Below are 115,343 nucleotides of genomic sequence, written 5' to 3' on the forward strand. Positions count from 1 at the left end.
AAAAAATACTATCTCAAATATAGAAATCAGAAACAAAATCCATCGCTGTTTGCCGTTAATCGGTTCCACTTTATACCGATTAACAGCACTTACAAGAATTGCCTGTATCCATATAACAATCAACGTATATAGGATAGTTGCCTGTATGGTGAATTGAAGATTCAAAATATCCAGTAAATTGGCTGCGATTAAGGTAGCCACCCCAATGATCTCCAAAAACGGTGCAAGAAGTTCATACAAAATGAAAAATGTACCGGATGTGATTCCAGCCCATCCATAATTTTTATTTCCAAGCATATATTTATGAAATTTCATACTTTGCAGCAGCCCGATATGCCAACGCCGCCTTTGATGATAGTAGTCTTTATATGTAAACGGCAGCTGCGTCATGCACTTTGCTTCCGGAGCATATGCGATGTGATATTCTTTTCCCTGTGAAGCACAAAACGCATGGAGACGCATGGTCAGTTCCATGTCCTCTCCAATTGTATTTACTTGGTAGCCACCAACCCGTTTCACTAAATCAGTATCAAACATGGCAAACGCACCGGAGACAATAATATTCGCATTGATATGATCGAACATTATTCTTTGCATATAAAATGTCCGATAATATTCTAATATTTGGAAAACAACCAGTGCTTTCTTCAAAAAAGTAAGTTTTGGATAATTTTTCAAATTTTCACTGCCAACAGCACCTGCACAAACAATGGTTTTGGGATTCATCAAAAAGCAACTCATCATTATGCGGATGGAGCCTCGTTGAACTTTTGTATCAGCGTCCAGCATAACGCAGTATGGGCTATGACAAATATTTAGTCCGCAGTTAAGCGCATCTGATTTTCCACCGTTTTCCTTATGTATAAAAATAAGCGTTTTTTCATCAAATACTTTTCGATATTGACGAAGAATCGGTTTTGCCTTCAATTCAAATTCAGACAAAACAGGTTCTTTTATCAGTCCGAATCTCTTTACTACAAGAGATTCCATGTTATCATTTGAGCCATCATCTACTACAATAATTTCCAGATTCGGATAATCTTCCTCAAATAAAGCTTCGATTGTTTCTGTTATACAAGCCGCCTCGTTGTATGCGGGAATAATAACGCTAACCGGAATCCGTTTGGCAAATGCGGTGGGAAATAGTTCTCGATTAAGCGTTTTATTTTTCTTATATTTTTCAAGGCGATAAATCGAGATACAGAGACTGATTCCCATTTGGAAAAGATAGATTACTGTATATACAAAAAACAAGACAAATAAAACACGTATCATATAAATCAGCATCATCTTTTTATCCCACCTTACACACAGCCTTTACAGGAACTTCTTCGGAAACTTTATTTTCGCTTAGGCCAATTGCTTTTACCCATGCCTGTTCCAGCTTAGATTGCTGACTGCACTTATAGATGAATTGGTTAATTGTATCCGAATGAATTCCCATTTGACATAGGTATTTCAAAATCAAACATCGTGTCTGCACATCCTCTTTTACCAGAGAGTCAATTTTATATTCCATAAGAGACTGCATATATTTTGACATTTTTTGTTGTTTATGCAATGTATATTGCGAACTGAGTTTTATGTAACATTCACAGATATAAGCGAACAGGAAATCGTCCTGTGCTAACCTCATAATGAGGGATGCTTCTGCAGGTTCTTTTTTGGAACGAAAAAGGAAAAAATCACAAATTATTTTTTTCTTTTTCTCTGCCTTTTTTTCTCTGTTCCTATCCAAAAGCAATTTAACACATAAACAAAGTAAACTATATCCACATAGAGTATACAATATAACCATATAAAAATTATGAATCACCATATCAGTCACCTCCAAACGCTTTTTGAAGCAGATAGTATGATTCCTTTAACCGTTCATGAAACTGCGGGGTTTTCCAGCCTTTTAATTTATATGTACCGAAATCAGTCACGCTTTCCTGATTGTCATAGTAGACAGCCGCATAAATCTCCTCGATTTTCAAACCCTTGATATTAAAATCGTTTTTGTGATAATCATCAATTACCATACATTTAGAAGGGTCATAAAAATTCAGAAGCGCCCACGGGATTCTAACCTCTACGATATCACCGTTGATGCAGTAATCTGCGTTGGAATCATAATTCTCACTGTTCGGATTAGCGTTCCCATGCTTTAACATCCCAACCTTTTCAAGAGGCTTTTCATTCAAAAGGAAGTTATTTACACTGCCACTTGCTCTGGAAGCAACATGAAATGTATCGGTATTATTTTTCAACGGCAGCATTAATTCCTCAGCTTTTTTATAAATTTCGTCAACTGCCGCACTTTTGTTTTTGACTGCAATCGAATAAACAGCCAAATCCGAATCGTCATGAACCAATAGCTTACTGCCTTTTTCTGCATTGATTTGAATCAAAAAATCCACCGGGATGGCAAAGTCTAAGTTTTCTGTATAGGTTGTTCCTGCGTTTGGCAGAACATCCAGTGCAAGATTAATAGAATTGCCACTTTTAATATCAGATAACCCCTGCACCATAAAATAAATATATTTTTCATCCGATTTCATACTGAGTTTCGTATCATTATTTTCTAATACAACATCTTCTTTCGACCATTCTGAAATTTTTCCATCCGGATAGTTTTCAACCTTGCCATCTCCCGGCTCAAATGCAAGCAATCCGTAAAACTGCTCTATACTCTGTGCATTACTCCAGCTTGCTCTGCCATCCGGATCGGACAAATTTTTTTCATTCCATGAACGCTTAAACCATTCGTCCTGCCATGTGAATACCATCCCTCCAGCGCAACCCGCTTTCTGAATATCCTCATACATCTTCAGCAAGGCAATACCTTGTTCGGTTTCGTTATTTCCACCCTGCGATAAATTTCTCCACACATCTTTATATGCTGGGCTTCTGGAAGCAGGAACTCCGTATTCGGTGATAATAACCGGACAGGAATGATGATCAACAAGCTCCATCAGATATTTCCGATAGGGATTTCGATTACCTTCGTCATCAATATACTCCGTATATTTTCCATACTGAAGGCTGGCAGGAAAGTAGGGATAGACATTATAAGAAGCGAACATCCCACTCTCCACCTTATCGGAAAGTTGTAGATTTTCAAGGTCAATAAAGGCTTCTGTATTTTCTGTAACTGATGCAACCGATAGTTTGGGGGATACCTCATTTACCAGTGGATCTGTTTCCGGCCAGTTGGCAAAGGAGAGAAGTTTCTGGGTTCCGTAAGTTTCATCTTCATATTTTAAAAGATAATCTCCCCACTGAGAGAAGAAAATCTCGAAGGCATTTGCCTCCTGCCTACTGGATATATAGGTTCCTTGATAAGGCGCAATCCCTTCATTAAAACGACATACATAATCTACAAACATTTCGTCCCATTCCACGCCTAAAACATATCCTAATACATAGTCGGAAACATCATTACTATAGTAATACATTTTTCCTGTGTCTGTATCAAACGTTATATTTTCCCCATGTAATGCATCAACTGTCTTTTTGGTTTCTTGAAAGACTTTGTTTTTCTGCTTCGGATTCAGCAAATTTTCTTCCGAAAACATCAAATCCTCACTAAAATCTACACCTTGAACGAGATAAATTTTATTTTCATGAGTTTCATTATATTGGGCAAAGGCTTTATAAAACCATGGCGATTGTATTTTATAAACCCGGATCGTATTGGCATTCATTTCCCCGATCAGGTTGAACCATCGAGCATAGGTTTCCTCACTGATACCGAATTCATTTGGAAACACTCCCGGATAACCGGTTCCGATATTGACGCCTTTTATCTCAAAATCCGTCCAGCTTCCATCTTGCAGAATTTCTATTTTTTTCTGATTGGTTCTGAATATATTATTTTTTTCACATTTATTTCCATCAAAACAATGAAATATCAAGCATATACAAATAATACACAAAACAGCTGTCATGACGCTGATTGTAAATCCTTTTTTCATGTTCTTCATCTTCGCTTACCTTACAATCGCTATATATTCTTTAAAATGCTCATCCATCCATTTGCCTCTTTCTATAACGAATGTTTGCATCTTTTCTATATCACCATAATAGAGAGAATAATCTCCATCATACCATTTATCACAATTTCTAATCACTGCGCTGCCTAAGTACATACTGCTCTCGTCTATATATTTAAGCAGATATTCTTCCGATAAAACCGTCTTGCGAAGCTCCTTATAGCGTTCACAGCATCGTTTCACAAATTCAGGATTATGAGTAAGATAAAAATAGTAAAATGTAGCACCTGTTTCTATCAGATCAGGAGTAAAATTCATTCCCGTATAGTTATTAAACGCAGCATCGAAGTCCCACACCGGTCCTATAGAAAATTTACCGCCTAAATTTTTATAGAGATAGGTGGAGCGTGTTCCGGCATCATAATTCTGAAAAAATTCATTGATAATATAATAATCTACAAAGCTGTCCAAATCGGTGCGTTGATTCACCTTTTCCCAATTATCGGAATACTCCGCATCGTAAAGTGTTTTTTCAAATTGGAGTATCTCTTTTTGTATATATTGCAATGAGGAATCCGTAATCTTTTCCACATCAGGATATTCCAAATTGGCAGAATACACATCAACATCATCCGGTTTCAGATGATCGATCCTTGCATCATCAATCCGTCTATTCATCTGCACAACAAAAGAGGTTTCCGTATATTTCGGATTGTAGGGTGTCAAGTCCAATCGTTCTTTCGAAACCTTTGGTTTTTCTATCATGGTATACAGCCCCTGATATTCCAACTCACCGTCTGCATTTGTCAGAAACACCTCGCAAAGTCGGCATTGAGGTGCATAATCCATAATTTCAGAAGAAATATTATACATCATGTAGTTGCGAATTTGGGAATAGTCTATATAGCTTCCGTTTAGTACCCAAGTGGTTTCTGCCGGCATACCGAAAAAAGCTGTTTCCTGCGGAATGCCGGCATCATCTACCGTTCGGATTGCATATTGTTTTTTGGGAAAATAACGTGAAGAATTTCCACGAACGTTAATCGCCATTCTGCCGGTTTGGGTTGGGGCATCGTCTGAACGGTTTAAGTGATTGTTATTGTCAATCACAGCAAATTCACAGTATAATTCCTGATCGGTAGGCCTATCTGCACCCGGAATCACATTGCCGCCCGCTTTTAAAACAATCAGCGGCAGATGGGAAGTCAGAACACCGTTCTCATCAAAACCGGTGATTTCTTTATTTTCCGCTGGATAACTTTGATGCTGATGAACAACAGAGGTATCTACTTTAGGATAAAGGGGCAGGAGCGCAACTATCACACATAAAGTAAGCACCACACCAAGCATAAGCCATTTTCTTCTCATAACAGAATCGCTCCCTTATACACTTGCTTTATCTTCCTGTAAAACAAAGTTTGCACACTCAATTTTTTTGCAAGCATACAATTCTTTGAGAAAATCATCTGTTTTGGTCTTTTCAAATTGTTTCAATTCATAGATAAATTCTGCATATTCACTGGTTGTATTTTGAACTGAGATTCGGCTGTTTTTGAAATAGCGGTAGGTAACCGATTTCACATATTCCATTGCATCAACTTCACAGCGAATAATTAAAATATATCTTCTTTCCTCTTTGACAGCTTTTGCAAGAATAAAGAATAAAAAGAGAACCACCGTGCTGGCAATCGCAATCACATACTGTGCAACTCCGCAGCAGATGCCAACCATAATACTCCAAAAGATGAACATGGCATCACGTGGGTCTTTGATAGCTGTACGAAAACGAATGATTGACAACGCACCAACCATACCCAAAGATAAAGCAATATTATTCGTGATAACTGCCATAATCGCTGTAGTGATGATCGCCATAGCAACCAGTGAAAGGTTAAAGTTACTGTTATAGGAAACCTTGCTTGATGTAAAATAGTATGCAATATAGATAGTAGCCCCAATCAAAAGTGCCATAAAAAGCTTAATGGCAACATCAAAAAAAGACACAGTACTTCCCGCCAAAAGATTTTCAATAATAAATTCCTTCATTTCTACTCTCTCCCTATATCATGTATTTATAAAACATTCTTCCGTTAGAATATTTACTGAAAGATGTGGTGGATTTTTTTACTCCGGCTAACGCCTCTTTTATATATCCAAAAAGGAAGTTATTATATTTTACTTCCATAATCGTCTGATCTGACGAAAGAATTGGATAAGTCAGCAGTTTCTCTTGAAACAAATCAAAATTGCTCTCAGTGGCTCGTATATCGGTGTCAAATGTAATCCTCGTATGATTACCGGCAGCACAGTAGGACACTCTTTTGTATTGTATAATCACTTTCGGTGCCATCCCCTGAGAAAGTTTTATGTAAAAATACATGGCCAGCGGATCATTACTTTGCAAAAGGACGTTGTAATTTCCGACACATAAATTTTCCAATGTGTTTCGATCGATCAACATACTGTCTTTTGTTTGTAATTCTCCATTCTTCCTTTTGCTTTCCAACTTTATGATACGGTCATTCGTTCCGTAAATCCTTGCCCGAATTTTTTCATGCTCTTGCAAGCCTTCTTCTTTTTCAGCGCAAGCTCGATCAGAAAAGGTATCAAAATAAAGCGATCGGATCTCATAGCCGTCCGCCGAAACACAGTAGGGGTCTTTCGGCATAACTGCGCCAATGCTCTTTTGTGCAAGAACACGTTCCTGACTGTTTAATATAAATTTTTGCTCGGTTCTTTTTACCTGCATAGTATCATTCTTTCCTTATCTCGAATAGATTTCCTGCGGCTCAAACTCCAGAATTTTCACCTCAAACATCGCCGGGAACTCAGTATAAGCGTCCGGACTTCCCGGCCAATCTCCTCCTACCGCAAGATTAAAAATAAAATACATCGGTTCATCTGGAACATTCTCCCGAATCGTATAGACTACTTCATCTTCCAGATACCAGATCATTTCTTCCGGCGTCCATTCAAATGTAATACGGTATGTTTCCGGTATTTTATCAACTGGAAAGGTATGTCTAAAAAAATCTCTTGATTTTTCACTTTCCTCCATGTAATGTAGCACTCCATAAAATATGTTGGGTTCATTCCCAATCAGTTCATAAATATCTACTTCCGGATAATCGGAATTGGTATCGGATGGCAACATCCAAATTGCAGGAAACAATCCTACGCCTTTCATAGTATTGATACAAAAAGAAAATCTTCCGTAACGAAAAGCAGATACGGATTCTGCTTTTCCGGAGAGATATACCTCTCCCATTTTATCAGCAGTCATGCGAATATGCGTCTCGTCAATTTGTACCTGTGAAGAAATATACTGCTGAATCTCATTATTGGGTGATTTTAAAGCATCAACGGCAACAAACATCGCATCGTCTTCCGAGGTTTCCACAGCATCTGTAGAAACCTCAGAAAATTCTGTGTTGGACGGCTGTTCCATTTCAACTGTTTCTGCATTTTCATCCATCACAATGACATCTTCATCCTCTAAATGGGATAAACTGGTTCCAATTAAGCAACCGGCAATCACGATAAATAAAACTCCGAATATTAAAACTATTTTGTTCATCCTTATCCTCCTTTTGAAGAGCAAGAAATATTGATATGGCGGTGCATAATAGTCTGTAACAATAATCAAAAGGTGTACCTTTTGACAAACCTCTCCCCAAAATACATAGTGAAACAGAGAGGTTATAATTTGTATTGAAGATCGAACAATTTTCAATAATTTCAGCGAAATTCTTGATTTATTCATACTTTTCGAGTATAATGTATAAGGGTTTTTATACGAATTTGCGGCTATCAGAAGGTACACCTTCTGATAGCCGCAAGTCGTTAAATCACACTTTTTTCTTGGCTTGCAGTAGTCTGTATTCCCGCAATCTACGGTAAAAAGTAGCTTCGCTCATATTGCATTGCTTCAAAACCTCTGCCAGCGACAGCTTCTTTTGCTCCCATGCTTTCACGATTTTTCCAAAATCGTCGGGTACAGCCTTTTCGGGTCTGCCGAATTTGATGCCTTTTGCCTTCGCTGCAGCGATCCCTTCGGCTTGCCGCTTCTTGATATTCTCACGCTCACTTTGTGCCACAAAGGACAGAATTTGCAGTACAAGGTCTGCAATAAAAGTTCCCATCAGGTCTTTACCGTTGCGGGTGTCCAGCAGCGGCATATCCAGCACGCAAATGTCGATACCGATTTCTTTGGTCAGTACACGCCATTGCTTCTGGATTTCTTCATAGTTTCGCCCCAAGCGGTCAATGCTGAGAATATAAAGCAGATCCCCGGCTTTCAGTTTCCGTACCAGCTTTTTGTAATTTGGACGGTCAAAGTCCTTGCCAGACTGCTTATCCATAAAAATATTCTTTTCGGGTACATCTACTTCCCGCAGAGCGACCATCTGGCGATCCTCGTTCTGGTCTGTGCTGGATACCCGTACATATCCGTAAATATTCATAGTGTTTATCCCTCCATTCAATCAAAATACAAGTAAAAAGAACAGGAACGGCACATTACCGTTCCTGTTCGTGGCGTTTGGGTTTCTTATGCTGCTGTGTCTGCTGTGCTTTCTGTTTCTGCCGCAAAAACTCTCGAACAGACCGTGTCTCCGCTTCCTCATGGAGCAGATTTGCCACATCACGCTTGCTGTCGTGCATCATCATCGGATCGTATTTCTCACCGTAGGCAGATTTTACTCGATCAACGGCAGATCGTTCCTTTTCATCACGAACGGCAAGCCGTGCGTCCATCAGCTCGGCGGCATCCATACCGGCGGCTTGCTCTTTCAGCTCGGCGTACTGCTTCAAGGCTTCATCAAGCTCGGCAGAATATTTCGCCTCCTGCTCAGACAGCTTCTGTAGCGCACCCTCCAATGTGGCGATTTCTTTCTTCACCGCAGAAATGCCCGCATCGTCGGCACAGTCCAAAGAGCGAAGCACCATTTCCTTTTCGGTTTTCAGTTCCTCCAATTCCTCGGTCAGCTCGGTAATGCGGCGGGTAAGGTCATGCAGCTTGGGTATCTGATAGAACGGCGTTTCCTTTTTCTCCGCAAGCAGAGCTTTCCGTTCCTTGGATTTCTCCTTGATCTGCTGCACCAATCCCGCATAGCGTTCAAGCTCCGGCTTGACTGCCTTGACACGCTTGCCCATGTTGTGTTTGCCTACACCTATATGACGGAGCTGATAACTGAAAATCAGCATACTGCTGCGTATCTTTTCCATTGCCTCCGCTATGGCAGGAACGGTATTCTTCACCGCCTGCATCAGCTTCTTAACCGTTGCTTTCAGCTCTCGCAGCAGAGCATTGTCTGCCTTGATCTGACGGTTGATTTCACAGCGTTCAGAGATGATGCCCTTTTTCTCCAATGCACGGGCAACTACACCCTCGTGAATGGTGGGCTGCTCGGTCAAGCCCCGATCTGCATGGCTGCGGTGGTCGATGCGCTCATCGTGTCCGTATCGCTCCAAATAGCGGTTGGTCACATCTGCCCACGCCTTGCGCCATTCCATAAGCTGTTCCTCACTGTTCCAACGCTCGGCAATGGGATTCTGCCTGCCGAACTTGGTGCTTTTCGGGTGCTTGTTGGCTCGTTCGTATCCGTGCTTCTCTGCTTCAGATGGCGGCATATACACTTTCTTGCGCCCGACCTTGTAAGGATATTGTTTCTCCCATCCGTCAGCCTGTACCGCCTTGAACTCAGCGGCGGTAAAGCCCCGTTCCTCACCGTTTCTGATACAGAGATATTCTTTCTCGGTCTTGTACTGCCAGTTTCCTTGTTCATCCAACGGGCGAACCGTCAGCATAATATGAGCGTGAGGATTATGACCGGGCGGGTACGGATCGTGGATCGCCACATCAGCGCACATTCCTTCGGCAACAAAACTGTTCTGGATGAAATCGGTTAGAAGATCCTGCCATTGTGCCGGTGTCAGTTCAATGGGCAGAGCAGGAACGAACTCACGGGCAAGGCGACTGTCCTTGGTCTTTTCGTTTTCCTCCACGGCGTTCCAAAGTACACCTCGGTCTTTCCATTCGGGTGGCGCAAACTCCGGCAGAAACACATCCTGCCACACAAGCCCTTTCTTTCGTGTAAAGTCGTGCCGTACCCCGTCATAGTCGTTAAGAATATTGGTACAGCTCAGATAAGCGGAAGCGGCAACCGCAGAGCGTCCCGTACCTCTGCTGACCACTTTCGCTTCCAAGTGGTAGATCGCCATTCGTTCTCACCGTCCTTTTGCAAAGTTTCTGTTTCTCTTTTCAAAGAGAAAATGACTATCACTAATGCTGATAGTCATTACCGCTGACAAAGCTGCCAGTGGCAGGTTTGTGCGGGCAGTTGGTGGAATACCGTCGGTTGAAGCGACGGTATTAAGGGATGCAATCACTGTGCACCGACTGCGTGGACTATGACAGCAGCACCGCCGTGATGTGGCATTGTCCATAAGGCTCCCGCAGGAGCCGCATCCGCCTCGCAGAGCGCACGGTTGCCGCAGGCAATACCACCGCCCCTTCGGGGTGGTGAGTAAGTGCGCCCTTCGGGATAAAAGAGAAGCGCCCCGGTTGCCCGGAGCGCATAAAAATCATCGTATTGCCTTGAATACCTCGCACAAAAATTCCTCCAACTGTTCCAAAGTCATCTGCGTTGTCTGCGGCAAAGCCTTCTCCAAAATTGCACCCTCCTGGATCAATCGCCGTGTCCGTGCCTTGCGTTCTTTCTCACGATTTCGCATCTCGGCTTCCTCCAGTCGGTGCTTCGCCTGTAACAATTTCTTTTCGTTTTCGGTCATATAAAAATTCTTTCTGCCAATCATGGCGGGGACGCAAAAAGGCGGCCTGTGAGATTTTTTTCTCACAAGCCGCCTTTAGCGTCATTCATTATGCTGTTTTCTTTTCCGGTGCTTCGGTGGGATGGATTTCCTGCAATACCGACTCGGCCTTTGCCGCTCTTTTTGCTGTGTTGCGTTCTTTCTGCATCCTGCGGTTAGCCGCCGTTCTGCAAGCATCCGAACAATATTTCGTGTCCGATCTTGTTGTGGTAAAGGTGCTGCCGCAGTTCTCGCAAACACATTCCCGGTTTCTGCTTTCTGCCGCTTCCTGCCGATAAAACTTTGCTCGACAGTTCGGGCCGCAGAACAAAGTGTTTGAACGCTTGGATTCAAATTCTTCGCCGCAGCATTTACAGGTCAGCTTGAACGGTTTGCCAACTGCGTGTTCGCCAGACTTGATTTTCTGATAGCGTTCACGGCTCTTGATACGGTGTCTGCGAAGTTGCTCCTGCCGCTTGGCTTCCTCCGGGGTCAGCTCCGGATCGGGCAGATCAAAGCGCCCGATGAATTTCAGATAAATCTCCACTTCCTGCACCCGATCCCCGTCAATCTTTTCCGGGGAGTGAACGATGATTTTATCAATAAATTCATTTATCATCGGAGTGGTCAACTCCGAAAAGTCGGTGTACTTCTTCGCCAGAGAAAGGAACTGCGCCGCACGGTCAGTATCTTCCTCAAAGCAGGACAAACGCTGCTCCGCTTCGGTCGCAGAAGCGATAAGAGCTTTTTGATCCGTTTCATATTCTGCAAGCAGGCTGTCAAAGCGTTCATCGGAGATTCGCCCGACGGCAAATGATTCGTAGAGCTTTTTGATAATGTTATCAAGCTCGGCAATGCGCTTACGGTCTTTGTTCAACTTGCGCTTGGTTTCCTTTGCCGCCTCCGCCTGTCTGATTTGAGAAGCGGAACGCACCTTTTCCATAAATTCACCCGGATTGGCGATGGCAAAGGTGCTGGCTGTGCGGACGGTTTCTAAAATTAACTCTCTGAGTGCCTTTGTTCTGATATAGTGGCCGCTGCAAGCATGGGTGCGTTTTTGATGTGCCAGCGTATAAGAGGAACAATCGTAAAAGTCGGCGGGGTAGGGATTATTCTCCGTGCCGCCTCTGGAACGATGGTTAGTCATCTTCGCTCCGCAATCGGCGCAGAACAGAAGTCCGGTCAGCGGATTTGCTTCGCCCAGAGTATCATGCCGTCTCGGTGTTTTTCGCAGCTTCTGTGCAAGCTCCCATGTTTCCTTGTCCACGATGGCTTCATGAGTATTCTCAAAGATCAGCCATTCCTCTTTGGGGTTCATCACGGGATTTTTGTCCTTGTAGGACTGCTTGTGAGAACGGAAGTTGACCGTATGCCCCATATATTCGGGCTTGGAAAGAATCTGTCCGACGATATAACCGCTCCAGTTATACGGGTTTGGAAATTCCTCTTTGCTTTTCCAAACGCCTTTCTTCTGCTTGCCAAGGTAAACGGCGGGTGTTTCCACCTTATCGTCATAGAGGATACGGGCAATGTCATACGGGCCTTTGCCCTCGATGGTCAGACGGAATATTCTGCGGACAACCTCTGCCGCTTCCTCGTCAATATACCAACTGTATTTATCACCCGGCATTTTCTTGTATCCGTAGATGGCACAGTTGGTAGTAGGCTTGCCCGATTCGCCTTTTACTCGGATAGCGGTGCGCTGCTTGCGGCTCAGATCACGAAGATACCACTCGTTCATGATATTGAGGAACGGCGCAAACTCGTTGCTGTTCTGGTCATCGCTGTCCACGCTGTTGGCAATCGCAATAAAGTGAACGCCGTGCTCACGGAAGAACACCTCCGTGTAAAAGCCGGTCTGCAAATAATCTCTGCCGATTCGGCTCATGTCCTTTACGATCACATGGGCAACCTTACCGGCTTCAATATCTGCCTCCAACTGCTTCCATGCGGGACGATTGAAATTGCCGCCGCTCCAACCGTCATCGGTGTAGTGCTTGATATTCGTGTAACCTCTCTGCTCAGCATAGCTTTCGAGGTATTTTTTCTGATTGACAATGCTGTTGCTATCGCCAATCTGGTCATCGTCACGGGAAAGTCTCTCGTACAATGCCGTAATTTTATTGGGATCCTGTCCCACAGTCTGTTTCACGCTCATCATGATGCGCTCCTTTCAGACTGTCGGCTCATTTGTGGTACATCCATTATATCACATTTTCCGTCATTATCCAGCGCTTCATTGCGAACAATGCGCAAAATTTTATCTTCCATCGTTTCGTGTCCGGTATCATTGAATACCACTTTCACCTTGTAGGTGGTGCCGCCAATACGGCGGGTCATATAAGAAAAGTTTCGGTTTTCGTTTTTTACCATAGGCAGTTTACCTCCATGTTGAAAAATTCATAAAATTCTCGTATAATAATTTTAGTTCCGGTGCTGTGTAACCATTTTTGCGGTTAAAAGTGCGCAAGCAGTATAAACACCTTACCGACACAGAAATGCCCTCCAAAAAGCCTTGCGGCACAAGGCTTTTCGAGGGCAAAACGGTTACATCTGTTGTTTTTTCTCCCGATGCTTACGCACCCGTGCTGCGGTCTGCTGGCGGCGTGCTTCTTCGGCACAGCGTTCCGAGCAGTACACCCGTTTCCCATCAACGGGGAACGGTTTGCCGCATTGCTTGCAGTTGGTGGTTGGTGTGCGGGTGAATACAGCTTCCAGCTCCGCATCTTCCGGCAGGACAGACTTTCGGAAATAGCTGCACAGTGCGCTGTTGGTATAGCAGATACCAAACATGGGGCATTCGCAGTCCAGCGGCAGGCAGCCGTATTCCTTGTCGTGGTTGGCGCAGAGAGAAGTGATCAGCTTTTTGATCCGCTGCTTCTCCCGGCCTGTCAGTTCACGATGGTTGTTTGACATGGGCAGTTCCTCCTTTCTTTGGTGTCGGGAGTAATCTATTTGCAGATAAAATATATTACTCCCTCACTAATAGGAGAAATACGGGGTATTTAGCGGAACTGTTTTCAAGGAGAATTGCAGAAAATTTCAAAAATATTTGTGAAGGGAGGTGTCTGCGGTGTTTGAGGATGATTACAGGGATGAAGATGAAGAATATGAGGACGATTATTTTGAGCACATAGATGATGACGAAGAAGATGATGAAAACGCCCTTTGGGATGACGAGGATGCCGCTGATACTGAGATAGCTGATCCTCCCGACAAACCAAAACGGAAGCGAAAGAAGAAAGATATCGAGGACAGCAGCGACGAAAACTACCCGGAGGAAGCGGAAGCTGAATCAGCGGAACAGGCGCAGCGGCAGATCGCTCTGGAGCAGAATATCATAGACAGGCTGGAAGCCGATGCTGAAGAACATCCCTTTGAGGACGATGCCGGAGATGAGGAACCGGAACGAAAGAAGCTCAAACGGGAGCTGCGGGCAGAAGCCCTTGCCCGTCTGGAGGATGCCGCCAGAACACAACGGGATTTTGAAAAGGTGATCGCTTGGTGGGACAAGCTGGACGCCAACCGGGAGCGCAGAGAACGCTACCACGAACTCAGCCGCAGCGGTGACGATGTTCCCTTTGATTACGGCGCATCTGCCAATGAACTCTTTTTCCCAGATACGCTGAATGATGTTCTGGAAAAGCAGATACGCAAGGGAGATTTCATTGACGCAATTTTCTATTGTCCTTACGATATACACGAGCTTGTGACGGAGGAATATCTGTCTGAAATCCTGTTGGAGCTGAAAGAGGATCACAAAGAGCTGTTGTTCCTGTGGGCTGTCCGGTTGTTCAGCTCCACAAGGATTGCCGCTATACAGCAGCAGAGTGACCGCAATATCCGAAAGGTGCGCAACACAATGATGAAAAAGATACGAAAAGAGCTGCTTTCCGCCCTTACAGATAAGGCAGAAAAGCAGCAGCCGATGACTTTAATGGAGAAGGCTTTTTTATCAGACAACGGAAAAGCGGTTGATACAGAAGCACAGAAATAGTATAATGCTAATATGAAATAGAATTATTCGGGTTACAATACATAGCGGAGGGTTTTGTATATGAAACACCTTTTTGAACGCACCAGTTCCAACTGGGTGCGATATAGCGAATATGAATGGAAAGAGGCGGCAGACGGCACATTGTATCTCACGCCCACAAAGACAGCACAGCCGAGCATCTATGACCCGCTGGCGGAGTATCAACGGATCGTCCTGGATGCCATCAATATAGGGCGCATGGGCATGAGTGAGAAGCCTGATGCGGAAATCCAAAAGGCGATCCAGCAGTTTGCCGTCAAGTACGGCCTGTTCGGTTTGATGACCGCACTGCCGACCACGCCCAGTTTCATGGACTATGAGGCGGTGTACCTGCCGAAAAACCATTTCATCAAAGAGGAAACCATGTCCACGGAGGATTATCTGGATTTGTTCTTTCCCTTTGACAAACTGGATGTTATCAAGCGTGGCGTGGAATCCATGTGGAATATCCAGAATGACCGCATTATGATGGCGCTGGCCATGACCATGACAGATAAGCCAATGGCAGTCAATATGAGCTTTCAGCGTGAGTATGCCGAGCGCTACGACTGGTTAAAGCAGCAATTTATTGATTGGGCTTTTACCTATGTCAACAGTTTCCTTTATTATGAGGACTACGATAAGCTGAACGAGGATACCCGGCAGATCATGCAGGAGAGCATGGCGGCATTTGGCGGCATTGCGCCCACCTACCATATTCTTCTGCTGGACAAGCCGACAATCGTATGGGATTTCCACTCGCTGCTGCTTGGCGTACAGATGATGTTCAGCTTTATGCTGACCGACAGCGAGAATCCGATCCGCCTGTGCCGACATTGCACCAAAGCATTTGTCGCAAGCAGACCGAGCGCCGTATTTTGCAGCCCTCAGTGTAAAAACAAGCACAATGTTTACAAGAGTAGGGCAAAGAACAAGAACGAGGAGTAGGAAGGGAATGGATATGAACGAAGAATACGGACTGACTCCCTACGAAACGAGGGAAATCCTGTTTTATAAAACTGACAACGGCGATGTTCGGATTGAAATCCTTTTGTATCAGGAAAACCTGTGGCTGACACAGGCAAAAATGGCTGAACTATTTGAAGTCCAGAAAGCTGCCATTTCAAAGCATCTGAAAAACATCTTTGAATCCGGCGAATTGATGGAGGAATCAGTTGTTTCCAAAATGGAAACAACTGCGGCAGACGGCAAGCGGTATAATACCAACTACTATAATCTGGATGCCATTATCGCCGTCGGATACCGTGTAAACTCCAGAAAAGCCACCATGTTCCGCATTTGGGCAAACCGGGTATTAAAAGAGTTCATCATCAAGGGTTATGTGATGGATGACGCACGGCTGCGTGAGCCGGAAAACTTCTTCGGCAAAGACTATTTCGAGGAACAGCTGGAGCGCATCCGTGATATTCGCTCCAGTGAACGCCGCTTCTATCAGAAGATTACGGACATCTACTCTCAGTGCAGCGCAGACTATGATGTGAATAGCCCCATTACAAAAGAGTTTTTCGCAACGGTGCAGAACAAGCTCCACTACGCCGTTACCCACCATACGGCGGCTGAGATTGTCTATGGCAGAGCCGACAGCACAAAACCCAATATGGGCTTGACCACTTGGAAAAACGCTCCGCAGGGCCGCATTCGCAAGTCAGATGTTTCGATTGCCAAAAACTACTTAAACGAAGCGGAAATGACCAATCTGAATGAGATCGTGACGATGTATCTGGACTATGCCGAAAGACAGGCACGGCGGGGAAACATCATGTATATGCAGGATTGGGTGAGCCGTCTGGATGCGTTCCTCCAGTTCAACGAGGAAGATATTTTGCATGACAAAGGCAGAGTGACCGCTGCGATTGCAAAGGCGTTTGCAGAAAGCGAATTTGAAAAATTCCGTGTTTTACAGGACAGAACATATCAGAGTGACTTTGACCGACTTATGGCAAGCATCGAAGATAACGACGAATAAGTAAGTTAATGAGATAATTGTTGTGGCGGCAGCGGATTTATCCGTTGCCGCCTTGATTACCACCAAACGCCAGCAAAGGCGGAGGTCAAGGGCGGCGGCACTCCGTTCATCGGAGTGCCGCAAAGCGGCACGGAGACCCTTGACGTTCGGCCTTGTTGGTGTTACCTACATGACGTAAAAAGCCCACGCCTCCGATTTTTCTTGTCGGCAGCGTGGGCTTTGATTATGTTGTTACTGGTCATATACCAATTCGTGTAGGACGATTTCCTCCGCACGGCTGTGGATGCTGTTTTTACGGCGCACCCATTCCATTTGGTCAGCCGCTTTGAGTGCTTCGGTCACGCCCTCCTGCTTCGCCATAGCGGGAACGATGATTTCCATACGCTCGTTGCAGGCTTGGTCGATTTCGGACAGGTGCTTGAACAATGTACCCTCCACCACATAGTTGGTGTAAAGGATTTTACGGTGTTCTTTCAGATAGCTGCGGCGCAAACGTCCGTATTTGCCGATCTGATAATCGCTGTCATCCGGCAAAATAAGGTTAGGGATGAAATAATCGCCCACCTGACGATATATACCGCCCATTTCCTCAAATAGAGATTTCATAAGCAACAGCTCCTTTCTGCGTTGAATTTGTAGCGGTTATAAGGCTTTTCTGCTCCTTTCTTACAACTGCTTTTCAATTCACCACAAATGAGCCGCAGTCATATGTATTAGATGGTAGAAACCACCCTCTACATATTAGCTCTTGGTTATGGACGGAGTTGGATTCACCCTGCCGCTCGTCCTCCTGACTGAGTCTTCCGTATAAGATATTGTATTTTTGGCTTGCCATATTCTGTAACCTCCTTTTCCAGGGGCAAGCCGGTATGGGGTACGGACAGTATACCCGTGCGACACGTTCCTAACTGAAAAGGTTAGGCACTAAGTCGAAGGGCTTTATAGCCTGAAATCTTAGGAGAACTGACAATCCGATGGGTGGAATGAAGGGGTAACGCCTGGAAACGCCCACACTGATACTCCGATTGGCTTTGAAGGGTGCAACCGCTTCATGGTCAAAAGCTCGGTGAAGTCGGCAGAGAGTGGCCGTAAGCGGAGCAATCCGCACGAAACCTGCCCAGAGGTGGGCGGCGTCACCTATATGCCGGGTGTCAGATACTCATGGTGAGAATGTGCGACCGACCGCACTGACTACTTCCGAATGTACGAGTCTAAACGTTGTGAGTGTGTCGAAAGGCATACGGCCATTGATATGGCGTGTCCGTGGATTAGTAAGATTGGTTGTTATGAAACTCCACGTGCTGTTACAGGCGGCAAGGTTCTTTTGGAACTGGGCGCAGGCTTAGAGGAAGCACCTAAAAGTATCTCATGATAGGATTGTCGGAACGTGGAAAGCTGGGAACGTATGAAACAAGCCGTTGCAGGCCGTTGGACGGGAAAGCCGGATAAAACCGGTATAACCGTACTTAATCCCAGTGAGAGTAGGGGCATGGTACCGATGAAGCAGAAATAATAAGTCTGTGGAGGGACGGCCCCAGGTCGGGAATGAATTAAAAATACTGAAAACACAACAAACACAGCTTCGAGTATGACAAAGAAAATCCAAACCGAAAGGAGCGGGTGCCTGTGTTGACTTCGGAGCAGCAAACACACAAACCGAAACAAAGTAAAATCCGCTATACGGAGTATTACGACCTGCAAAGCACCTTTGACCGTCTGTATGCCGACAGTCTGAAAGGCAAGACCTTTCATAACCTTATTGGCCTAATGGCAAGTGAGGGAAACATCAAGCTGGCATATCGGACAATCAAGGGAAACAAAGGGAGCGGTACTCCCGGCGTGGACAAGAGGACGATTAAACATCTGGCTTCTATGGAGGAGGAGAAGTTCGTCCGGCTTATCCAAAAACAATTCAGTTGGTACAACCCCCGCCCGGTAAGGCGGGTAGAAATCCCAAAACCCAACGGGAAAACAAGACCGTTGGGTATTCCCACAATCGTTGACCGTATCGTACAGCAATGTATTCTGCAAGTGCTGGAGCCGATATGTGAGGCAAAGTTCCATGAGCGTTCCAACGGCTTTCGCCCAAATCGCTCCACGGAGCACGCTATCGCACAGTGTTGTCGGCTCATGCAGATACAGCATTTACACTATGCGGTTGACCTGGATATTCACGGCTTCTTTGACAACGTGAACCATGGGAAACTGATACGGCAGATGTGGGAACTGGGCATCCGGGATAAAAAGCTGTTGTGCATTATCAAGCAAATGTTGAAAGCGCCTATCGTTCTTCCTGATGGCAAGAGAGTTTACCCGACAAAGGGAACGCCGCAGGGCGGCATACTTTCACCGCTTTTGTCAAATATCGTGCTGAACGAACTGGACTGGTGGGTATCTTCCCAGTGGGAAAATATGCCTACCCATTATGAATACAAGACCCGGCAGAACGCACGCGGTACGGACATTAAAAGTCATACCTACCGGGCTCTGCGCCGGAGCAATCTCAAGGAAATGTATCTCGTAAGATATGCCGATGACTTCAAAATCTTCTGCCGCAGTTACAAGGACGCAGTAAAAACGTTCGAGGCAACAAAGAAGTGGCTGAAAGACCGTTTGGGGCTGGACATTAGCCCGGAAAAGTCAAAGGTAATCAACATGGAACAGCGGTACTCGGAATTTCTGGGATTTAAGATGAAGCTATACCGCAAAGGGAAAAAGTATGTAGTCTGCTCACACATGAGCGACAAGGCGGTTGCGCACGCAAAGGAGAAAATCTCGGCTGCGATTAAAGCGATACAGACCCCGGCTGACAGCCAAAGTCAGTATATCGCGATACAGCAGTATAACTCGGTGGTTGCCGGACTTCATAATTACTACCGTCTGGCAACCCGTGTCAGCGAAGACTTTCCTGATCTGGCGCAGGGGCTGAAAAAGCAAATGTCAAACAGACTGCGTGGCTTGACCCGAAACGGAAAACTGGAACGTGGCTTCATAAAGGAGCGATATGGGAAAAGCAAACAGCTAAGGTTTTTGAACGGATACCCGCTCATTCCGATTGGGTACGTTCAGACACGGGACGCCCAGCACAAGAAGAAAACTGTCAACCGGTACACACCGGAAGGACGGGCAGAAATCCATAAAAATCTCGGTGTAAACACCGACACGATGATATGGCTTATGCGAACTCCTGTGCTGGATAAAAGCATTGAATTTGCAGACAACAGAATTTCGTTGTTTGCGGCTCAATACGGGCGGTGTGCCATCACTGGTGCAGAACTTATGCCCTATGACATACGCTGTCACCACAAAGTGCCGCTGGAGAACGGCGGAACCGACAAATACAGCAACCTTGTCCTCGTGACCGAAGCGGTTCACCTGCTTATCCATGCCACCTTAGAAGAAACGATACAGAAGTACCTAAAACAACTCCAACTGAACAAAAAAACAACTGGAAAAACTCAATAAGCTGCGGAAACTGGCGGGAACGCCAGCTATCGTATAATCATTCTTTAATGCTGTAACGAAGTGTGTAAGTTGTGTTTAAAACCGTTGAAATTCATTTCCGATGGAGCGCCGTGTGCGGTGAAAGCCGCATGCACGGTGCGGAGCGGGGGAAAATCTGGCGATAACTTCAAAGGATTACCTATCGCTATCACCGGCTCCCCTAAGTCCACTAAAACATCAGGCACTGTGACTCTGGTCGGAAAGCTCCGCGTCGATCAGGGAGAGCAGTTTGTTCGTGGGCGTCGCTATGGCCTCAGAGGGAAACACAGAGGTCACAAGGAACACTTTCCCCCGGATGAGCATCTTCCGCTGACTCTCCAGGCGATCCTCCCGCTGCTGATAATTGGTGTCCCGGAATGTGGTCAGGACCTCGCCACCACGCTGCTCCCTCAGTACGGCCATCCCAGGGTGATAACTACCCAGAACGCCGGTGTCCCGATATGCCTCGTAATCTTTTTTCATATTCGCCTTTCTTCCCATATCAGGGAATGGTTGGCCTCAGCCCATGGTCTGCTGCCAAGTCTGTTCTTCCTCATGATCGTCCTCCTTATGACCGAGGACAATCTTCTTTTCCTGCTCTCTGTGCAAGGTCTTGCGGTCGGAGCGTTGACGCATGGTGGTGCTGTCCATCACGGGATCAGCACTTTGACCGCGCTCCAGACTGCGGCCAAGCCGGACCAGATGGTCCGCAAGACCACCATGCCCACCATAGTCCCCAGCAGAAGCAGGATCAGCCAGACCAGCACGGACAGCGCTGTATCTAAACCGGGCGGAGAGATAGAGAGTTCTTTCTTCCTCCCAGCCTGTTGTACTGCCGCCCGCAGCTGGGCCACCTCCCGCGCCTGTTCCTCCATCTGCTCCTGAGTGGGTAGCTGCCCCACCTGTCGGCTCAACGCCCGAAGCGGGGCCTCCTGTGCGCCGACGCTGGCTTCCAGGCGCTCCAGCCGTGCCAGCAGTTCGCTCCACTCCTGCTGGGTCGGATGTTCCGGTGGCATGGGTTCCGTTTGGCTTGGAGTGCCCTGCGGCGGTAGGTTCCGCTGCTTCAATTCCTCCAGAGACAATCTCTGCCCGGATTCTGAACTCATCTTCCATGACCTCCTTGGTGTACTTTATATCGTGGAGCCGGTCGTCGCGGCACTTCATGCCGCCCGGTGTGGTGTAGGTGATGTTCTTCCTGCCATCCGTCCAGCGCACCTGATACCCCTCACTCTCCATCAGGGCGAGGAACTCCTCTTTGGTGGAAGCGTACCTCATGCACTGGTCGATGGTGTTCATCAGCCGGAACTTCCAGCTTTCACCTTTGGCGGCGGAGCGGTATTCCCGGCTGCTCATCCGCTTCTGCTTGACCTGCTTTTTCGGCGGAGGTAGGATCTCCAGACCGTGGGCAGCGCAGATCTCATCGTTGACGGTCCGGTGGGCTTGCAGGTCGGCGGCGCTCTGGTGGAGTTTTTTGCCGTCCCGGAAGCTGACGCTGTTGACGATCACGTGACTGTGCAGATGGTCTGTGTCAATGTGGGTGGCTATCAGTACCTCGAAGTTGGGGAACTCCCGCTGGGCCAGCTCCAGAGCAATGGCGTGGGCCTCCTGGGGCGTCAGCTCATCCGTCTCTGTGAAGGACTGGACAAAGTGGTAGTACTGCCGCCCATCTGTTTTCCGGTACCGCTCCTTGGTGAGCTGCATCTCGGAGAGGACAGACTGGGCGGTGCAGTTCCATCCGGACACCAGCCGCTGTCCTTCCCACAGTGTTTTTTCCTTCTGGCTGACATAGCGAGTGACACCGCCGAGCACACCTCGGCCTCCGCCCCGGTTCTTGATTGCGGTGAATGTAGCTATCTCAGGTCACCTCCCGCAGGAGCTGACGGATCTGCTCGCTGATCTGCTGGTAACTCTCCGCCAGCTTGTCACCGTACACCACGGTGACCTTTCCCATGTTGGCCAGAGTGGTGAGCTGGTTCAGGTTTCGCCCCTGAGCCTTCAGCTCGGAGCGTATCGGGTCCAGTCCGTCCACCCGCACGATTTCTTTTCCCAGTCCGCTGTAGCACAGGTAATCGGTGACGGTCAGCCCCAGTTCCTGCGCCTTAGCCCGGATGCGCTCTTTGGTACGGGGCGTCACCCGCAGGGTGATGATCTCCGTTTTCTTTTCTCTCTGCATGAATACTCCTTCCTCACAGCTCCCCCTGGAAACCGGGGTTCGGGGCAGCGCCCCGGAACGGTGGCCGGCGTATAGCCGGACGCGATGCTTGCCCTCCCTAAAGGGAGGAATCCCCCCGGCGGGGGCGTGATCCTCTCGCAACTATGAATCGCAGAGAAGGAAGGGTGCAAGGGTGCAAAGTCCTTAGACGGTTACATCCTTACAGCCTTGCTCCGGGAGCCGCCAGTACCACTGGATTCCCCGCTTCTCAGAGATCACACCCAGATTCTTTTTGGCGATCATCAGTGTGCGTTCTGACACGCCCAAGTCTCTGGCCCGGTACAGCACGGCTTCTGCCGGGACAGGCTCCGTGAGCATCCGCTCCAATTCGTCTTCCATCTGTGTGGTCTTGGTCTGGAGTTTTCCGCCACCGCTGAGCACATCGTCTACCGTGAGATCACAGGCACCCTTCCATAAAAATTCCCGCTCTTCGTCCAACTGGAATACCACCGATCTCCCCTCAGGAGCCAGACTGTTTTTGTCCTGGGCTACGATCCGGACCGTTGGGTCCTCCTTTAGACGGCCCACTACCAGCACGCTCCGGGCCGCGGCCCGGAAGTCGATGGAGCCCAGTCCACGGTAGCCGGACTTCAATCCCTGAGCCTTATTCATGTGCCCAATGAGGATGACCGCGCAGCCCGTGCGCTCTGACATAGCCGCCACCCGTTTCAGGACGGGGCGCACCTCGTTGGCATGGTGCATGTCCACATCGTTTCCCAGGTATGCCTGGATCGGGTCCAGTACCACCAGCTGTGCGCCTGTCTGGTGGACTGCCTGTTCCAGACGTTCGTCACAGAGAGTCAGCTCCCGCTGGCTCTCGTCGATGACCAGCACCCGGGAGCAGTCTGCGCCGGCAGCATCCAGCCGGGGCTTGATGGTATCGGCCAGTCCATCCTCTGCCGTCTGGTAGATCACATTCAGCGGCTTCAGCTCCTGACTGCTCTCCGGCAGGGACGCCCCCGTTGTCAGGGCAGCGATGACCGCCAGCACAAAGGTGGTCTTGCCTTCGCCCGGGTCACCCTGAATGATGGTCAGTTTCCCTCTGGGCAGATAGGGATACCAGAGCCATGCCACCTCCTCCGTCTGAATCTCGTTCATAGAGATCAGCTTCAAATTTGGTTTCAACTGTTCCACACCCTTTCTGATCCGGCTGTCCTCTTGTTTTGAGGGCAGTTCCTTTTTCTTCGTCTTCATGGTAAGATAAAAAAGCAGAGAGATACATGGGAAAGGGTCTTTCAGATTTTTGCAGAAAGTTCCTGCAACGGTGAGGTTAGACTATGGACAGAAACAGAAAACCCGGCATCTATCTTCTGACAGATACCGGGAAGAAGATCGACCTGATCGGAGTGATGCCGGACGGGAAGCAGCAGAGCCTGTGCGGACTGTCGCCCATCATGGAACTGGTAGACTTCGTGAATTTTGATTTTTCTGCTTACCGTGCCCGTGTGGAACGGCTGTGGAAGGAGCACGCTGTGTTTGAAGAACGCAGAGAGGTCCCCTACGCCGACTACGAGGACTTCGCGCGGCAGGCGCTCCCTCTGGCGGAACAGCTTGCGGAGACCTCACCCGCAGCATATTGGGATGTCCTGTATCATCTGGACCCCGCCACGAAGATGCTGTATGACGGCAAACCCATCTTCCCATCTCGAAAGGCTTTTGCCGTCCTCAACGCACTGCGCCGGCCTTATTTTCTCCAGAATCGGATGCGGAATCTTTTTGAGATCGGCTTTGCAGACTTCGAGCGGGGGACGCAGCAGGATCGTTTTCGTGCGTTGAAGGACACTTGGCCGGGCCTGATCGACCGGGCGTTTCTCATTCGTTTTCTACCCCAAGCGGACGGGTCCCCCATTGGGCAGGGCAGGGAGTATGCCCTGAGCGATCTGTACGAGCTTCTTCTGGCAGAGCTGTCCCTCTACTTCCAGCAGGATGAGCAGAGGATCGCCCGGTGCGAAAACTGCTGGCGGTATTTTGTGCCCAAGACAAAAGCGGTATCGCTGTACTGCTACGGCGAAGTGGACGGTGTGCCCTGTAAAGAAGCAGGACCGAACCATATGCGGCAGTTCCGCAAGGATACCGATGCAGCATATGCAGACCATGCGCGGCTGCGCCGCAGGTTGGAGGAACGGGCCAACCGTCTGGAGCTGGCAGGGCCGGGCGTTTCCGGCGGCCTGCTCCAATTTGACAGAGGGCAGTATGATGTCTGGATGGATGAAGCGCGCAAGGCAAAAAAAGACTACCAGACAGGCAGGATCTCCGCACCGGAATTTCTGCGGCAGATCGATCCGGGCGGTGAGTTAAAGTTCCATGACGCGGCTCGGGTCAGCCTGCCGGAGCCGGGCCGGACACCCTGGCGGGAACAGATCAAGCGAAACATTGACTTTGTTCCAGGCCAGCGGTTCACGGACATGCTGCACCTGGATCTGTCGGCGGAAGATCCGAAGTGGATCATGATCACCGCTGAGGAGCAGATCCGGCGAGCCAGAGGGGGGCATACCAGCCTGCGGGATTGGTGCGATCAGGACTCCTCTGCCGACTATCAGGCCAATGCAGAGGTGATAGACAATATATTTACACCGAAAGGGATGGGGGCTGATGAGCAGGCTGTGGCTAATTTTCTCCGCGAGGCGATTCAACTGACCATGAGCGGTGAGCTGGAAGAGCTTACAAAGGAAGAGAGCCTGCACCATTCCGGAGAAGAGGAAGATCATCCCAAGGAGCAATGATCTTCCCTTGATTTTCAGCGTCCCGTAAAAAGGAGGGCGGAACGGCTGTGCCGTTCCGCCCTCCTCTCATTTGGGAGTCACTGCGAGGAGATGCCCGCTTGTTTTCTTACAGGCGTTCATAGTGAATTGGCTCATATGGCCTTTCAATCAGTTCACGAGGCCCGTCCATTTCTCCCCGCCGGAGGAGCTTCTATACTCGTGGGTATTGGTGGCCTCCATGATCTGCTCATAAGCCCAGTAGCTTGCAGGCACATCAGCGAACTTGCGCAGCTCATCGGCGTGAGCGGCAACAAAGTCTGTATCCGCCGCCCGGCCCAGCATCCGGTTCACAATGGTAGTGACCTCAGCGCGGGTGATGGTGTTGTTGGGGCGGAAGGTGCCGTCTGCATAACCGCCGATCCAGCCGTACTTGATCGCGCCCACCACCTGATCGTAGAACCAGTCGTCCGCCTTGACGTCGGTGAAGATGTTGCTCCCGCTGGTATCCAGCTTGCCAAAGCGCATGGCGATGACTGTAAACTCTGCACGGGTGATCTGGCGCTCAGGTGCGAATTGGTTGTTGCCGATGCCGTTTACGATGCCCAGAGAGGCCAGCGTATTGACAGCGGTGGCATACCAAGCATCAGCCGGGACATCGCTGAACTGCACTGTAACAGGCACATCCTTCTCCAGCAGCAGCCGGTAGAACATCTGGGCGACCTGGGCGCGGGTCATATTGTCGTCCGGTCCGAAGTTCCCGTCCGTGTAGCCGGACAGGTAGGCCATGTGGTCATGGGTGTTCAGCCAGCGGGAAACGCCGGTGTCATCCGGGGTGACCGCCGTCTTGACCCACTGGGCGTAGAGATGGGAGCTGGTGCCGCTGACCCGGTAGGTGTCTCCGGAGTCGTAGTCCCTGCCGCTGCCGTCCTTCTCGGTATTCCAGCAGAGGAATTCATAGCCGTCCCGGTCGGGGAGCAGTTTCATGTCCCCGTAGTCCCGCACCTTCATGGCGCTGGTGCTCTGGGTCTGGTAGAAGCGCTTGTCGCTTCCGAAATTGGAGTGGTAATACAGGGTGTAGTTATCGTCATCATCATGGTCGCCGCCGCTACCGCCAGTATAGCTCCACTGGGCATACAGCACCAGACTGGAATCCAGTGCAGCGATTTGCTGACCAGAGGCATATGCCGTACCTGAGCCGTCAGCAGCCGTATTCCAGCCTGTGAAGTAATGATCGGAACGGGTGAACCAACTGTTGGGCTGCACGGTGACTTGCGTCCCGGTCGTATACTGAAGTACCTGAGAAGTGCCGCTGCCTCCGTTGGCCTGATAGGTGATGGTGCTGATCCCAGCATATTTGGTATTGGTATAGTGGATGTCCGCCCACTCTGTGGAATCGGAATCATTGTTGTTATGGGCGCAGATAAGTTGACCGGTCACCTCAGAAGTAGCTATTGGAGTCTGGGGATTTGGATCTTCATGCGTTTGATGGGTAATAGCAGTGGTATACCCGTGGTTTTCTGTCTGCGTGACCGTGTATTCGATCCCGTGGTCCTGATCCAGATTTCCGGAAAACACCAGCGACTCATTGCCCTTCAAGGTGAAGGAGATCACGCCATTTTCATCAGGGGTGACCACACCGCTGATGCCGCCAGTCACAGTGCCGGTCCCGCGGTAGACGACTGGAGCGGTAAAGACCGATGCTGATCCGCCCGCGATCGGCAGACGTTCCAGCTTCAGAGTGTAGGTAAATGTATCATTGAGATTTGCGCCGGTCCCTGTTACCTCGTTCGTCACAGTGATGTCACCGGTGGAGTGTCCCGTCTCTCCCTTTTCGGCCACCAGAGCAATGTAGGCGTCGAAGGGTTCGAAATTTAGGCTGATGACCGTGACCGGGATCTTGCAAACAGGACCGATCGTGCCGGTGACTTTCTCCACCTGGACCTTCAGATTCGTTCCGCCGAGAATAGCGGCAGTAATGCAGTTTTCATAGGCAGATTGACCGCCTGTAAAATCGATGGAACTGCTGACCGCATACGACACGGCCCCGCCCAGACTCTGCCCATCGGGCAGGTCCAGCGTCAAATTTCTCAGGTTGAAAAGATAGGTCTTGGCAAGATCGTTGGTGATGGTCAGCGTTCCGGACGCGGAAGCATCCGCAGGCATCGCAGCCTTTGTAATGTTCACGGTTTTTGTGCTGGAAGCGGGGATCAGCGTATAGTGCGGGGCGCGTTCTCCGGTCAGGGTATAGGTGACCGTCGCGGTGCGCGTTCCTACATTGGCACTGTCCAGAATGGCAGAGCCGCCCAGAAAAACCTTGCCCTCATCACTGGCAACCAGCGCATCGGATGCGTAATTTTGCCCAAAGACCGTCACTGACTTTTTCCCATTGTAGGCCCATGTATAGCTGCCACCTTCTGCGGCCTTCTCATTCAGGATCAAGCCAGTTTCATCAACGGCGATGATCTTGGGGGCTACGTTCAGGACGAAAGTGCCGGTCACGCTGGGATATACAGTAGTACCGTCACCTCCTGTGTGTGACGCGATTGTTGCGGTGATAGTCGCCTGCCCCTTACCGGTAATAGTCACCTCAGCGGTTCCGTTTGTATTCGAGGTGACGGTGGCGACCGCCTCATTGCTGCTGCTCCATGTCACATCACTTTCAATGGGGACCTCTGTTATTCCGTCTTTCTCCGTCATCTCGGCGGTCAGGTAGAACGGGGCATCTCCGTAGGTTTTGCCTTCCTCTCCGCCTCCCACAATGGTCACCATTGGAGGCTCGGTATCGGAGATGTGGAGCACCATGCTGCCGCTCTGGTTATTTTCAAAGTTTTGGCTCTGATGTGTGTATGTCCAATAGACCGTAGTATCAGGCCCTGTGGGGATGTTCACATCGGTCAACGGTTCCGTGCAATCCTCGTCAACATACCATGTAACGGTTCCATAGTTTCCAATTTCACGCTGTATATATTCCGGTCCTATGCTGCTGCTCAGAGACGGCGCGAAAGGAAGCCCATCGGGAAGGCTGTCCCGCCAGACCGTCCAGCTTTGGGGCATGGTCACGGTCAGGTCAGCAGGTTTGATTTCGTAGGATAATTCCACCTCTCCGGAGAGCAGGTTTCCACTATGGGCTGCTTCCAACTGGAAAGAATACGTTCCTGCGTTTTTGATCGGATCAACAGGCTTGGCCAGCGTGTAGTCAACGTTCTCTGTAAAGTCCTGCTCATAGCCCCAGAGTTCCAACCGGACCGTCACATCGGGCGACTGCACTTTGCCGGTATAGGTTTGGGGGGATGCAGGCGTAATGGTCACCAGTTCTTCAGTCAGGGGTAACTGCACCGCCGCAGGAGCGGCCACGTCCAGCGTTCCGCTGCCGCGAGTCTGATCGACATCGCCCTTCAGGATTAGATAGGAGGTATCACTTGAACTGTTGGTACCGCTCAGTTCGATCTCGCCGTTGTTGGTCAGGGTGGAACCGGCATCCATCGTCAGGCTCACCGGCTGCTTGGTCCGGTCGTTGGCCTTGATGGACAGTGTTGTAGCGCTGGCGACCGTCAGGTCATAGTCCAGAATCGGGTCGCCCCAGACCTCAATGGTGGCATTGTTGTCATTCAAAATGACGGTGCCATCGCTTTCTACCGCGGCAGTCGTTTCATCGCTATTGTAACTGCAGAAAATGGCGTCCCAATCAGCAAAGCCCTGATTGGCGCCGATCCCGTTAGGTGCCACGATGACAGCGTTGCCGTTCACGCCGGTGGAGAAGAATCCGTGATTGGAGGGATCTCCGATCCCCCTGCCGCCGGCGCCGATGCTGACGGTGCCACTGTCGCCGCCCACGGCATAGACCACGCCGCCGTTGATGGTGATCGTGCCGTTAAAGTTGGCATTCTCGCCGGAGCCCAGTCCCGCACCGGTAGAAGCTCCGATTTCGCCACCGAACGCCTGGACAAAACCGCCGTTGATGGTGATGTTGCCGGTCTGGGTGCCGCTACCGATCATATATCCGCCGCCGATACCGGCGCCTCCGCCCACGCCGTGGACGATGACGGTACCGCCGTTGATGATGATATCACCAAACGCGTTTTCGTTATATCCGCCGCCGATGCCGGCGGCGCCGTTGCTGGCTGTCGCGTCACCATAGACCTCCAGACTTCCGGAGCCTTCAATGGTCAAGGTGGAGCCGGCTTCCACCCAGATGACAGGCTTGTTTGTATCACCCTGAAGGACATTTTCGCCCGCCAAGATCAGGGTGACGTCTGCTCCGTTGCAGATATCAATGGCGGAGACAGCCCCATCAAAGATACTCTCACCTTTCGGATCATCGATCGTCAAATTATTCAGAATCGCCGTGGTCGTCACGCCGTCAAACACGATTTTTTCGCTCCGCTCTCCGGAGTATTCAACGTCTCCTGCGGCAACTGCGCCGACCTGCAGCAACCCCGTGAGCAGACAGAGTGTCATCAAAATTGCTAAGATCCGTTTTTTCACTTCTCATTCCTCCTATTGTGTTTTTCTTTCGGGCCGAGAATTGGCTGACCGGCCCTGTTTTGCTTCCACCTCCGCCAGTACCTGCCAGTAGCGTTCCTGCCGCTCCGGGCGGACTCTGCCGGCACAGACGGGACAGCCGCATTTCTGCGGCCCCGCTCTGGAATAAACGATGGCTTTCCAGATATGCCCGCTGGGACACTCCCACCACGCCGTTCTGTGGCTCCCAGCCGTCACCTGATCCGGAGTGAGGGTCCCGTTGAGGGTGGGGTGCCACTGGGCGGCTACCTCCGGGGCCAACGTCGCTAGATCGTTGAAGCCGGGGAGGGCGGTTTTCCCGGAACAATAGGGGCACCCGCTGCCGTGCTGGGTGCGGGCAGACACCGTCGCCTGCCACACATGGCCCAGTTCATCCCGCCACCACACCCTCCGGTTGCTGTACGGGGATACGGCGGAGGGCAGCAGCGTTCCGTTCTTCTCTGGGTGCCACTGGGCGGCGATGGCAGGAAACTGGCTCTCCAAATCGTTTTCCCCGGCTACCACCAGCTTTCCCGCACAGACGGGGCAGCCCGCCCCGCCACAGGCCCGAGAGTAGACCTTGGCCTGCCATGCGTGTCCCTTGGGGCACAGCCACCAGACCTTGCGGGAGTTTCCGGCTACCACATCCTGAGGCATCAGGACACCATTTTTCGTGGGATGCCACTGCTTTGCCAGCTCCGGGTGGGTGGTGGCAAGGTCGTTGACCCCCCACATCAGGACCCGGCCGGCGCAGACGGGACAACCGCAGCCGCCCAGCGTGCGGGATTTGACGATGGCCTGCCATTCATGGCCCTGTTCGCAGACCCACCACGCCTTGAAGTGGCCCCCCACGGTGACGCGCTCCGGCGTCATGGGCAGGTTTTTAGTGGGATGCCATTGAGCCAACAGATCCGGTCGTTGGGATGCCAGATCATTTTCCCCCGGCCATGCCTGCTTCCCGGCGCAGTAGGGACACCCGCTGCCCTTGGTGCGGGTATAGACCGCCGCCTGCCATGCGTGCCCCTTGGGGCACAGCCACCAGATCTTCTGCCTGCTGCCGTAGGATACCTGCCTTGGCGTCAGCGACCCGTTTTTGACTGGGTGCCATTGGGTCAGCAGGGCCAGCGCGTTCCGCTCCGCGCAGTAGTCGTAGAGCGAGGTACGCAAAGTTCATCACCCTCCTTCATCACAGAATTCGCATTCCATTTTCTGTTTGCTTATCCACAGTAGGCAAATAGATTCCACGCGGATAAAAAACGGCTTCCCCCTCGCCCCAAGGACAGGTGGAAAGCCGCAGTAAAGCAGGCCACAAAAGCATTTCTTTTTGTGGCTTATATTTTCGTGCCAAAATATGGCCGGTTTGCTTGTGCTTTTGGAAATGCTATGGTAAAATGGACACATAATATGTAGTTTTATGGTTTGGACATCCGTATTATCATGTCAGAATGCGAATTCTGTGATCATGAAACCAGCCCCAGCCGGTCCAGCTGCCGCTGATGCTCCGCCCCGGAGGTCAGCAGGTAGATCCGGGTAGTCTCGATGCTGGAATGTCCCAGCACGTCCGCCAGCTTTACGATATCCCGGCTGGCCCGGTAAAAGGCCGTGGCGAACAGATGGCGGAAGTTGTGTGGGAAGACCTTGCTGGCCGTGACCCCTGCAGCCCTGCACAGCCCCTTCATCTCTGCCCAAATTTGGCGGCGGCTGAGCGATGTTCCGTTTCTGGTGAGAAAGATCTCGCCGGAAGCGGTCTTGTTTTTCTTGGCGTATTTTAGCAGCTTGCGGCAGAGCTTGTTGGGCAGGAGGATCACCCGGATCTTGCCCTTCAGGGCGATCTCCGCCCGGCCATCTTTTGCAGCCTCCACCGTGATATACCGCACCTCAGACACCCGGATTCCGGTGGCGCAGATGGTCTCCATCAGCAGGGCCAGCCGCGCCTTGCCCTGTGCTCTTGCCGCGGCGGTGAGGGCGTCGTAGTCGCTGCGGGTCAGGTCCCGGCTGTCGTCCCGGAACATCCGCCGCTGGAGCTTGAGAAATTTCACCCGGCAGTCCCCGAGGCCCAGAAAGTCCAGCAGCCCGTTCAGGGCGGAGAGCATGGCGTTGACGCTGGCGGGGGCGTAGCCCTGCTCTGTCAGATGGGCTTTCCACTCCGCCGCCCGCTCTTTGGTGATCTCCCGCCCATCCAGCCAGTGGGTAAAGTTTCGAAGATCCCGGAGATATTTTTCTATGGTCGCCGTGCTTTTTTCCTCCAAGCGGAGGTGGTTTGCATACGTCGAAATGTGTTCCGATATTGATTTTTGTTTGTTCATGAGATCCCTCCTCAATCGTCCTATATGGCTATTTTACAGGTACAGCAAAGCCCACAGCGGCAAATTCCGCTGTGGGCTTTCGGTTCCTTTTGCCGTATTGGTAGGATACCCACTGGCAGAGGGAAATCATGCACTTTTTTATGATTTGATTTTTACACGATTTTTGCAGCATCATTACTCCCCCCTCTGCTCGTTGTGACCGGCAAACAAACCATACCGGGAGACGGTCGGAAAGTCGAGAGGGAAATTTGATCCAATATGTAGAAAATTAGAATCTGCAATTTCAGAATATAAAAAACCGTTGGGGAGAGTTGCATCTGCAACTCTCCCCAACGGTTCCGTATCGGTTTGTATGGAATCCCCAGTCCCAAAGATGTCCTTATTATGTTTTGTCTTGACACAGCGACTGGTCTTTGATGATGATAAAGAACGCAGAGGAGTAGCGTTGGTATCAAATTAAGCAATATTTCCAAACCATGTACCGTAGTCCGTGGACAGAAAATTTGCCTTTCTGCGAGAACTGAGAGTTTCCCTACTCAAAAAACTAAGGCCTGTGGTGCTCCACAAGCCTTAATTTCCCCCATACATGGTGTTAAGCCCCATAGGTCCACATTGTGTACCTATGGGGCTTAACCCTAAGGTGTGGCTATTTTTATAAGGTATCGCAACGGCCACTTCGGGTTTCCATCTCCATGCTCAGTACCAAATTCAAGCCCGGCAAAGTGGTCTCATTCATTAAAACACCCAAGAGTAATGCGGCCAACGGCTTCTTTTTTACAGTTTTAGACCGATTTTAACTTATAGTAGAACCAAAGGCCCCGCCCAAAGGAGTGCGGGGCCTTTACTTTCAGCAAATCCCAGTACCTGGGTTTTTTCCTGAAATAGCGGGCCGATCTGGCAGGAATCTCTGCCGGGTGACCTGTTTCAGAGAATATTGCTGCTATGCCGCGGTAGGTTTTCTGTTCCGGTTGGCAACCACAAATTTCTGGAACAAAATGATGACGAACAAACCACCTATTCCGATCAGATCAGTAATTGCGCCACTATCTATGAGCATCATAGCCGCACCAAAGGAAATGACCCTCAACACCGGATTCAGCCGACCAAAGAGATAACCTTCTACCGCCGCACCGATCAGCACCACGCCGATACAGGAGGTTATGACCACACGAGTACCACTGATAAAATCTACGTCCATCAGCAGGAGCTGCTGACTATAAACGAACATATAAGGGACAATGAATCCGGCCAGGGCTAGTTTTACCGATTGCCAGCCTGTCTTCATAGGATTGCCGCCCGACAATCCAGCCGCGGCAAAGGCCGCCAGAGCAACGGGGGGAGTCAGGTTGGCGAACATGGCGAAGTAGAAACAGAACATGTGGGCCGCGATAGCGGGGATCCCCAGCTCCACCAGAGCAGGAGCCGCGATGGTGGCCGTAATCAAGTAGGAGGGGATGGAAGGCAGGCCCATACCCAGGATCATACAGGTAACCATGGTAAACAGCAGGGTCAGGAACAGGTTTTGGTGACCAATGCTAATAATGGTGTTGGCCACGTTCAGGGCAAAACCGGTCAGGCCGCAGATACCCACGATGATACCCACGCAGGCGCAGGCGATAGCCACAGAAACAGTGGATTTAGCGCCCGCTACAAAGGCCTCACAGATATCCTTGACGCTCATACGGCTGATGGGCCGAAGTTGAGCCACTACAATGGTGACCACGATAGTCCAGAAGGCGCTGAAAATCACCGTCTTGCCGCTCCAGATCAACATGTAAAGCAGGAAGGCGATGGGGATGAGCAGGTGGCCGCGCTCCTTCATTACCTGTCCCACCCGAGGCAGTTGGTCCTTGGGCAGGCCCAGTAGGTTATCCTTGGTGGCCCGCATCTGTACCTGGATGATGATACCCAGATAATAGATCAGGGCCGGGATCACAGCCGCCTTGATGATCTCTCCATACTGGACGCCCAAGGTCTCTGCCATAACAAAGGCAGCGGCTCCCATGATAGGGGGCAGAAGCTGGCCGCCCACAGAGGCGGTGGCCTCCACAGAGCCGGCAAACTCTTTGCTATAGCCGGTCTTTTTCATCAGAGGGATAGTAAAGGTGCCGGTAGTCACCACATTGGCCACAGCAGAGCCGTTGATGGAGCCCAGGAAACCAGAGGCCAACACGGCCACCTTGGCGGGGCCGCCCTTTGTGTGACCAGCCAAAGCGTTGGCGATGTCATTAAAGAACTGGCCCATGCCGCACTTGTTCATGACTTCGCCAAAGATGATGAACAGCACAATATAGGTGGCGGACACCTGGATGGAGGTGCCATAAATTCCATAGATATCGGTAGTCAGGTAAGTGACGATCCGGTGCCAGGTGTAACCGCGGTGCATGAATACGCCGGGGAAAGAGCGGCCGAAGATGGCATAGATTAGGAAAATCCCGCTCAAGATCGTCAGTGCCGGACCACTGATCCGGCGGGAACACTCCATGACCAGGAAAATCATGATGGTGCCCATCACTACGTCGATCATCTCTCCCTGGAAACCAGTGGAGATAAAAGTGGGATAGCGCAGAAACACATAGATGGGCATGGCCGCAGAGAAGATCAGGAACACCCAATCATACCAGACGATCTTTCTGCGGGTCGATTTTTTAAATGCGGGATACAGAGCAAAGCCCAGCACCAGGATAAGCCCCACATGGATGGCGTGGTGCTTAATGCTGACCATCTGGAGCGCCCGGATTCCAGAGGCATAGGCCAGGTGGTAGATAGTGAAGGCCAGGCAGATAAAATAAATCAGCTTTACCAGCCAGCCTGCGTCAAATTTGCGGGTACGAGACTCCTTCTCGTACTTCTCCATAATCTCTGCGCCCTTGGCCTCATCAATGGGCGACGCTTCGATCACAGGATTCTTTTCCATGTCAGCCAATGGAGAGGTACCCCCTTTTCATAATCATATCACCCCGGATTCGGCTGGCGTCCGGCAGTGTCCGAAAGTCAAAAATCTCCTCGCCATTGAGCTGCAGCCCCTTCATATAAGAAGCCGATGTGATCCACCTAAACTGCTCAAAACGGCTGTTGATCTCCTCCATCCAGACTAACCCATCCTCGATGTGGGTGGGCACGTCCATTTCTGCCGGAATTCCCGCGCCGTATCCCGCCACTGCGATGGCATCCAGGTTGAATGCGCCGTCGTCGGTCACGGTGTAATATTCGTACCAGGGAATGTGCTCAAAAGAATGTTCAATCTCCAGCCGGAGCTGGTCGCCGGGGCCAGCCGGGACTTCCAGTACGACCCGTTCGTTCTCCCTGTCATAGAGCTGGAAAACCATATGTGGGCTAAGAAATGCCCACCACAGAGCCGCGCACACCACCGCAGCTAAAACTGCCAGCGGCAGAAAAAAGTGAGCCTTGTGTCTCATTCGAATGCGTCCTCAAAAAAGGCCGGAGGACAGACTATGGTATTTGTCCTCCGGCACGAGGGTTTACATCAACAGTTACAGGTAGCCGTTGTCCTTCCAGAACTCCTCGGCGCCAGGGTGCAGGGGGAGCTGGATGTCGTCGACACCGAAGGTGATGTCAATGTTCTCGTTGGCGGTGTTGTGGGAATTTTTAATGGTATCAATGTTAGCAAAAATACCCTCCAGCATGTCGTACACCATCTCATTGCTCAGATCATCCCGGACCAACATGATGTTGTACACAAAGATGCCCTCGATATCCTCAGTGTTGTTATAGGTATTGGCGGGGATGACAGACTTGGCATAGTAGGGATACTCCTCCACCAACTTGTCGCGGCCCTCGCCGTCCAGAGGGACCACCACCATGTCATACTGAACACCCAGGTCCATAACCGTGGCGTTGGGCAAACCGGAGGTGACGAACACGGCGTCACACTGGCCGTTCTTCATGTTCTCGATAGCCTCGCCGTAGGCCAGGTAGTCTGGGGTAATGTCATCGTAAGTAATGCCATAGGCGTTAAGGATCATACGAGCGTTGATCTCCACGCCGGAGTTGGCGGCACCTACTCCCACGCGCTTGCCCACCAGGTCCTGGATGGAGGTGATGCCGGTGTCGGCGGTGGTAACCAGCTGAACATAGTTAGGCCACAAGCGCATCAGGGCACGCAGGTTCTCGGCTGGTTCGATGCCGTCATAGGCCTCGGTGCCGGTGTAGGCTTGCATGACAGCGTCCTGCATGGCGATGGCGATCTCTAGATCACCGTTGAGCATATTCTGGATGTTCTGTCCAGTGGCGTTGGTGGACTCGGCGCTGGTCTTATAGCCCCAGTCCGCCAAGGCGGTGGCAAAGGCACCGCCAATGGGGAAATAGATACCGGAGGTTGGGCCGGTGCCCACAGTGATAAACTCACCGGCGCGCTCATCCGCGGTCAGCCCCTTCTCACTGCCGCCCCCAGCGGAGCCATCCGGAATAGAGGCAGAGCTTCCGCCGCCGTTAGACCCTCCCCCGTTGGAGGTATTCTCCGTTCCGTTGGAGCAGGCGACTAGGGACAGTGCCATGGAAAGCGCAAGAGCCAAAGCCAGGATCTTCTTCATCTTTCAATTCTCTCCTTTTCTTCAAAGTAGTTCTTTTATTTCAGCGGCCATCCGTGGAAATAAAAGCGGAGCTCACAATACGCACAATTTTTCCGCTTTCTATGGCGCATTTTATGTGCAAAAAACATCTTCGTCAACGAATTTTCGGCCTAAGGTCATTTTACCTGTGAGAACGGTTGGAAACCGTGTGAGAACGGTTCCTCCACTTTCTTGAAAATCCAGCCCGTTCATGTTAAACTTATGATTGTTAAGAATCTGTTAATTGCCACAGCTATATCCGGTCCGGCCACGGCTCCTCGCCCATTTGACTTGCCAGGAACGAGGTGAACTGTATGAAGAACAGCTTGCTGATCTATCTCCTGCTTAACATCAGTCTGCTCTACATCGTCGCCGCCATTCTGACGGAGGTCCGCCCTCTGCGCATCATACTGAAGCGCAGGGTCCGTTCCGTCCCCAATCAGCTATGCCTGGGACTGATCTTCGGCCTGCTGTCCATCAGCGGGACCTATACAGGAATGAATTTCCAGGGGGCGGTAGTCAACACGCGGGTGGTGAGCACTGTGGCTGCTGGTCTTGTGGGCGGCCCCCTCTCCGGACTGTGCGCGGGCGCTCTCAGCGGCCTGCACCGCTATCTTTTTGATCCGAGCGGCTTCACCTCTCTGGCCTGTGGGGTGGGTACCTTTGGCTTTGGTATCATCGGCGCTCTGTGCTACCGCCGATTCAGCCGGTGTTCCAGGCGGAACCTCGCCCTTGTCGCCATTACTCTTGTATCCGAACTGGTACAATGTGTCTTGATTCTGATTTTGGCTAAACCCTTTGAGGCCGCTATCGCCCTGGAGAAGGTAATCCTTCTGCCCAAGATGGTGGTGAATTCTCTGGGGCTTGTCATCTTCATGACTTTGCTCAACCGACTCAACCGCAGTTTGACCATTGAACTGGTAGAGCAGCAGTACCTCGCCCTGTACATCGCTCAGAAATGCCTCCCCTATCTCCGAGAGGGCCTTGGGGATAGGCACGCCCTCCAACAGGCGACGGATACCGTCCGAGCCACCTTGCCTGATTTTCAGGTGATCATCACAGACCGGGAGCAGGTACTGGCCTCCAGTGGTATTGCCCTTCAGGGTCACCCCCTGCCCGAACCTGCCCGCCAGGCCCTAGAGCGGAGAGAACTGGTGGTAATGCAGGATTTTCCCGGCGAGGTAGACGTACCAGTTCACCAGGAAGACAACGCCGCCATTGCCGCCCCTCTTATGTGGGATGACGAGGCAGTGGGTGTTTTGATCCTGGTGGTCCCTATGGGACCCAATCTAATTCTGGATGCAGACATCCGCACGGCGGACGGTTTGGCCCAGCTTTTTTCTTCCCAACTGGAGCTGGGAGAATTCCACCACCAGATCGAGCTGCGGCGGCAGGCAGAGTTCCGGGCCCTTCAGTCCCAGATCAATCCTCACTTCCTATATAACGCACTAAACACTATCTCCGCCCTGTGCCTCACCGACTCCGAACGGGCACGAGAGACCATTCTGATTTTGGCCAGCTATTTGCGCCAAACTCTATCTATCAACGAGCCCTTTGTTACCTTAGTCCAGGAGATGTCCAATGTGGATAACTATCTGGCCCTTGTAGATGCCCGCTTTGAGGGAGCTATCCATGTGACCCGCGAGCTACCTGACGACCTGACCCGGCTCCACCTCCCTCCGCTGATTCTCCAGCCGATTGTTGAGAATGCAGTACGCCACGGAAGCACCTCTGTAGATGAGCGACACGTCTGTATCTGCATTCGCCAGGATCAGGAGCGGGCCTATATCCAAGTCTCTGACCGGGGCCACGGATTTCCGCCCCAGGTTCTAGAGATGCTTCAGGACCCGGAAGATCCAAGCTACTCCGGCCTGTTCAATGTACGGAAGCGGCTTCGCAGCATCTACGGAGAACAGTGCAAATTTACCATCGACAGCTCCCAAGCCGGCTCTACTGTGTTTTTCTCTATTCCCCTGACTCCGCCTTCCCAGTCCTATTCTGATGTGAAAAGGAGTGAGGTCCAGTGCGTATCGCAGTAATCGATGACGAGAAATATTCCCGCCTTGAGTTGATCCACCAGATTCGTCAACATCTGCCACAAGCCGAAATATTTGAGGCATCCAGTGGTGCCCAGGGAATCCAGTTGCTGGAGAAGGATACCTTTGATATTCTTTTTATAGACATCCATCTGGGTGACCTGGAGGGAACTACGGTGGCCTCCCTCGCTCGCCGTCTCATGCCATTGGCGAAGATCATCTTCGCCACTGCGTACTCTGAGTACGCGGTCACTGCCTTTGAACTTCGGGTAGACGACTATATTCTCAAACCCTTTGATCCCCAGCGAATCCGTCAGGCGCTGGACCAGTGTGTGGCAGAGCTTCAGTCTTCTCCCCACAAGACCCCTGGGCCGCTCCGTCTTGCCGTCAGCTGTAACCGTCATACCATTCTGCTTGATGTCAATGACGTGACCTATATTGAGACTGACGGGGCCGGCCGTGGTTGTGTCCTCCATACTCTGTCCGGCGAATCTTACAGCGACAACTCTCCTATGTCTGAGTATGAAAGCCGCCTGGATGGGCAGGGTTTTTACCGCATCCACAAGACTTGCCTAGTCCACCTGAAATATATCCAGGATATTTTTCCCTGGAATAACAGCAGCTTTGCCCTCCGGGTCCGCGGCTCCTCCGATTCCCTCCCTATCGGCCGGGATCGGGTAAAGGAACTGCGCCGGCGACTTCATATTTAAATTTTTGTACTCCAGATATCTTCTCTTACCCTGACAGCTTGATCGAGTATTCGACTGATACTAGTTGTGAATTTTTAATATTTTAGTCAGATCTGCGCCAAAGTAAGGAGCAAATCAAGTCTTTGTTTGGGACTACTTGGTTTATTGAGCCAGAAATTACAGTTCGTGGTCATTTTCAGTAGGAATATTATAGAGTCGTTTGAGGCCATAAGTATCCTTGTCCGCCTTATATTTTCTCCTTAGAGTGGGTCCTTCTGGTGGATTCACCATGAATCTACCCTCGTCTACGGTCAAGACGCAAGAGCACCTTGGCGGGGCCCTTGCTTTTTATTCATCATTGGAGTTTGTATAGGTTAGAACTGAAGCTCCCATTCTCCCGCTTGACCGTGGACTGAGAGAGCCAACTCAGCGGCTATAATCCGGATCCCCGGCCAGCACTGTCTCTCGTTGTCCCATAGCGGCGGTTACCTTCTGTAATGGACCCGCCGTGCCGCAGGCAGTCGGCTCTCATGGCTCTCAAATCCTTCAGCGGCCCATCCCCTCGCAAGCTGTCACAAACCGCTACAGGATATCTTTGAATTCCGGCATGTTGAACCGGTCGTCATTGTGAGGCCACCAGGTATATCAGAACTCCTTCCCGCCGTGGCCGTAGTCAAGTCTTATATGGCCGACTGTACTGAGGGCTTTGTCCTTTTCAGGCTCCAGCTCGGAATAGAACAGTCCCGCCTCATCCGGTAAGGCAGGGCGTAAATTCTTGATTATCTTGGGGGTATGCCAAATCATGTTCCTCGCAGAACTGTTCCCAGAACTGTTCCAAGGTTATTTTCTCTCCAAGCAGGCGGAATACGCCGTTGATTCGGCGTAAGACCGTTTTCTCCCGTTTCAGTGGGTGTAGGGAGAGTATCGTGCCGTCATGATGCATGGGGGCTGCTCCGATGTTAATTCTCATAGGATCTTCTTCTTTCTGAGCTGCGCCTCATATATTGTGCCGTTTTCACCATGCTGGTGGGCAAACCACTCAGTAACCTCACGGTTCATCGTCCATGACAATTCCCTGGCATTTTGGGCGTTGAGTGGGATCACAGTGTGTTAGGCCGTCATCACATCGTCCAGACGCCGGAACAGATCGTACTCCCCCTCATTCATCAGCCTGTGTGGGTCAATAGAACGAAACATATCCAACAGATTTCTTTTGCTGAGATTCGGGTCATTGTTTGGGGACTCCGTACCGATCCACGCATACGAGAGAAACAGGGTGATATCCTGCTCACACAGATGCATAGCCGCCAATTTCAAGTAACCGAACCGGTACGGCGGTGAACATCAGAAGAAGACCTACAGCAGTTTCTGTCGCGTTGATCTGCTGTCTCATATTTTCTGCCAGAAATGGAGTACGCTGGGATCATCCAGCAGATTTCCAGCCGACAGGCTGCCGTCCTCATCGTGGATACCTACCAAGGCATGTCCATAAAAGCATGTTTGACAACCAGCGGTGACATTTTTGTGGGTCGGATGTCAAACCAAAACAGTGTGTGGGCCAGCGACTTCAAGGCGGCAAGGCGTGCCTGAGCGCCGTGTTGGATTTGTTACGGAAGGAATATTGTTGCGTTTTCCCTGAGCCGTCGTAATAATACTCCTCTGTTTCTGAATACTTTCGAGCAGGCTCTTCAGAAATATCCGCACACAAAGCCGCTGCTTCACAACGGCCTGGGTGTCCAATACACCAGCCGCCCCTTCCAAAAAGTTATGAAACGGGCTAGCATATACCAGAGTATGTTCCGCGTTTGACGCTGTCTTGATAACACCCCGATGGAGGGGTTCTGGGGTATCCTGAAAACGGGATTGTAACGCCTCTATCATTTTGAGGACTATGATACCTTTCGGGAGGCAATCTGTGCATACATTAACTTCTATAACAACCATTGACATCAGAAAAAGCTTGGCTGTATGACGTCGGCGGAATTTATCGAAACTTCCACTAAATAAAAAACAGAGGATCCTACTGGCTATAGAATCCTCTGCTTAATTTTTTATCTTTTGCTTTGTCTGCTTGACAAGGAGCAGTTCATCGCCTTTTTGATTTGAAAAAGGGCGTTTATTTCTGCCTTTGGTTCCAAAAAGTGCAAGTCTATTCGATTTCAGAAATCCTCGTCTGGCATCTTTTTTACCTTCAGAAATTTTACAAATAAAAAGCCGCAACACCCTGGAACAGTAAGCTTACAGCCCACTATATCCAAATTGTTGCGGCTTTTTGGAGCAGGTGAAGGGAATCGAACCCTCGTGTTCAGCTTGGGAAGCTGACATTCTGCCATTGAACTACACCTGCAACTTGATAGCTTATATATGATAGCATAATCGTCTGTACTTTGCAAGGGAAAATTCTCATATTTTGAGGAACAATTCTTCCCCAAAATAATTGGATTATTTTGGAGTATTCCAATCTCTTTTCTTGACTTTCTCTTCTGGGCATACTATAATAAAATTATAAGCAAATAATGAGAGGAGTTATTATTATGAAATTTTATCGCTGTGAGCACTGCGGCAATATCATCACCTTTGTTCATTCCGCCGGCGTACCTGTCATGTGCTGTGGCCAGAAGATGACCGAGCTGGTTCCAGGCACCACTGACGGCGCCGCCGAGAAGCACGTCCCTGTTGTGGAAGTTCAGGGCAGCACTGTTCAGGTCAAGGTAGGCTCTGTGGAGCATCCCATGCTGCCCGAGCATTTTATTCAGTTCATCGCCATCGAGACCAAACACGGCAGCCAAATCAAATATCTCCAACCTGGTGAGAAGCCGCAGGCCTCCTTTGTGCTGGCTGACGGCGATCAGCTGGTGGCCGCTTATGAGTACTGCAACCTCCATGGCCTTTGGAAAGCCTGAACCCATAGTTTCCATGAATCGCAATAGGCGGCGTGACTGTTTGTCGCGCCGCCTTTTTGTCTGCTGATTTTACGACAGCGCGGCCGCCCTGTAAAAAGGGCGGCCGCGCTATTGTCTTATTCCATAAGGATCATTCCGCCAGTTCCGTACAGAAGTTCATAAAGATCTGTGCTACCTCGGCACGGGTGGCCCCGGCGGTAGGCGCCAGGATACCGTTCCCCTTGCCGGACAGCAGACCGGCGTTTACCGCCCAGTCCATGGCCTTCACGGCATAGCTGGAGATGGAGGAGGCGTCCAGATAGCCCTCTGTCCCCTTGCCGCTCTGGCTGGTCTTGTACCCCTCGTTCTGGGCATAGCGGTACAGGATGGCCGCCAGCTGCTCCCGTGTAATGGGATCGTTGGGGCCGAAGGTATCGCCGTAGCCGGACACGATGCCTTCACCGGCCGCCCAGGAAATGGCGTCGGCGTACCAGGCGCCCTCCGCCACGTCAGCGAAGTCAGCGCTGCCGGCTGCGGGCTTGCCCTCCAGGCTGTACAGCATCTGGGCCACCATGGCGCGGGTCAGGGTGCTGCCGGGGGCGAACTCCCGGCTGGACACACCGGACATCAGACCGTTGTCCAGGGCGTAATCCACCGCCTCATGGTACCAGGCGTCCTCATCCACATCCCGGAAGCCGGCGGAGGGGCAGGTATCCTGGTGGTCGATCTCTACGAAGGAGGCCTCAATGGTCACCTTGGACCGGGGCATCTTGAAGGTATACTTGCCATCGCCCTTGTCGGTAAGCTTGATCTCGTCCCCATTCTTGTCGGTGACGGTCAGCTCGTCCAGCTCATAGCCCTCGTCGGGCTTGACGGTGATGGTCACCGTCCGGCCGCTGGAGGCGCTCTTGGGGGACACGGTCACACTGCCGTTGTCAATGTTCTTGTCCACGCTGATGGAGTAGCTGCTGGAGCCGCCGCCTCCACCGCCGCCAGCGCTATTGATCGTATAGACGAACTCCGCCACATCGCTGTCAAGAGAGTCTTTATACAGGCCCTTGGTATAGGCTTTTACAGTAGTGCTGGAGCTAATCGTCAAGGCTCCGGTATATTCCTGACTCGTGTCAGATGCGGTGGGATCAGAGCCGTCCAGAGTATAATAAATCTTGGAAAATTCAGGCAGAGTTGTGGTAGACAACTCTACGGTCTGAGTACCAATATAGGTGCCCGCCGCCGGAGAAGCAACGGGAGCCGCGGCCTTTTGCAGCATCATAACCAGTTGTTTTTGTCCGTCTTCTGCATCCTGTTCTACAATCTGATATTTCGCCCGGTTATCAACAAAGTTGTTGACAGACGCTCTTCCGCTCTCATAGGGAGCGGTAAATTCTTTACTGAGTTCGGGCGAGGAGTTGATATAGATGCCGATTTTTGCATCCTGCGACAGTCCCCCTTCTCCAATGGTCAGCAGGACATTGGAGACTGTATTGAGCCAGAGGTCGGAATCGATCTCTTTCCCTCCATCGGTTCCTTTGTTGCCGAGGATGGTGGCCGTACCGGATACCTGGACACTTCCCATATCAGCGTAGACGCCACCCCGAAGGGTCCCGGAAGTATTTCCAGTAATCACGCCGCCATTCATGATAAATTTTGCGTTGCCGATCAAGTGGACACCGCCAGCGCTCTTCTTGCTACCGTTATTTCCAGTGATCGTGCCGCCCTCCATAACAAAGGTAGCGCCGCCTTGTATCGTCACACCGCCGCCGCGGGCATTGCTGCCAACACCTCCAGTGAGCTTACCGGCATTGCTGCCGCTGCTGTCTTTCAGGGTAAAGGTATTTGCCGTGACCAGCAGGATATGGCTTCCTTCGGGGGCCGTGATGGTCCGGCCGTTCAAATCCAAGGTCATGGTTTTTCCGACAGAGAGCGAATCACCGAGGGTCACACTCCGCAGTAATTTCACAGTACCTTCCTCACCAACAGCATCGATGGCGGCCTTCACAGAAGTGTACTTCTCCCCGCCCTCTACCTGGGCAACAAATTTCTCTTCCTCAGCAATGGGGACAATTTCAACTTCCTGTACCTCGCCAACCTTAGGAGGGGCAACAGTAACGGGAATCTCTGTTACAATGGTATCACTAGAGTTGTCCGCCTTTTGGGATACATGGAAGGTATAATCCCCTTCGGACAGGGAATAAATGACATATTTTTCCCCCTTCTTGACCGCTGTATCAAAATCGTTGAACGCAGTAATGGGGCTGCCGTCCGCCTTGGTCACGGTGACCTTGTCATTCTCGGTCAGGCCGTCCAGCACGATCAAGTTGCGGTTGACCACCTTTACGTCAGTATCTTCGATGGTCACAGCGCTTGCGGTATTCCAGTCACAGTGGGTCTTGTAGATGACCACATTGCCCTTATATGTATTGCCGCTGATCGTGGCCTTCAGGGCCGACTTCCCCTCGGGGTTCAGCTTGGAATTTTCGCCGTCCAGCCAGTACTGATACTGGGCATAGTCCCACAGCTGGATATAGGCGGCGTCCCAGTCGCCGGAATCAAAGGTATTGCCGGTGATCTGAATATCAGTCTCCTCTGTGGCGGGTTTGCCCCAGTAGCCGTCGAAGGGCACACGGACATTGGTGAAGGTGTTTCCTTCAAAGGTGATGGCTCCCGCCGCGCTGTTGTCGCCACAGGTGTAATAGCCCCGCTCCCAGTTGGTGAAGTCACAGTTTTGAACTGTGATGCTGGGCTGATGGATGTATAAGGCAATCGTATCCTTCAAATCGTCCTTTTTATTTTCAAAAGAACAGTTGTCCAAGGTAAGTCCATCGCAGGCTCCGCCGCTGATGACCGCGGTCCCGTCCTCGGACACAAAGTCGAGGCCCTTCAGGGTAACATCCGCCGCCGTCACAGCCACCTTGCTGTCTTTGTCGGTCTTGACTGTGGCGGTCACGCCATCGGCAGTCTGGACGGTAACGCCGCTCACCGCAATGGAGAAGGGCTCATATGTACCAGAGCGGGTGATGGTGACCGTTTTGTTGTCGCTTTCGGCGGTGACAGCCTCCAGCGCCTCTGCGAGGGACACATATTTGTTGTCGCCCACATACGCCACGCTGTTGTCAACAGTAACTTCCTTATCATTGACAGTCGCCTGGATATCAACTGTACCGGCATTATTGGTCGTAACATCATTGTAAAAATCGCCATGAGGGGTAATCGAATCTGTGACATCCCTGCCGCCTGAAAGGGCCTGATTCACAGTCGCTGTACAATCGCTAATCGTAGTCTTTCCCGCAGCGCTATTCATAGCCGTACCGACCAGCGCACCAAATTCATCGCCAACCTCGCTGTCCGGGTTTGTTATGGTCAGGTTTCCTTCGTAGGTGCAGTTCGTCATCGTGTTGCCGTAGTGGAGGATGCCCAGGAGCCCGCCCACGTCAGAGGTGGAGCCGATGACGTCGATCTTCACATCACAACCGCTGATCGTAATGTTACCCTCACCCATGAAGCCGACGAGGCCGCCTACATAGGTGCGGTATTCCTCGGATTCCGCTTTTACATAGCTGCCATCGCCGCCAATCACATCCACATTGGTGATATTCGCATAGGCATTCTTCCCGAACGCGCCGCCCACATAGGAATAGCCGTCTATCTGAATCAGGCCGGTCACGTTGATATTAGTGTATTTTGAGGTATGGGGCGTTCCGGCCACAGCGCCAACATCCAGGTAACCCTCTACCTGTGCGTTGTTCAGCGTAAAGTCTTTGATTTCGCCGCCTGTTGTAAATCCGAACAGGCCGACATCACTGCTATTTCCTGTGATTTTCAAATTGGAGATAGTGTTCCCCTGGCCGTCAAAGGTCCCCTGAAATGGCTTCCCATTCCTCCCGATGGGCGTCCATTCCTTCCCCTCCAGGTCGATATTCTCCCCCAACTTGATAGTCTTTTTTTGGAAGGAAGTCCCCCCATTGACCAGTTGGGCCAGACCCGCCAGGTCGGCGGCAGAGGAGATAGTATACTCGTCCCGATCTCCTGTATACCACTCCGTGCTGGCGCTCTCCGCCCATGTGTCCCCCTCTTCCGCAAACACAGAGAAGGGAAGCATCGACACTATCATCACTAGAGCCATAATCGAGGATAAAATTTTTCGCTTCACATCCGATTCTCCTTTACCTAAAAATACAGTCGGAGGCGGGTCCGCTCCCCCGGGGCAAGGGAAATGTTTGTCCCCTTTGGGGGGACAAACAGAAAGCGGGTCCCGCTTTCGTCCTGTTTTGAGATTATTATATAATAGAAGCAGGAAAACCGCAACTATTATCAATATCTTTTCTGCCTCGTCCAACAAATTTTTACACATAAACAGGAGGGACCGGCCCGCAGCGGGCCGGTCCCTGTGTTTACTCCGCTTCAGGTTGGCCGCCTGCCCCGGACCATATCTGGTCCAGGCGGTACAGCATCTGTACGGTTTCCTCCCGGGTGGTGAAGGACTGGTATCGCTGGTTGCCCTCTCCGTCTCCGGCCACGATGCCGGATTCCTCCGCCCATTTCCGGGCTTGGGCCGACCAGTCGCTAGGAGACCATCTGGCCCGTTTAGCCAGATAGGCGTCCATCATACGGTCAAATTGCTCCTGCGTCATAGGCTCCTCCTCATGCTCGCCGTCAGTCAGCATGGCCTCGGCCACGTCCTGGCGGAACTGGTCCATAGTTACCCCGTGTTTGGGCCACCACTGGAGCACGTCGCCGTGCTGGCTGGCAATGCCCAGGTCGTAGCCCTCGGCGTGGCAGATGACCACGCCGGGCTCCAGGGGGTCCAGAGAATACTGGCGACACAGCAGGGCAGTGAGCTGGACCGCGTTGTGATAGATGTCATCAAAATAGGCCTGATTGGCCGCTACATCATACCCCACCATCTCGCCGCCACGGTAGGTGTGTCCGGCAGGCTCACAGCACTCAAAAGAAATATGAGTGTTGTTCGCGCTCCTGCCGGAGGTGCCTGTACCCGCATGCCAGCCCCGGATGATCCAGGGCAGTGTCTGAATGGCTCTGTCCCGTGCCACGAACGCGTGGACGCACTTTTCTACGCCCGGCTTGTTCCACCGGCGGATGAACACCTCCGGGTCCGGCTGGGCTACCCCGGTGGAGTGGACCATAATTCCTTTGGGCACAATGGTCCGCCCTGCCTGATAGCAGTCATTCTCTGTCAAAAACTGTTGGGTCAGATCAAGTTCCATATGCCCTCCTTCGCTTCTGCGTCCCCAACCGGGGACGCTCCATCCTATGCTCCGGGCCGTTTCCGGGTGCCCCCGCATAGAAACATCGTTGACACAGAGCGAAATATCTTTTACAATAAGGCTTGTGTATAAAAGGAGGTCATTTTGTGGAACAGAGGGAGAAAAAGTTGAACAGCAACCCCAGCGCGTTGCTGCCCATCCTGATATTTCTGGTACTTTATCTGGGTATGGGACTGATTTTTGAATACGGCATCGGCATCAACATGGCATTCTATGATATCCCCATCGTAGTCACCTTCATGGTTGCCCTGTTGGTGGCGTGCTTACAGAACAAAAAGCTCTCTTTTGACGAGAAGCTGGTTCTGATGGGCCGGGGCGTAGGCGACAAAAATATTATCACTATGATCCTCATCTTCCTGGTCGCCGGTGTGTTTGTGGGCGTGACCGGGCGGAACAGCGCCGAGGCCGTGGCCTATTTTCTGCTGTCCATCGCCCCTGCCTGGGCCTCTGTGGCGGTTCTGTTCGTCGCCGCCTGCTTTGTGTCCACTGCTATGGGCACCTCTACCGGCACCATCACCCTGATCACCCCCATTGCCGTGGCCGTATCCCAGGTGTCCGGGTTCTCCCTGCCCCTGTGTGTAGGCACAGTCATGGGAGGCGCCATGTTCGGGGATAACCTGTCCTTCATCTCCGACACCACCATCGCCGCCTGTTCCACCCAAGGCTGTGAGATGCGTGACAAGTTCCGTGCCAATGTGAAGATTGCCCTTCCCGCCGCCATCGCCACCCTGGCGGTCATTCTGGCGGTATCCTTCAACTCCGGCGTGGGACAGATTGAGATTCCGGAAATCAATCTGCTGCTCCTAATCCCCTATGTGCTGGTTCTGGTTGGCGGCCTTCTGGGCGTCAACGTATTTGTGGTACTTATTATAGGCATCATATCCGGCCTGGCCATCACCGTAGGCACCGGTCTGGCCGCTGGCACCATCGCTACCGGCGCGGATGTGCTGGAGCTGCTGAAAGCCATGCGGGATGGCGCTTCTGGTATGTTCGAAACGATCCTGGTCACCGTTTTAGTGTCCGCTATGTGTGCCCTCATCCGGGAGAATGGCGGCTTTGAGGCCCTGCTGGCCTTTATCCGCCGGGTATTCAAGGGCCGTGTGGGCGGCCGGCTGGGCGTAGGCCTGCTGGTAGGTGCCATGGATATCTCTACCGCCAACAACACTGTAGCGATTGTTATGGCTGGCCCCATTGCCAAGGAGATCAGTGAGGAATATGGCATCAGCCCCAAGGAGTCGGCCTCTCTTTTGGACACCTTCTCCTGCATCTTCCAGGGCATCATTCCCTATGGCGCCCAGATGCTGATTGCGGTGTCCGCCTCCGGCATCTCCGCTTTTGAGATCATTCCCAACCTGTTCTACCCCTATCTGCTGGCTGTAGCTTCAATCGTCTACATCCTGGTGGGGGCCGGCAAGAATGCAAAGGGTTGATCTTCTCCCACTGCATCATACTGAAAAAAAGCTGCCGTAGCTCTGGCTGCGGCTGCTTTTTTGCCTATTGAAAAAATATTTGAAATTTTTTTGACCTTTTAGAAGGAATTTAAGGAGAAATTTCGTATTTATATATAAGGGGTTTCATGTCCCCGTACACCCATCAGCTCCATCGACCAGAAAGAGAGAGAAAAAGGAGGGCCGTGGGATGACCTTGCGTGAACAGACACAGCGCCGGGAGGACAGCCTCCTCTCCCCTTTTGCCTGCCGCTCCGCCCAGTCCCGTGGACGGGCACGGCAGGAGAAGGAGTGCGATATCCGCACCCCCTTCCAACGAGACATCGACCGGATCGTCTATTCCAAGGCATTCCGCCGTCTGAAGCATAAGACCCAGGTCTTTCTTCAGCCGGAGGGAGACCACTACCGGACCCGGATGACCCACACCCTGGAGGTATCCCGTATCGCCCGGACCATTGCCCGTGCCCTGGATCTCAACGAAGATCTGACCGAGGCCATTGCCCTAGGGCATGATCTGGGCCACACCCCCTTTGGCCATGCTGGGGAGCGAATGCTGGCCCAGCTGATGCCGGAGGGCTTTGCCCACTACCAGCAGTCCGTGCGTGTGGTGGACCGGCTGGAAAAAAATGGCCAGGGACTAAACCTGACCTGGGAGGTCCGCAACGGCATCCTCTGCCACACCAAGGGCACCCCGGCCGCTACGCTGGAGGGCCAGGTGGTCCGTCTGGCCGACCACATCGCCTATATCAATCACGACATCGAGGACGCCCTCCGCGGTGGCGTCATCTTTCCCATGGACATCCCCCTGGAGGTATCCAACGTTCTGGGCTTCACCCACGGCGACCGGATCAACACCCTAGTTCATGACGCTATCACCGCCAGCCAGGGACAGGATCATATTGTCCAGTCCCATCCGGTGGAGGAGGCCATGCTGGCTCTGAAAGATTTTATGTTCGCCAGCGTATACACCAATCCCCTGGCCAAGGGGGAGGAAGGAAAGGCCCAGAATATGCTTCAGGCCCTGTTCCAGTATTACCAGGGAAATCCAGATGAACTGCCCTCCGACTTCCAGGCCATCCGCCTGGAGGATGGGGTAGACCGGGCCGTATGCGACTATATCGCCGGAATGACCGATCCTTTCGCGGTAGAGAAGTATAAGGAGCTCTTCATTCCAAAAGGCTGGACTGTTCTCTAGGACTTGCTCTCTGTCTGGGCCTCCAGAGGGATAATTCTGATAAAAAGGGGTTAAAAATAGAGGGATTCCCCTATTTTTCGAGAGAGGAGGAGCGCATTGGCCATTCCAGAACCATTCTTGGACGAGCTTCTGGACCGCACCGATATTGTAGATCTGGTGTCCGAGTCCGTCCGGCTGACACAAAAGGGCCGGAACTACTGGGGCCTGTGCCCCTTCCACAGTGAAAAGACTCCCTCCTTCTCCGTATCCGCTGACAAGCGCATCTTCAAGTGCTTTGGATGCGGCAAGGGAGGCGGCGCCATCAATTTTGTGATGGAGCTGGACAACCTCTCCTTTCGAGAGGCGGTGGAGGTGTTGGCCAAGCGGGTCGGAATGGAGGTGCCAGACAGCGGCCCCTCCGCCGGGATGCGGGAGCGGCGGGAAAAACTGCTGGAACTCAACAAGCAGGCCGCCCGGACCTTCCACAAGTGGCTGTACGCTCCCGAGGGGGCGGAGGGACTGGCCTATCTGCAAAAGCGTGGGCTGTCCCGCTCCACCCTGACCAACTTCGGGCTGGGCTTCGCTCCCAACAGCTGGGACGCCCTGATCCAGGCCCTGGCCGATCAGGGCTATGACAAGCGGGATTTGCTGGATGCCGGTCTGGCCGTCAACAACAAGGACGGCCGCATCTATGACCGATTCCGCAATCGGGTCATGTTCCCCATCATTGACGTCCGTGGAAACGTCATTGGCTTTGGCGGCCGGGTAATGGACGATTCCACCCCTAAATACCTCAACTCCCCGGACACACCGGTATACAACAAAAGCCGGAACGTCTTTGCCCTGAATATTGCCAAGACCTCCAAGGCCGGGCGGGTCATTCTCACCGAAGGGTATATGGACACTATCTCCCTTCACCAGGCAGGCTTTGACTGTGCCGTGGCCTCTCTGGGCACCTCTCTCACCAGTGAGCACGCCCAACTGCTGGCCCGGTATTTTCAGGAGGCCATCATCTCCTATGACGGCGATGGGGCCGGAGTGGCGGCCGCCCAGCGGGCTATCCCCCTGCTGGAAAAGGCCGGCCTGAAAGTAAAGGTACTGCGGATGCAGGGCGCCAAGGACCCGGACGAGTTTATCAAGCGTTTTGGCAGGGAGGCCTTCGCCAAGCTGCTGGAGCGCAGCGAGAACCAGGTGGACTACCGCCTGGCTCAGATCCAAAAAAAATATGATTTGACCGACGATGGGCAGAAGGTGGCTTTTCTTCAGGAGGCGGCCCAGCTTATTGCCTCTTTGTCCAGCGCCGTAGAGCGGGAGATCTACGGCGGCCACGCCGCACAGACCGCCGGAATCACCCCGGAAGCCATGGCTCAGGAAATCAAGCGTGCCTTCTCAGCTCGGCTCCGCAAGGAGAAAAAGCGCCAGGAGCGTATAGACCTGTCTCCGGCCAGCCAGCTCCAGCCCCAGGCCAGATCGCTCCGATATGACAATATCCGCTCCGCCCGCGCGGAGGAGGGCCTTGTCCGCCTGCTGCTGCTGGACCCATCCCTGGCAGGACAGATGGGCGGGATCACGGGGGAGGGATTTTCCTCCCCCCTGCTGGGCAAGGTCTTTGACCTGCTCCTCCGCCGAGCTAATGAGGGGCTGTCCACCCAGCTCTCCGCCCTCTCCGGCCATCTGACTGGGGAGGAGATGGACCATTTGGCCTATGTGGTCAGTCAGCCAGAGTCCTTGGCCCACTCTCAACAGTCCATCCGGGACTACATATCCGTCATCCAGCGGGAGGCCCTCCGGCGCGGCGCCGGACAGGAGGACTCCCTGCTGCTGGCGGCACAGAGAAAGTATCAGGAAAAGAAAGCATATATGGAGGAGAAACCATGAACACCAACAAGAATGTGAGCCCCAAGACCGCTGAAGCGGTGGAGAATCAGGAAGCTGCCGTTTCCCAGCCCGACATCCAGTCCCGCATGGAGGCGGGCAAGGTCGAGGTCATGAAGGTCGTGGGCGGCATACCCGGCGCGGAAAAGCTGGGCGAGCTAATCGAGCGGGGCAAGAAAAAAGGCAATCTTTCCTCCTCCGAGCTGATGGATGTGCTGGAGGATATGGACTTGGGCGCCGAGCAGATGGACAAGATCTACGACACGCTGGAAAACCTGGGTATTGACACTGTGGGCGAGGACTACATCCCCGACCTGCCCGATGACGTCGAGCCAACCATTGAGGCCATCGAGGATCTGCCCGAGGAGGAGATCGTAGACCCCAACTCCATGGCCGACTCCCTTGGCACCGACGATCCAGTGCGGATGTATCTGAAGGAGATCGGCAAGGTGAATCTGCTCACCTCCGACGAGGAGATCGAGCTGGCCCAGATCATGGAGGCGGGAAACGCGGCCTCTGAGCAGCTGGCTGAGTTAGAGAAAGCTGGTGAGGATATCCCCGACGAGGTCCGGGTGGAGTTGACTCAGGCCATCAAGAAGGGGGAGCGGGCCAAGCAGCGGCTGGCTGAGGCCAACCTGCGTCTTGTGGTCTCTATCGCCAAGCGGTATGTGGGCCGTGGGATGCAATTCCTGGACCTGATTCAGGAGGGTAATCTGGGTCTTATCAAAGCTGTGGAGAAGTTTGACTTCACTAAGGGCTTCAAGTTCTCCACTTACGCCACCTGGTGGATCCGCCAGGCCATCACTCGTGCCATCGCCGACCAGGCCCGGACCATCCGCATCCCGGTTCATATGGTGGAAACTATCAACAAGGTCATCCGGGTGTCCCGCCAGCTCCTCCAGGAACTGGGCCACGACCCCACCCCTGAGGAGATCGCGGCTGAGATGAATATGCCTGTGGAGCGGGTGCGTGAGATCTTGAAAATCGCTCAGGAACCTGTCAGCCTGGAAACCCCCATCGGCGAGGAGGAGGACAGTCATCTGGGCGACTTCATCCCCGATGAGGACGCCTCCGAGCCCGCCGAGGCCGCCTCCTTCACCCTACTGAAGGAACAGCTGGTAGAGGTGCTGTCCACCCTCACCCCCCGGGAGGAAAAAGTGCTCAAACTGCGCTTCGGCATTGAAGATGGACGGACCCGCACGTTGGAGGAAGTCGGCAAGGAATTCAACGTCACCCGGGAGCGCATCCGCCAGATTGAGGCCAAGGCCCTCCGAAAGCTGCGCCATCCCAGCAGGAGCAAGAAGCTGAAGGACTTTTTAAACTGACCGGTTTTCAGCGGTCCTTAAAACACCATCGGCGGGGCGCGTGAGTGGAGGCGCCCCGCCATTTCCTTTTTACTTTTTGACTGATTATTTTCAACTCTGTTAATTTCGCTGTGCACTGAATGAAACAGAAAAATATGATAAAGTGAACAAAAAGTTAAACTGGAATTTGACGGGAGTTTATGATGTCAAAATTAAGTGACTTAATCAATGCAGAAGATGGGTTTCTTGTAAGGTTAAGATGTGAAAACACCTTTGATGAAGAGAAATATTTAGATATTAAAAATGAAATTTTAATTGAAACACCAAAATGGAAAACACAAGGGTTTGTTTTGAATTGTGATGTTGAAGCGTTAATTAGTCTGATTGACCAATTAGCAGGAGGGAGTCGCTTCTTTAACGAAGAAACAGAGATCAGGGTTGAGGACGCTTGTATGGAAATAGAAGAAATCATAAGCTGTTTAGAAAGCTAACTTCTAATTTATTGGGCTGTCCGCATGAAGGCGCACCTCCCTCCGCTATTTTGGCGAAGGGAGGTTGTTTTATCCTAAATCGGTCTAAAGGGTAAAACGGCGTCCCGATATCTGTGTTTGACAAAACCTCCATTTCATTGTAAGATTGGAAAAAGCGCTTTCGCCGCTCCGCTCCAAAGCTGGGATGAAGTGCACCGTCCCGCAGCCCCTCCCAGGTCCTCCTGGTGCTGGCAGCCGCGTTGAGCCAAGGCTCATTTCGATGATTGTGGTTCCATGAGGGCGCCCACAGGCGTCCTCATGGCTTTTTTTCACTAAAATCTTTCATAGAGGGGGAATGGAAATGATAGAAGAAAAAAATGAGGACCGGCAGTCCTTTGACCAGGATGCTGTCATGGTATACATAGATCCCCAGCTGATGCAGGGGCTAGCGGACGTAGCCGCCCAAAAGGCGGCCAACTTTCAGGAGCTGCTGTCCGCCGCCCAGGAGGGCGATTTGGAATCCGCCTATCAGGTGGCCCTCAGCTACGCCAATGGCCGTGGCACCTCCAAGGATTCGGAGCTTGCCTTTCAGTGGTTCCAACGTGCCGCAGACGGTGACCACATCGCCGCCCAATACCAGTTGGGGGTGTGCTTCTTGCGGGGCATCGGAACGGAAGCGGATATCCCCAGGGGACTGGAGCTGATTACTTCTACCGCAGATCAGGACTACCTCCCTTCCGTCTGTGAACTTGGTCTGTGCTACGAGATGGGTACCGGGGTGGAGGAGAGCAAGGAGCGCGCCGCCGAGCTCTACCGTCAGGCCGCCCAGCAGGGGGACGCCAGGGCACAGTGCAACCTGGGCTTCTTCTACTACCGGGGCATCGGCGTGGAGGAAAGCGACAGCGAGGCGGTCTACTGGTTCTCCCAGGCCGCTGAACAGGAGTATCCAAGGGCCCAGTTCCTGCTGGGCGAATGCTATGACCTGGGCTTTGGTGTGGAGGCGGACATGGCCCATGCTGTGGAGCTGTATACCAAAGCCCACGATGGAGGGTATCCCCCCGCCACCTGCTCTCTTGGCCTGTGCTATGAGCTGGGCAAAGGCGTAGAGGAGGACAAGGAGCGCGCCGCGCGCCTCTATCTTCAGTCCGCCGAGGAGGAGGACCCCAGGGCACAATGCAATCTGGGCTTCTTCTACTACTGGGGCATCGGGGTAGAGAAGGACTTGGCACAGGCAGTCCTCTGGTTCTCCCGCTCCGCGGAGCAACAGTATCCCCGGGCCCAGTACCTGTTGGGACACTGTTACGAATTTGGCTATAGCGTTGAGAAGTCCTTGGAAAAGGCGGCGGCCCTCTATCAGGCCGCCCACCATCGTTCTTACAGTGACGGCACCTGTGCCCTTGGCCTATGTTACGAGCTGGGCACCGGCGTGGAACAGGACAAGGCCAAGGCGGTGGAGCTGTACCGCCAGGCCGCCCAGCAGGGCAACGCCCGCGCCCAGTGCAACCTGGGCTTCTGCTACTACCAGGGCATCGGCGTAGAGACGGACGACAAAACAGCGGTGGAGTGGTTCCAAAAGGCCGCCGACCAGGAGTATCCGCGGGCAATGATGCTGCTGGGTGAGTGCTATGAGAATGGCTATGGAATAGATAGGGATGCCGCGAAAGCGGTGGCGCTGTATACCAAGGCCCATGAGGCCGGACACCCTCCCGCCACCTGTTCCCTGGGACTGTGCTACGAGATAGGGACAGGCGTAGAGGTGGACAAGACCAAGGCCGTCCAGCTCTATCGCCAGGCCGCCGAGGAGGAGGACGCCCGCGCCCAGTGCAACCTGGGCTTCTGCTACTATCGGGGCATCGGGGTAGAGGCGGACGACAAGCAGGCGGCGGAGTGGTTCCAAAAGGCCGCCGACCAGAACTACCACCGGGCCATCTACCTGCTTGGTGAGTGCTATGAGTACGGCTATGGTCTGGAGAAGGACGTGAAGCGGGCCATAGAGCTATACACCAAGGCCCACGAGGCCGGCTATCCCCCCGCCGCCTGCTCCCTGGGCCTGTGCTATGAGATAGGGACAGGCGTGGAGATAGACAAGGTCAAGGCGGTAGAGCTCTACCGTCAGGCCGCCCAGCAGGGGGACGCCAGGGCACAGTGCAACCTGGGCTTCTGCTATTACCAGGGCATCGGCGTGGAGGCGGACGATAAGCAGGCCGCTGTATGGTTCCAGAAGGCCGCCGACCAGGACTACCTCCGGGCCGTCTACCTGCTGGGAGAGTGTTATGAGTACGGCTATGGCCTGGACAGGCACGAGCAACAGGCCGTAGCGCTGTACACCAGGGCACAGCAGGCGGGCTATCCCTCCGCCGCCTGTTCCCTGGGCCTGTGCTACGAGCTGGGCACCGGCGTGGAGATGGATAAGGCCAAGGCTGTTCAGCTCTACCGCCAGGCCGCTGAACAGGGGGACGCCAGAGCACAGTGCAACCTGGGCTTCTGCTATTATCAAGGCATTGGCATAGAGATGGACGACAGCCAGGCTGTTGTATGGTTCCAGAAGGCTGCCGAGCAAAATTACCTTCGGGCGGTCATGCTGTTAGGAGAGTGCCGGGAAAACGGCTATGGTACCGAACGGGACATGGCCCAGGCTGTGGAGCTGTATACCAAGGCTCATGAGGGAGGCTATCCTCCAGCCACCTGCTCTCTGGGCCTGTGCTATGAGATGGGCCGGGGCGTGGAGCAGGACAAGGCCAAAGCCGCCCAGCTCTACCGCCAGGCCGCTGACTGCGGAGATGCCAGGGCACAGTGTAATCTGGGTTTCTTCTACTACCATGGCATCTCCGTGTCGGTCGATGACAGCCAGGCCGCCCAGTGGTTCCAAAAGGCCGCGGACCAGGACTACCCAAGAGCCCAAATGCTGCTAGGCGAGTGCTATGAAAATGGCTACGGGGTAGAGCGGGATATTACCAAGGCGGTGGAGCTGTATACCAGCGCCCATGAGCGAGGAAACGCAGCCGCCACCTGTTCTCTTGGCCTGTGTTACGAATTAGGCCGAGGCGTAGAGGAGGACAAGGGAAGGGCCGCCCAGCTCTACCGCCAGGCCGCCAACCACGGCAACGCGCGGGCCCAGTGCAACCTGGGCTTCTTCTACTACCACGGCATCTCTGTCAAGCAGGATTATGCCAAGGCCGTGGAGCTGTTTCAACAGGCCGCAGACCAGGACAACGCTAGGGCCCAGTATCTGTTGGGCCAGTGCTACGAGCATGGTCAGGGCGTGGCCAAGGACTTGTCCCGGGCCATGGAGCTGTATCACCAGGCCGCGGACGGTGGAAGTAAGGACGCCAAGGAGCGGCTGGAAAAAGGCCACTCTGCCAAGGGGACCTCTGGACAGGAGGCTCCTAAACAGGAGAAGGGCCTATTGAAAAAGGCCCTCAAGCTGTTCAAAAAATGAGCTTCCATTTTTTCATCGGAATTGGAAACAATAGAAAAACGAGGCAGCTCTCGCTGCCTCGTTTCTCATTCTTTTTTTAAGGCCTGGATGGCGGCGTGGGCCGCCATCTGCTCTGCCTCTTTCTTGCTCCGGCCGGTGCCGGCGCCCAGAGGGGCGCCGTTCAGATCCACCTCCACGAAGAACCGCTTGTCATGGTCAGGGCCCTCCTGGCCGGTCAGCCGATACTGGAGGACCTGTCCACTCTCCCGCTGGACCAGCTCCTGGAGGGCGGTCTTGTAGTCTCTGGGCTTGGTCAGCCCGGCCACCTCCCGGCTTAGGATATACTTTTGGATAATCTTACGGGCCGATCCGATGCCTCCGTCCAAATAGACGGCGGCCAGCACCGCCTCCACAGCGTCGGCCTGGATAGACGGCCGGCGGCGGCCTCCGCCGCTCTCCTCCCCCCGGCCCAGGCGGAGATACTCCCCCAGGCCCAGCTCCTGTGCTACCTCTACCAGGCTCTCCTCGCATACCAGGGCGGCCCGTGTCCGGGTCAGCTCCCCTTCCGGCAGGTCCGGGTGGTTGCGGTACAGGTGGTCAGCCACCACCATCCCCAGGATGGAATCCCCCAAAAACTCCAGCCGCTCGTTGCTCTGGAGCTTTCCCCGGCTCTCATTGGCGCAGGAGCTGTGGGTCAGGGCGTTGTCCAGCAGTCCCCGGTCCTGAAAGGTATAGCCCAGCTTTTCCTCCAAACTTTTCATTCCAAACTCCTTCAAGGGGGCCAGTCCTTCTGGCCCGTTACAAGGCAAAACTCCGCCTTCGGCGGAGTTTCGCGTTTTCTCGATCAGTCGACCTTGTTCTGCAGGAACCGAACCAGATCTCCAACCGTGGTGATGGAGGCAGCTTCCTCCTCCCCCAGCTCGTCGATGCCGAATTCTTCCTCCATGGCCATGGACAGATCCACGATATCTACCGAATCGGCGTTCAAATCGTCGGCAAAAGAGGTCTCCATCGTGATAGTGTCCGCATCCACATTGAATTGCTCCGCAATGAGCGCGCACAGTTTTTCAAAGATCATATCTCGGTACTCCTTTTGTTCGTGCCCCAGGCACTTTTTCTGTCCTTACTATATGCAGAAACTTCCTTACTGTCAATAGGGTTTTCCCATTTTGTGCGTCTTTGTGTAAAATCATTCTTCTCCGTGGACCGCCGGCGCCTCCAGACGCATCACATCCACGTTGGCGGAAATGTTGTCTACGATGCCGGAGGATACGCACTGCCGGGCCTGGCGGACGGCGTTTTTAATGGCGTAGGCGTCGGAGGAGCCGTGGGCCTTGATAACGGGCCGGGAGATGCCCAGCAGGGCGGTGCCCCCTACCTCGTCGGAGCTCATAATCTTCTTAAACTCCTTCAGCCCTCCGGAGACCAACAGGGCAGCCAGCTTGGTGGCCAGGTTCTTCTTAAACATCCGCTTCATCTCCCTGGCCAGGAACAGGCCGGTGCCCTCCATGGTCTTGAGGAAGATGTTGCCCGAATAGCCGTCGGACACGATGACATCCACCGCGCCCTCCACTGCCTCCCGAGCCTCCACATTGCCTACGAAGTTGATGCGGCCGGCCTTGGACGCCTCCTCCAGCATGGGATAGACCGTGGTTTGAAGGGAGGTGCCCTTTGAGGGCTCCGCCCCGATGTTCAGCAGACCCACTTTGGGCTCTGGACGGCCTAGCACATGCTCGGCGTAATAGGAGCCCATGTAGGCGAACTGGAGCAGGTACTCCGGGGGACACTCGGCGTTGGCCCCACAGTCGATAAGGACAGCTCCCCCGTTTCCGGTGGGTACCACGGGAGCTAGGGCCGCCCGGCGGATACCCTTGATGCGCTTGACCACCAAAGTGGCTCCAGCCAGCAGGGCGCCGGTGGAGCCGGCGGACACGAAGGCGTCTCCTTCTCCGTTTTTCAGCAGGTTCAGCCCCTGGGTCAGAGAGGAGTCCTTCTTCTCCCGGAAGGCGGTGGCCGGGTTGTCGCACATCTCCACCACCTCGCTGGCGTGGGCGATCTCCACCCCGGCGGGCAGGTCCTTGATCCCGCTTTCCTCCATCACCTTCAGAATCTCCTCCCCGCGGCCCACCAGGATAATATCCACGCCGTATTCCTGGTTGGCCTGGATGGCGCCCAGCACAGGGGCCTTGGGGGCGTTGTCGCCGCCCATGGCGTCTACGATGATCTTCATACAGTACCTTCTTTCTTTTCCGGGTCCAGTGGTCTGGCCTCGTCGGTAAGGCCCGGCAGATAGTCCGCGGACACATTGTAATGCCTGCAAATGGCGGCCAGTTTGTCAAAGGAGGTCGCCTTACGGCCATTTTCTATATCGCTGATGGAAGCCTGTGTCGCTCCGATTGCCTCTGCCAGATCCTTTTGCTGTTCTCCACGGCCTTTTCTCAGCTTCTTCACTCTTATGCAAAAAATGTCCTTATGAAGCATGGGCTCCCCACTTGGCAAAATATATCTTTTAGCATTATTATATTTCTATCAGCATTTTAATGGCGGCGTCATTATGAATCAATACTTGGAGAATCTCTATAATTGGGAAACTGACCAGGCCCATCTGAATTTTGGCCGCGATGGGGAGTATCAGTCCTCCCTCGCCCAAGCGGAAACACTTTGGCCGTCCGCCGGGTATGACGCAGCCTTCGATGGGCGGCGAGACGAGCCCCTTCGGTGCGCTGATCGCTTGCAGGACAAGCGGTCACGGCTCTAAATTCAATTTCCCCAGTGCCTCCAGAGCCCGTTTGGAAATTTCAGCGTTTTTGTTCCGTTTCCCCTTTACCCGGTAGCCCAACTGGGGGATCAGTCCGAAGTTGATATTCATTGGTTGAAAGTTTACCACACTTGGGTCGCTGATGTAAAGAGCCAGAGCGCCTATGGCCGTCTCACGGGGGAAGTTGACAGGCTCCTTGCCCTCCAGCCGGCGGGCCAGCTCGATGGCTGCCAGGGCTCCGGAGGCGGTGGATTCTACATAGCCTTCCACCCCGGTGATCTGTCCGGCAAACATCAGCCGCTCCTGACCCCGGACCCGGTAGTACCGGTCCAACAACCGGGGCGAGTCCAAAAAGGTGTTCCGATGCATCACGCCATAGCGGACATACTCGGCGTTTTTCAGGGCGGGGATCATGGAGAACACCCGCTTCTGCTCCCCCCACTTCAAATGGGTCTGGAAGCCCACGATGTTATAAATGGTCCCCTGGGCATTGTCCTTGCGCAGCTGGACCACGGCAAAGGGCTCCTTCCCCGTTTTAGGGTCTTTCAGCCCCACAGGCTTCAGCGGACCGTAGCACAGGGTATCCCTCCCCCGCCGGGCCATGACCTCCACGGGCATACAGCCCTCGAACACGCCCGCATCCTCAAACCCGTGGACCTCCGCCTCCTGGGCGTGGATCAGCTCCCGCCAGAAGACGTCGTACTCCTCTTCCGTCAGGGGGCAGTTGATATAGTCCGGGGTCCCCCGGTCATACCGGGAGGCAAACCAGGCGCTGTCCATATCCACGCTCTCGAAGGTGACCAGGGGGGCGGCGGCATCAAAGAAATTCAGGTATCTGCTGCCGGGAAACAGCCGGGAAATGGCCTCCGATAAGGCCTCTGATGTCAATGGGCCGGAGGCGAGGATGACGTTCCCCGCCTCCGGGATCTCTGTGACCTCCCCTTCCACCACTGTGATGTTGGGATGGCTCTTGATCCTCTCGGTGATGGCCTGGGCAAAGGCGTGACGGTCCACCGCCAAGGCACCCCCCGCCTCCACCCGATGCTCGTCGGCGCAGGACATGATGAGCGAGGAGCACCGGCGCAGCTCCTCCTTCAGCAGACCCACCGCGTTTTCCATCTGGTCGGAACGCAGAGAGTTGGAACACACCAGCTCCCCAAAATACTCCGTATGGTGGGCGGGGGTCATTTTTTGGGGCTTCATTTCCCGCAGCTCCACGGGGATGCCCCGCCGGGCCAGCTGCCAGGCCGCCTCGCTCCCCGCCAGCCCGGCGCCGATCACAATAACAGATTCCATGGGTACCTCCTGGGTGCTTGTCTATCCTTTCGATAGCGGTGTGCTGCCCCCCTCCGTCATGGCTATGCCGGCTGAGGGGGGCACTTCTACGCCTATCCTTCGGCTTTTTCAGCCCCAGATTTCTTGGCCGTAGACTTCTTCGCTGTCGTTGTTTTCTTCGCGGCTGTCTTTTTGGCAGTGGCCGTTTTTGTGGCGGCGGTCTTCTTAGCCGCTGTCTTTTTGGCCGCCGGCTTCTTCTCCGCCTTCTCCTCCCCGGTGTCGGCGGAGTCGGCCGGCTTGGGCTTCCAGCCTCCCCGTTTCTCCTCCGGGGTAAAGTTGGAGCACACCTCGTTGATGCAATAGGGCTTTTTGGCGCCCTTGCCTGGCTTTTTGAACATGGTCCAGCCACAGACTGGGCAGTTGTCCTTCACCGGCACATCCCAGGTCATGAAGTCACACTTGCGGGCCTCGTCCTTGCTGTTCACCCACTCACAGCAGTAGTAGGTGTACTGCTTGCCTGTCTTTTTGCTCTTTCCCGTCCGCTTGAGCAGGCGGCCGCCGCATTTGGGGCACTTGCCGGGCATCTCCACCACCAGAGGCATGGTAAAGTCACACTCCGGCCAGCCGGGACAGGCCAGGAATCGACCGAAGCGGCCGGATTTGACCACCAGGTTCCGGCCGCACTGGGGACAAATCTCCTCCGACACCTCGTCAGGCACCTTAATCCGCTCCCCGTCCAGCTCCTGCTCGGCCTTATGGAGCTCGGCGGAGAAATCGCCGTAAAAGTCATTCAGAAGGGCCTTCCAGTTCACATCGCCCTCCTCCACCTTGTCCAGCCGCTCCTCCATCTGGGCGGTGAAGGCATAGTCCACAATGTCGTTGAACTTGTCTTTCATCAGCCCGGTGACCACCTCCCCCAGAGGGGTGGGACGAAGGGCCTTGCCCTCCTTGACCACATACTCCCGATTCAGGATGGTGGTGATGGTGGGAGCGTAGGTGGAGGGCCGGCCGATGCCCTTCTCCTCCAAGGCCCGGATCAGGGACGCCTCAGAGTAGCGGGCGGGGGGCTGGGTAAAGTGCTGGTCCTCCTTCAGCCCCCGGCAGTCCAGGGGCTCCCCCTCCTTCAGGTCAGGCAGGGGGGAGGTCTTCTCCTCCTCGTCCTCGTCCTTCCCCTCCTCATAGACGGCGGTGAAGCCGGAGAACTTCAGGCTGGAGTGGCTGGCCCGGAAAATATATCCGCTGTTCTCCACGTCGATAGACAGGCTGTCATAGACGGCGTTTGCCATCTGGCAGGAGAGGAACCGGCTCCAAATCAGCTTGTACAGCTTGTACTGCTCGCTCGTCAGGTCCTTCTTGATCTCGTCCGGGACCAGGGTGACATCAGAGGGGCGGATGGCCTCGTGGGCGTCCTGGGCGTTGCCCTTGGCCTTGAATCGCCGGGTCTGGGCGGGGTAATATTCCCCGCCGTACCGATGCAGAATAAAGTCCTTGGCGGCTGCCAGAGCTTCCTCCGACAGGCGGAGGGAGTCGGTACGCATATAGGTGATGAGGCCCACGGCCCCCTGTCCGGACAGTTCCACGCCCTCATACAGCTGCTGGGCGATGGACATAGTACGGGCCGGGGACATATTCAGCTTGCGGGACGCCTCCTGCTGGAGGGTGGAGGTGGTGAAGGGCGGGGCGGGCTGGCGTGACTTCTCCTGGCGCTTTACCTTGGCCACGGAGAAACTGCCCTGCCGGACAGTGGCCAGCACCTGTTCGGCCTCCTCCCGGCTGTGGAGCTCCATTTTCTTGTCCCGGCCGTGGAATTGGGCCTTAAAGCTGCCCAAATTGGGGGCGACGCGGGCCAAATCGGCCTCGATGGACCAGTACTCCTGGGGGACGAAGGCCCGGATCTCCTCCTCCCGCTCCACCACCAGCCGGGTGGCCACGGACTGGACCCGCCCGGCGGACAGGCCCCGGCGGATCTTCTTCCACAGCAGGGGGGACAGCTCATAGCCCACGATCCGGTCCAGGATGCGGCGGGCCTGCTGGGCGTCCACCAGGTCCTGGTCAATGGCCCGTGGGGCGGCGATAGACTGGTTGACCACATTCCGGGTGATCTCGTTGAAGGTAACCCGGTAGGTCTTGTCATCCGGGATGCCCAGCAGCTCCTTCAGATGCCAGGAGATAGCCTCCCCCTCCCGGTCCGGGTCGGTGGCCAGGTAGACACGGCCGCTCTTCTTGGCGGCTTTTTTCAGGTCACTGATAACATCCTCTTTGCCCTTGATGGGCTGGTAGTCGGGAACAAAGCCCTTCTCGATATCCACGCCCAGCTTGCTCTTGGGCAGGTCCCGGACGTGGCCCATAGACGCCTTTACCTCATAGCCCGGCCCCAGGTATTTGCCGATGGTCTTGGCCTTGGACGGGGACTCGACGATCACTAGATCCGTTTTATTTGGCACGATTGGAATACCTCCAAATTAGATGATGGAAAAATCAAGGGAACATTCCGCTCCCGAAGGTCACATGGAATCAGGGTGGGGGCTACTCCTCCAGCCGCACCAGGGAGGCATACCGCCTGCCTGGCCGCTCCTCCAGCGCCCCCTGTATCTGGAGCATGGTCAGGGCGGACAGCACCCGCTTGGCCGGGATCTGGGTCAGCTCCACCAGTTGGTCCGGCGACAGGGTCCTGTCCTCCAGGGCGTTGAGGAGGGACAGCTCATCGTCGGTGAACCGCTCCCGCTGCCCGCTCCGGGGGATAAACTCCCGGCTGGGTACTTCCTCCAGGGCGGGCTCAGTGCGGCGCTTTTCCTCCCTATCCTGGGCCAGACTGTCCAGCCGGGCCTGCGCGGCCTCTGGCGTCAGCGGGGCGGAGGCCGCCAGCCTCCTGGGGAAGCGGGCCCAATACTCGGATAGAATGTCGCCGCCACAGGTGACCAGCTTGGCCCCCTGCTGGATCAGGTAGTTGGTCCCCTCGCTGAGTGGGGCATCTAGGGGGCCGGGGACAGCAAAGATGTCCCTGTCCTGCTCCATGGCGTGGTTCATCGTGAGCATGGTGCCGCTCTTTTTCCTGCACTCCACCGCCAGCACACCCAGGGAGAGGCCGCTGATAATCCGGTTGCGCTGTGAGAAGTGGCTTCCCTTGTGGGGTGTGCCAGGAGGATGCTCAGAGATCAGGGCCCCGGCAGCCGCCACATCCTCATACAGATAGCGGTGTTCCCGCGGAAAGGGCACATCCACTCCGCCGGCCAGCACGGAAACCACCGGTCCCCCGCCCTTCAGGGCACCCTTGACAGCATGGCAGTCTATGCCTTCAGCTATACCGGATACCACCAGAGCGCCGCCCGCCGCCAGCTCCATCCCGAACCGCTCGGCATACAGCGTCCCATAGGCGGTAGCCTCCCGGGCGCCCACCACACCGATGGCCGCCTCCTCATCAAAGTGGAAGGACCGCCCACGAATGTAGAGGATCACGGGCGGGTCAGCGATCTGCCGCAGGCGGCCGGGGTAGTCGGCGTCCTGCAATGTCATAATACGTACGCCCAGCCGCTCACAGTCCGCCAAAATTTCCTCCGCCCGGTCCGTGCCTTTGTCCAACAGGCTCCTTTTAGCAGCAGCGGGGAGAGGAAGAAAGTCATATTCCTCCGGGTCTGCGTAATAGGCCCGCTCTGGAGTGATGAAGTGCTCCAACACCCCCAGCACTCCCGCTGGGCCCAGATCATGGCGGGTGGTAAGCCAGATCCAGTATCTCAAGGCCGACATTCTCTCATCTCCTTCACTCCGGAACTTTCCCTTTACAAATCTCCTCTCCGGCGCTATTGTATAGGCAGGGGAGGGAGTTTTTTCATGAAACGTCCACATTACGCCTGGATGGTCTGTCTGGGCAGCGCCCTGGTCCTGTTTTCCACCATCGGACTGGGTGTCAATGTCTTCACCATCTACCAGCCCGAGATCATCCTGGCCAATGGTTTTTCCAATGCGCAGGGCTCCTGGATCACCACCACGCGCAGTCTGTTCATCCTGGCCGCTCTGCTGACAGTCAATCAGCTGTGTCAGCGGCTCGGACTGCGTCTGGTCATGACCCTGGGGGTGGTGCTGCTATCCCTGTCCTACTTCTGTTTTGGTCTGGCCACCAGCTTTTTTACTTACTGTCTGGCCGCCGCCCTGACCGGGCTTGGCTACTGCTATGGGGGCATGGTCCCCCTCTCTCTGGTCATCGGCGCCTGGTTCCGAGACCGGCGTGGGCTGGCCCTGGGGCTGGCTTCCGCGGGCAGCGGGGTATCCACCATCTTTGCCCCTGTCATCATCACCTGGATCATCCAGCATCAGGGCCTGCGGGCCGCCTTTCTGTGGGAGGGGGCCTTTATCCTTATCACCGCTCTACTGGCCTGGAAGCTGATCCGAAACACCCCGGCAGAACTGGGGTTGGAGCCCTATCATCTGGGGGGAGAGGACGATCCTCCGCCCCCGCCCAGACAGGCCCCCCGAGGGATGCGCCGGTCTTATCTGCTCCTGATCCTTTTCGCCGCCTTTTTAGTAGGCGGCCCTGGGGGCCCCGGTTTTTCCCATCTGACCGTGCTCTACACCAGCGAGGGCTACGATCAGGCCCTCATCGCCGCTCTAATGTCCTATGCCGGACTGGCCATCTGTATCGGCAAGATTCTCTGTGGCCAGGTCTATGACCGGATGGGCAGCCGGTGGGGTAACTACTATTCCTTCGGCTCACTTCTGGGAGCCTTTGTTCTTTGCTGTCTGGCCCCTCTGGGCGGCCTCGCCCTCCCCTTTCTGTCCATCACACTATTGGGAATGGGGCTACCTGTTTCCGCTGTGTCCCCCTCGGTGTGGGCCGCTGATCTGTCCTCGGACAGCACTTACGGCAAGTACGTGCGTTCCATCACCGTGTCCTATACAGCGGGGGTCCTTCTTTTTGGCCCCCTGCCCGGCATCCTTGCAGACCGGTTTGGCAGCTATGTGCCGGCCTATGCGCTCTTTGCTGTGACCCTGGCGGCCGCGGCCCTGATCATCCAAGTCATTTACCACTGTCTGGGAATCGGCGGCCGGCCGCCGCGTTGAGAAGATCACCGCCCCATCTCCCACAGGACGATAGAGGCCGCCACCGCCGCGTTGAGGGACTCGCACCGCTGGCGCATGGGTATCTTCAGTGTCTTTTCACATCGCTCCAGCAAAGGACGGGACACTCCCCGCCCCTCACTTCCAATCACCACGGCGGACCGGCTCAGGTCCGCCGTTTTGATGTCCACCGTATCCTTTCCCAAGGCGGTGGCGTACAGGGGCAGCTCCGCCTTTTTCAGCAGCCCGGCCAGCCCATCCGGGGTCACCTCAAAGACCGGCAGACGGAAGCAAGCCCCCATGGAGGCCCGAACGACTTTGGGCCCATAGGGGTCCGCGCATCCGTTGACCAGCAGCAGGCCGTCCGCTCCCAGGGCGTCCGCGGTCCTCCAGATGGTGCCTACGTTACCAGGGTCCTGAACGCCGTCCAGAACCAGATACCGCCTCCCCTTCAGCTGCTCTGGCGGGTCCGCCGGAGGCAGGGCGGCCAAAAACAGCGCGCCCTGGGGCGCCGCCATTGGAGAGATGCTCTCCATCACATCTCCAGGCACCTGCACCGCCCGGACCTCCTTGGGCAGATCAGGGGGCTCTACCCCGTCGGCGAACACTGCCGCAGTCAGGGGCGCGCTCCACCGCAGTGCCTCCTCCAGCAGTTTGATCCCGTCTCCCAGATATTCTCCCTCCGCCTGCCGTTCCCGCCGCCCGCCAGAGGCTAGGCGGCGAATCTTCATCAGCAGGGGGTTTTTCCGGCTCGTAATCCGCTCCATCATCTTCTCTCCAACCGGTCGATATCCGCATTGCTCCCCAGGATCACCATACAGTCATCCTGCGCCTGGAACACATAGTCCCGGCCCGGTGAGATGGTCATGCGCTCTCCCCGGCGCACCGCGATTACGGTAACCCTCCACTTGGCCCGGATATCCAGCTCCAGAATGGACTTTCCCACCCAGTCCTCCGGTACCAGCCGCTCCACAATGGAGAACTCGTCAGACAGCTCGATAAAGTTTAAAATATCACCGTTGGCCAGGCTCCGCGCCAGCCGGATGGCCATCTCTTGTTCCGGGAAGATCACCAGATCGGCCCCGATTTTCTCCAGCACCTTGCGGTGGACCATGCTGTTCGCCTTGCCCACCACGCGGGCGACCCCCAGCTCCTTCAGGTTCAGCACAATGAGGGCGCTGACCCCTACATCCGCGCTGGCGGCTGCCACGGCGCAGTCAAAATTCCGAGCCCCCAGGCTTCGCAGCACCTCCGGGTCCCTGGCATCCCCCACGACACAGTGGGTCACCTGGTCTGCCACCGCCTGAACTCGTTCCGGCTGAATATCCACCGCCAGCACCTCGTGGCCCTGAGCGCATAGCTCCACTGCCAGTGAGGCACCGAAGCGGCCTAATCCAATAATCAGAAAACTTTTCATGCGGCCCTCCTCCCCGCTTACCCGATCATCACGTCAGTAGCAGGGTACGAAATCTTATGTTCTGCCTGTTTCCTGGTCAGGAAGGCGATGGAGAAGGACAGGATTCCTACCCGGCCCAGGAACATCAGGGCGACCATCAGCAGGGCGCTTCCCACCGTCAGCGACGGGGTGATTCCCATAGTCACCCCCACCGTCCCCATGCCGGAGGCCACTTCAAAGGCCGCCTGGACAAAGGGCACCCGGTCCATCAGAGAAAGCGCCATGGAACCGGTCAGGAACAGCAGCAACACCGTCAGCGCCAGGGTCATGGCATCCATCACCCGCCGCTGTGGAATGGTCCTGTGGCGGAACACCACCTCCTCCCGCCCTCGGAGGCCGTCCCGCAGGGCCAGCAGCAGCACCCCCATTGTGACCGTCTTGAGTCCTCCGGCCGTGGAGCCCGATGAGCCGCCTATCAGCATCAGGATGATGGACAGCACCGCGGAGCTGTCCCGCAGGCCGGCTTGGTCAAAGGTGGCATACCCCGCCGTTCTCAGGGTCACCGACTGAAAGAGGGCGTTCAGCGGCCGCTCCCAGACGGGCATCGCCCCCAGTGTAGCTGGGTTGTCCCACTCGGCACAGCAGAAGAACAGGGTCCCAAGCCCAATCAGCGCCACAGTGATCCCCAGCACCATTTTGGAATACAGCCGCAGCTTACGCCAGCACCTAGCATCCAGCAGGTCCTCCCATACAAAAAAGCCCAGGCCCCCCACAATGATAAGGGCCATGATGGTCACCATCACCAGCAGGTCCCCCCGGAAGGCCGCCAGGCTGCTGTAAGGTCCGCTGTACCCGCCGAACAGATCAAAGCCGCCGTTACAAAAGGCAGAAACACTGTGGAATACAGAGAACCACAGCCCCCTACCCAGTCCGAAAATGGGGACAAATCTTGTGGCCAGCAGCGCCGCCCCCAGCCCCTCGGCCAGAAAGGTTCCCATCAGGGCGTGACGCACTACCCGGACCACTCCGGCTACCCCACTCATATTGAGGGAGGAAGCCATCATCATCCGCTGGGACAGTCCGATCCTCCGGTGCAGCGCGAAGGGCACCAGGGACATGAGGGTGACAAAGCCCAGGCCGCCCAGCTGCACCAGCACCAGCATCACCCCTTGACCGAAGGGCGTCCAATGCAGCGCTGTATCCACCAGCACCAGCCCCGTAACACAGGTGGCGGAGGTGGCGGTAAACAGGCACACCAGCCAGGGAGTGGCCTGCCCGTCCCAGGCGGCGATGGGCAGCCGGAGCAGCAGCGTCCCCAACAAAATGATACCCCCAAAGCCCAAGACAATGTATCGGGTGGGGTTTAGCTTTTTTTGTGCCAGGATATACACTCACAACGGCTCCTTTTTCCCAGTTGACGCCTCTCTATGGCGCGCCTTATGGCCGCCGGGAGGTGCAGAAAGGCATACCAATGGGAAAATCCCATTGGTATGCCGGCCGCAGTTTCATTCTAAAGGCTTCATAGTGGGGAACAGGATGACCTCACGAATAGAATCGGAGCCCGTCAGCAGCATGACACAGCGGTCGATGCCGATGCCCAGCCCACCCGTGGGGGGCATGCCGTACTCCAGGGCGGTGAGGAAATCCTCGTCCATCATGCCGGCCTCGTCGTCCCCCTTGTCCCGCAGTTCCACCTGCTTCTGGAATCGCTGGCGCTGGTCGATGGGGTCGTTGAGTTCGGAGAAGGCGTTGCCCATCTCACTGTGGCAGATGAACAGCTCAAATCGCTCGGTAAGTCGGGAATCGACAAGAGAACGTTTAGCCAGAGGGGACACATCTACCGGGTGCATGGTAATGAAAGTGGGCTGGATGAGCTTCTCCTCCACCCGCTGGTCAAAGACCTCATACAGGGCGTTACCCCAGGTCTTGTCCGCCGTTTCAGGCAACTCCACCCCGATAGCCTTGGCGGCGGCTACGGCCTCCTCGTCGGAGGTAATGGCCATAAAGTCGATGCCGCAATACTTCTTGACGGCCTCGTGCATCGGCATACGGGGCCAGCCGGGGGTCAGGTCGATTTTTTCTCCCTGCCACTCCACCTGGTAAGTACCCAGGATCTTCTGGGCAGCGGAGGTAAGCAGATCCTCGAACAGGTCCATCATGTCGTTGAAGTCGGCATAAGCCTGGTACAGCTCGATGGTAGTAAACTCAGGGTTGTGCTTGGGGTCCATCCCCTCGTTGCGGAAGATGCGCCCGATCTCGTATACCCGGTCCATGCCGCCTACGATGAGCCGCTTCAAGGGCAGCTCGGTGGCGATGCGCATATACATATCGATGTCCAGGGTATTATGGTGGGTAATGAAGGGCCGGGCTGTGGCGCCGCCGGAGATGGTGTTGAGCACCGGGGTCTCCACCTCCATATAGCCACGGCCGTCCATAAAGTCCCGGACATGCTTGATGAACTGGGAGCGAATGATGAAGTTGCGCTTCACCTCCGGATTGACGATCAGATCCACATAGCGTTGGCGGTAGCGCAGCTCGGTGTTGGTCAGGCCGTGGAATTTCTCCGGCAGGGGCAGCAGGGACTTAGAGAGCAGCGTCACAGTCACAACACGGACGGACATCTCTCCCCGCTGGGTGCGAAAAACTACGCCGTGGACTCCTACGATATCGCCGATATCATACTTCTTAAAGCGGTTATACTCCGCCTCATCCATCTCGTCCTTCCTGGCGTAGAGCTGGATGCGGCCGGACTTGTCCTGCAGGTCGCAGAAGGACACCTTGCCCATCCCCCGCTTGGACATGAGGCGGCCGGCGATGGCCACCTGCCGCCCCTCCAGGGCGTCGAAGTTGCCCTTGATGTTGGCGGAGTCGTTATCCACTACGAATCGGGTGATCTGGAAGGGATCGTTCCCCCCCTCCTGGAGCTCCTTCAGCTTGTCCCGGCGGATCTTCAGCAGCTGGGAGAGGTTCTCCTCCTGGGGGGCGCTCTGGTTGTTCTTGTTATTCTGATCGGCCATATCGCCAACTCCTATCCTCTGTATCTTGGAAAAATTACCGCTCCACCTTCAGGATCTTATACTCTACCGGACCGGCGGGGGCGTCCACAGTAATCTCATCCCCGGCGTTCTTGCCTAGCAGGGCCTTGCCAAAGGGGGAGTCCTCGGAGATAGTGCCCTTCATGGGATCAGCCTCCTGGGAGCCCACGATCTTATAGGTCTCCTCCTCCCCAAACTCCTTATCCAGCACGGTGACGGAGGAGCCCATGCGGATGTAATCGCCGCCGTCCTCCTCCTCCTCGATGACCACATAGTTTGACAGGATCTCGTCCAGTTCAGCCATGCGGGAGTACAGCTTTCCCTGCTCGTTCTTGGCCTCGTCATACTCGCTGTTCTCAGACAGGTCGCCAAAGGAGCGGGCCTCCTTAATGAGCTCCGCCACCTCTTTTTCCCGGACGGTCTTCAGGTAGCTCATCTCATCCTGTAGCTCCTTGAGCCGCTCCGGGCTCAAACGATACTCTTTTGCCATGATACCTCGCACACCTTTCCAATGGCGGCTCCGAGCTTATCAGGCCGCCATACATTATAATAAAGAAATGGGCACACTGATGCAGTATGTGTCATTATAAGTGCTCCATTCTCCGCTGTCAAGTGATTTTTAGCTCTTCTTTGTTCAGTCGTCCGAACTCATACAGGGCGGCGAGCAGGTCCAAATCCTCCCGATCTCCCTCCCCCAGATGTGGAGCTGACAGGGACAGGCCCGCCAGATCCGGTGCATGTCCGTAGAGCTCCAGCGTAGGCTCCTCTCCCCTGGCCCCGTCTGGATGAAAGCAAAGAGCCGCCTGCCCCCCTTCTCTCCGTGGCAGGATAGGCACACCGAACTCCCCGCGCAGCCATCGGGCCAGCTCCTCCCCTCCTTTGGGCGCGTCGATGACCAGGTTCCGGACTTGAGAACAGAGCGTTACGGCGACACGGGTCATCTCCCAGTCTGCCCGCGCCCCGCATAAAACCACGGTGGACCGATCCGGCGCCGCTCCCCTCCGCTCCAGCAGCGCCAGTGCCAGCGCCGGTGACTGGGCCCGCAGGAAAGGCCCTGGGTCCACTGGAGCTAGCCCATATTCCGACAACAGAGGCCAACAGGGGAACCCTCTGGGGACCAGCACCCGGCGGGCTCCGCCCCGAAACAGTGCCCTTCCCGCTTTCTTGACACGCCGCTCCCACCAAAAGCTGTCCATATCAGCGCGCACCCGCAGCACCGGCAGACCGTAGAGCTTTTCCCGCTCTCCCTGTCTGGGTCCGCCTGAGCCGAATACCAGTTGTCCGATCATATCCTCACCTCTTATGTGGGAGGATATGCGGAATAGTCCTGGGATATGGTTGGCAGATGTATCTTTATTCGATTCGTTCCCGGTTCCGCGGCGCTCCCTTTCCCAGAATGGAAAAACCGCCCAGCATCAGCCCATAACCATCTAAGAAAGAGCCGGACAGTTATCCCTGTCCGGCTCTTTTTCTCACATATTCTTCAGCTGTTCCTCCAGCTTGGCTACCAGCTCGTTGAGCTTGACAGCCCTCTCCTTCTCCGCCTCCACCACATGGGCAGGAGCCTTGTTGACAAATCCGGGGTTGGCCAGCTTGGCATTCAGCTTCTGAAGCTCATCAAAGTTCTTCTTCCGCTCCTTCTCCATGCGGGCCTTCTCTTTCTCCATATCCACCAGCTCGGCCAGAGGCATGGACAGCTGGGCGGCATGGGTGACTACGGTGACCTGTCCCGCTCCCTCAGAGGTCTGGCCCGCGGGAACAATGGTCACCTCACCCGCGTAGGCCAGCTTTTTCAGGAAGGGCACGCCCAGCTCAAATACCTTCGCCTCATCGGTCGCTACGGTAAGGTGGGCCTTTTTGGAGGGGGGCACGTTCATCTCGCTGCGGCGAGTACGGACAGCCCGGATGGCATCCATAATGAGCTCCATGGCCTTCTCCTCGTCGGGGAAGTCCAGCTCATCCCTGTGCTCGGGCCAGGACTGGAGCATCAGGAAGGAACCCTCCTCCACCTCGTCTCCGTGGGGCAGCGCCTGCCAGATCTCCTCGGTGATAAAAGGCATGAAGGGGTGAAGCAGCTTCAGCATCTGGGTGAGCACATAGCACAGCACCTGCTGGGCCCGGACCTTGCTGTCCTGGTCCTCGCCCTGAAGGCGGGTTTTGGTCAGCTCGATATACCAGTCACAGTAGTCGTCCCAGATGAAGTCGTAGATCTTCTGGGCGGCCACGCCCAGCTCATACCGGTCCATGTTGTCGGTGATATCTGGAATGACCCGGTTGAGCTTGGACAGGATCCACTTGTCCTCCAGCTCCAGCTTGTCGGGCAGCTGGCACTTGTCAATGGTCAGGTTCATCTTCAGGAAGCGGCTGGCGTTCCAGATCTTGTTGGCGAAGTTCCGCATAGCCTCGCACCGCTCAGTGTAGAAGCGCATATCGTTGCCTGGGCTGTTGCCGGTGACCAGATTGAAGCGCAGGGCGTCAGCGCCGTACTTCTCGGCGATCTCCAGAGGATCGATGCCGTTACCCAGAGATTTGGACATCTTTCGGCCCTTGTCGTCCCGGACCAGGCCGTGGATAAACACAGTGTGGAAGGGGGGCTTTTGGGTCTGCTCACAGGCGGAGAAGATCATCCGGGCCACCCAGAAGAAGATAATGTCATAGCCGGTGACCAGTACGTCGGTGGGATAGAAGTAGTCCAGATCGGGGGTCTTCTCCGGCCATCCCAGGGTAGAGAAGGGCCATAGAGCGGAGGAGAACCAGGTATCCAACACATCAGGGTCCCGGTGGATCTTCTTAGAGTGGCACTTCTCGCACTCGGTGGGGTCCTCCCGGCTGACGGTCATGTGGCCGCAGTCGTCGCAGTACCACACAGGGATCTGATGTCCCCACCACAGCTGGCGGGAGATACACCAGTCATGCACATTCTCCATCCAGTTGGTGTAGGTCTTGGCAAATCGCTCAGGGACAAACTTGACCTCACCCTCGTTGACTACCCGCAGGGCCTCCTTGGCCAAGGGGGCCATCTTGACGAACCACTGGGCGGAGATGATAGGCTCCACGTCGTTGTGGCAACGGTAGCAGGTGCCCACGTTGTGGGAGTAAGGCTCCACTTTTTCCAACAGGCCCATGGCCTCCAGGTCGGCGATGACCGCCTTCCGGGCCTCGTACCGGTCCATCCCCTGGTACTTGCCGCCGTTGGCGTTGACCACACCGTTGTCATCCAGCACCCGGATGGTGTCCAGATTGTGGCGCAGGCCCACCTCGAAGTCGTTGGGGTCGTGGGCGGGGGTCATCTTCACGCAGCCAGTGCCGAAGTCCATCTCCACATAGTCATCGGCTACAATGGGGATCTCCCGGTCCATCAGGGGCAGGATGCAGGTCTTGCCCACCAAATGCTTGTACCGCTCGTCATTGGGGTTGACGGCCACGCCGGTGTCGCCCATCATGGTTTCCGGCCGAGTGGTGGCAACCACCAAATAGCCGGACCCGTCAGAGAGGGGATAACGCATATGCCATAGGTGGCCGGGCTTGTCCTGGTACTCCACCTCCGCGTCACTGAGGGCGGTGGTACAGTGGGGGCACCAGTTGATGATGCGGCTCCCCTTGTAGATCAGGCCCTTATCATACAGTTCACAGAAGGTCTCCCTGACAGCCTTAGAGCAGCCCTCGTCCATAGTGAACCGGGCCCGGTCCCAGTCGCAGGAGGAGCCCATCTTCTTCTGCTGGGCTACGATGCGGCCGCCGTACTTCTCCTTCCAGTCCCACACCCGTTCCAGGAACTTATCCCGGCCCAGGTCATAGCGGGTCAGGCCCTCGTTCTCCCGCAGGTCCTCCTCCACCTTGATCTGGGTGGCGATGCCGGCGTGGTCCGTGCCAGGGACCCACAAGGCGGCATAGCCCTGCATCCGCTTGAAGCGGATGAGGATGTCCTGAAGGGTGCAGTCCATGGCGTGCCCCATATGGAGCTGTCCTGTCACGTTGGGGGGCGGCATGACGATGGTAAACGGCTTCTTTTTCGGGTCCCGGCGGCCCTTAAAGCACCCCGCCTTTTCCCAGTTCTCATAGATGCGGCCTTCGGCCTCCTGGGGCTCGTAGACCTTGGGCAGTTCAATACTCATAGCGTTTCTCCTACTTTCTAAAATCAGACATTCTGAATGGTCTTTTTTGTTTTGCTCTGGATCAGGGAACGGAATCGCTCCAGCTCGCCGCTGGCGAAGGTCCTCTTGTCCAGAATATAGCCCCGGCGGCTGTCCTCCAGGAGGATGAAGTAGCGGTCCCCCTCCAGGATGGAGGCGATGTCGTCATAAGACATCCGCTGCTCGCCGCCGCCCACGCCGGCGACGGTCCACCCCTCCTGGTCAAAGGTGTTGGTGAATACCTTCACTCCCTTCATAATGAGCTTCACCATGAGGAGGGCCCTCAGCTGATTCAAAAACAGGGTCCACAGCAGAATTACAGCGCCCAGCAGGGCCAGCAGGACCTGGAGGATGCCGGTAAACTGGAAGCGTGCGGCAAACAGGAGGAGCAGGGCCAGAGCTGCGAACAGGACCCGGAGAGCGATGCTCTGACCCCTGTGGGTGGCCCGGGTCACCATGCGGTTCATGGCCACATAAGCTCCCCAGTCATAGACAGTCTCATTGGTGATCTTCATATGCGTAGCTCTGCTCCTTTCGGAATATAAAAACGCCCCAAGCCGTTGGCTCAGGGCGATCAAAAACCGCGGTACCACCTGAGTTCGGGCACAGCGCCCGCGCTCGATCCCATAACGGCGGGGACCGCCGCCCCTTACTACCGTTCTGGGGCGGAGCTTGGAAGCCACTTCACCGGGGTTCCCGGAGCGCTTTCACCAGCCGCGCCCTCTCTGCACCGTTCTACCCGGATACTTCTCTTCCGCATCGCTTTTGTTGGGCCCTATTATATGGGATTTCTCCCCATCTGTCAAGGGGCCTGCTCTCTCATCCCTATTCCCCTTTGGACAAATGGGACCTGACTCCGTCGATTTCACTATGAATTGAATAAAACAGGAAAATATGATAAAGTAACCAAAAAGATAAACCTCTATTTGGACGCGAATCTATTTCTGAAATTAAGCATTCCATGAGCAATATGCAGATATGTATGGCAAGTTTGTAAGAGTATATTTCAAAGATGGTTCTGTACGCAATGGATTTTATGAAAATAGCTCCATTCCTATCAGTTGCGAGGCAATCAAAATCGCAGATATTCAAAGGATGGAATTGTTTTGCCAATAACTTTGAATCTGAGGAGATACAGAATGATGAAAGTAATAAAGGAAAAATTTGTTGTCATTGGAAAAGAGGGCTCAACATTAGACGGCGAAGGATTTATTCAAAAATTGTGGAATGATGCAAATAGTAATTTTAGTGAGGTAGCGCATCTGGCAAAGAGAGACGCAAATGGGAGTATTGTGGGAATATGGGGTGCTATGTCTGATATTTCTCACTCATTTAAGCCGTGGGAAGATGGCTTTCGTAAAGGCTTGTATCTGGCAGGGGTAGAATGTGTTGATAGCGCAGAAGCACCTGATGGATGGGTAAAATGGACAATACCAAGTTATGAGTATATAGTTGCTGAAAACCATAGGGGGGTGTTTGAAAAAATCATTGGACAAATGAATAAGGAGGGCATTTCTCTGGTCGGAGCAGTTCACGATTATACTGACCCAGCAACAGGAAAAGGCTATTTATATTTTCCAATCAGAGAAGTATAATAAACATTACTTTATCGATCTGTTCGCGTAAAAAAGCGCCTCCCTTCGTCACTTTGACGAAGGGAGGCGCTTTATCCTGCTCTCTTCGGATTCGCAGTGGTCCCCCGTTGGTAGAGATGCCAGTGGCTGACACAAGCCTCCCTCCCAGCCACACATCGCTAGGTTCATAGAATTTAATCGGTCGGGACCTTCTACCTCATTCCTCTCCTTTTCTCCGCTCCTGGAGATTCTTTTTGTAGAGGATATTCAACCCCTTCAGCAGCAGATCCTTCTCTAGTGTCATCTCTCTGCGGCACAGGGGGGCGATAAACTGCGCCATGCCTCCGGTGGCCACCACGGTGGTAGAATAGCCCAGTTCCTCCTCTACCCGGTCCAGCATCCCGTCCAGCATGGCGGCGGTGCCGTACATAATGCCGCTGCGCATACAGTCTACTGTGTTCTTGCCGATGACCTTCTTGGGCCGGTCCAGCCGGATTCCAGGAAGCTGGGCCGTGCGGGAGGTCAGCGCCTCCAAAGATACCCGAACGCCGGGGATGATACATCCTCCCACATAGGTATTGCCCCGGTCCACTACCTCAATGGTGGTAGCGGTGCCCAGGTCCAGCAGGGTCAGGGGAGGTTCGTACTCCGCCAGGGCAGCCACGGCGATCACAATGCGGTCGCTGCCCACTTGGGCGGGGGCATCCATCTGGATATTCAGCCCGGTCTTGATCCCCGGCCCCACCACCATGGGCTGTTTGCGGATCAGCTTGACCACACCGGTTCGTACGGAGTTGAACACTGGAGGCACCACGGAGGAGATGATGCAGTCGTCGATGTCCGACGGCTTCACATCAAAGAGGGATAGGATATTTTTGATCTCCACCCCATACTGGTCCGAGGTTTTGATGTGGTCGGTAGCGATCCGAGCCTCGAAGGCGATGCGGTCGTCCTGAATACCTCCGATGACGATATTGCTATTGCCGATATCTATGGCAAGGAGCATAGTTTGTCCACCTCGTATCTGGGATGGCTCCCACAGGACCATAAAGTCCCCTGTACCTCCCATTTTATCGTTGGTATTATACAGGATAGGGGCCCCAGGCGCAAGGAAAATTTCCATTTTTCCACGGCGCCGCTAAAAAGCCGCCTTCCCGATACCGGGAGGCGGCTTTTTATTGTCAGTTCAACCGTTTGGTGGTACCCCCGGACCGGACATAGAGGGGGATATCCTTAAAGTAGTTGACCGGGTCCTTTCGGGTGCCGTTGACCCGGATCTCAAAGTGTAGGTGGTTGCCGGTGGAGGAACCGGTGGTACCGACATAGCCCACCACATCTCCCTGCTTCACCGTCTGCCCCTCGCTGACGCCCCGCTTATTCATATGAGCGTAGAGGGTGCTAGTCCCATCGCTGTGGGAGACCACCACATAGTTGCCGTAGGAGCTGTTATAGGTGGAGGTGGTGACCACACCACTCTTGGAGGCCAGAATCTTGGTATTTTTGGGCGCTGGGATGTCGATGCCCGTGTGATTGTGCCTCTTGCCGGTGATGGGGTGGATGCGTCCGGCGAAGAGGGACGACAGCGTTGTGTACCCAGGCAGGGGCCACAGGAAGCCGGACTCGCTCTGCACACCAGATATCTGGGCGGCCATCTCCTTCTCTTTTCTTCTGATCTCCGCATCCAGAGCATTGGCGGCCTTTTGCAGCTCTGCCTCCATGGCCTCCAGTTGATCCTCCTGGGAGCTGATCTCGCCAATGAGCTTATCTACTTCTGCCTCCTGGGCCTCCCGCTCCTTCTTGGCGGCCTCCTGCTCCTTGCGGGCTTCCTCCTGGGCGGCTTTGGCCTGCTCCAGTTCAGCCTTGTCCACCTCTATCTGCTCCCGGATGGCAATCAGGTCGTCCATGACCTTGTTATCATACTCCATGATCTCTTCCACCATCATGAAGTTGTCCAGCAAATCGCTGAAGTCAGCGGAGGAAAACAGGACGGACCAGTAGGACACCTCGCCCTCCTCCTCCATATAGCGAACACGGCGGCAGAACAGATCGTACTGCTCCGCCTCGTCCGCCTCCGCCTGGGCCAGCTCCACCTCCTTCTCCTGGATGAGCTGGCCGTATTTCTCGATTTGAGCAGTCATGTTGTCTATTTCTTCCTGAATCACGTTGATCTGCCGCTCGATCAGGTCCTTCTGCTGCTGGGCGGCGTTCTTGTCCGCCCGAACGTCCTTCAGCTGGGCCTGTAAATCTTTCTTCTGGTTTGCCAGGGCGCTGGCATCTTCTTTCAGGTCGTCGATCTCATCCTGGGTAACGGCCGACGCCTCAGGCACCGAATAGGGCCCTGTAAGGGGCAGCAGAATAGCCAACGCTAGCGCCAGTGTCACCACCCGGCGAAATACAGTCTTTCTCTTATTCACAGTATTTCCTCCCAGGTCTATCCGCTCAGTGAATCAATATCTGAGCCAAGATTGGCAACAGCATCATCAGGGCCAAAAAACCGGCCAGTACCCCCATCATGATACGTTGCTTTTTCTGATGCTTCATAAGTTTCTCTCCTATCTCAGACCTGCAAAAATTTCCGGATGGCCAGCAGAGAACCGCATACGCCGATCAGGGCTCCGGTGCCGCAGAAAATGGCCAGAATGTATCGAATCATAGAGGTATAGCTGACCATTGTCACCAGAGACAACCCGTTGCCCTGGATAATCAATTTTGCCACCAGCTGGTAAATGCCCCACTGGGCAAAGAAGGCCAGCAGAGCCCCTGTCAGGCCTAAGATCAGGCCCTCCACTACGAAGGGCCACTGGATGAAGGCATCGGTGGCGCCACACATCTTCATGATGGCGATCTCCTCCCGGCGGTAGAAGGTGGCTAACTTGATGGTATTGGCGATGATAAACAGGGACACCACCAGCAGAATCCCGATCAGCACAACAGCTACACCGGTGGCGATATTCCGGGCCAGCACAAAGCCGTTGGCAATATCGATTGCCGCTCGAACGTTGGCCACGCCCGTGACCTGCTCTACCGCGGCTTCAGTCTGTTCCATCTGCTCCAGGTTCTCCACATGGATGCGGAAGCGGTCCCGCAGCACCTCGTCAGGCAGGTCGTCCAGCAGGGGGTTGTTCTCCCGTCCCTCTTTGTAATCCTCCAGAGCCTCTTCCCGACTGACGAAGGTGACTTTTGTCACATTGGGCAGTGTCTCGATCTCCGGCTGGATGGACCGAGCCTGCTCCTCCGTATAGTTCTCGTCAATATAGGCCAGCATCTCATTCTCCGCCTCCAGGTCACCCAGCATATGGTCCAGGTTCACCGCCAGCAGAGAGAAGGAGCCCATAATCAGCAGACAGGCCACGATCATACACACAGCGGCAAAGGACATGAAGCCGTGGGTGAAAATGGAGTGGAACCCCTCGCTAAAATAATATCCCGCGTCAAACTTTCTCGCCATTGTAGTACCCACCCGTTTCGTCGCTGATGATACGTCCGTTCTCGATGGCCACGACCCGCTTGGCAAAGCGGTTGACCAACGCTTTCTCATGGGTAACCACCAAAACGGTAGTACCCAGCTCATTGATGCGCTCCAGCAGCACCATGATCTCCAGGGATCGCTGGGGGTCCAGGTTACCCGTGGGCTCGTCGGCAATAATCATGCTGGGGTTATTGACCAGCGCCCGGGCGATGGCCACCCGCTGCTGCTCGCCGCCGGAGAGCTGTCCAGGATAGCGGTCAGCCTTCTGCTCCAGCCCCACCAGCTGGAGCACATAGGGGATACGCCGCCGTAGCTCCCGATTGGAGGCACCGATGGCCCGCATGGCAAAGGCTAGGTTCTCGTGGACTGTCTTTTTTTCAATCAGGCGGAAGTCCTGAAAGATGATGCCCAGCGTCCGGCGCATATAGGGCACTTGGCGTGGACTGATGTTATTCAAATTGTAGCCATTGACCATTAGCCGCCCCTCAGTGGCCGCAATCTCCGCCGTGATCAGCTTGATTACCGTGGACTTACCCGACCCAGAGGGCCCTACTAGAAAGACAAACTCCCCGTCGTCAATCCGCAGATTCACGCCCTTCAGCGCCTTAGTTCCATTGTCATATTCTTTATGTACATCGATCAGACGTATCATGTTATCTCCGCTCCTCCTCTTTCCAGAGGATATTTTACCAGACCTTTGACAGCCTATTTTGTTGGGACGCGCTTCATAGTTTACACTTGTAACCTTTTCCTGTCAAGAGTCGACAGAAAAAAGCAACGCCATCTCCATCCCTGACTGTTGTAATCAAAGTAAAGTGTACCACAAATCCTGTGTTATGTAAATGACAAAATCAGTAAAGTTCTTCTTTCTTTCTCTCCCGTCCGACTGGTTATCCCCGCATTTTTTGAGGGTCTTTTCCCAACTCTTCGTCCGCCCCATGTGGGGCAAGAATTGGATAAAAAGCCGGGACCGACAAAAGTCGGTCCCGGCTTTTTATCTCAGCTCTCTTAGGACTCAATGCCCCGGGAAATAAGATATTTTTTGACCATCAGGGCCACCTTGAAGGTGATAGCGTCGTCGAATTCCCGCAGGTCCAGTCCGGTAAGCTTCTTAATCTTTTCCAGCCGATACACCAGGGTATTTCGGTGGACAAAGAGCTTCCGGGCCGTTTCAGACACGTTCAGGTTGTTCTCGAAGAACTTGTTGATAGTCAACAGAGTCTCCTGATCCAGGGCGTCAATGGGGTTCTTCTTAAAGACCTCCTGGAGGAACATCTGGCACAGGATGGTGGGCAGCTGATAGATTAGACGGCCGATGCCCAGGTTTTCATAGTTAATAATGGTCTTCTCATTCTCAAAGACCTTACCCACGTCAATAGCCACCCCGGCCTCCTTATAGGCGCGGGCCAGATCTCGGATGTGATTGACCACGGTTCCGATGCCGATGACCACTTTGATACCCAGTTCCTGGGTAACGGCAGTGGCGATCTGTTTGGCGATTTTCTGCAGCTCTCTGGCGTCGGCCCCCTCAGGCAGCTGCTTAATCAGGGCCACATCCGTCTCGTTGATAGAGATGACAAAGTCGGTCTGCTTATCGGGGAACAGGCCCTGGATCACGTCGATGGTGGTAACATCGGCAGGCCCCAACTGGCGAACCAGGAAAGCGGCCCTGGGCGCCTCAGATACAAAGTGGAGCTCCTTGGCCTGGGTATAGATGTCCCCCAGCAGAATGTTGTCTGAGATGATATTTTTGACAAAGGTAGCCTTGTCATGCTTCTCCTCGTAGTAAGTCTTTGCGCCGTTAAAGGCCACCACCGCCATTGCGCACAGGGAGGCGGCCAGTTCGTCCTCTCCCTTGACAAAGGCAGCGTAATCGAACTGGGCTCCCCAGCCCGCGAGAGGCTTAAAGGTCTTCCCCTCAAAATAGGCGATGCTGCTGTCAGCCCCATTCACGGCGACCACAGCGCCAGACCAATGCTCTCCGATGCAGGTCAATTCGCTGCAAGCGACCACCATCCCATCAGCGTCGATGACACCCACTGTGCGATTGACACTGTCCTTCATCTGGAGCACGACGCTCTGGAACATCCTGCTTGACACATCGATCCCTCCTAAAATCTCTTTGAACACTGCTTCTATTATAACGGCTGCCCCCCCTGTTTGGCAAGAGGTTTTCTCTATTTTTTTGTGAAAAACGACCAAAAGGCTCAACTGCCGCTCCGAATCCTTTGCAATGCCTCCACTTCCGCCTCCGTCAGAAGGCGCCATTCTCCCTCTTTCAGCTCTTCTCCCAGGGAGAGTGGGCCCATAGACAGGCGTCGCAGAAAGGCCACTGGTTTACCTCGCGCGGCCAGCATCCGCTTCACCTGGTGGTACTTCCCCTCCCGCAAGGTAAGCCGACATTCGTTCCCCCGCCCCAGGGGCTCCAGCAGGGCGGGCAGGCACTGTGATCCATCCCCCAAAACCATACCAGAGGCCAGGGCCTTGCGGTCCTCCTCATTCAGCTGCCCTTCCACCCGGGCGTAGTATACCTTGTCCACATGCTTTTTGGGGGAGAGCAACTCATGGGCCAGCGGGCCGTCGTCCGTGAGCAGCAGCAGGCCCACTGTGTCCTTATCCAGTCTGCCCACGGGAAAGAGCCCCCGGCGGCGCAGATGCTCCGGGAGCAGGTCCAGCACCGTCCTCTGCCGCCGGTCCTCTGTGGCGGACAGCAGACCAGCCGGCTTGTTCATCAGCACATAGACGAAGGGGGCGCAGTCCACCACCTGCCCATCCACTGATATCTCGTCCTGGGCGGGGTCGAACTTGTCCTCCGGCCGGGCGGCCGGCATCCCCCCCGCCTGTACCCGGCCCTGGCGGACCAGGTCCTTCACCTCCCGCCGGGACCAGCGGCCTGTGGAGGCCAGTATCTTATCCAGCCGTTCCAGCGGCATATCCTTCCCCTCCCCTATGGCTGTACCGGGCCTCGCCGCCTCTCAGAGCCGGTTAGAGCCGTCCTGTGAATCTCTGGAGGCCCCTATCCTAAGCTGGGGCCCCTTATTGTCTCCTTTCGGGTATAACCTCGTCCCTTGGCGCATATGGTGAAGGGAGAACGAGCCGACGAAAGGAGAAATGCGCTGTGTTGATCGTGACCGCGAAGGTCCCCAAGCGGAAGCTGGCCTTTGGGGTGGCCCTGGCAGCTATGGCCTGCTGCTGCGCCCTGGTGCTGAATCTGGGCACCTCCGCCGTCCGGGAGGTGGCCTCGCCCTCTGTCCCAGACCCCAAAGGGGTCAAGACGAACGAGGACCGGGTGGCCTATCTGGCCGACTTTGGCTGGCAGGTATCCCCAGAACCTATCGCTACCCAGGAGATGCTCATTCCCAAGGAGATGGACGAGAGCTATAATGAGTACCTCGCCCTCCAGTCCGGCCAGGGCTTTGACCTGGAAAAGTACGCTGGAAAGCGGGCCAAGCGTTATACCTATGAGATCACCAACTACCCGACGGGAGAAGCCGGCGTACAGGTAAACCTGCTGATCTATAAAAACACCGTCATCGCTGGCGAGGTCCTCTCGCCCCAGCTGGACGGCTTTCTCCACGGGCTGGCTATGCCTTGAAGGCCCCGCGGACTGGGGGTGCGGCTGGCCTAAGCGGCGTTCATCGCTCCAGGATATGGACGTTCAGATGGTCATAGGTCATCTCGATCCCGTGGCGGGTAAAGGACTCCCGCAGGCCCTCCTGAATGGCGTAGTACACGTCCCAGTAATCCCCGGCAGCGGTCCATACCCGGACCACATACTGGATACTGCTGGACTGGTAGGCAGATAGCCAGATGGCCGGGGCGGGATCAGGCTGTATCTGGGGAATGGCGTCCAGCACCTCTTGGATAGCCTCTTTGACCGTCTGTGTAGGCGCGTCGTAGGAGGCGTTGACGGTCAGTTCTACCCGCCGCCGGCCCAGGGCGGAGTAATTGACGATCTTGGCGGCGGACAGCTGACTGTTTGGCACAAAGATCTCCTTATTGTCCACGGTGACAAAGGTGGTATAGGACAGATCCACAGCCGCGATGGTCCCGCCGACTCCGTCCGCCTCCACATAGTCCCCCACCTGAAATGGCTTGGTCACCAGCAGCATGATCCCTCCCGCCAGGTTGGACAGAGTGTTTTGCAGGGCCAGGGAGACAGCCAGTCCGGCCACACTCAGCAGGGCGATGATGGAGGTCACGTCGATGCCAAGGGACCCCGCTGCCATCAGCACCAGCAAGAACCACAGCCCAACACGGACCATGGAGCGGATATACACGTGGAGGGAGGCCAGGGACTTGGACCGCTCCAGCAGGCGGTCCACCAGCTTCATCAGGACACGGATGACCGCCATACCCACCAGGACCAACACTACCACCCGGAGCGCCGCATCCCAGGACAAGGTCTTTAGGTTCAAGGTGCCGGCGACGTTTGACAGGACTTCTTGCACATTCTCCATACTCAGCGCCTCTCTTCGTCACAGAATCCCCGAGGGGTGTCTCTCCCGTTCTGGGAGTTTCAGTATAACACAATTTTCCCCAAAAAGCGAGCTGTAAGGGCAGCGGGCCCCGGCTCTTGACACAGGGCCTCCCATCTGGTATCATAGCACACTGATATCTAACTTTGCTCTTGCCGCCGGGGAAGAGTGTAAGCGTCAGACCTTCTATCGTTAGGCCGTTGAAGATAGAAGGGGCTGGCGCTTTTTTCGTGCCCCCCGCCGGGCCGGTCTTAGGAGGTACCTGATGAAAACCACCGAACTTTTTTCTGATTTTCTCCGCTACGCCGCCCTGAACGTAGCCGGGATGGTCGGGCTGTCCTGCTATATCCTGGCCGACACCTTCTTCGTCTCCAGGGGGCTGGGCACCCAGGGCCTGGCCGCCCTGAATCTGGCCCTGCCCATCGTCAGTCTGGTGATGGGCACCGGCATGATGCTGGGAATGGGCGGCGCCATCCAATACGCCGTCCACCGGGGGCGGGACGGTGGAGAGCAGGCGGGCGCCATCTTCACCAACACCTTATTTCTGGCCCTGGCGGCCGCTCTGGTCTATGTGGCCTCCGGACTGTTCCTCTCCCGTCCCCTGACCCTTCTCCTGGGCGCGGATCAGCAGGTCTTTGCCATGACCCATACCTACCTAAAGGTCATTCTCCTGTTCTCCCCTGCCTTTATCCTGAACCACACCCTCCTCGCCTTCGTCCGGAACGACGGGGCGCCTCAGCTGGCCTCCCTAGCCATGCTGGTGGGCAGCCTGTCCAATGTCCTGTTGGACTATCTGTTCATCTTCCCCCTGGATATGGGAATCTTCGGCGCTGTGCTGGCCACGGGGATCGCCCCTGTCATCAGTATGGCCATCCTGCTGCTCCACCGGCTCCGCCGTCGAAACGGCTTCCACCTGGTTCGGACCCGGCTCCATTGGAAAACCGCCCGAGCCACCTGCTCTCTGGGCTTCCCCTCCCTGGTCAACGAGCTGTCCTCCGGCATCGTCATGCTGGTGTTCAATACCCTTATGCTGTCCCTGCTGGGCAACGTGGGGGTGGCGGCCTACGGCATCGTGGCCAACCTGGCCCTGGTGGTCATTGCCGTCTTTACCGGGGTGGCGCAGGGGGCCCAGCCCCTCATCAGCCGGTCCCACGGCCAGGGCAGGCCGGACCTGGCCCGGCGTGTCCTGGGATACGGCCTGACCGTCTGCCTGGCGATGGCCGGGGTCATCTATATCCTGCTGGCCCTGTTCGCCCCGGAGGTGGCTGCCCTCTTTAACAGCGAGGGGGACCCCGTGCTGGCCGCCACCGCGGTGGAGGGACTGCGGCTCTATTTCTTGTCCGCCCCTCTGGCCGGCGTCAACATCATGGCCGCCACCTACTTCGCCGCCACCCAGCAGGCCCTGCCCGCCCAGCTTCTCTCTCTGCTCCGGGGCCTGTTCCTGGTGGTGCCGGCCGCCCTGCTCCTGTCCGCCCTCTGGGGCGTATGTGGACTGTGGCTGGCGCTGCCCGCCGCCGAGTTGGCCACCGCTCTGGCGTGTGCGGTCCTCTTCCTCCGCCTAAAAAAGAGTTAGAAAATCCCCGGCCAGCCCAGTCTGGCCGGGGACACTCATTCTCATCAATAGTTCATCTGCTTGCGGCGGGACAGGTTCATGGTGCCATCCTGCATCTGGTCCAGGCTGTCCAGGCTCTTGCCAGTGCCGTGGGCCACACAGGAGATGGCGTCGTCGGCCACATGGGTCTCGATGCCGGTATGGGATTCCACCAGCTTGTCAAAGCCCCACAGCAGGGAGCCGCCGCCGGTCATGACGATGCCGTTGGTGGAGATATCGGCCACCAGCTCCGGGGGCGTGCGCTCCAGCACACCGTGGATGGCCTCCAGGATGCGGCTGGACACCTCCTCAAAGGCGTCGATCATCTCGCTGGAGGACACGGAGAATACACGGGGCAGACCAGTCATCAGGCAGCGCCCCTTGATCTCCATGGTGACCTCCTCCGGGCGGGGAAAGACACAGCCGATGGTCATTTTCAGTTCCTCGGCGGTGCGGTCTCCGATAAGGACATTGTGCTTCTTGCGGATATACTTGACAACCGCCTCATCGAATTTGTCACCGGCGATTTTGATGGAGGCGGACTCCACCACGCCGCCCAGGGAGATGACGGCGATGTCGGCGGTGCCGCCGCCGATGTCCACCACCATGTGGCCGTCAGGCTTGGTGATGTCGATACCCGCGCCGATGGCGGCGGCCACAGGCTCCTCAATGAGGTAGGCTCTGCGGGCACCAGCCTGGATGCCCGCGTCCACAACGGCGCGCTCCTCCACCTCGGTGATGCCGGAGGGCACGCAGATGAGCAGGCGGGGCTTAAACAGGGAGAAGGTGGTCACCTTCTTAATAAACTCCTTGAGCATCCGCTCGGTCATGTCATAGTCGGAGATGACGCCCTCCCGCAGGGGACGCATGGCCACGATATTGCCGGGGGTGCGGCCCAGCATGGCCTGGGCCTCGGTACCCACCTTCAGCAGTTTGCCGGTGTTCTTATCCATGGCCACCACAGAGGGCTCCCGCAGGACGACCCCCTTGCCCTTGATGTATACCAAAACAGAAGCGGTACCCAGATCGATACCGATATCTTTGCTAAATAGCCCCATAGTTTCGTCCACCTTATCTTGATTCATCACTGGCCCGGACCGCCAGCCAGGGCCAAGTTATTTTGTCAATTATAGTATAGCCAAATCGGCAAAACCTATTTGCCGCCGTCTATCATTATAACGGCTGATCGCCGGCTTTTCAACCATTATTTCTATTATTTTCTAATTTATCCCCACCCTCTCCCGCCTGGGCTAAAGTCAGGCACAGGACCTGCTTGGCACCCCCTTGGCACAGCAGACGGGCACACTCGCTCAGGGTGGCGCCGGAGGTAACCACGTCGTCCACCAGCAGCACCCGCCCGCCCTCTATTCTCCTGCCCGGCAGCAGAGAATAGGCCCCCAGGGCGTTAGCCCTACGGGCCGCTCCATCGGGCAGACTGGACTGAGGGACTGTATGTCGGCTCTTTTCCAGCAGAGGGAGCACAGGGAGCGCCAAGCATTCCCCCACGGTCCGGGCCAGCAGTTCCCCCTGGTCAAAGCCCCGCTTGCGCCGCCGCTTTTTGGACAGGGGCGCCCAGGTCACCAGCTCCGCCTCCACTCCCTGGTCCCTGGCACACTGGGCCATCAGCAGGCCAAAGGGCCGGCCATAGGCCGGAGCCGGGGCAAACTTATATCGTTGGACCGCCTCCCGCACTTGGGCCTGGTAGGCCAGCGGAGACCAGCAGCCCTGGGTGAAGTCCACCCGCCGCTCCCCCGCCCTTCCAGTCAGCCACGGCAGGCTGGCCTGGCAGTTGGGACACAGGGGAGCCCGTGGGTCATGCAGCAGCCGCTGGCAAAAGGGGCATTTGGGCGGAAAGAGCAGGTCCAGCAGTGCCTCGCCCACCCTCACTTCAGCTCGTCCTCAGGGATAGGGCCATGCTCTTTTTCAAAGTCACGAACACATTTTTGGATCAGATACAAAATCTGACCACTCATAGAACGGCCCTCTGCTCCGGCTACATATCTGAACTTGTCATGTAGCTTTTCATCCATTCGGATGCTTAAATGGGTTTTATCAGCCATATGCTTTGCCTGCTTTCTGATTTAATAATCAAAGCATATCTTTTGAACTTATTGTAAATTTATTTTTAGTGCATTATTAGTGCTTAAAATTATTTAACTATATGATATTTGATAAGGCTGTAGAGGCGGCGCCATGTGATCGCCTGCCGTATCTCCGATGGGCCTTGGAAAAATTTTGACAGCCTGTCATACTTCCGGCGGGTGCCTTTCCAGAGACGGAAAGGCGCCAAAGGTCTCTAGGGGCTGCCCCCCCCATCTGTGCGTCCCCCGTATAACAGGGTCCGGGGGTGAGGCACTTACGGACTTTGTCCGCCGGAGCGCAGGAATACGCCCCCGGTCCCTTTCCGTTTTCTTCCGGCCTTTTCTCTTTACACCACGGCAGAAAATTTGTATAATAGACACTGATTTGAACGCAAAAGGAGAGTTCACCATGCTGAAGGGAAAAACCGTCCTGCTTGGGGTCACCGGCGGCATTGCCGCCTACAAGGCCGCCTATTTGGCCTCCGCCCTGGTCAAGCTCCACGCCAATGTGGAGGTGGTGATGACCCAGCACGCCACCCAATTTATCGCGCCCCTGACCTTTGAACAGCTGACAGGCAACCGCTGTATGGTGGATACCTTTGACCGCAATTTCGCCCACCAGGTGGAGCATATTGCCCTGGCCGACCGGACGGACCTGGTCCTCATCGCCCCCGCCACCGCCAATGTGTGCGCCAAGCTGGCCCACGGGCTGGCCGACGATATGCTGACTACCACGGTGCTGGCCTGCACCTGCCCCAAGCTGATCGCTCCGGCCATGAACACCCATATGTTGGAAAACCCAGTGACTCAGGACAATCTGGACCTTCTGCGTCACTATGGCTGGGAAGTCATTTCCCCCGCCTCCGGCCGGCTGGCCTGCGGGGCGGTGGGGTCTGGCAAGCTGCCTGAGCCTGATCTGCTGATCCAGCATATCCTGCGGGCCATCGCTCTGCCCCATGACCTGACGGGAAAAAAAGTGCTGGTCACCGCCGGCCCCACCCAGGAGGCTCTGGACCCTGTCCGCTATCTGACCAACCACTCCAGCGGCAAGATGGGCTACGCCATTGCCAAAACGGCTATGCTCCGGGGGGCGCAGGTCACCCTTGTGTCCGGTCCGACCTCCATCTCCCCCCCCCCCTTTGTGGAGGTCGTGGAGGTAGTATCCGCCCAAGATATGTTCCAGGCTGTGACCAGCCGCCAGGAGCAGGCGGACTTCATCTTTAAGGCCGCCGCCGTGGCCGACTACACCCCCGCGGATTACAGCGACGACAAGGTGAAAAAGAGAGAGGGCGATCTGTCTATTCCGCTGAAACGCACCCAGGATATTTTAAAGCACCTGGGAGAGCACCGCCGCCCGGACCAAATCATTTGCGGCTTCTCCATGGAGACCCGCGATATGCTGGAAAACAGTCGGGTCAAGCTGGAAAAGAAAAACGTGGATATGATCTGCGCCAATAATTTGAAGGTGGATGGAGCCGGCTTTGGGGTGGATACCAACGTCATCACCCTGATCACACGGGACCGGGTAGAGGAGCTTCCCCTCCTGTCTAAAGAGGCGGCGGCAGGCCGCATCCTTGACCGGGCCATCGCTTTGGCGGGACAGGCGTGAAATATACCCTGGGACCGGACAGGTACCCCTTGATATAAGGGAACATTTATCGAGGAGTCTGAGCCCCTGGCAGATACCGCAAATGCGGTATCTGCCAGGGGCTTTTTCATTTGGATTCTGTGTGTGCTATGTTTCGTTCTGAGTTGCGCTTATACATACGAGAGATCGTTGTATTGAATTTAAGCCTTCTGCCGAGTGTTCATACTCTGTTTGATTTTCTTCTCGCAACCTATGATCTTCCCAATCATCTGTCCACAACAGGTGTGGATGTAATCTTTGTATATTCAGTATGCCGCTTCGTTCGAGATAATCTTATAGTGAAATAACCGAGATCAAAAGGCGAAAGTGAGGAAATGCGTGCCGCAAAAACGGCACGCTTTTTCCATTGCTCTTAAAACGAAATGATTTTTCTCCCTATCATTTGATGGTTTGTTCTACCGGCCGCCTACACCTGCCGGCGATCATAATGCGCAGGAACAGGGAGAGATTTCGGGTACAAATTCAGTAGTGAAAGTCTATAGCAGAGAGGCGATCTGGACAATAAGGAGACATATGGAGTTGATTGCTGCCTCTTTGCTTCATACAGAGCAGCCGGGCAATAGAGCGCCACGGCCGGTCCTCTTCCATTAATAGCGTTTTTTGGCCGGACCGCAAGACTCCCGTTGAATCAGCGTAAACGGAACGTCCACTTTTATTGATGATGTATGTCCGCCCTCAATGCGGTCAATCAACAGTTTTACTCCAAGATGTCCCATCTCCTCCAGAGGGACATGGATGGTCGTAAGCATAGGATCCAGATAGCAGACAGTTTCCATGTCGTTGATACCGATAATAGAGACATCCTGGGGAACCTTCAGCCGATGCTCCCGCAGACTTTTCATAGCGCCCACAGCATTCATATCGTTGGCACACAAAATGGCTGTAAACTCCACCCCGCTGTCCAGCAGCCGGTTGGTAGCCTCATACCCATCGGTTGGGTTAAACAAGCAGCGTGCCACATAGGGGGTCAGGTCACCTAGTTCCAGATCGGCCATGGCGTCCAGATAGCTTTGAAATCGCTGCTCGTTGTCCGTTTCCCCCATATAACAGATCTTTTTATGGCCTAGCGAACGCAGGTACTCCACACAGGTGCGGACTGCCTGGTAACCACTGCAGATCACCTGATCGAAGATCCCATCAGGCGCAGAGTTCTGCCCAATATTGACGATATTTTTATACCACTTTTTTAACAGGCTGAGAGAACGAGGCTCGATGCGGCCCAGGACTACGGCCGAGTCAGAGTTAGTGTCGGTAAACGGGGCTTTTCCATCCTGAATATCGGCCACAGAGTAATGATAGCGAAGATTATACCCCGCATCAAAGGCGGTAATCTCCGCTGCCCGCATTAGCACCGTAAAAAAGGGATCCAAATAGGGGCCAATAGTACGGGCATAGACACAGTCCAGATTTTGATTCTGGGGCTTCTGATCCAGCTCTGGACGCTTTAGCTGTCTGGCATGTTGATTGGGGACATAACCCAATTCCCGTACAGCTGCCCAAATCCGCTCCTGTGTCTGCGGGCTGGCCGCCGAAACATTTTTGCTGTTGACAATGCGAGAGGCCGTAGAGGGCGATACTCCCGCCCGCCGCGCAATTTCTCTAATGCTCATCCAAATGCTCCTTTACTAATCGGCTTCAACACTGTCGCCGCACTATGTGTTTTATTTTACTACAAACTTTCCAGGATGGCAACCAACGCCAACGCATCGTTATGCAAACGTTTGCGTTTTTTCTCATTGACAAAACGAAAAAAACAGTGATATTATCCACTCATCCGTTAATATTACAGAAAATATATTGTTAAAACTTTATCAACCAAGCATTTTGACGAATATTGCGCCAGTTTTTTGGAGGTGTTGCACTACGCAACTTTCGTAACACCACATCAACAGGCAGCTTAGGCTGCCCCATAAACTACCTACGAGGCCATATAAATTAGGCCTCAGATCAGAAAAGGAGGGCATTATGGAAAAGAAAATTTTGTTCCTTGGTCTGGACGCTGCTATGCCGGACTTGGTCAAAAAGTTTGTCGCAGAGGGCGCTATGCCCAACACCGCCAAGCTAATGAAGCAGGGGATATTTTCCCGATTGGAAACAGTATTCCCGCCTCTGACTGCCGCAGCCTGGACTGCCATCGTCAGCGGTGCCGGATCCGGCACCAACGGAGTGCCCAGCTTGATGGTGAAACACCTGGGCGAGGACCTAGATCACTGGCACACTTCCTTCGACCGCAACGAGGTACTGTGCGAAACCATGTGGGATGTGGGCAAGCGTTTGGGTAAAAAGGTGGCCCTCATAAACTGGCCGGTCACTTTCCCCATGGGCGCTATCTCGGAGGAAGACGGCTGCCAGCTGGCCGGCTCTTTGAATCCACCATTCCGCTACTTTTTCATGCCCCTGTGGGACGTGGCTTCCAGCGCCTGCTTCTCCAACCAGAAGCTGCGCTGCAACCAGATCCCCGGCCGGGCGGTCCAGCTAGAAGCCCGACCCGCTGAAGGTTGGACTAATCTGCCCGAAAGCAAGCGCCCGCCACTAGAATTCGACATTGTGGTCCCCCCCACCTATGTGGAAGGTTACCCCATGCATGTGTTGATGTACGCCTCCACCGACACGGGCTATGATCGTATGCTGATCTCTGAGTCCAAGGACGCCGCTCAGGCCATCACCGACATCACCCACGGGGAACTAGGTCCCTGGATTACCAAAAACTTCAAGGCTCGGGACTATGAACGGGACGGCCGCTTCCGTTTCCAGATCCTCCAACTCACCCCAGACGGGAAGAACTTCAAACTGTACCAGAGCGCCATCAACATGGCCGAGCCTTATTCCGTTCCCTCCTCCCTGAGCAAGGAGGTAGAGGCCGTGGCCGGTACCTATATGGAGGTTGACGATCCCTGGGCCTTCATGGACGGCTGGATGGCTCCAGAACTCTACCTGGACCAGCTGCAGATGCACGCCAACTGGTGGGGCAACGCCACAAAGTATGTGCTTGAGCATCAGCAGTGGGACATGGCCTTCTCCTGGGTAGGCACTATCGACCACATCGAGCATGTCCTTTACGCTGGCATTGAGCCCAAGGCACGGGTATATGACCCGGACAAGGCTGATTTCTGCTGGCACATGATCCGGGAGACTTACCGACAGGTGGACGAGAACATCGGAAGGATCCTAGATGCTGTGGACTTGGACAATACATATGTGATCCTGATCTCCGACCACGGCATGACCCATTTGGACTGGAACCCTTATGTAAAAGAGCACCTGGCCCGTGCCGGTCTGTTGGAGTATGTGTTGGATCTGACCACTGACGATCCCAGCAACCTTACTATCAACTGGGAGCACACCAAGTGCCATCCCCTGGAGCCCTGTCACGCCCACATCTTCATTAACCTGAAGGGGCGAGACCCTCACGGCATCGTGGAGCCTGAGGACTATGAAAAAGTCCAGGAGGAAATCATCCGTTGCCTGATGAATATGCGGGATCCGGAAACCGGAGATCAGGTGGTCGCTCTGGCCATTAAGAAGAAGGAGGCTGGCACTCTGGGCATCTATGAGGGGCCCGGCTATGACCGCGTGGGCGACGTGCTATACGCCTGGAAGCCCGGTTATATGTCCCACCCCTTCATTTACCGCAGCAAGATTCAGTATCGGGATGGTACCGAAAGGGTCATCGCTAACCCCGAACTTTACGAAGCCGCTGGCTTGTGCCGCAACTTCACTGGTGTTCACCTAGCTCTCCCCTCGCTCCACGATATGCATGCGGTCATGATTATGACTGGTCCAGGTGTGCCCCAGTACGAACGAAAGTTCCCCGCAAAGATCATTGACGTAGCGCCTACGCTGAGTAAGCTATTGAACATCGACGTACCCAAAGATGCCGAAGGAGGAGTTTTGTATGATATCCTGGACCGGTGCCAATAAACCCATCAAAAAGGTCGGTCTAATCGGTTGTGGCCGCATGGGCCGCTGTATGCTGGAAGGAATGCTGGCCAAAGGCTACAGCGTTGTAGTCTACGATAAATTTCCCACAGCCGCCCAGTCCGCTTCCGCTCTGGGTGCCCAGGCGGTTCCCACTCCTAAAGAGGTGGCTGAACAGGCTTCAGTCATCCTCATGTCCCTGCCCAGCCCAGTCCAGTTGGAGGATGTTCTTTTCGGCGAGGGCGGTATGATGGCATCCCTTACCTCTGACCATGTGGTCATCGACACCAGCACTGTAGATCCCCAGACTACCCGGGGGCTGGCCGCCCGGGTAGGTGAGTGCGGCGCAGCCTATCTGGACTGTCCCATCCTGGGTCGTCCCTCGGCGGCAGGCAAGTGGATGCTGCCTACTGGTGGCTCTGGTGAAGCGTTAGAGAAGGTGAAGCCTGTGTTGCTGTGCTTTGCAGCCAACGCTGTACTGGTGGGGGACTCCGGGGCCGGCAACGCTTTAAAGCTGCTGAACCAGATGATGTTTTCCTGCATCAACGCCATCTCCTCCGAGGTCATGGCCATCTGTGACCATGTAGGGATCAAAAAGGAGGTCTTCTACGATACTGTAGCCTCATCCACCGCGGCCACTGTCAGCGGTCTGTTTCGTGAAGTGGGCAAGTGCATCGTCAATGAAGCCTACGACTCCCCTGCCTTTACGGTGGACCTACTGATTAAGGACACCAAGCTAGCCCTCCAGATGGCCAAGGATGCCGACGCCCCCTCTCTGATCGCCGGCACTGCTCAAATGTACAATGAGATCGCCCATGGTCAGGGCTTGGGTACTCAGGATACCAGTGCCCTATATAAGGTATTTAGTCGTCACTACGACAAAATCTCTTGACCAGGCTTTGACCCAAACTTTATGTTTAGAAAGGATGTTCCCTGCATGAAACTGGATTTTGAATACGGCCAAGGCCTTATGAGCGCCGAATTGCCTGACAGCACCGATATCTTTATCCCCGGTGAAACCGTGCCCGATCCCCCTTGTCTGCCCCAAGACTGGGACAGCCTGTATGCTGCCACCCTGGAGTCTATCCAGCACCCCATCGGCATGAAGCCTCTGCGGGAGTTGGCTGGCCCCGGCAAGACAGTGGTCTTCGTCATTCCTGACATTGTGAAGGGAGGCACCCAGCCTACCTCCCATCGTCGTGTGGCCATCCGGGCCTGTCTGGATGAGCTGTACGCTGCTGGAGTAGCAAAAGAGGACATTCTTCTGCTGTTTTCTAACGGCCTTCATCCCCGAGCCACAGTGGCCGAGATGAAGAAGATTCTGGGTGATGATCTGTTCAATGAGTTCTATTACACCAACCAGATCACCAGTCACGACAGTGAGGATCCCGACCACATGGTGGATCTAGGTACCACCCAGCGGGGTGATCCGGTGCTGATGAACAAGTATGTCTTTGACTGCGATATCCCCATTCTTATCGGACACACCCAAGGCAATCCCTACGGCGGATACTCTGGCGGCTATAAGCACTGTACTACCGGCATCACCCACTGGCGCTCTATTGCTAGTCATCACGTCCCCAAGGTCATGCACCGGGATGACTTCACCCCCGTGTCCGGCCACAATCTGATGCGTACCAAGTTCGATGAGATCGGTATGCATATGGAAGAGAAGATGGGCCACTCCTTCTTCTGCTGTGACGCGGTACTAGACACCTACTCCCGTCAGATCGCTATCTTCTCCGGCTATGCTAAGGAGATGCAACCTGTGTCCTGGGATGTCGCCGACAAACGGACTTATGTGCCCTGGGCAGAAAAGAAGTATGATGTAGTGGTGTTCGGCATGCCCCAAGACTTCCACTATGGCAATGGCATGGGTACCAACCCTATCCAGATGATGCAGGCCTTGTCAGCTCAGGTCATCCGCCACAAGAGAGTCATGAGTGATCACTGTGTATTCATCGTTTCTAGCATCTGTAACGGCTATTTTCACGACGAACGTTGGCCCTATCTGAGGGAGTTATACGAGATGTTCCAGCATGATTACATGAACGTTCTCCCCGACATGGACCGTTATGGCGAGTACTTCGCTACCAATGAGGAGTATATTCGCAAGTACCGCTTCTGCAACGCCTTCCACCCCTTCCACGGCTTCTCCATGATGAGCTGCGGTCACATTGCCGAGATGAACACTTCCGCCATCTATATTGTGGGTGCCCAAGAACCGGGTATTGCCCGCTCTATGGGGCTGAAGACCCGGTCCACCTTCGAGGAAGCCCTGGAGGATGCCAAAAAGAAATTTGTCGGCCCCAACCCCAATATCTTGGCTCTGCCTAAGACCTATAAGATCGGCGCTGTTCATCTATGCATGAAGAACGAGGGCTATGATGGCACCTGTGGCCATCCCTGCGCTGACTAAAAAGCCCTTCCCTTTGGAATCACACAGGGTTTGGCTGGATAGTGACCGTCCGGTAGTCCGCCCGGTCGATATATGTTTAGAAAGGATGGAAGTAAAGATGAAAAAAGCAACCACAAAAAGACTCCTTGCAACGCTCCTCTCTTTTGCCATGATGTTCGCTCTGGTCGCCTGTTCTGGCAACGAAAATGGCAGTAGCGGAGGCAACAACTCCGCCAACAGCGGTGGCACTTCCTCCGGTGGCGGCCACGAAGTGGAGCTGATAGACGGCGCCACCGCCCCTGAGGATTTGACCTTTGGTCTAACCCCCTTTGAAGACCGCCAGACTCTGCGCATCGGCTTCTTTACCGGCTCTCCCCTCTCCTATGCCTTCCTCTTTGCCGATAATCTGGGCGTCTTCGACGCGCTAAACATCGATGTGGAGTATAGCTGCTTCACCGGTGGCCCCGCCATGATGGAGGCCAACTCCGAATGGGATATGGCATCCTGCGGTTTGGGCGGTGTATGCACTGCCTTGGCTGGTTATGACTTTACCCTCGTAGATGTTACTGACTACGAGGAGAACATGGCCATTTTCGTACGGCCCGACTCTGAGTTGGCTAATGACCCTACTAACCCCGATTTATGGAAGGGAGCTACCGTGGTCTACCCTGCTGGCACCACCGGTCAGGCGGTCCTGGCTCAGTATCTCGAGACCATGGGCCTGACCCTCTCCGACGTGGAAAGTGTCAACATGGACAATGCCAACGGTCTGACCGGCTTTAACGGCGGCACTGGTGACGCCCTGGTGTGTTGGAACGCTATCGCCCTGTCCGCTGAGGACAGAGGGTATGTTCGTGTCACTGACTCTGGCCAGCTGAACCTGCCCTTCCCTTGCTGTACCTTCGCCCAGACCGAGATTATGGAGAGTAATCCCGACCTAGTGGCTGCTGCAGTCGCTGTTTTCCATCTGACCTATGAGTGGGTTACCGAGTCCGAGGGCAATGCCGCTCAGGCCGCCGCCTGGTATCTGGAGCACTGCGACGAAGAAGGCTTCCTGTGTGACGAGAGCATCGCTGAACGCACCATTAACTGGTGGCGCTGTCCCACGGTAGATGAGTATATCGCACTCTTTACTGAAACTGAACCCGACGAAGCTGGCCTGTATACTTCTCGTGACCTACTGCAAATTGAGAACGACATCCTCTCCGGATTTGACTTCTTCACCAGCGTAGGCAGCTACACCGAGGCCCAACGCACCCAGTTCCTGGACGATCAGCGGGTGGACAATTCCATCGCTCTGGCTGTCAAAGAAATGCTGGGTCGATAAATGCCTTCGATAGTCTTCCTCCCGCCCCATGGGAGGCGGGAGGAAGATTCGCTTTGCGGACGTGAAAACTGAATTTGGCTTCTGTCTACAGATCAGTCCAAACGTTCTCAGAGTGCATCTCCGCCTCTGCATATCTGATATTTGAGACACAAAGCTCGGAAAGTAGGGATGTCTTTTGAGCGAACCCATTCATGAGATGACTGCGGCTGAGCGTGTCGCGCTGGTTGAGCGTGAAAAACACCGGATAACCTACCGCAACATCACCCTGTCTTTCGCCGGTATCCTTCTCTTCCTGCTCATTTGGGAAGGGTTAGCCCTGTCCGGCATTGTAGACTCCAGAATTCTGTGTGACGTTTTGGAAGTCCTTCGTCTTTTCGTCACCAAACTGTCTGATCCCAATCCAGACGGCGCGGTGCTGACGGTCCATATCTGGTCCAGTTTACAGGTGGCCCTTCTGGGCTTCCTGCTGGCTGTAGTCATCGGTGTGCCTCTAGGCTGGCTGATGGGCTGGTATCGGGGAGCCGACAGCTTTCTTCGCCCCATCTTTGAGATTATTCGCCCTATTCCCCCAGTGTCCTGGATTCCGCTGACCATTGTGTGGCTGGGCATCGGCCTGCCGGCCAAGTCCTTCATCGTATTCTTTGCCGCCTTTGTCCCCTGTCTAATCAACGCCTATACCGGCATCCGGCAGACCAAGGAGGTCCTGAAAAACGTAGGCAAGACCTTTGGCGCTTCTTACTTCACTGTCTTCGTAAAAGTGGGGATTCCTTCCTCTTTGGTCATGACTTTCGCCGGCATCAAGGTTGCTATCGGCAACGCCTGGGCCACTCTGGTGGCCGCTGAGATGCTGGCCGCTTCCAGCGGACTGGGCTACATGATCCTGATGGGCCGTTCCTATGCCCGCGTAGATCTGATCATCCTGGGGATTGTTGTCATCGGCGTGCTGGGCGTCATCATCTCCGCTATCATCAACAGGCTGGAGCGTATCTTCCTAGGATGGAGGTATGTGTAGTATGGAAAAGAAAACCGCGCATATGAGCGCAGCAGAGATTCGGGAACAACGGCTTAAGGTTCTTTACCGTATCCTCCCTATTGTCTCTCTTCTCCTGTTGGTGGCCCTTTGGCTGTTAGCCTCCTCCGGCGCCAATTCCAACTTCCCAACTCCCCAGGCAGTGTGGGATCGTACAGTTCGCCTGTTCACCAATCCGGTAAAGAAACTGACTTTGGTCGGTCACGCTTTGGTCAGTCTACGGCGCATCGGTCTGGCTCTCGTCTTCGATTGGACTGCTGGTATCGCCTTTGGCGTACTGCTGGGATGGTGCCCCAGGGCCCGTGCCTTCTTTGGCCCTCTATTCAACGCCTTCCGTGCCGTCCCTCCGCTAGCCTGGATTCCTCTGATCACACTGTGGTTTGGTGCTGGTGAGTTCCCCAAGGTCCTCATCGTTATCTTTGGTTCTCTGGCCTCTATTGTGGTCAACACTCAGGCCGGTCTTAGTTCTGTGGATAAAATGTATCTGGACGTAGGTACCGTTTTTAATGCCACACCCAGACAGCGCCTGTTCAAGATCGCTATTCCATCTTCTCTGGACGCCATCTTTGCCGGCGTGCGTACCTCTACCAGTGCCGCCTGGATGGTGGTTTTGGCTGCCGAGATGCTGGGTGCTGACGCAGGCGTGGGCTTCCTGATCTCCCGCGGCATGGACTCTATCGATATGCCCCTGGTCCTGACCGGCATGATCGCCATTGGTATCGTGGGCGCTATGCTGGCCATTATCACGCAAATTGCAGAAAGGTTGATTTGCCCATGGACGAGAAAAAGAAAGTAATTCTGAAACTGGACAACATCTGTCAGAGCTACGTCGTGGGCGAGTCAGTCAAGGATGCAGTGGAAAATGTTTCCCTCGAGGTCTACGACAATGAATTTCTGGTCATCCTAGGCCCAGGCCACTGCGGTAAAACCGTACTGATGAACATGATCGCCGGATTGGAGAAACCTATCGGTGGCAAAATCTATCTGGACGGCGAGGAAGTTCACGGCAGCGATAAGCGTATCGGCATGGTGTTTCAGTCTTTGAATTTGATGCCCTGGCGCACTGTCATGGGCAATGTGGAATTTGGTCTAGAGGTAGCTGGCGTATCCAAGGAGGAGCGCCGGGCCACCGCCCAGAAGTACATCGATCTTGTTGGGTTGAAAGGCTTTGAAAAGTCCTATCCCCATGAGCTCTCCGGCGGTATGAAGCAGCGTGTAGGAATTGCCCGTGCCTATACCAACAATCCTCAGATTCTCCTGATGGATGAACCCTTTGGCCAGCTGGATGCCCAAACCCGGTATGCCATGGAGGAAGAGATCCTGCGTATCTGGGAGCAAGAAAGGCGCACCATCCTCTTTGTCACCAACAACATTGAGGAGGCTGTCTATCTGGCAGACCGAATTGTGCTGTTGAGCAACTGCCCCGCCCGGGTAAAGCAGGTTTATGATCTGGCTTCACTGGGGCGTCCCCGGAACACTACGTCTCCGGATTTTCTGCGCATCCGGTCCGAGATTTCCGATAATACGGATCTGGCGCTTTGATATGGGAGGTACTCTATGAGCGAGCAAGAATATAAAGTACGGGTGGAGCACCTGACCAAATACTTCGGGGACCTACATGTGCTGGACGATGTGTCCTTCAATATCAAAAAGGGAGAATTCCTGTGTGTGGTAGGCCCCACAGGCTGTGGTAAGACCACCTTCCTCAATCTGCTCACCCGCATCTATATGCCCACAAAGGGAGAACTCTATATCGACGGTGAGCCCGCCGATCCCAAAAAACACAGTTTGGCAGTGGTGTTCCAGGAGCCTTCCTCCATGCCTTGGCTCACGGTAGAACAGAACCTGCGTTTCGGCTTGGAAATCAAGAAGCTGCCCAAAAATGAGATTGATCGTCGAGTAGAAAATATCATCAAGCTGTTAGGCCTAGAAGAGTTTCGTAACCGCTACCCTCACCAGTTGTCCGTTTCTACCGCCCAACGCATCATTATCGGACGCGCTTTTGCCCTCCAGCCTGACCTGTTGCTGATGGATGAGCCATATGGACAGATGGACATCAAACTGCGCTTCTATCTGGAGGATGAGGTTATCCGCTTGTGGAAGGAAATCGGTACCACCGTGGTTTTCATTACCCACAACATCGAGGAGGCCGTGTATCTAGCTGAACGCATCCTAATCCTGACCAACAAGCCGGCCCACATTAAGGAGGAAGTGCAGGTAGACCTGCCACGTCCGCGGGATGTTACCGCTCCTGACTTCATTGCAATTCGAAATCATGTGACCGAACAGATCAAATGGTGGTAAGATAAAGCGGGGAAGCCCTTGGGCCGCCCCGCTTTTCTTAAATGCCAAACTCGACGAAAAGGAGGGTAACATGAATCAGCCCCAGATTATGCTTCTTGTAGCAGTCATCAACTTTGCCGCCGCTTTTTTTCAAGGAGCTGCCGGCTTTGGCTACGCTCTAATGGCCATGGCCCTGATGCCCCTCTTTCTACCCATGTCTGTATGTTCCGCCATTTCCGCGGTGACTGTGGTTGTCATTGGTCTCCAGATGACCCTAGCCCTCTGTCGGGAACTGCAGTGGCGGCTGATTGTGTTGCCCGTGTTCTCCTGTCTGACCACCATCAATCTGGGCCTGTATCTACTGGACCAATTTGATGAACTTCTTCTGCGCATCATCCTAGCCTGTCTGCTTCTGTTGGTAACCGCTATTTTTTTCATCATGCGCCGCCGTCAACTGGTGCTGCCCAACCGCTGGTATACAGCTGTTGGTGCCGGGCTGATTACCGGAATTTCCACCGGCATGTTCAATATTGTGGGGCCTTTCTTTTTGGTCTATTATATGAATGTGTGCGAAACCCCCTTGAATATGAAAGCCAGCCTAGAGTTCAGCTTCCTTCTCTCCGGGCTCTATTCGAGCGCCATGCATCTGTTTGTCTATCACAACATCACGTTGGAGGCGGCACCTATGTTAGCCACCTCCGCAGCGGCAGCGCTGCTAGCCGGCGTACTTGGGTTGAAAGTGTTCCGGAAGATCGACAAGAACAAGATCTCACTGGTGGCCTATATCCTGTTGCCCCTCATGGCCGTCAATCTAATCATCACCGGACTGAGTGTCTGATCCCTTTTGTAAAGAGGAACCCAAGCGTACTTGGCTCTTGGGGTGGTCTTTCTGGGTGCGTGGCTGTGGTCCCTCCCTACTTATGTGCGGTCCAAGGGTCAGTGAACAGAACCGCTTTTCCTGTCTACTATGACCATGGCGGAGCACCGCACTTCTACGGCCATATAAGTTGAGCAGATTTTTTGCTTTTGTTAGCCATCCCTCTTCACAAAATCTGACTGTATCTACAAATCTGCCTATATATTTTTAGACTTTGCCGCAGAGCTTCTTTTCAATAGTCTCTGAGAAAGCAGACAATCCAGCTTTCGGTATCCCCTCTTTTGCTTTTTTCATCCAACTTTTTGGGAGAGACCGAGCCAGTCAGAGAAACAGCATGAACTCCGGTTGCTTTCCTATACTGAACAGTCAATGTTCCTGTGGGAGAGCCCCTGCACCAGGTTTCTATTCCTCTTCGCCGTACCACATACAGGCCGTCAGGTCCACTCCGCCATCCAGCCGGAAGGGCACCCCCTCCATCTCCAGCAGCAGGCGCTGACTCTCCTTTCCCAAAGGGGAGAAAGCGTCGCTCAGTCCCCCAAGGCGGTTGACCACCCGGTGGCAGGGCAAGTCCGCCGGCGCCCTATTCAGCGCACAGCCCACGATACGAGACAGCCTGGGATTGCCAAGCAACCTGGCAATCTGTCCATAAGTCGTTACTCGGCCATAGGGTATCCGGGCCGTGATCTCATAGACCCGCTGAAATACGTTGTCCAAACGGCTCCCTCCCGTACTGTGTCTTTTTCCCGATTATAGCACCCGGCCCCGTCGGTGTCTACCGTTGTCTCTTTTTCCGATAAAATGGGGCCTCCTACTTGACATCGGGGACAAACCGTCATTTAATAGAGGCCAGGGAGCATAATCCATAAGGAAAGGGAGGAATATCTATGACTACGATTACTCTGGGCGGTACCGGCATCCAAATCGAGAAAAATGGCTTCGGCTGCCTGCCCATTCAGCGTATCTCCCAGAAGGAGGCCGCCTATTTGCTGCGGAAGGCTGTGGACGGCGGCATGAATTATTTTGACACTGCCCGCTCTTACAGCGACAGTGAGGAAAAGATCGGCTACGCCTTTCAGGGGATTCGGGACAAGGTCATCCTCGCCACCAAGAGCCACGCCAAGACTGGCCAGGAGCTAAAGGAGCACCTGGAAACCAGCCTGCGGAACCTGCGCACCGACTACATTGACATTTACCAGTTCCATAACCCCGCCTTCTGCCCCAAGCCCGGCGGCGAGGATGGCTTGTATGATGCCGCCCTGGAGGCCAAGGCCCAGGGCAAGATTGGCCATATCTCCATCACCAATCACCGGCTGGCCGTGGCCCATGAGGCCATTGACTCCGGGCTGTACGCCACGCTCCAGTTCCCATACAGCTACCTGGCCGGGCCCCAGGAACAGGAGCTGGTGGACAAGTGCCAAAAGGTCGGGATGGGCTTTATCGCCATGAAAGGAATGGCCGGTGGCCTGATCCGAAGCGGGCCGGCGGCCGCCGCCTGGATGGCTCTGCAGCCCACTGTGGTTCCTATCTGGGGTGTTCAGCATGAGTGGGAGCTGGATCAGTTCCTGTCCGCTGTCCGGGAAACACCAGCCATGACCGAGGAGTACCAGCAGATCATCGACCACGACCGCAAGGAGCTGGCCGGCGACTTCTGCCGAGGCTGCGGCTACTGTATGCCCTGCCCTGCTGGTATCGAAATCAACCAGTGTGCCCGGATGTCTCTGATGCTCCGCCGGGCTCCGGAGGCCAGCTGGCTGTCTGACCAGTGGCAGGCGGAGATGAAGAAGATAGAGAACTGCCTACACTGTAATCAATGTAAATCAAAGTGTCCCTACGGTCTGGATACACCCAGGCTGCTGGCGGAAAACTATCAGGATTATAAGACCTACCTGGCTCGGTAACAACAAGGGGGGCCACGGAGCAAGTTTTCATATCAAAAGTTGTCTCTCAGTTGGACCTAAAATGAATCACAGCAGCTTGTATAGGCGGCTTGGGACTTAGCGGTACACCCATAAGAACATAATTATTCGGTTACAGGACAGCATAGTGGATTGCTATGCTGTCCTGCTTTTTCTCCGCCTCTAATGGTCCGCTTGCCATCTTCTTGTTTCACTTCCCTGATAAAGTTCTAGACAATCTGTATCTTTTGTCCGCAATGTCCACTTAACACGGTACATAAACAATGGATTATGAAGCACTGAAATCCCAGTCGTTGGCAAACTGTACTGCAGTTACCCCATGCCTTGTTTTGTACACAAAATTGTGTGTTTTAAAGCTATGGGCAAATATACCTGAAAGCATTTTCACAATTTATCTTTCCTCGGGAACTTATGACAGAGAAAAATCCGCTCACCCGGTATGATGATCTCAAGGAAAAGGAACTGCCCACCTTGGGAACACCAAAGGTGATGATCCGGGTTCCAGGCAGGGGAAAAAGCGGTTTAGAACACAACCTTGATCGCCATAGTTGCAGAAGGTCAGATTCAGGGTCTCTGTATACCTTACAGTTAACCGCGCCCTGTTTGAGACGGTGTAGAAATAGCTGGAATTGGGCTGACTGTGGTTAGAATCTGTAACCCCATTACCCACATATTCCCCTACTAGTACCTATTCGCCTGAGAGGTGCCTTGGGATATCTTCGGAGCAGCTCATGTTGATTAATTATATTGAAGTTCTCATCGTTGACATTCTCCCACAACAGCCAAACGCAGCGCACATTCTCTACCATTTGCACGGACTGTTCCGGCATCCATTTAGGATGACAGATCATTTTAAAGAGGACTCTTATCAGGCTGAGATACGATTATTTTTGGCGATCCTATACAGCGTATGTGAAGGGCATGTGCCGCATGGCAGATAGAAAAGTAGGGAGGCGCAAAAATATGAGACTTATTCATTAGAGAGAAGCAGCCCTTTTTTTATCGGTTAAAAAATAGGCCGCAAAGATAAAATAGTAAAAGTTAGCAAATTAAAGTATTTCTTAAATACTCACAAACAGTCTTAAAGAAAGTGAAAATTTTTTGTTTATTCATTATATATTTTTTGAGATAACTCTATAATCTTATTCGTATTTTACTTTAACGTGGCAGAGATAGTAAAATGAGCCTGGATTAACATTCTAATTAGTTTATTAGGAAGTTATTTTGCTGGGCCTAGCAATCTTGACGCAACTCTGGTGCCCATGAGATTGTGTTGGGTTGCGTGTTATGAGCCCCTGCCCTGTTATTGGAAGGGAGAATGCTGAAGTTATGGCTGAATTTGTGATCAAGCCTGTAGGCGACTGTGCCCTGTGCGCTGAGTTTAAAAATGAGATCAGTGTAGCCGTCAACCAGCAGGTCCATGCACTGGATAGAGCACTGTCCACCGCCCATATTCCGGGTGTGGTGGAAACAGTGCCTGCATACCGGACGCTGATCGTCTATTACCGGCCTGAAGTGGTGCGATATGAGGAATTGAAGGCCTGTATCTTAGCCTTGACTGACTTCTCAGAAAGCAAGGCCAGCGTTGGTGGCCAAGTCATCGAACTGCCGGTGCTTTATGGAGGAGAAGTGGATCTGGATCCAAACGCCCCACACTATGATGGCTGGGACGGACGGGAAACGGCCCCAGACCGAGAGGATGTGCTGGCTCATGAGAAGATCACCTGGGACGAGTTTGTTCACCGCCACTCAGCTAATTTGTGCTACATCTATTTCCAGGCCTTTGCCATCGGTCACTCCTATGTGGGCAATCCGGTCAAGACCTTCACCGTTCCTCGTCGGACCACTCCGCGGACCAAGATACCTCAGGGCTCTATTGCCATCTGGGCGGACCAGACGGTGCTCAATGGCTTCGATCTTCCCTGTGGCTGGCAGGTGGTAGGCCGTACACCCGTAATACTCTATGATGATAAAAAAGATCCGGCCTCATTTTGCCTGTCCGGGCAGTGGCTCAAGTTCGTACCTATTGACCAGGTGGAATACGCCAGGATCCGGAAACTTTCCCTGGCCGGTGAATATCAACCGGTTACCTACGAAAGAAAGGTAGGTGAGTAACATGGGACTCAAAGTGATCTCTCCTGGTCCTCTGACCAGCGTTCAGGATGAAGGCCGCTTTGGCCACCAGCGCATTGGAATGTCCCCCGCGGGAGCTATGGATCTCCACTCAATGCGCCTGGCTAACCTGCTGGTAGGCAATGACCTGGGTGAGGGCGTTCTTGAAATGACTTTTTTGGGCCCTAAGCTCCAGTTTACCCAGGACAATGTGTTCGCGTTAACTGGCGCTGATATGGGCGCTACATTGGATGGAGTTCCTGTCCCACTAGGGCAGGCCTGGCCAGCTAAGGCAGGCAGCGTACTCCAGATAGGGCCAGCCCGCGCAGGCTGCCGAGGTTATCTGGCTGTGGCTGGGGGATTGGATGTCCCGGTTCTCTATGGAAGTAAATCCACCTTGCTCCGATCTGGACTTGGCGGATTTCAGGGCAGAAAGCTGGCTGCCGGAGATACCATTCCCTTTGCCTCTCCTAGGGCCCAGATTCCAAATCTGGCGGTCCGCCGTCTGCCACCTCAACCCCCTATTTCCAAAGAAATTACTGTCCGGGTCATATTAGGTCCCCAGGACGACCGCTTTACTAAGGAAGGACTGGATACCTTTTTAAACAGCACCTTTACCGTGGATGAGAAATCTGACCGTATGGGATACCGACTCAACGGACCCAAGGTAGAGCACAGCACGGATGCCAACATCATCAGCGACGGCATTCCCTTGGGCGCAGTCCAGATACCCGGCAGCGGACAGCCCATCATCATGATGAGTGAGCACCAGGGCTCCGGCGGCTATACCAAGATCGCCAATATCATCTCGGTGGATATCCCCCTGGTCGCTCAGTGCGCTCCCGGTGATAAAATTCGGTTCCAAGCGATCAAGTTGGATCTGGCGCAGGAACTTTATCTGGCTCAGAGGGCCCAGTATGAGCGGTTACGTCAGGTCTATGACCAGGACTTTAAGTCCATCTACCGGGTAAGCGTCAATGGCAACACTTATTGTGTAGGCATTTCCCCAGCAAAATGAAAAGGCCGCTTGGATCCACAGATTCCAGCTGAAAAGTTTTAGGATTCTTATAGAAATAGGTATAAGTAAGACCTCGGCTTTTAGAATGTGCTACAGAATCATTTGAGATATCACAAATCCCATTGACTATCTTTGGATACAGGTCTATACTGTAGGCGGCAAAGGCAAAGACGTCTTTCGGGATATATCCTGACAAGATGTCTTTGCCTTTTTGTATTTTCATCTGAAAACAGAAGCAAGGAGGAACCATATGTACCAAGTAGATCTGAACAGCGACCTGGGTGAAAGCTTCGGCAACTATACCCTGGAAGCAAATGACGAGATCATGCGCCATGTGTCTTCAGCCAATGTGGCCTGCGGCCTCCATGCCGGTGATCCAGTGGTTATGGCTCACACGGTGGCTCTGGCCAAAGAGTACGGCGTGGGCGTGGGTGCACACCCCAGTTACCCTGATCTGCAGGGTTTCGGACGGCGGCGGATGATTATGAAAAAGGAAGAGTTACGGGACTTTATTACTTACCAGATCGGTGCCCTTTACGCCTTTACTAAGGCTGCCGGTGTCCCTCTGCTCCACATTAGTGCCCACGGCGCCCTGGGAAACGTAGCCCAGGCCGATATGGATACCGCCCGCGCGGTATGTGAGGCCACCGCCAGCTTCGACGATTCTATCCGTATTCTGTACTACGGCAACTCCTGCCTGAAGGATGTAGCGGACCACATGGGGCTTCCAACTGTATCCTTGGCCTTTGCGGACCGGGGTTATATGGAGGATGGCTCACTAGTCCCCCGGGGACAGCCCGGCGATATGATCAAAGATGCGGACCAAGCCGTGGCCCGGGTGATCCGGATGGTCAAGGAGGGGAAGGTCACCACCTCTGCTGGGAAGGATATCGGCATCAAGGCAGAGAGCATTCTGGTCCATGGTGACGGAGCCCACGCAGTGGAATTTGTGTTAGCCTTGAAAGCCGCTTTCCATCGTGAAGGCATCCAGATCAAAAACTTTGCCCAATGATGACTGCGGAGCAGAGATATGGCAGAAAGGACGGATATCATGCAAGACTACAGTTCTCTCTCTCCCGCTGAGTTGCGGGCGAAATTCCGCACTGGGGAGTTAGTGCTCCCCACCGCCGGGCTGTGCCCTGGTTACATCCAGGGCAACTTGGTTATCCTGCACCGCCGCTATGGCGAAGATTTCCTCCAATTTATGAAGCAGAATCCTAAGCCCTGCCCCATCTTAGAGGTCTTTGACCAAGGCTCTCCCATCTCTCACAAGATGGCGGAGGGGGCTGATATCACTACGGATATCCCTCTCTACCGCATCTACCGTAACGGTGTATTCGAGGAGGAAGTCAAGGATGTCAGCGGCTATTGGAATGAGGACATGGTAGGCTTCCTCATTGGCTGCAGCCTCACCTTTGAATCCAGGCTGGTGGAAGCCGGTATCCCGCTAAAGCACTACGAAGAGAATAAGCGGGTTCCTATGTTTGATACCAATATCGCCTGCAAGCCTAGTAAGCTGTTCCACGGCAATTATGTGGTGTCCATGCGCCCGGTCAAGAAGGAACTGGTGGACTTGGCTGTCAAAATCACAGAACCCATGGACTACGCCCACGGCGCTCCCGTCCAGATTGGCGATCCTGATGCCATCGGTATCAAGGATGTGCTCCACCCTGATTATGGTGATCCGCTGGATATCGGTCCTGACGAGGTTCCAGTCTTTTGGGCCTGCGGTGTCACACCCCAGAACGTAGCCACTCAGGCTAAACCTGACCTTCTGATCTCTCATTCCCCAGGCTATATGCTCATCAGCGACATAGACAGCAGCAAGTTGTAAGGAGAACATCAGCCCCCCAAAATCTAAAAGGAAATGGAGTACAACGTATGAACGAAGCGAAAAAGCCCAGCGCGATGGACTATTTGAAAGCCGTTGGCCCCGCCATCGTCATCTCAGCCGTTGTGGTCGGACCCGGCAGTGTCACCACCGCTTCTTCCATGGGCGCCAGCTATGGCTACAAGCTCCTGTGGGTCATTATCCTGGCCGCCCTAGCCTCTTTCTTTTACCAGTTGCCCGCTATCCGCGTGGCTCTGGCCAAGGAAGTCACCATCATGGAAGCGGTGCGTATGCGCTTCGGTAAAATATGGGCAATGGTCCTGTACTACTGCATCATGTTCGGCTGCCTGATTTTCCAGGCGGGCAACTTCACCGGCGCCGCTATGGCTATGAACTACTTTGTCCCTCAAATCTCTCTGATCGCATGGGCGGCTATTATGATTGGGCTGGCGTTTGTGCTGGCCTGGACCTCCCGCTACGGCATTCTGGAAAGCTTTACCAAGGTACTGGTCATTCTGATGGTCGTCGCCTTCGTCGCCACCGCTATTGGTTCTCAGCCCAATATGTCTGACCTGGTGTCCGAGGGTTTCTCCTTCCAGATTCCTAATGGTGACTACATGCTAGTCCTGGCTATGCTGGCCACCACCATGGTACCGGACATCCCGGTTTCCCTGTCCGCCTTGCACAAGCAGCGCTACTTCAAGAAGGGCTCCTTCGAGGCCGGTCTGCCTCAGGAAACTAAAATGAAGATGGCCCACTTCGATCTGGTGTTTGGCTGCATCGTCACCGCCCTAATCACCAGCGCTATCGTTGTCTGTTCAGCCACTAACCTGTTCCCCCTAGGTATCACTGTCAGCAGCGCCTCCGACATGGCCGCTCAACTGACTCCTATTCTGGGCCGCTATGCCGGTATTCTGTTCTCTCTGGGCCTATGGGCCGCTGCCTTCTCCTCAGGTCTGTTCCGCATTGAGTTGTTACCTATGTTGTATAATCAGGCCACCGATCAGGAAGAGGATATGAAGGCTCCTCGCAGCCGTCTCTGGATGATCCTAGGTGCCGGTATTCCCCTGATTTTCATCTTCCTATTCGGAGCCTCCCCCGCGGAACTGGTCATCATGGCCCAGGCCTTGAACGGTCTGTTGCTGCCTATTATCTGCGGCATTATCTGGAGAATCACCTCGGATAAGAAGTTCATGGGTGACCACGCTAATCGACTTTACCTAAACATCATCTTTGCTGTCATCTTTGTGGTCACAGTTCTGTTGGCTATCCGTGTATTCATCAATCTGATTGGTTAATCTGCTGCCACTGTCGTCTGAAGAGCTGAATCTAGGGTCTGGAATCTTATGTGCCACAAGATAAAAGAATACATACAGAGATCTGGCGCATAAAAATTGGAATGAAGGGGGACTATGTCCCCCTTCATTCTCATTTCAAGGGTAAGATTTATGGATGGAACTGCGTAGTTGCTGGTTTCATTGGCACGACTGGCGCCACAGACTTACCAGCCCGACATGAAAAGTCCTAGAGGAAGTGCTATGATAAAGCGACATCTGGAAGATATGAGACAGAAAAACTTCTTGGAACCCTATCTCTCCCACTGGACACGCCCTCGCTGTTTGTCATTTCTGGTTCAGTGTTGCCGATGTCCGTGGGCTGGCGTCATTCTCACCGTTCCCGATAATGGTAACCATGCCCTCTTCCTGCTCCGCCTCGACCTGTTCAAAAGGAAGCCCGTTCATAAAGGAGCCGCCCAGTGCGTCCTCTACGGTTTCACTGTCATAGTAGACGGTCCCGTACTCCTCTCCATCGGCCTCCCCGATGGACACGGCCATCTCCCACTTCTCCACGTTACCCTCCACCGTGACTCTCAAATGAGTTCCGAATGTAGTCCTGTCGTACACATAGCTGCCGTCTGCCTCAAGCTCCTCTGTGATATCCACTTCCTCCCCGTTTACTACCAGAATAGCCCGTCCATCCCTGTTTTCTACCGTGGCCTGGGGTACTTCTAAGGTGGTAATATGCTCGCCGGTATCCATGATCATGTCCTGTCGGTATTGGTCCACCTTGATGACGGACACGATCTGTCCGAATATCTCCTGGGCGGCCTCTGGGTTGGCTGCCCCCACCCCCACTACCATCATAGTGATGGCGGCGCAGGCCACCAATATGGTCCGCATAGTTCGGCGGGAGTTCTTACGGTCCTTGTTTTCAGTCATGGCGATGATCTCCTTGATCTTTTCCTCGGAAGCGTTGAGCTCCCGGCATGCGTTACGGTACACTTTGGGGTCGAACATAGACACTTCCCTCCTTCTCTTCCTCCTCGGACAATTCCTTTCGCAGCCGGGCCCGGGCCCGGAGCAGCCAGGTCTGCACCGTGGATGGATTGGCACGCAGGGCGGCGGCCGTCTCGGCCACACTCAGCCCCTCGTAGTAGTAGAGATATATGACCAGCCTGTATTTCGGCTCCAGGGCCATCACCGCCCCCATCAGCTCCGCCCGCTCCCGGTCCTCGGGTGCGGTCAGCTCATGCCATTCCTCCAGCGGGACGGCAGTGCGCCGCCAAAAAGAGCGGAGCATTTTGCGGCTCTCGTTCACCGATACCCGCAGGAGCCAATGCTTCATATGGTCCTCGCTCTCAAACTCTGCTTTCTGCTCAAAAAGCCGAAGCAGGACCGTCTGCATCACGTCCTCGGCGTCTTCCCGGCAGCCCAGAGCGTGGTAGGCCACCCGATAGATCATGTCGCCATAGGTCTGAGCCGCCCGGCTGAACTCTTCCTGGGTCAAAGCCGCTCACCTCCTTGGAAGTCTCTGTTTGAAAGGCCTTTCATTCAGTAATATCCGCCAGAGGCGGTAAAAATCTCACCACAAAAGAAAAAATTTGGGGCCGCCACATCTGTGGCGGCCCTGTGAAGGTTCAGCAGCAGATCCTGTTACATATGGGCAGCGGGCTGCTCCACGTTCAGGACAGTAAGTCTTTTGATGATATTTTGGCGGGTCACAATGCCCACAAAAGCGCCTCGGTCGTCCACCACGGGGATAAAGCTCTGGCGCAGAGCGCGCTCCACCAGTTCCTCCAGGGCCACATCGATGCGTACCGCCGGATTGAAGCCGGGGCGGATTACCCTGCGGAGGGGCTGCTTCTCCTGAGTTTGGATATCCCCGCTCCCCTGGTCCAACAGGCACCAGAGGAAATCCCCCTCGCTGACTGTACCCACATAGCTCCCATCCTTGGCCAGCACTGGGATAGCGGTATAGCCGTGGAAACGGAGCTTCTCCAGCCCCTGGCGGATGGTCCAGTCCTCATAGAGCCAGGCCACGTTTGTCTTTGGTGTCAGCAGGGATATCACATTCAATACTCTCAATCCTTTCCGGCGGGGAGGCCCCCTATATCTCTATGGACAGGATAGCACAGATCGAGGCAAAAGTCTGTAAAAAAACTGTGAAATCTGCCCTCTCAGGAGAGCAAAATACGGTCGTTGTCCAGGCCCCTGCCCACCCCTGCCTTGAAGCGTGCCAGCAGGTCAGACACTGTCATTCCCTTCCGCTCCTCCCCCTGGATGTCCAGCACGACGCGGCCGGAGTCCATCATCAGGGTGCGATTGCCCAGCTCCAGTGCCTGCTGCATATTGTGGGTGACCATCAGGGTGGTGATCCTGTTTTCCGCCACCACCTCCCGTGTGATCTTCAACACCTTCTCCGCCGTGGCAGGATCCAGGGCGGCGGTGTGCTCATCCAATAAGAGAAGCCATGGCGGATTCATGGTAGCCATGAGCAGGGTCAGGGCCTGGCGCTGTCCGCCGGACAGCAGCCCCACCGGCTGCTTGATTCGGTCCTCCAATCCCATATCCAGCAGAGCCAGCTGGTCCCGGAATCGCTGTTTGTCCTTCTGTGTCAGGGGGGCGAACCAGCCACCGCTCCCGGCGGCCAGGGTCAGGTTTTCTTCAATCGTCATGTGGGGCGCAGTCCCCCGCATGGGGTCCTGGAACAGCCGTCCAATATGCTTGGATCGCTTGTGCTCGGCCATAAAAGTGATATCCTGGCCGTCCACGAGGATGCAGCCGCTATCCACGAGAAAGCTGCCGGCGATAGCGTTAAACAGGGTGGACTTTCCCGCCCCGTTGGAGCCTACGATGGTGACGAAGTCTCCCCGCTCCAGGTGGAGGTCCACCTGGTCTAAGGCCTTCTTCTCATTCAGCGTTCCTGGATTGAAGGTCTTGGAGATGTGGTCCAGCTTCAGCATTTGACTCCGCCCCCTCTCTTTCTGGCAGCCAGCTTCTGACGCTGCAGCGCGATCAGCTTTCTTCCCTGTGGGGCGGCGATGGCGACGGCCACAATCAGGGCAGACACCAGCTTGAAGCCCTCGGTAGGCACGATGCTGGTACTGATAGCGACGGCGATGATGATGCGGTACAGACAGGCCCCCAGAATGACTCCGAACACCCGGCGGGGAATGGAGCCCCGACCCATTAAGCTTTCCCCGATGATCAGGGAGGCCAGGGCAACTGTCACCATTCCGGTACCCAAATTGATGTCACAGCTCTTGTTTAGAAGTCCAATCAGGCAGCCCGCCAGCCCTGTGAGGGAATTGGACAGACACAGTCCCACAGTAATGGTAAAGGAGGGGTTGATGGAGGAAGCCCGGACCATGTCCGCGTTGTCCCCTGTGGCCCGGATAGACAGGCCCAGCCGGGTGCGGAAAAAAAGGACTACCAACAGGGCGGCCACCAGAAGGATCACCGCCAGCACCACCAGCTCATGCCACTTAGCCCACCACTCCCAGGGAAAAAGCTCCTTGCACAGCGTAAATAGGGAATCACTGCCGTAGATAGACAGGTTGGAGGACCAGCCCATCACCGCCAGGTTGACGGTGTACAGCCCTGTGTTGACGATGATGCCGGCCAGGATGCTCTCCACCCCAAGCTTGGTCTGGAGAAAGGCGGTGACAAAGCCGGAGCAGGCTCCAGCCAGCATGGCGGCGGGCAGGGCCAGCAGGGGATGCCCGGCCAAAGTGACAGTTGCCCCTACGGCAAACCCCAGAGTATAGCAGCCATCTGTGGACAGGTCGGCAATATTAAGAATCGAGAAGCTAATGAACAGGGCCATGGCCACCAGGGAGTAGATCGCCCCCACCTCTAGTGCGGTCTGGAGGGCTGGCAGGGATAAAATAGCGGGCACAGGGATTCCTCCTTATGGCGGTACTGGGGACGCCGCACTGGGCGGCGTCCCCGGACCGAGGTTTTACAGAATGGACTCAGCTGAAGCTCTGGGCGGTGGTAATCTCCACCACGCCGATACCAAGGGTGGCAAAGGCAGCCTTCACATCATCTAGGCTCAGGCCGATGGCCTCACAGGTTTCTGTGTTGATGGTGGCCGCTTCGTGGGCCAGGATGACCACAGGAGTGGTGGCGGGGTCAGCCCCGTTCACCAGCAGGTCCACCACCATATCGGCGGTCTCGGCCCCCAAATCGTCATAGTCAACGCCGTACCCAAAGAAAGCGCCATTCAGGGCGAAAGAGTTGGCACCGGTATAGTGAGGGATCTTAGCCTCGTTCAGCTTCTCAAAAATAGACAGTTCGGCCTGCATCACGGTGTTATCCGTTGGGGTGAAGATGGCCTCCACACCGGCGCTGATCAAGGCGTCCACAGCGGAGTTGACCTCGTCAGTATTGGTGCCGGTTTTTTCCACATAGGAGATACCGCTGGCATCCAGGAAGGCCTTAGCCTCCTCGATAGGCTTCTTGGAGGAATCCTCAGACTTGGAGTAGAGCAGGCCCACGGTCTGGATGTCGGGGTCTACGGCCAGCATCATCTTCATGATCATCTCGGTGTTCAGGGCGTCGCTGACGCCGGTGATGGTACCGCCAGGAGCGTCCATGTCCTGGACCAGATTAGCGGTGACAGGATCGGACACCGCAGCGAAGATGATTGGGATGTCCTCATCGGTGACTACAGACTGCATCACCTGGGCGGCCGGCGTAGCGATGGGCACGACCACATCTACCCCGTCAGCCACCAGTTGGGCGGCGATCTGATTGAGTGTGGTGCCGTCCCCCTGCCCATTATAGGTATAGTCGGCGTAATTGAAGGTCACTCCCAGCTCGGCGCTCTTGGCATCCAGCTCCTTCTGGACGTTCTTCTCGATCTGATCCAGAGAGGCGTGGTCCATATACTTGACCAAGCCGATCTTATACTCCGTCTTTGCAGCAGAGGCGGAACTTCCTCCCGCGGCGGTCCCATCGGAACTGGAAGCGCCAGAGCTGCCGGAGTCATTTCCGGCTCCTGTGCAGGCGGCCAGGGTCAGCGCCAGGGACAGGGACAGGGCCGCAGCCAGGAGCTTCTTCAAAGTGCTGTTCTTTTTCATGGTATTTACCTCCATTATTTGCCCGGTTTGGGCTTAGATTGGTTTGGGTGGGTGATGGAGGGGCCGTTGCCGGCGGCCTTTGTTTCAGAGTATAAAAAAACAGCCCCCTATCCCACATAATATGGGACAAGAGCTGTACTCCTGCGATACCACCCAAATTGACGTTTGCACGTCCGCTCGCTTCACGCGCCATCACGCGTGCCCGATGGATAACGGGTGGGTCCCCGTCGGCATCTACTAGGTCTCCCGTTCAAGCCGCCCTCGAAAGTCCATTCACTCGGCCGCTCTCCGCCCCGATCTCACCCTCCGGGACTCTCTTCAGGTTTGCCGCACCGGCTACTCCTCTTTCTCAAAGGTTTACCGCTGTCTAATTGTTAGGATTATTATAGCCGCTCCCCGTCTCCTTGTCAACCCCCCTCTTGAAAAAATATTGTGGGAGCTTTCAACGTCCTATCCATCCATACGAATAATGGGGGCGTTCTCCCCTCAGGTCAAACGCCCCCAAACCAGGTCAGATAAGAAATTCGCTGCTCTGCTTGAGATAACGCAGATAATACACCAACGCCACCAGGGATATTGCCAAACTTGCAAACACCGAGATTAAGGGCAAGATGAGTGACGGAAAATCCAAGAGA

Annotated in this window: 97 protein-coding genes, 1 tRNA gene, 1 pseudogene and 1 other annotated feature (2 of these 100 cut by a window edge); of the genes and pseudogenes, 35 read left to right on the forward strand and 64 right to left on the reverse strand. The window is 54.3% G+C overall.

What is annotated here, in order from left to right; genetic code table 11:
* From ACEVJK_RS01170 to ACEVJK_RS01230, 13 genes are all read right to left on the reverse strand, one after another.
* Positions 1-1,290 carry the 5' portion of a glycosyltransferase gene (locus ACEVJK_RS01170; protein ID WP_216402211.1) on the reverse strand. It extends 99 nt beyond the left edge of the window, so only the first 1,290 of its 1,389 coding nucleotides appear in the window; it begins with the start codon at positions 1,288-1,290; its stop codon lies off the left edge, out of view.
* 4 nt (positions 1,291-1,294) lie between these two features.
* Positions 1,295-1,819, reverse strand: coding sequence for a hypothetical protein (locus tag ACEVJK_RS01175; RefSeq protein ID WP_216402210.1), 525 nt, complete (start codon positions 1,817-1,819; stop codon positions 1,295-1,297).
* 1 nt (position 1,820) lies between these two features.
* Entirely contained in the window at positions 1,821-3,959 is a 2,139-nt protein-coding gene (locus ACEVJK_RS01180; RefSeq protein WP_283230623.1) for a hypothetical protein, read from the reverse strand.
* Between the two features lie 15 nt (positions 3,960-3,974).
* Positions 3,975-5,345 carry a CotH kinase family protein gene (locus ACEVJK_RS01185; protein ID WP_283230624.1) on the reverse strand — a complete coding sequence of 457 codons (1,371 nt, stop codon included), beginning with the start codon at positions 5,343-5,345 and terminating at the stop codon, positions 3,975-3,977.
* A gap of 15 nt (positions 5,346-5,360) precedes the next feature.
* Positions 5,361-6,023, reverse strand: coding sequence for a DUF4956 domain-containing protein (locus ACEVJK_RS01190; protein ID WP_283230625.1), 663 nt, complete (start codon positions 6,021-6,023; stop codon positions 5,361-5,363).
* 13 nt (positions 6,024-6,036) lie between these two features.
* Positions 6,037-6,726 carry a polyphosphate polymerase domain-containing protein gene (locus ACEVJK_RS01195; RefSeq protein WP_216402206.1) on the reverse strand — a complete coding sequence of 230 codons (690 nt, stop codon included), beginning with the start codon at positions 6,724-6,726 and terminating at the stop codon, positions 6,037-6,039.
* A 15-nt stretch (positions 6,727-6,741) separates the two neighbouring features.
* Entirely contained in the window at positions 6,742-7,554 is an 813-nt protein-coding gene (locus tag ACEVJK_RS01200) for a glycoside hydrolase family 16 protein (RefSeq protein WP_257357901.1), read from the reverse strand.
* 271 nt (positions 7,555-7,825) lie between these two features.
* A complete protein-coding gene (locus ACEVJK_RS01205) occupies positions 7,826-8,440 on the reverse strand; it encodes a recombinase family protein (protein WP_257357902.1) in 615 nt (204 codons plus the stop codon).
* Between the two features lie 55 nt (positions 8,441-8,495).
* The gene (gene mobQ, locus ACEVJK_RS01210) at positions 8,496-10,199 is read right to left on the reverse strand and encodes a MobQ family relaxase (RefSeq protein WP_257357904.1); all 1,704 of its coding nucleotides are present in this window, start codon (positions 10,197-10,199) and stop codon (positions 8,496-8,498) included.
* A gap of 363 nt (positions 10,200-10,562) precedes the next feature.
* Positions 10,563-10,769, reverse strand: coding sequence for a DUF3847 domain-containing protein (locus ACEVJK_RS01215; protein ID WP_374739813.1), 207 nt, complete (start codon positions 10,767-10,769; stop codon positions 10,563-10,565).
* 88 nt (positions 10,770-10,857) lie between these two features.
* Complete coding sequence (locus ACEVJK_RS01220; protein WP_374739814.1) at positions 10,858-12,945, reverse strand: DUF4368 domain-containing protein; 2,088 nt, start codon at positions 12,943-12,945, stop codon at positions 10,858-10,860.
* The gene (locus ACEVJK_RS01225; protein ID WP_374739815.1) at positions 12,945-13,160 is read right to left on the reverse strand and encodes a transposon-encoded TnpW family protein; all 216 of its coding nucleotides are present in this window, start codon (positions 13,158-13,160) and stop codon (positions 12,945-12,947) included. Before ACEVJK_RS01225 ends, ACEVJK_RS01220 begins: the two co-directional genes overlap by 1 nt.
* A gap of 174 nt (positions 13,161-13,334) precedes the next feature.
* Positions 13,335-13,703: a cysteine-rich VLP protein gene (locus ACEVJK_RS01230; protein ID WP_374739816.1), complete on the reverse strand. Its 369-nt coding sequence runs from the start codon at positions 13,701-13,703 to the stop codon at positions 13,335-13,337.
* Positions 13,704-13,860: 157 nt separating this feature from the next.
* Here ACEVJK_RS01230 and ACEVJK_RS01235 point away from each other — a divergent pair, with 157 nt between their 5' ends.
* Genes ACEVJK_RS01235 through ACEVJK_RS01245 form a run of 3 tightly spaced genes read left to right on the forward strand, consistent with a single transcriptional unit; the run spans position 13,861 to position 16,789 of the window.
* On the forward strand, positions 13,861-14,784 hold the full coding sequence (locus ACEVJK_RS01235; protein WP_374739817.1) for a hypothetical protein: 924 nt from the start codon (positions 13,861-13,863) through the stop codon (positions 14,782-14,784).
* Positions 14,785-14,844: 60 nt separating this feature from the next.
* Positions 14,845-15,750, forward strand: coding sequence for a hypothetical protein (locus tag ACEVJK_RS01240; protein ID WP_374739818.1), 906 nt, complete (start codon positions 14,845-14,847; stop codon positions 15,748-15,750).
* A 13-nt stretch (positions 15,751-15,763) separates the two neighbouring features.
* Positions 15,764-16,789, forward strand: a complete 1,026-nt coding sequence (locus ACEVJK_RS01245; RefSeq protein WP_374740035.1) for a virulence RhuM family protein — start codon at positions 15,764-15,766, stop codon at positions 16,787-16,789.
* Between the two features lie 231 nt (positions 16,790-17,020).
* Here the strand turns inward: ACEVJK_RS01245 and ACEVJK_RS01250 are convergent, their stop codons facing one another.
* Entirely contained in the window at positions 17,021-17,395 is a 375-nt protein-coding gene (locus tag ACEVJK_RS01250; protein ID WP_374739819.1) for a TnpV protein, read from the reverse strand.
* 1,014 nt (positions 17,396-18,409) lie between these two features.
* On the opposite strand from ACEVJK_RS01250, the pseudogene ltrA reads away from it, so the two are divergent.
* A pseudogene (gene ltrA / locus ACEVJK_RS01255) lies at positions 18,410-20,291 on the forward strand (group II intron reverse transcriptase/maturase).
* 179 nt (positions 20,292-20,470) lie between these two features.
* Here ltrA and ACEVJK_RS01260 read toward each other — a convergent pair.
* The 4 genes from ACEVJK_RS01260 to ACEVJK_RS01275 all read right to left on the reverse strand — a co-directional run bounded on the left by ACEVJK_RS01260 (position 20,471) and on the right by ACEVJK_RS01275 (position 23,609).
* The gene (locus ACEVJK_RS01260) at positions 20,471-20,755 is read right to left on the reverse strand and encodes a hypothetical protein (protein ID WP_374739820.1); all 285 of its coding nucleotides are present in this window, start codon (positions 20,753-20,755) and stop codon (positions 20,471-20,473) included.
* 36 nt (positions 20,756-20,791) lie between these two features.
* Positions 20,792-22,081: a relaxase/mobilization nuclease domain-containing protein gene (locus ACEVJK_RS01265; protein WP_374739821.1), complete on the reverse strand. Its 1,290-nt coding sequence runs from the start codon at positions 22,079-22,081 to the stop codon at positions 20,792-20,794.
* A gap of 46 nt (positions 22,082-22,127) precedes the next feature.
* Positions 22,128-22,445, reverse strand: a complete 318-nt coding sequence (locus ACEVJK_RS01270; protein WP_374739822.1) for a mobilization protein — start codon at positions 22,443-22,445, stop codon at positions 22,128-22,130.
* Between the two features lie 183 nt (positions 22,446-22,628).
* Complete coding sequence (locus ACEVJK_RS01275) at positions 22,629-23,609, reverse strand: AAA family ATPase (protein ID WP_374739823.1); 981 nt, start codon at positions 23,607-23,609, stop codon at positions 22,629-22,631.
* Positions 23,610-23,761: 152 nt separating this feature from the next.
* Between ACEVJK_RS01275 and ACEVJK_RS01280 the strand changes: the two genes are divergently transcribed.
* Positions 23,762-25,207 (forward strand): hypothetical protein, encoded by a 1,446-nt coding sequence (locus ACEVJK_RS01280; RefSeq protein ID WP_374739824.1) that lies wholly within the window; start codon positions 23,762-23,764, stop codon positions 25,205-25,207.
* Between the two features lie 147 nt (positions 25,208-25,354).
* On the opposite strand, the gene ACEVJK_RS01285 is transcribed toward ACEVJK_RS01280, so the two are convergent.
* From ACEVJK_RS01285 to ACEVJK_RS01310, 6 genes are all read right to left on the reverse strand, one after another.
* Positions 25,355-29,671 carry an S-layer homology domain-containing protein gene (locus tag ACEVJK_RS01285; RefSeq protein WP_374739825.1) on the reverse strand — a complete coding sequence of 1,439 codons (4,317 nt, stop codon included), beginning with the start codon at positions 29,669-29,671 and terminating at the stop codon, positions 25,355-25,357.
* 12 nt (positions 29,672-29,683) lie between these two features.
* Positions 29,684-30,853 carry a zinc-ribbon domain-containing protein gene (locus ACEVJK_RS01290; RefSeq protein WP_374739826.1) on the reverse strand — a complete coding sequence of 390 codons (1,170 nt, stop codon included), beginning with the start codon at positions 30,851-30,853 and terminating at the stop codon, positions 29,684-29,686.
* Positions 30,854-31,146: 293 nt separating this feature from the next.
* Entirely contained in the window at positions 31,147-31,992 is an 846-nt protein-coding gene (locus tag ACEVJK_RS01295; RefSeq protein ID WP_374739827.1) for a tyrosine-type recombinase/integrase, read from the reverse strand.
* A 940-nt stretch (positions 31,993-32,932) separates the two neighbouring features.
* Positions 32,933-34,909, reverse strand: coding sequence for a TRAP transporter permease (locus ACEVJK_RS01300; protein ID WP_374740037.1), 1,977 nt, complete (start codon positions 34,907-34,909; stop codon positions 32,933-32,935).
* Position 34,910: 1 nt separating this feature from the next.
* Complete coding sequence (locus ACEVJK_RS01305; RefSeq protein WP_240287186.1) at positions 34,911-35,411, reverse strand: DUF1850 domain-containing protein; 501 nt, start codon at positions 35,409-35,411, stop codon at positions 34,911-34,913.
* A gap of 75 nt (positions 35,412-35,486) precedes the next feature.
* The gene (locus tag ACEVJK_RS01310) at positions 35,487-36,545 is read right to left on the reverse strand and encodes a TAXI family TRAP transporter solute-binding subunit (protein ID WP_374739828.1); all 1,059 of its coding nucleotides are present in this window, start codon (positions 36,543-36,545) and stop codon (positions 35,487-35,489) included.
* 332 nt (positions 36,546-36,877) lie between these two features.
* On the opposite strand from ACEVJK_RS01310, the gene ACEVJK_RS01315 reads away from it, so the two are divergent.
* Positions 36,878-38,602, forward strand: a complete 1,725-nt coding sequence (locus tag ACEVJK_RS01315; RefSeq protein ID WP_262669819.1) for a LytS/YhcK type 5TM receptor domain-containing protein — start codon at positions 36,878-36,880, stop codon at positions 38,600-38,602.
* On the forward strand, positions 38,587-39,309 hold the full coding sequence (locus ACEVJK_RS01320; protein ID WP_186852119.1) for a LytTR family DNA-binding domain-containing protein: 723 nt from the start codon (positions 38,587-38,589) through the stop codon (positions 39,307-39,309). The genes ACEVJK_RS01315 and ACEVJK_RS01320 overlap by 16 nt, the downstream gene beginning before the upstream one ends.
* A gap of 727 nt (positions 39,310-40,036) precedes the next feature.
* Here ACEVJK_RS01320 and ACEVJK_RS01325 read toward each other — a convergent pair.
* From ACEVJK_RS01325 to ACEVJK_RS01335, 3 genes are all read right to left on the reverse strand, one after another.
* Positions 40,037-40,258, reverse strand: coding sequence for a hypothetical protein (locus ACEVJK_RS01325; protein ID WP_374739829.1), 222 nt, complete (start codon positions 40,256-40,258; stop codon positions 40,037-40,039).
* A gap of 140 nt (positions 40,259-40,398) precedes the next feature.
* Positions 40,399-40,590 (reverse strand): hypothetical protein, encoded by a 192-nt coding sequence (locus tag ACEVJK_RS01330; protein ID WP_240287182.1) that lies wholly within the window; start codon positions 40,588-40,590, stop codon positions 40,399-40,401.
* A gap of 971 nt (positions 40,591-41,561) precedes the next feature.
* Positions 41,562-41,635, reverse strand: a tRNA-Gly gene (locus ACEVJK_RS01335).
* Positions 41,636-41,816: 181 nt separating this feature from the next.
* On the opposite strand from ACEVJK_RS01335, the gene ACEVJK_RS01340 reads away from it, so the two are divergent.
* Complete coding sequence (locus ACEVJK_RS01340) at positions 41,817-42,191, forward strand: desulfoferrodoxin family protein (protein ID WP_366461182.1); 375 nt, start codon at positions 41,817-41,819, stop codon at positions 42,189-42,191.
* Positions 42,192-42,321: 130 nt separating this feature from the next.
* On the opposite strand, the gene ACEVJK_RS01345 is transcribed toward ACEVJK_RS01340, so the two are convergent.
* Both ACEVJK_RS01345 and ACEVJK_RS01350 read right to left on the reverse strand, forming a co-directional pair.
* On the reverse strand, positions 42,322-46,320 hold the full coding sequence (locus ACEVJK_RS01345) for an S-layer homology domain-containing protein (protein ID WP_374739830.1): 3,999 nt from the start codon (positions 46,318-46,320) through the stop codon (positions 42,322-42,324).
* Between the two features lie 241 nt (positions 46,321-46,561).
* The gene (locus ACEVJK_RS01350; protein WP_374739831.1) at positions 46,562-47,395 is read right to left on the reverse strand and encodes an N-acetylmuramoyl-L-alanine amidase family protein; all 834 of its coding nucleotides are present in this window, start codon (positions 47,393-47,395) and stop codon (positions 46,562-46,564) included.
* Between the two features lie 146 nt (positions 47,396-47,541).
* On the opposite strand from ACEVJK_RS01350, the gene ACEVJK_RS01355 reads away from it, so the two are divergent.
* The 6 genes from ACEVJK_RS01355 (at position 47,542) to ACEVJK_RS01380 (ending at position 57,165) form a co-directional block, all read left to right on the forward strand.
* Positions 47,542-48,885, forward strand: coding sequence for a Na+/H+ antiporter NhaC family protein (locus ACEVJK_RS01355; protein WP_374739832.1), 1,344 nt, complete (start codon positions 47,542-47,544; stop codon positions 48,883-48,885).
* Positions 48,886-49,093: 208 nt separating this feature from the next.
* Positions 49,094-50,098, forward strand: a complete 1,005-nt coding sequence (locus ACEVJK_RS01360; RefSeq protein WP_374739833.1) for a deoxyguanosinetriphosphate triphosphohydrolase — start codon at positions 49,094-49,096, stop codon at positions 50,096-50,098.
* A 96-nt stretch (positions 50,099-50,194) separates the two neighbouring features.
* Positions 50,195-51,955 carry a DNA primase gene (dnaG, locus tag ACEVJK_RS01365; RefSeq protein WP_240287173.1) on the forward strand — a complete coding sequence of 587 codons (1,761 nt, stop codon included), beginning with the start codon at positions 50,195-50,197 and terminating at the stop codon, positions 51,953-51,955.
* Between the two features lie 110 nt (positions 51,956-52,065).
* Positions 52,066-53,277, forward strand: coding sequence for an RNA polymerase sigma factor RpoD (gene rpoD, locus ACEVJK_RS01370; protein WP_243200990.1), 1,212 nt, complete (start codon positions 52,066-52,068; stop codon positions 53,275-53,277).
* A 182-nt stretch (positions 53,278-53,459) separates the two neighbouring features.
* A complete protein-coding gene (locus ACEVJK_RS01375) occupies positions 53,460-53,747 on the forward strand; it encodes a hypothetical protein (RefSeq protein WP_240287171.1) in 288 nt (95 codons plus the stop codon).
* Between the two features lie 340 nt (positions 53,748-54,087).
* The gene (locus tag ACEVJK_RS01380; RefSeq protein ID WP_374739834.1) at positions 54,088-57,165 is read left to right on the forward strand and encodes an SEL1-like repeat protein; all 3,078 of its coding nucleotides are present in this window, start codon (positions 54,088-54,090) and stop codon (positions 57,163-57,165) included.
* A 65-nt stretch (positions 57,166-57,230) separates the two neighbouring features.
* Here the strand turns inward: ACEVJK_RS01380 and rnc are convergent, their stop codons facing one another.
* The 4 genes from rnc to ACEVJK_RS01400 form a co-directional block, all read right to left on the reverse strand.
* Positions 57,231-57,905, reverse strand: a complete 675-nt coding sequence (rnc, locus tag ACEVJK_RS01385; RefSeq protein WP_147570614.1) for a ribonuclease III — start codon at positions 57,903-57,905, stop codon at positions 57,231-57,233.
* Between the two features lie 83 nt (positions 57,906-57,988).
* The gene (gene acpP, locus ACEVJK_RS01390) at positions 57,989-58,222 is read right to left on the reverse strand and encodes an acyl carrier protein (RefSeq protein ID WP_147570615.1); all 234 of its coding nucleotides are present in this window, start codon (positions 58,220-58,222) and stop codon (positions 57,989-57,991) included.
* Between the two features lie 111 nt (positions 58,223-58,333).
* A complete protein-coding gene (gene plsX, locus ACEVJK_RS01395) occupies positions 58,334-59,374 on the reverse strand; it encodes a phosphate acyltransferase PlsX (protein WP_147570616.1) in 1,041 nt (346 codons plus the stop codon).
* Positions 59,371-59,595 carry a helix-turn-helix domain-containing protein gene (locus tag ACEVJK_RS01400; protein ID WP_240287165.1) on the reverse strand — a complete coding sequence of 75 codons (225 nt, stop codon included), beginning with the start codon at positions 59,593-59,595 and terminating at the stop codon, positions 59,371-59,373. Before ACEVJK_RS01400 ends, plsX begins: the two co-directional genes overlap by 4 nt.
* Before the next feature lie 103 nt (positions 59,596-59,698).
* On the opposite strand from ACEVJK_RS01400, the gene ACEVJK_RS01405 reads away from it, so the two are divergent.
* Positions 59,699-59,902, forward strand: coding sequence for a hypothetical protein (locus ACEVJK_RS01405; RefSeq protein ID WP_240287163.1), 204 nt, complete (start codon positions 59,699-59,701; stop codon positions 59,900-59,902).
* Here ACEVJK_RS01405 and trmFO read toward each other — a convergent pair.
* The 3 genes from trmFO to dprA all read right to left on the reverse strand — a co-directional run bounded on the left by trmFO (position 59,891) and on the right by dprA (position 64,921).
* Entirely contained in the window at positions 59,891-61,198 is a 1,308-nt protein-coding gene (trmFO, locus tag ACEVJK_RS01410) for a methylenetetrahydrofolate--tRNA-(uracil(54)-C(5))-methyltransferase (FADH(2)-oxidizing) TrmFO (protein ID WP_374739835.1), read from the reverse strand. The two genes, ACEVJK_RS01405 and trmFO, sit on opposite strands and share 12 nt — an antisense overlap.
* A gap of 92 nt (positions 61,199-61,290) precedes the next feature.
* Positions 61,291-63,621, reverse strand: coding sequence for a type I DNA topoisomerase (gene topA, locus ACEVJK_RS01415; RefSeq protein ID WP_262669174.1), 2,331 nt, complete (start codon positions 63,619-63,621; stop codon positions 61,291-61,293).
* 82 nt (positions 63,622-63,703) lie between these two features.
* Positions 63,704-64,921, reverse strand: a complete 1,218-nt coding sequence (gene dprA, locus ACEVJK_RS01420; protein WP_374739836.1) for a DNA-processing protein DprA — start codon at positions 64,919-64,921, stop codon at positions 63,704-63,706.
* 84 nt (positions 64,922-65,005) lie between these two features.
* Here dprA and ACEVJK_RS01425 point away from each other — a divergent pair, with 84 nt between their 5' ends.
* Positions 65,006-66,232, forward strand: coding sequence for a nitrate/nitrite transporter (locus tag ACEVJK_RS01425; RefSeq protein ID WP_374739837.1), 1,227 nt, complete (start codon positions 65,006-65,008; stop codon positions 66,230-66,232).
* A gap of 5 nt (positions 66,233-66,237) precedes the next feature.
* On the opposite strand, the gene ACEVJK_RS01430 is transcribed toward ACEVJK_RS01425, so the two are convergent.
* The 8 genes from ACEVJK_RS01430 to ACEVJK_RS01465 all read right to left on the reverse strand — a co-directional run bounded on the left by ACEVJK_RS01430 (position 66,238) and on the right by ACEVJK_RS01465 (position 75,308).
* On the reverse strand, positions 66,238-66,996 hold the full coding sequence (locus ACEVJK_RS01430) for an RNA methyltransferase (protein ID WP_186852831.1): 759 nt from the start codon (positions 66,994-66,996) through the stop codon (positions 66,238-66,240).
* Entirely contained in the window at positions 66,996-67,646 is a 651-nt protein-coding gene (locus tag ACEVJK_RS01435; RefSeq protein WP_147570624.1) for a TrkA family potassium uptake protein, read from the reverse strand. Before ACEVJK_RS01435 ends, ACEVJK_RS01430 begins: the two co-directional genes overlap by 1 nt.
* A gap of 17 nt (positions 67,647-67,663) precedes the next feature.
* Positions 67,664-69,016, reverse strand: coding sequence for a TrkH family potassium uptake protein (locus ACEVJK_RS01440; protein ID WP_147570625.1), 1,353 nt, complete (start codon positions 69,014-69,016; stop codon positions 67,664-67,666).
* A 114-nt stretch (positions 69,017-69,130) separates the two neighbouring features.
* Positions 69,131-70,642 carry a lysine--tRNA ligase gene (gene lysS, locus ACEVJK_RS01445; RefSeq protein WP_186852683.1) on the reverse strand — a complete coding sequence of 504 codons (1,512 nt, stop codon included), beginning with the start codon at positions 70,640-70,642 and terminating at the stop codon, positions 69,131-69,133.
* Between the two features lie 34 nt (positions 70,643-70,676).
* A complete protein-coding gene (gene greA / locus ACEVJK_RS01450) occupies positions 70,677-71,150 on the reverse strand; it encodes a transcription elongation factor GreA (RefSeq protein WP_147570627.1) in 474 nt (157 codons plus the stop codon).
* Positions 71,151-71,268: 118 nt separating this feature from the next.
* Positions 71,269-71,949 (reverse strand): hypothetical protein, encoded by a 681-nt coding sequence (locus ACEVJK_RS01455; protein WP_147570628.1) that lies wholly within the window; start codon positions 71,947-71,949, stop codon positions 71,269-71,271.
* 183 nt (positions 71,950-72,132) lie between these two features.
* A complete protein-coding gene (locus ACEVJK_RS01460) occupies positions 72,133-74,775 on the reverse strand; it encodes a valine--tRNA ligase (protein WP_262669181.1) in 2,643 nt (880 codons plus the stop codon).
* Between the two features lie 23 nt (positions 74,776-74,798).
* Positions 74,799-75,308 (reverse strand): YcxB family protein, encoded by a 510-nt coding sequence (locus ACEVJK_RS01465; RefSeq protein WP_186852685.1) that lies wholly within the window; start codon positions 75,306-75,308, stop codon positions 74,799-74,801.
* 48 nt (positions 75,309-75,356) lie between these two features.
* Positions 75,357-75,562, reverse strand: a binding site (T-box leader).
* A gap of 370 nt (positions 75,563-75,932) precedes the next feature.
* On the opposite strand from ACEVJK_RS01465, the gene ACEVJK_RS01470 reads away from it, so the two are divergent.
* Positions 75,933-76,388, forward strand: a complete 456-nt coding sequence (locus tag ACEVJK_RS01470; protein WP_147570631.1) for a GyrI-like domain-containing protein — start codon at positions 75,933-75,935, stop codon at positions 76,386-76,388.
* A 196-nt stretch (positions 76,389-76,584) separates the two neighbouring features.
* Here ACEVJK_RS01470 and ACEVJK_RS01475 read toward each other — a convergent pair whose 3' ends face one another.
* From ACEVJK_RS01475 to ACEVJK_RS01505, 7 genes are all read right to left on the reverse strand, one after another.
* On the reverse strand, positions 76,585-77,373 hold the full coding sequence (locus tag ACEVJK_RS01475; protein WP_147570632.1) for a type III pantothenate kinase: 789 nt from the start codon (positions 77,371-77,373) through the stop codon (positions 76,585-76,587).
* A 175-nt stretch (positions 77,374-77,548) separates the two neighbouring features.
* On the reverse strand, positions 77,549-78,781 hold the full coding sequence (locus ACEVJK_RS01480) for a murein hydrolase activator EnvC (RefSeq protein ID WP_240287152.1): 1,233 nt from the start codon (positions 78,779-78,781) through the stop codon (positions 77,549-77,551).
* Positions 78,782-78,806: 25 nt separating this feature from the next.
* Entirely contained in the window at positions 78,807-78,908 is a 102-nt protein-coding gene (locus tag ACEVJK_RS01485; protein ID WP_240287150.1) for a hypothetical protein, read from the reverse strand.
* A 16-nt stretch (positions 78,909-78,924) separates the two neighbouring features.
* Positions 78,925-79,815, reverse strand: a complete 891-nt coding sequence (gene ftsX, locus ACEVJK_RS01490) for a permease-like cell division protein FtsX (RefSeq protein WP_147570634.1) — start codon at positions 79,813-79,815, stop codon at positions 78,925-78,927.
* Complete coding sequence (ftsE, locus tag ACEVJK_RS01495; protein ID WP_147570635.1) at positions 79,799-80,488, reverse strand: cell division ATP-binding protein FtsE; 690 nt, start codon at positions 80,486-80,488, stop codon at positions 79,799-79,801. Before ftsE ends, ftsX begins: the two co-directional genes overlap by 17 nt.
* Before the next feature lie 356 nt (positions 80,489-80,844).
* A complete protein-coding gene (locus ACEVJK_RS01500) occupies positions 80,845-81,936 on the reverse strand; it encodes a CdaR family transcriptional regulator (protein WP_147570636.1) in 1,092 nt (363 codons plus the stop codon).
* Between the two features lie 107 nt (positions 81,937-82,043).
* Positions 82,044-82,769: a pseudouridine synthase gene (locus tag ACEVJK_RS01505; protein ID WP_262669186.1), complete on the reverse strand. Its 726-nt coding sequence runs from the start codon at positions 82,767-82,769 to the stop codon at positions 82,044-82,046.
* Between the two features lie 185 nt (positions 82,770-82,954).
* Here ACEVJK_RS01505 and ACEVJK_RS01510 point away from each other — a divergent pair, with 185 nt between their 5' ends.
* On the forward strand, positions 82,955-83,431 hold the full coding sequence (locus ACEVJK_RS01510) for a DUF4830 domain-containing protein (RefSeq protein ID WP_262669187.1): 477 nt from the start codon (positions 82,955-82,957) through the stop codon (positions 83,429-83,431).
* Positions 83,432-83,471: 40 nt separating this feature from the next.
* Here ACEVJK_RS01510 and ACEVJK_RS01515 read toward each other — a convergent pair whose 3' ends face one another.
* Entirely contained in the window at positions 83,472-84,296 is an 825-nt protein-coding gene (locus ACEVJK_RS01515) for a mechanosensitive ion channel family protein (RefSeq protein WP_147570637.1), read from the reverse strand.
* Between the two features lie 283 nt (positions 84,297-84,579).
* Here ACEVJK_RS01515 and ACEVJK_RS01520 point away from each other — a divergent pair, with 283 nt between their 5' ends.
* Positions 84,580-85,887: an MATE family efflux transporter gene (locus ACEVJK_RS01520; protein ID WP_147570638.1), complete on the forward strand. Its 1,308-nt coding sequence runs from the start codon at positions 84,580-84,582 to the stop codon at positions 85,885-85,887.
* A 44-nt stretch (positions 85,888-85,931) separates the two neighbouring features.
* Here ACEVJK_RS01520 and ACEVJK_RS01525 read toward each other — a convergent pair whose 3' ends face one another.
* The 3 genes from ACEVJK_RS01525 to ACEVJK_RS01535 all read right to left on the reverse strand — a co-directional run bounded on the left by ACEVJK_RS01525 (position 85,932) and on the right by ACEVJK_RS01535 (position 87,965).
* Positions 85,932-86,990, reverse strand: coding sequence for a rod shape-determining protein (locus ACEVJK_RS01525; RefSeq protein ID WP_374740038.1), 1,059 nt, complete (start codon positions 86,988-86,990; stop codon positions 85,932-85,934).
* A gap of 112 nt (positions 86,991-87,102) precedes the next feature.
* Positions 87,103-87,792 (reverse strand): ComF family protein, encoded by a 690-nt coding sequence (locus ACEVJK_RS01530; RefSeq protein WP_374739838.1) that lies wholly within the window; start codon positions 87,790-87,792, stop codon positions 87,103-87,105.
* Positions 87,789-87,965 (reverse strand): Arc family DNA-binding protein, encoded by a 177-nt coding sequence (locus ACEVJK_RS01535; protein WP_186852689.1) that lies wholly within the window; start codon positions 87,963-87,965, stop codon positions 87,789-87,791. The genes ACEVJK_RS01530 and ACEVJK_RS01535 overlap by 4 nt, the downstream gene beginning before the upstream one ends.
* A gap of 430 nt (positions 87,966-88,395) precedes the next feature.
* Here ACEVJK_RS01535 and coaBC point away from each other — a divergent pair, with 430 nt between their 5' ends.
* A complete protein-coding gene (gene coaBC, locus ACEVJK_RS01540; protein WP_240287142.1) occupies positions 88,396-89,595 on the forward strand; it encodes a bifunctional phosphopantothenoylcysteine decarboxylase/phosphopantothenate--cysteine ligase CoaBC in 1,200 nt (399 codons plus the stop codon).
* Positions 89,596-90,221: 626 nt separating this feature from the next.
* Here the strand turns inward: coaBC and ACEVJK_RS01545 are convergent.
* Complete coding sequence (locus tag ACEVJK_RS01545) at positions 90,222-91,244, reverse strand: LacI family DNA-binding transcriptional regulator (RefSeq protein WP_374739839.1); 1,023 nt, start codon at positions 91,242-91,244, stop codon at positions 90,222-90,224.
* Between the two features lie 355 nt (positions 91,245-91,599).
* Here ACEVJK_RS01545 and ACEVJK_RS01550 point away from each other — a divergent pair, with 355 nt between their 5' ends.
* The 9 genes from ACEVJK_RS01550 to ACEVJK_RS01590 all read left to right on the forward strand — a co-directional run bounded on the left by ACEVJK_RS01550 (position 91,600) and on the right by ACEVJK_RS01590 (position 101,428).
* Entirely contained in the window at positions 91,600-93,555 is a 1,956-nt protein-coding gene (locus ACEVJK_RS01550) for an alkaline phosphatase family protein (protein WP_240287140.1), read from the forward strand.
* Positions 93,530-94,444, forward strand: coding sequence for an NAD(P)-dependent oxidoreductase (locus ACEVJK_RS01555; RefSeq protein WP_240287138.1), 915 nt, complete (start codon positions 93,530-93,532; stop codon positions 94,442-94,444). The genes ACEVJK_RS01550 and ACEVJK_RS01555 overlap by 26 nt, the downstream gene beginning before the upstream one ends.
* A gap of 45 nt (positions 94,445-94,489) precedes the next feature.
* Positions 94,490-95,971, forward strand: a complete 1,482-nt coding sequence (locus tag ACEVJK_RS01560; RefSeq protein ID WP_147570645.1) for a lactate racemase domain-containing protein — start codon at positions 94,490-94,492, stop codon at positions 95,969-95,971.
* A gap of 97 nt (positions 95,972-96,068) precedes the next feature.
* A complete protein-coding gene (locus tag ACEVJK_RS01565) occupies positions 96,069-97,277 on the forward strand; it encodes an ABC transporter substrate-binding protein (RefSeq protein ID WP_186852691.1) in 1,209 nt (402 codons plus the stop codon).
* A 175-nt stretch (positions 97,278-97,452) separates the two neighbouring features.
* The gene (locus tag ACEVJK_RS01570; RefSeq protein WP_240287136.1) at positions 97,453-98,289 is read left to right on the forward strand and encodes an ABC transporter permease; all 837 of its coding nucleotides are present in this window, start codon (positions 97,453-97,455) and stop codon (positions 98,287-98,289) included.
* A 1-nt stretch (position 98,290) separates the two neighbouring features.
* Positions 98,291-99,103, forward strand: coding sequence for an ABC transporter permease (locus ACEVJK_RS01575; protein ID WP_243200981.1), 813 nt, complete (start codon positions 98,291-98,293; stop codon positions 99,101-99,103).
* Positions 99,082-99,849: an ABC transporter ATP-binding protein gene (locus tag ACEVJK_RS01580; protein WP_147570648.1), complete on the forward strand. Its 768-nt coding sequence runs from the start codon at positions 99,082-99,084 to the stop codon at positions 99,847-99,849. The genes ACEVJK_RS01575 and ACEVJK_RS01580 overlap by 22 nt, the downstream gene beginning before the upstream one ends.
* Before the next feature lie 15 nt (positions 99,850-99,864).
* Positions 99,865-100,611, forward strand: a complete 747-nt coding sequence (locus ACEVJK_RS01585; RefSeq protein ID WP_147570649.1) for an ABC transporter ATP-binding protein — start codon at positions 99,865-99,867, stop codon at positions 100,609-100,611.
* 70 nt (positions 100,612-100,681) lie between these two features.
* Entirely contained in the window at positions 100,682-101,428 is a 747-nt protein-coding gene (locus ACEVJK_RS01590) for a sulfite exporter TauE/SafE family protein (protein ID WP_186852692.1), read from the forward strand.
* Between the two features lie 441 nt (positions 101,429-101,869).
* Here the strand turns inward: ACEVJK_RS01590 and ACEVJK_RS01595 are convergent, their stop codons facing one another.
* Positions 101,870-102,181, reverse strand: a complete 312-nt coding sequence (locus ACEVJK_RS01595) for an MGMT family protein (protein ID WP_186852693.1) — start codon at positions 102,179-102,181, stop codon at positions 101,870-101,872.
* Positions 102,182-102,351: 170 nt separating this feature from the next.
* Here ACEVJK_RS01595 and ACEVJK_RS01600 point away from each other — a divergent pair, with 170 nt between their 5' ends.
* From ACEVJK_RS01600 to ACEVJK_RS01625, 6 genes are all read left to right on the forward strand, one after another.
* The gene (locus ACEVJK_RS01600; protein ID WP_374739840.1) at positions 102,352-103,365 is read left to right on the forward strand and encodes an aldo/keto reductase; all 1,014 of its coding nucleotides are present in this window, start codon (positions 102,352-102,354) and stop codon (positions 103,363-103,365) included.
* A gap of 1,347 nt (positions 103,366-104,712) precedes the next feature.
* Positions 104,713-105,498, forward strand: coding sequence for an allophanate hydrolase subunit 1 (locus tag ACEVJK_RS01605; protein ID WP_374739841.1), 786 nt, complete (start codon positions 104,713-104,715; stop codon positions 105,496-105,498).
* A 1-nt stretch (position 105,499) separates the two neighbouring features.
* On the forward strand, positions 105,500-106,513 hold the full coding sequence (locus ACEVJK_RS01610; RefSeq protein WP_186852696.1) for a biotin-dependent carboxyltransferase family protein: 1,014 nt from the start codon (positions 105,500-105,502) through the stop codon (positions 106,511-106,513).
* 250 nt (positions 106,514-106,763) lie between these two features.
* Entirely contained in the window at positions 106,764-107,525 is a 762-nt protein-coding gene (locus ACEVJK_RS01615; RefSeq protein WP_186852697.1) for a LamB/YcsF family protein, read from the forward strand.
* A gap of 18 nt (positions 107,526-107,543) precedes the next feature.
* Entirely contained in the window at positions 107,544-108,347 is an 804-nt protein-coding gene (locus ACEVJK_RS01620) for a putative hydro-lyase (protein WP_374739842.1), read from the forward strand.
* Between the two features lie 47 nt (positions 108,348-108,394).
* Entirely contained in the window at positions 108,395-109,642 is a 1,248-nt protein-coding gene (locus ACEVJK_RS01625; protein WP_186852699.1) for an Nramp family divalent metal transporter, read from the forward strand.
* 324 nt (positions 109,643-109,966) lie between these two features.
* On the opposite strand, the gene ACEVJK_RS01630 is transcribed toward ACEVJK_RS01625, so the two are convergent.
* The 7 genes from ACEVJK_RS01630 to ACEVJK_RS01660 form a co-directional block, all read right to left on the reverse strand.
* A complete protein-coding gene (locus tag ACEVJK_RS01630; RefSeq protein ID WP_262669199.1) occupies positions 109,967-110,641 on the reverse strand; it encodes a hypothetical protein in 675 nt (224 codons plus the stop codon).
* Complete coding sequence (locus ACEVJK_RS01635) at positions 110,616-111,131, reverse strand: RNA polymerase sigma factor (protein ID WP_186852701.1); 516 nt, start codon at positions 111,129-111,131, stop codon at positions 110,616-110,618. Before ACEVJK_RS01635 ends, ACEVJK_RS01630 begins: the two co-directional genes overlap by 26 nt.
* Positions 111,132-111,277: 146 nt before the next feature.
* Positions 111,278-111,694: a CBS domain-containing protein gene (locus tag ACEVJK_RS01640; RefSeq protein WP_262669392.1), complete on the reverse strand. Its 417-nt coding sequence runs from the start codon at positions 111,692-111,694 to the stop codon at positions 111,278-111,280.
* A gap of 107 nt (positions 111,695-111,801) precedes the next feature.
* On the reverse strand, positions 111,802-112,587 hold the full coding sequence (locus ACEVJK_RS01645) for an ABC transporter ATP-binding protein (RefSeq protein ID WP_147570655.1): 786 nt from the start codon (positions 112,585-112,587) through the stop codon (positions 111,802-111,804).
* Positions 112,581-113,522, reverse strand: a complete 942-nt coding sequence (locus ACEVJK_RS01650; protein WP_186852703.1) for an ABC transporter permease — start codon at positions 113,520-113,522, stop codon at positions 112,581-112,583. The genes ACEVJK_RS01645 and ACEVJK_RS01650 overlap by 7 nt, the downstream gene beginning before the upstream one ends.
* A 76-nt stretch (positions 113,523-113,598) precedes the next feature.
* The gene (locus ACEVJK_RS01655) at positions 113,599-114,708 is read right to left on the reverse strand and encodes an ABC transporter substrate-binding protein (protein ID WP_147570657.1); all 1,110 of its coding nucleotides are present in this window, start codon (positions 114,706-114,708) and stop codon (positions 113,599-113,601) included.
* 511 nt (positions 114,709-115,219) lie between these two features.
* Positions 115,220-115,343, reverse strand: the 3' portion of a protein-coding gene (locus tag ACEVJK_RS01660; RefSeq protein WP_374739843.1) for a hypothetical protein. It continues 476 nt past the right edge of the window; only the last 124 of its 600 coding nucleotides appear in the window; its start codon lies beyond the right edge, outside the window; the stop codon is at positions 115,220-115,222.

The organism is Flintibacter sp. P01028 (assembly GCF_041925235.1).
GTDB classification, from domain to species: Bacteria; Bacillota; Clostridia; order Oscillospirales; family Oscillospiraceae; genus Lawsonibacter; species Lawsonibacter aceti.

Bases quoted from the DNA above. Each gene is read 5' to 3' on its own strand.
- ACEVJK_RS01175 (WP_216402210.1), bottom strand. From the start codon at position 1,819: ATGGTGATTCATAATTTTTATATGGTTATATTGTATACTCTATGTGGA.
- ACEVJK_RS01180 (WP_283230623.1), bottom strand. From the start codon at position 3,959: ATGAAAAAAGGATTTACAATCAGCGTCATGACAGCTGTTTTGTGTATT.
- ACEVJK_RS01185 (WP_283230624.1), bottom strand. From the start codon at position 5,345: ATGAGAAGAAAATGGCTTATGCTTGGTGTGGTGCTTACTTTATGTGTG.
- ACEVJK_RS01190 (WP_283230625.1), bottom strand. From the start codon at position 6,023: ATGAAGGAATTTATTATTGAAAATCTTTTGGCGGGAAGTACTGTGTCT.
- ACEVJK_RS01195 (WP_216402206.1), bottom strand. From the start codon at position 6,726: ATGCAGGTAAAAAGAACCGAGCAAAAATTTATATTAAACAGTCAGGAA.
- ACEVJK_RS01200 (WP_257357901.1), bottom strand. From the start codon at position 7,554: ATGAACAAAATAGTTTTAATATTCGGAGTTTTATTTATCGTGATTGCC.
- ACEVJK_RS01205 (WP_257357902.1), bottom strand. From the start codon at position 8,440: ATGAATATTTACGGATATGTACGGGTATCCAGCACAGACCAGAACGAG.
- mobQ (WP_257357904.1), bottom strand. From the start codon at position 10,199: ATGGCGATCTACCACTTGGAAGCGAAAGTGGTCAGCAGAGGTACGGGA.
- ACEVJK_RS01215 (WP_374739813.1), bottom strand. From the start codon at position 10,769: ATGACCGAAAACGAAAAGAAATTGTTACAGGCGAAGCACCGACTGGAG.
- ACEVJK_RS01220 (WP_374739814.1), bottom strand. From the start codon at position 12,945: ATGAGCGTGAAACAGACTGTGGGACAGGATCCCAATAAAATTACGGCA.
- ACEVJK_RS01225 (WP_374739815.1), bottom strand. From the start codon at position 13,160: ATGGTAAAAAACGAAAACCGAAACTTTTCTTATATGACCCGCCGTATT.
- ACEVJK_RS01230 (WP_374739816.1), bottom strand. From the start codon at position 13,703: ATGTCAAACAACCATCGTGAACTGACAGGCCGGGAGAAGCAGCGGATC.
- ACEVJK_RS01240 (WP_374739818.1), top strand. From the start codon at position 14,845: ATGAAACACCTTTTTGAACGCACCAGTTCCAACTGGGTGCGATATAGC.
- ACEVJK_RS01245 (WP_374740035.1), top strand. From the start codon at position 15,764: ATGAACGAAGAATACGGACTGACTCCCTACGAAACGAGGGAAATCCTG.
- ACEVJK_RS01250 (WP_374739819.1), bottom strand. From the start codon at position 17,395: ATGAAATCTCTATTTGAGGAAATGGGCGGTATATATCGTCAGGTGGGC.
- ACEVJK_RS01260 (WP_374739820.1), bottom strand. From the start codon at position 20,755: ATGAAAAAAGATTACGAGGCATATCGGGACACCGGCGTTCTGGGTAGT.
- ACEVJK_RS01270 (WP_374739822.1), bottom strand. From the start codon at position 22,445: ATGCAGAGAGAAAAGAAAACGGAGATCATCACCCTGCGGGTGACGCCC.
- ACEVJK_RS01280 (WP_374739824.1), top strand. From the start codon at position 23,762: ATGGACAGAAACAGAAAACCCGGCATCTATCTTCTGACAGATACCGGG.
- ACEVJK_RS01295 (WP_374739827.1), bottom strand. From the start codon at position 31,992: ATGAACAAACAAAAATCAATATCGGAACACATTTCGACGTATGCAAAC.
- ACEVJK_RS01300 (WP_374740037.1), bottom strand. From the start codon at position 34,909: ATGGAAAAGAATCCTGTGATCGAAGCGTCGCCCATTGATGAGGCCAAG.
- ACEVJK_RS01305 (WP_240287186.1), bottom strand. From the start codon at position 35,411: ATGAGACACAAGGCTCACTTTTTTCTGCCGCTGGCAGTTTTAGCTGCG.
- ACEVJK_RS01310 (WP_374739828.1), bottom strand. From the start codon at position 36,545: ATGAAGAAGATCCTGGCTTTGGCTCTTGCGCTTTCCATGGCACTGTCC.
- ACEVJK_RS01315 (WP_262669819.1), top strand. From the start codon at position 36,878: ATGAAGAACAGCTTGCTGATCTATCTCCTGCTTAACATCAGTCTGCTC.
- ACEVJK_RS01325 (WP_374739829.1), bottom strand. From the start codon at position 40,258: ATGAGAATTAACATCGGAGCAGCCCCCATGCATCATGACGGCACGATA.
- ACEVJK_RS01330 (WP_240287182.1), bottom strand. From the start codon at position 40,590: ATGCATCTGTGTGAGCAGGATATCACCCTGTTTCTCTCGTATGCGTGG.
- ACEVJK_RS01350 (WP_374739831.1), bottom strand. From the start codon at position 47,395: ATGGAACTTGATCTGACCCAACAGTTTTTGACAGAGAATGACTGCTAT.
- ACEVJK_RS01360 (WP_374739833.1), top strand. From the start codon at position 49,094: ATGACCTTGCGTGAACAGACACAGCGCCGGGAGGACAGCCTCCTCTCC.
- rpoD (WP_243200990.1), top strand. From the start codon at position 52,066: ATGAAGGTCGTGGGCGGCATACCCGGCGCGGAAAAGCTGGGCGAGCTA.
- ACEVJK_RS01375 (WP_240287171.1), top strand. From the start codon at position 53,460: ATGTCAAAATTAAGTGACTTAATCAATGCAGAAGATGGGTTTCTTGTA.
- ACEVJK_RS01380 (WP_374739834.1), top strand. From the start codon at position 54,088: ATGATAGAAGAAAAAAATGAGGACCGGCAGTCCTTTGACCAGGATGCT.
- rnc (WP_147570614.1), bottom strand. From the start codon at position 57,905: ATGAAAAGTTTGGAGGAAAAGCTGGGCTATACCTTTCAGGACCGGGGA.
- acpP (WP_147570615.1), bottom strand. From the start codon at position 58,222: ATGATCTTTGAAAAACTGTGCGCGCTCATTGCGGAGCAATTCAATGTG.
- plsX (WP_147570616.1), bottom strand. From the start codon at position 59,374: ATGAAGATCATCGTAGACGCCATGGGCGGCGACAACGCCCCCAAGGCC.
- ACEVJK_RS01405 (WP_240287163.1), top strand. From the start codon at position 59,699: ATGAATCAATACTTGGAGAATCTCTATAATTGGGAAACTGACCAGGCC.
- trmFO (WP_374739835.1), bottom strand. From the start codon at position 61,198: ATGGAATCTGTTATTGTGATCGGCGCCGGGCTGGCGGGGAGCGAGGCG.
- dprA (WP_374739836.1), bottom strand. From the start codon at position 64,921: ATGTCGGCCTTGAGATACTGGATCTGGCTTACCACCCGCCATGATCTG.
- ACEVJK_RS01425 (WP_374739837.1), top strand. From the start codon at position 65,006: ATGAAACGTCCACATTACGCCTGGATGGTCTGTCTGGGCAGCGCCCTG.
- ACEVJK_RS01430 (WP_186852831.1), bottom strand. From the start codon at position 66,996: ATGGAGCGGATTACGAGCCGGAAAAACCCCCTGCTGATGAAGATTCGC.
- ACEVJK_RS01435 (WP_147570624.1), bottom strand. From the start codon at position 67,646: ATGAAAAGTTTTCTGATTATTGGATTAGGCCGCTTCGGTGCCTCACTG.
- lysS (WP_186852683.1), bottom strand. From the start codon at position 70,642: ATGGCCGATCAGAATAACAAGAACAACCAGAGCGCCCCCCAGGAGGAG.
- greA (WP_147570627.1), bottom strand. From the start codon at position 71,150: ATGGCAAAAGAGTATCGTTTGAGCCCGGAGCGGCTCAAGGAGCTACAG.
- ACEVJK_RS01455 (WP_147570628.1), bottom strand. From the start codon at position 71,949: ATGATCGGACAACTGGTATTCGGCTCAGGCGGACCCAGACAGGGAGAG.
- ACEVJK_RS01460 (WP_262669181.1), bottom strand. From the start codon at position 74,775: ATGAGTATTGAACTGCCCAAGGTCTACGAGCCCCAGGAGGCCGAAGGC.
- ACEVJK_RS01465 (WP_186852685.1), bottom strand. From the start codon at position 75,308: ATGAAGATCACCAATGAGACTGTCTATGACTGGGGAGCTTATGTGGCC.
- ACEVJK_RS01470 (WP_147570631.1), top strand. From the start codon at position 75,933: ATGATGAAAGTAATAAAGGAAAAATTTGTTGTCATTGGAAAAGAGGGC.
- ACEVJK_RS01475 (WP_147570632.1), bottom strand. From the start codon at position 77,373: ATGCTCCTTGCCATAGATATCGGCAATAGCAATATCGTCATCGGAGGT.
- ACEVJK_RS01485 (WP_240287150.1), bottom strand. From the start codon at position 78,908: ATGAAGCATCAGAAAAAGCAACGTATCATGATGGGGGTACTGGCCGGT.
- ftsX (WP_147570634.1), bottom strand. From the start codon at position 79,815: ATGGCGAGAAAGTTTGACGCGGGATATTATTTTAGCGAGGGGTTCCAC.
- ftsE (WP_147570635.1), bottom strand. From the start codon at position 80,488: ATGATACGTCTGATCGATGTACATAAAGAATATGACAATGGAACTAAG.
- ACEVJK_RS01505 (WP_262669186.1), bottom strand. From the start codon at position 82,769: ATGCCGCTGGAACGGCTGGATAAGATACTGGCCTCCACAGGCCGCTGG.
- ACEVJK_RS01515 (WP_147570637.1), bottom strand. From the start codon at position 84,296: ATGGAGAATGTGCAAGAAGTCCTGTCAAACGTCGCCGGCACCTTGAAC.
- ACEVJK_RS01520 (WP_147570638.1), top strand. From the start codon at position 84,580: ATGAAAACCACCGAACTTTTTTCTGATTTTCTCCGCTACGCCGCCCTG.
- ACEVJK_RS01525 (WP_374740038.1), bottom strand. From the start codon at position 86,990: ATGAATCAAGATAAGGTGGACGAAACTATGGGGCTATTTAGCAAAGAT.
- ACEVJK_RS01535 (WP_186852689.1), bottom strand. From the start codon at position 87,965: ATGGCTGATAAAACCCATTTAAGCATCCGAATGGATGAAAAGCTACAT.
- coaBC (WP_240287142.1), top strand. From the start codon at position 88,396: ATGCTGAAGGGAAAAACCGTCCTGCTTGGGGTCACCGGCGGCATTGCC.
- ACEVJK_RS01545 (WP_374739839.1), bottom strand. From the start codon at position 91,244: ATGAGCATTAGAGAAATTGCGCGGCGGGCGGGAGTATCGCCCTCTACG.
- ACEVJK_RS01550 (WP_240287140.1), top strand. From the start codon at position 91,600: ATGGAAAAGAAAATTTTGTTCCTTGGTCTGGACGCTGCTATGCCGGAC.
- ACEVJK_RS01555 (WP_240287138.1), top strand. From the start codon at position 93,530: ATGATATCCTGGACCGGTGCCAATAAACCCATCAAAAAGGTCGGTCTA.
- ACEVJK_RS01560 (WP_147570645.1), top strand. From the start codon at position 94,490: ATGAAACTGGATTTTGAATACGGCCAAGGCCTTATGAGCGCCGAATTG.
- ACEVJK_RS01565 (WP_186852691.1), top strand. From the start codon at position 96,069: ATGAAAAAAGCAACCACAAAAAGACTCCTTGCAACGCTCCTCTCTTTT.
- ACEVJK_RS01575 (WP_243200981.1), top strand. From the start codon at position 98,291: ATGGAAAAGAAAACCGCGCATATGAGCGCAGCAGAGATTCGGGAACAA.
- ACEVJK_RS01580 (WP_147570648.1), top strand. From the start codon at position 99,082: ATGGACGAGAAAAAGAAAGTAATTCTGAAACTGGACAACATCTGTCAG.
- ACEVJK_RS01585 (WP_147570649.1), top strand. From the start codon at position 99,865: ATGAGCGAGCAAGAATATAAAGTACGGGTGGAGCACCTGACCAAATAC.
- ACEVJK_RS01590 (WP_186852692.1), top strand. From the start codon at position 100,682: ATGAATCAGCCCCAGATTATGCTTCTTGTAGCAGTCATCAACTTTGCC.
- ACEVJK_RS01600 (WP_374739840.1), top strand. From the start codon at position 102,352: ATGACTACGATTACTCTGGGCGGTACCGGCATCCAAATCGAGAAAAAT.
- ACEVJK_RS01605 (WP_374739841.1), top strand. From the start codon at position 104,713: ATGGCTGAATTTGTGATCAAGCCTGTAGGCGACTGTGCCCTGTGCGCT.
- ACEVJK_RS01610 (WP_186852696.1), top strand. From the start codon at position 105,500: ATGGGACTCAAAGTGATCTCTCCTGGTCCTCTGACCAGCGTTCAGGAT.
- ACEVJK_RS01615 (WP_186852697.1), top strand. From the start codon at position 106,764: ATGTACCAAGTAGATCTGAACAGCGACCTGGGTGAAAGCTTCGGCAAC.
- ACEVJK_RS01620 (WP_374739842.1), top strand. From the start codon at position 107,544: ATGGCAGAAAGGACGGATATCATGCAAGACTACAGTTCTCTCTCTCCC.
- ACEVJK_RS01625 (WP_186852699.1), top strand. From the start codon at position 108,395: ATGAACGAAGCGAAAAAGCCCAGCGCGATGGACTATTTGAAAGCCGTT.
- ACEVJK_RS01630 (WP_262669199.1), bottom strand. From the start codon at position 110,641: ATGTTCGACCCCAAAGTGTACCGTAACGCATGCCGGGAGCTCAACGCT.
- ACEVJK_RS01645 (WP_147570655.1), bottom strand. From the start codon at position 112,587: ATGCTGAAGCTGGACCACATCTCCAAGACCTTCAATCCAGGAACGCTG.
- ACEVJK_RS01655 (WP_147570657.1), bottom strand. From the start codon at position 114,708: ATGAAAAAGAACAGCACTTTGAAGAAGCTCCTGGCTGCGGCCCTGTCC.